Annotated in this window: 97 protein-coding genes, 1 tRNA gene and 4 pseudogenes (1 of these 102 running past the window's edge); 51 read left to right on the plus strand and 51 right to left on the minus strand. The window is 70.2% G+C overall.

Going from position 1 to position 114074, the window contains the following annotated elements; genetic code table 11:
* Window positions 1-145: 145 nt before the first annotated feature.
* The 4 genes from ACZ6JY_RS05055 to dnaK are packed head-to-tail and all read right to left on the minus strand — an operon-like array spanning window position 146 to window position 4396.
* Complete coding sequence (locus ACZ6JY_RS05055; RefSeq protein WP_469192346.1) at window positions 146-607, minus strand: heat shock protein transcriptional repressor HspR; 462 nt, start codon at window positions 605-607, stop codon at window positions 146-148.
* A gap of 1 nt (window position 608) precedes the next feature.
* Complete coding sequence (gene dnaJ / locus ACZ6JY_RS05060; RefSeq protein WP_469192348.1) at window positions 609-1805, minus strand: molecular chaperone DnaJ; 1197 nt, start codon at window positions 1803-1805, stop codon at window positions 609-611.
* 33 nt (window positions 1806-1838) lie between these two features.
* Window positions 1839-2537 carry a nucleotide exchange factor GrpE gene (gene grpE / locus ACZ6JY_RS05065; RefSeq protein WP_469192350.1) on the minus strand — a complete coding sequence of 233 codons (699 nt, stop codon included), beginning with the start codon at window positions 2535-2537 and terminating at the stop codon, window positions 1839-1841.
* The gene (gene dnaK, locus ACZ6JY_RS05070) at window positions 2537-4396 is read right to left on the minus strand and encodes a molecular chaperone DnaK (RefSeq protein WP_469192352.1); all 1860 of its coding nucleotides are present in this window, start codon (window positions 4394-4396) and stop codon (window positions 2537-2539) included. Before dnaK ends, grpE begins: the two co-directional genes overlap by 1 nt.
* Window positions 4397-4737: 341 nt before the next feature.
* On the opposite strand from dnaK, the gene ACZ6JY_RS05075 reads away from it, so the two are divergent.
* From ACZ6JY_RS05075 to ACZ6JY_RS05105, 7 genes are all read left to right on the plus strand, one after another.
* Window positions 4738-7020: a (Fe-S)-binding protein gene (locus ACZ6JY_RS05075; protein ID WP_469192354.1), complete on the plus strand. Its 2283-nt coding sequence runs from the start codon at window positions 4738-4740 to the stop codon at window positions 7018-7020.
* Window positions 7021-7598: 578 nt separating this feature from the next.
* Window positions 7599-8909, plus strand: coding sequence for an FG-GAP repeat domain-containing protein (locus ACZ6JY_RS05080; protein WP_469192356.1), 1311 nt, complete (start codon window positions 7599-7601; stop codon window positions 8907-8909).
* Between the two features lie 159 nt (window positions 8910-9068).
* Window positions 9069-10454: an FG-GAP-like repeat-containing protein gene (locus ACZ6JY_RS05085; RefSeq protein ID WP_469192358.1), complete on the plus strand. Its 1386-nt coding sequence runs from the start codon at window positions 9069-9071 to the stop codon at window positions 10452-10454.
* 61 nt (window positions 10455-10515) lie between these two features.
* Window positions 10516-11991, plus strand: a complete 1476-nt coding sequence (locus ACZ6JY_RS05090) for an FG-GAP and VCBS repeat-containing protein (protein WP_469192360.1) — start codon at window positions 10516-10518, stop codon at window positions 11989-11991.
* A gap of 305 nt (window positions 11992-12296) precedes the next feature.
* A complete protein-coding gene (locus tag ACZ6JY_RS05095; protein WP_469192362.1) occupies window positions 12297-13778 on the plus strand; it encodes an FG-GAP and VCBS repeat-containing protein in 1482 nt (493 codons plus the stop codon).
* 209 nt (window positions 13779-13987) lie between these two features.
* The gene (locus tag ACZ6JY_RS05100) at window positions 13988-15439 is read left to right on the plus strand and encodes an FG-GAP-like repeat-containing protein (protein ID WP_469192364.1); all 1452 of its coding nucleotides are present in this window, start codon (window positions 13988-13990) and stop codon (window positions 15437-15439) included.
* A gap of 163 nt (window positions 15440-15602) precedes the next feature.
* Window positions 15603-16586 (plus strand): Yip1 family protein, encoded by a 984-nt coding sequence (locus ACZ6JY_RS05105; RefSeq protein ID WP_469192366.1) that lies wholly within the window; start codon window positions 15603-15605, stop codon window positions 16584-16586.
* A gap of 86 nt (window positions 16587-16672) precedes the next feature.
* Here the strand turns inward: ACZ6JY_RS05105 and ACZ6JY_RS05110 are convergent.
* Window positions 16673-16753, minus strand: a pseudogene (locus ACZ6JY_RS05110) (phosphoribosyltransferase); the annotation flags it as partial.
* A gap of 70 nt (window positions 16754-16823) precedes the next feature.
* Between ACZ6JY_RS05110 and ACZ6JY_RS05115 the strand changes: the two are divergent.
* The 3 genes from ACZ6JY_RS05115 to ACZ6JY_RS05125 all read left to right on the plus strand — a co-directional run bounded on the left by ACZ6JY_RS05115 (window position 16824) and on the right by ACZ6JY_RS05125 (window position 23580).
* Complete coding sequence (locus tag ACZ6JY_RS05115; RefSeq protein WP_469192368.1) at window positions 16824-18506, plus strand: recombinase family protein; 1683 nt, start codon at window positions 16824-16826, stop codon at window positions 18504-18506.
* A 1266-nt stretch (window positions 18507-19772) separates the two neighbouring features.
* The gene (locus ACZ6JY_RS05120; protein ID WP_469192370.1) at window positions 19773-20471 is read left to right on the plus strand and encodes a hypothetical protein; all 699 of its coding nucleotides are present in this window, start codon (window positions 19773-19775) and stop codon (window positions 20469-20471) included.
* A 2131-nt stretch (window positions 20472-22602) separates the two neighbouring features.
* Window positions 22603-23580, plus strand: a complete 978-nt coding sequence (locus ACZ6JY_RS05125; protein WP_469192372.1) for a hypothetical protein — start codon at window positions 22603-22605, stop codon at window positions 23578-23580.
* Window positions 23581-24077: 497 nt separating this feature from the next.
* On the opposite strand, the gene ACZ6JY_RS05130 is transcribed toward ACZ6JY_RS05125, so the two are convergent.
* The 6 genes from ACZ6JY_RS05130 to dcd all read right to left on the minus strand — a co-directional run bounded on the left by ACZ6JY_RS05130 (window position 24078) and on the right by dcd (window position 27411).
* The gene (locus ACZ6JY_RS05130) at window positions 24078-24311 is read right to left on the minus strand and encodes a hypothetical protein (protein WP_469192374.1); all 234 of its coding nucleotides are present in this window, start codon (window positions 24309-24311) and stop codon (window positions 24078-24080) included.
* A 262-nt stretch (window positions 24312-24573) separates the two neighbouring features.
* Window positions 24574-25416, minus strand: coding sequence for a helix-turn-helix domain-containing protein (locus ACZ6JY_RS05135; RefSeq protein WP_469192376.1), 843 nt, complete (start codon window positions 25414-25416; stop codon window positions 24574-24576).
* Window positions 25406-25930, minus strand: a complete 525-nt coding sequence (locus ACZ6JY_RS05140) for a DUF6879 family protein (protein ID WP_469192378.1) — start codon at window positions 25928-25930, stop codon at window positions 25406-25408. Before ACZ6JY_RS05140 ends, ACZ6JY_RS05135 begins: the two co-directional genes overlap by 11 nt.
* The gene (locus ACZ6JY_RS05145; protein ID WP_469192380.1) at window positions 25914-26120 is read right to left on the minus strand and encodes a hypothetical protein; all 207 of its coding nucleotides are present in this window, start codon (window positions 26118-26120) and stop codon (window positions 25914-25916) included. The genes ACZ6JY_RS05140 and ACZ6JY_RS05145 overlap by 17 nt, the downstream gene beginning before the upstream one ends.
* A 203-nt stretch (window positions 26121-26323) precedes the next feature.
* Window positions 26324-26827, minus strand: a complete 504-nt coding sequence (locus tag ACZ6JY_RS05150; protein WP_469192382.1) for a phosphoribosyltransferase — start codon at window positions 26825-26827, stop codon at window positions 26324-26326.
* Between the two features lie 8 nt (window positions 26828-26835).
* Window positions 26836-27411 carry a dCTP deaminase gene (dcd, locus tag ACZ6JY_RS05155; RefSeq protein ID WP_447038386.1) on the minus strand — a complete coding sequence of 192 codons (576 nt, stop codon included), beginning with the start codon at window positions 27409-27411 and terminating at the stop codon, window positions 26836-26838.
* A gap of 546 nt (window positions 27412-27957) precedes the next feature.
* Between dcd and ACZ6JY_RS05160 the strand changes: the two genes are divergently transcribed.
* Window positions 27958-28031: transfer RNA gene (locus ACZ6JY_RS05160), tRNA-Gly, on the plus strand.
* Between the two features lie 79 nt (window positions 28032-28110).
* Here the strand turns inward: ACZ6JY_RS05160 and ACZ6JY_RS05165 are convergent.
* The 3 genes and pseudogenes from ACZ6JY_RS05165 to ACZ6JY_RS05175 form a co-directional block, all read right to left on the minus strand.
* A pseudogene (locus tag ACZ6JY_RS05165) lies at window positions 28111-28875 on the minus strand (tyrosine-type recombinase/integrase); the annotation flags it as partial.
* Between the two features lie 343 nt (window positions 28876-29218).
* A complete protein-coding gene (locus ACZ6JY_RS05170; protein WP_469192384.1) occupies window positions 29219-30208 on the minus strand; it encodes a BsuBI/PstI family type II restriction endonuclease in 990 nt (329 codons plus the stop codon).
* Entirely contained in the window at window positions 30168-31718 is a 1551-nt protein-coding gene (locus ACZ6JY_RS05175) for an Eco57I restriction-modification methylase domain-containing protein (protein WP_469192386.1), read from the minus strand. Before ACZ6JY_RS05175 ends, ACZ6JY_RS05170 begins: the two co-directional genes overlap by 41 nt.
* 505 nt (window positions 31719-32223) lie before the next feature.
* Between ACZ6JY_RS05175 and ACZ6JY_RS05180 the strand changes: the two genes are divergently transcribed.
* The 5 genes from ACZ6JY_RS05180 (at window position 32224) to ACZ6JY_RS05200 (ending at window position 37744) form a co-directional block, all read left to right on the plus strand.
* On the plus strand, window positions 32224-32658 hold the full coding sequence (locus ACZ6JY_RS05180; protein WP_469192388.1) for a hypothetical protein: 435 nt from the start codon (window positions 32224-32226) through the stop codon (window positions 32656-32658).
* 822 nt (window positions 32659-33480) lie between these two features.
* Window positions 33481-33831, plus strand: coding sequence for a hypothetical protein (locus ACZ6JY_RS05185; protein ID WP_469192389.1), 351 nt, complete (start codon window positions 33481-33483; stop codon window positions 33829-33831).
* A 977-nt stretch (window positions 33832-34808) separates the two neighbouring features.
* The gene (locus tag ACZ6JY_RS05190; protein WP_469192391.1) at window positions 34809-35375 is read left to right on the plus strand and encodes a Uma2 family endonuclease; all 567 of its coding nucleotides are present in this window, start codon (window positions 34809-34811) and stop codon (window positions 35373-35375) included.
* A 278-nt stretch (window positions 35376-35653) separates the two neighbouring features.
* Window positions 35654-37045, plus strand: coding sequence for a PE-PGRS family protein (locus ACZ6JY_RS05195; protein ID WP_469192393.1), 1392 nt, complete (start codon window positions 35654-35656; stop codon window positions 37043-37045).
* Between the two features lie 57 nt (window positions 37046-37102).
* Entirely contained in the window at window positions 37103-37744 is a 642-nt protein-coding gene (locus ACZ6JY_RS05200) for a hypothetical protein (protein ID WP_469192394.1), read from the plus strand.
* 11 nt (window positions 37745-37755) lie between these two features.
* On the opposite strand, the gene ACZ6JY_RS05205 is transcribed toward ACZ6JY_RS05200, so the two are convergent.
* The 11 genes from ACZ6JY_RS05205 to ACZ6JY_RS05255 all read right to left on the minus strand — a co-directional run bounded on the left by ACZ6JY_RS05205 (window position 37756) and on the right by ACZ6JY_RS05255 (window position 47857).
* Window positions 37756-38661 carry an SDR family NAD(P)-dependent oxidoreductase gene (locus tag ACZ6JY_RS05205; RefSeq protein ID WP_469192396.1) on the minus strand — a complete coding sequence of 302 codons (906 nt, stop codon included), beginning with the start codon at window positions 38659-38661 and terminating at the stop codon, window positions 37756-37758.
* The gene (locus tag ACZ6JY_RS05210; RefSeq protein WP_469192398.1) at window positions 38658-39686 is read right to left on the minus strand and encodes a T3SS effector HopA1 family protein; all 1029 of its coding nucleotides are present in this window, start codon (window positions 39684-39686) and stop codon (window positions 38658-38660) included. Before ACZ6JY_RS05210 ends, ACZ6JY_RS05205 begins: the two co-directional genes overlap by 4 nt.
* A gap of 1 nt (window position 39687) precedes the next feature.
* Window positions 39688-40815: a class V lanthionine synthetase subunit LxmK gene (lxmK, locus tag ACZ6JY_RS05215; protein WP_469192399.1), complete on the minus strand. Its 1128-nt coding sequence runs from the start codon at window positions 40813-40815 to the stop codon at window positions 39688-39690.
* Window positions 40812-42221, minus strand: a complete 1410-nt coding sequence (locus tag ACZ6JY_RS05220; RefSeq protein ID WP_469192401.1) for a M16 family metallopeptidase — start codon at window positions 42219-42221, stop codon at window positions 40812-40814. The genes lxmK and ACZ6JY_RS05220 overlap by 4 nt, the downstream gene beginning before the upstream one ends.
* 8 nt (window positions 42222-42229) lie before the next feature.
* Complete coding sequence (locus ACZ6JY_RS05225) at window positions 42230-43594, minus strand: M16 family metallopeptidase (protein ID WP_469192403.1); 1365 nt, start codon at window positions 43592-43594, stop codon at window positions 42230-42232.
* A 177-nt stretch (window positions 43595-43771) separates the two neighbouring features.
* Window positions 43772-43915: an LxmA leader domain family RiPP gene (locus tag ACZ6JY_RS05230; protein WP_469192405.1), complete on the minus strand. Its 144-nt coding sequence runs from the start codon at window positions 43913-43915 to the stop codon at window positions 43772-43774.
* A 214-nt stretch (window positions 43916-44129) separates the two neighbouring features.
* The gene (locus ACZ6JY_RS05235) at window positions 44130-45146 is read right to left on the minus strand and encodes a phosphotransferase family protein (protein WP_469192407.1); all 1017 of its coding nucleotides are present in this window, start codon (window positions 45144-45146) and stop codon (window positions 44130-44132) included.
* Window positions 45147-45197: 51 nt separating this feature from the next.
* Window positions 45198-45800 carry a flavoprotein gene (locus tag ACZ6JY_RS05240; RefSeq protein WP_469192409.1) on the minus strand — a complete coding sequence of 201 codons (603 nt, stop codon included), beginning with the start codon at window positions 45798-45800 and terminating at the stop codon, window positions 45198-45200.
* On the minus strand, window positions 45793-46791 hold the full coding sequence (locus tag ACZ6JY_RS05245) for an LLM class flavin-dependent oxidoreductase (RefSeq protein ID WP_469192411.1): 999 nt from the start codon (window positions 46789-46791) through the stop codon (window positions 45793-45795). The genes ACZ6JY_RS05240 and ACZ6JY_RS05245 overlap by 8 nt, the downstream gene beginning before the upstream one ends.
* Window positions 46791-47183, minus strand: a complete 393-nt coding sequence (locus ACZ6JY_RS05250; RefSeq protein ID WP_469192412.1) for a nuclear transport factor 2 family protein — start codon at window positions 47181-47183, stop codon at window positions 46791-46793. The genes ACZ6JY_RS05245 and ACZ6JY_RS05250 overlap by 1 nt, the downstream gene beginning before the upstream one ends.
* A complete protein-coding gene (locus ACZ6JY_RS05255; RefSeq protein ID WP_469192414.1) occupies window positions 47180-47857 on the minus strand; it encodes a hypothetical protein in 678 nt (225 codons plus the stop codon). The genes ACZ6JY_RS05250 and ACZ6JY_RS05255 overlap by 4 nt, the downstream gene beginning before the upstream one ends.
* Before the next feature lie 219 nt (window positions 47858-48076).
* Between ACZ6JY_RS05255 and ACZ6JY_RS05260 the strand changes: the two genes are divergently transcribed.
* Genes ACZ6JY_RS05260 through ACZ6JY_RS05270 form a run of 3 tightly spaced genes read left to right on the plus strand, consistent with a single transcriptional unit; the run spans window position 48077 to window position 50237 of the window.
* Window positions 48077-48529, plus strand: coding sequence for a helix-turn-helix domain-containing protein (locus ACZ6JY_RS05260; RefSeq protein ID WP_469192416.1), 453 nt, complete (start codon window positions 48077-48079; stop codon window positions 48527-48529).
* 41 nt (window positions 48530-48570) lie between these two features.
* Window positions 48571-49128, plus strand: a complete 558-nt coding sequence (locus ACZ6JY_RS05265) for a hypothetical protein (RefSeq protein WP_469192418.1) — start codon at window positions 48571-48573, stop codon at window positions 49126-49128.
* Window positions 49125-50237, plus strand: a complete 1113-nt coding sequence (locus ACZ6JY_RS05270) for an MAB_1171c family putative transporter (RefSeq protein WP_469192420.1) — start codon at window positions 49125-49127, stop codon at window positions 50235-50237. The genes ACZ6JY_RS05265 and ACZ6JY_RS05270 overlap by 4 nt, the downstream gene beginning before the upstream one ends.
* A gap of 35 nt (window positions 50238-50272) precedes the next feature.
* On the opposite strand, the gene ACZ6JY_RS05275 is transcribed toward ACZ6JY_RS05270, so the two are convergent.
* From ACZ6JY_RS05275 to ACZ6JY_RS05285, 3 genes are all read right to left on the minus strand, one after another.
* Window positions 50273-50620: an SCO4225 family membrane protein gene (locus ACZ6JY_RS05275; protein WP_469192422.1), complete on the minus strand. Its 348-nt coding sequence runs from the start codon at window positions 50618-50620 to the stop codon at window positions 50273-50275.
* Between the two features lie 70 nt (window positions 50621-50690).
* Entirely contained in the window at window positions 50691-51377 is a 687-nt protein-coding gene (locus tag ACZ6JY_RS05280; RefSeq protein WP_469192424.1) for a response regulator, read from the minus strand.
* Entirely contained in the window at window positions 51374-53701 is a 2328-nt protein-coding gene (locus tag ACZ6JY_RS05285) for a sensor histidine kinase (RefSeq protein ID WP_469192426.1), read from the minus strand. Before ACZ6JY_RS05285 ends, ACZ6JY_RS05280 begins: the two co-directional genes overlap by 4 nt.
* A gap of 338 nt (window positions 53702-54039) precedes the next feature.
* On the opposite strand from ACZ6JY_RS05285, the gene ACZ6JY_RS05290 reads away from it, so the two are divergent.
* The gene (locus ACZ6JY_RS05290; protein ID WP_469192428.1) at window positions 54040-54516 is read left to right on the plus strand and encodes a DUF5707 domain-containing protein; all 477 of its coding nucleotides are present in this window, start codon (window positions 54040-54042) and stop codon (window positions 54514-54516) included.
* A 33-nt stretch (window positions 54517-54549) separates the two neighbouring features.
* On the opposite strand, the gene ACZ6JY_RS05295 is transcribed toward ACZ6JY_RS05290, so the two are convergent.
* Window positions 54550-56154: a carboxylesterase/lipase family protein gene (locus ACZ6JY_RS05295; protein WP_469192430.1), complete on the minus strand. Its 1605-nt coding sequence runs from the start codon at window positions 56152-56154 to the stop codon at window positions 54550-54552.
* 97 nt (window positions 56155-56251) lie between these two features.
* Here ACZ6JY_RS05295 and ACZ6JY_RS05300 point away from each other — a divergent pair, with 97 nt between their 5' ends.
* Window positions 56252-56824, plus strand: a complete 573-nt coding sequence (locus ACZ6JY_RS05300; RefSeq protein WP_469192432.1) for a TetR/AcrR family transcriptional regulator — start codon at window positions 56252-56254, stop codon at window positions 56822-56824.
* Window positions 56825-57327: 503 nt separating this feature from the next.
* A complete protein-coding gene (locus ACZ6JY_RS05305; protein WP_469192434.1) occupies window positions 57328-57993 on the plus strand; it encodes a DUF4232 domain-containing protein in 666 nt (221 codons plus the stop codon).
* A gap of 153 nt (window positions 57994-58146) precedes the next feature.
* On the opposite strand, the gene ACZ6JY_RS05310 is transcribed toward ACZ6JY_RS05305, so the two are convergent.
* Window positions 58147-58347 (minus strand): hypothetical protein, encoded by a 201-nt coding sequence (locus tag ACZ6JY_RS05310; RefSeq protein ID WP_469192436.1) that lies wholly within the window; start codon window positions 58345-58347, stop codon window positions 58147-58149.
* 90 nt (window positions 58348-58437) lie between these two features.
* The gene (locus ACZ6JY_RS05315; protein ID WP_469192438.1) at window positions 58438-59655 is read right to left on the minus strand and encodes an MFS transporter; all 1218 of its coding nucleotides are present in this window, start codon (window positions 59653-59655) and stop codon (window positions 58438-58440) included.
* A gap of 115 nt (window positions 59656-59770) precedes the next feature.
* Between ACZ6JY_RS05315 and ACZ6JY_RS05320 the strand changes: the two genes are divergently transcribed.
* From ACZ6JY_RS05320 to ACZ6JY_RS05335, 4 genes are all read left to right on the plus strand, one after another.
* The gene (locus ACZ6JY_RS05320; protein WP_469192440.1) at window positions 59771-63139 is read left to right on the plus strand and encodes an AfsR/SARP family transcriptional regulator; all 3369 of its coding nucleotides are present in this window, start codon (window positions 59771-59773) and stop codon (window positions 63137-63139) included.
* A 36-nt stretch (window positions 63140-63175) separates the two neighbouring features.
* The gene (locus ACZ6JY_RS05325; protein WP_469192442.1) at window positions 63176-63541 is read left to right on the plus strand and encodes a PH domain-containing protein; all 366 of its coding nucleotides are present in this window, start codon (window positions 63176-63178) and stop codon (window positions 63539-63541) included.
* A 143-nt stretch (window positions 63542-63684) separates the two neighbouring features.
* Window positions 63685-64836: an abortive phage infection protein gene (locus ACZ6JY_RS05330; RefSeq protein ID WP_469192444.1), complete on the plus strand. Its 1152-nt coding sequence runs from the start codon at window positions 63685-63687 to the stop codon at window positions 64834-64836.
* A 113-nt stretch (window positions 64837-64949) separates the two neighbouring features.
* Window positions 64950-65930, plus strand: a complete 981-nt coding sequence (locus tag ACZ6JY_RS05335; RefSeq protein ID WP_469192446.1) for an SGNH/GDSL hydrolase family protein — start codon at window positions 64950-64952, stop codon at window positions 65928-65930.
* Window positions 65931-65948: 18 nt separating this feature from the next.
* Here the strand turns inward: ACZ6JY_RS05335 and ACZ6JY_RS05340 are convergent, their stop codons facing one another.
* Window positions 65949-67958, minus strand: a complete 2010-nt coding sequence (locus tag ACZ6JY_RS05340; RefSeq protein ID WP_469192448.1) for a hypothetical protein — start codon at window positions 67956-67958, stop codon at window positions 65949-65951.
* Between the two features lie 283 nt (window positions 67959-68241).
* On the opposite strand from ACZ6JY_RS05340, the gene ACZ6JY_RS05345 reads away from it, so the two are divergent.
* Entirely contained in the window at window positions 68242-68601 is a 360-nt protein-coding gene (locus ACZ6JY_RS05345; RefSeq protein WP_469193006.1) for a DUF7144 family membrane protein, read from the plus strand.
* A 16-nt stretch (window positions 68602-68617) separates the two neighbouring features.
* Here the strand turns inward: ACZ6JY_RS05345 and ACZ6JY_RS05350 are convergent, their stop codons facing one another.
* Entirely contained in the window at window positions 68618-69526 is a 909-nt protein-coding gene (locus ACZ6JY_RS05350) for a LysR family transcriptional regulator (RefSeq protein WP_469192450.1), read from the minus strand.
* A 152-nt stretch (window positions 69527-69678) separates the two neighbouring features.
* Here ACZ6JY_RS05350 and ACZ6JY_RS05355 point away from each other — a divergent pair, with 152 nt between their 5' ends.
* Together ACZ6JY_RS05355 and ACZ6JY_RS05360 are read left to right on the plus strand one after the other, a co-directional pair.
* On the plus strand, window positions 69679-70983 hold the full coding sequence (locus ACZ6JY_RS05355; protein ID WP_469192452.1) for an SGNH/GDSL hydrolase family protein: 1305 nt from the start codon (window positions 69679-69681) through the stop codon (window positions 70981-70983).
* A gap of 56 nt (window positions 70984-71039) precedes the next feature.
* Window positions 71040-72425, plus strand: coding sequence for an MFS transporter (locus ACZ6JY_RS05360; RefSeq protein WP_469193007.1), 1386 nt, complete (start codon window positions 71040-71042; stop codon window positions 72423-72425).
* 46 nt (window positions 72426-72471) lie between these two features.
* Here ACZ6JY_RS05360 and ACZ6JY_RS05365 read toward each other — a convergent pair whose 3' ends face one another.
* Window positions 72472-72873, minus strand: a complete 402-nt coding sequence (locus ACZ6JY_RS05365; RefSeq protein WP_469192453.1) for a hypothetical protein — start codon at window positions 72871-72873, stop codon at window positions 72472-72474.
* 18 nt (window positions 72874-72891) lie between these two features.
* Window positions 72892-73320: an SH3 domain-containing protein gene (locus tag ACZ6JY_RS05370; RefSeq protein WP_469192455.1), complete on the minus strand. Its 429-nt coding sequence runs from the start codon at window positions 73318-73320 to the stop codon at window positions 72892-72894.
* Window positions 73321-73471: 151 nt separating this feature from the next.
* Here ACZ6JY_RS05370 and ACZ6JY_RS05375 point away from each other — a divergent pair, with 151 nt between their 5' ends.
* From ACZ6JY_RS05375 to ACZ6JY_RS05385, 3 genes are all read left to right on the plus strand, one after another.
* Window positions 73472-74314, plus strand: a complete 843-nt coding sequence (locus tag ACZ6JY_RS05375) for a hypothetical protein (RefSeq protein ID WP_469192457.1) — start codon at window positions 73472-73474, stop codon at window positions 74312-74314.
* A gap of 417 nt (window positions 74315-74731) precedes the next feature.
* Window positions 74732-75769, plus strand: coding sequence for an endonuclease/exonuclease/phosphatase family protein (locus tag ACZ6JY_RS05380; RefSeq protein WP_469192459.1), 1038 nt, complete (start codon window positions 74732-74734; stop codon window positions 75767-75769).
* Between the two features lie 28 nt (window positions 75770-75797).
* Window positions 75798-77831 (plus strand): FUSC family protein, encoded by a 2034-nt coding sequence (locus ACZ6JY_RS05385; protein ID WP_469192461.1) that lies wholly within the window; start codon window positions 75798-75800, stop codon window positions 77829-77831.
* 54 nt (window positions 77832-77885) lie between these two features.
* Here the strand turns inward: ACZ6JY_RS05385 and snpA are convergent, their stop codons facing one another.
* The gene (gene snpA / locus ACZ6JY_RS05390) at window positions 77886-78551 is read right to left on the minus strand and encodes a snapalysin (protein WP_469192463.1); all 666 of its coding nucleotides are present in this window, start codon (window positions 78549-78551) and stop codon (window positions 77886-77888) included.
* 218 nt (window positions 78552-78769) lie between these two features.
* On the opposite strand from snpA, the gene ACZ6JY_RS05395 reads away from it, so the two are divergent.
* Window positions 78770-79771, plus strand: coding sequence for a LysR family transcriptional regulator (locus ACZ6JY_RS05395; protein ID WP_469192465.1), 1002 nt, complete (start codon window positions 78770-78772; stop codon window positions 79769-79771).
* A gap of 30 nt (window positions 79772-79801) precedes the next feature.
* Here ACZ6JY_RS05395 and ACZ6JY_RS05400 read toward each other — a convergent pair whose 3' ends face one another.
* A complete protein-coding gene (locus ACZ6JY_RS05400) occupies window positions 79802-81895 on the minus strand; it encodes a PhoX family protein (RefSeq protein WP_469192467.1) in 2094 nt (697 codons plus the stop codon).
* 528 nt (window positions 81896-82423) lie between these two features.
* Here ACZ6JY_RS05400 and ACZ6JY_RS05405 point away from each other — a divergent pair.
* Window positions 82424-83947, plus strand: coding sequence for a VWA domain-containing protein (locus tag ACZ6JY_RS05405; protein WP_469192469.1), 1524 nt, complete (start codon window positions 82424-82426; stop codon window positions 83945-83947).
* Window positions 83948-84066: 119 nt separating this feature from the next.
* A complete protein-coding gene (gene metG, locus ACZ6JY_RS05410) occupies window positions 84067-85701 on the plus strand; it encodes a methionine--tRNA ligase (RefSeq protein ID WP_469192471.1) in 1635 nt (544 codons plus the stop codon).
* Between the two features lie 100 nt (window positions 85702-85801).
* On the opposite strand, the gene ACZ6JY_RS05415 is transcribed toward metG, so the two are convergent.
* Window positions 85802-86047, minus strand: coding sequence for a hypothetical protein (locus ACZ6JY_RS05415; protein ID WP_469192473.1), 246 nt, complete (start codon window positions 86045-86047; stop codon window positions 85802-85804).
* A 14-nt stretch (window positions 86048-86061) separates the two neighbouring features.
* Window positions 86062-86383 (minus strand): annotated as a pseudogene (locus tag ACZ6JY_RS05420) (ATP-binding protein).
* A 230-nt stretch (window positions 86384-86613) separates the two neighbouring features.
* On the opposite strand from ACZ6JY_RS05420, the gene ACZ6JY_RS05425 reads away from it, so the two are divergent.
* The 4 genes from ACZ6JY_RS05425 to ACZ6JY_RS05440 are packed head-to-tail and all read left to right on the plus strand — an operon-like array spanning window position 86614 to window position 88257.
* Window positions 86614-87465: a helix-turn-helix domain-containing protein gene (locus ACZ6JY_RS05425; RefSeq protein WP_469192475.1), complete on the plus strand. Its 852-nt coding sequence runs from the start codon at window positions 86614-86616 to the stop codon at window positions 87463-87465.
* Window positions 87466-87473: 8 nt separating this feature from the next.
* Window positions 87474-87662, plus strand: coding sequence for a DUF397 domain-containing protein (locus ACZ6JY_RS05430; RefSeq protein WP_469192477.1), 189 nt, complete (start codon window positions 87474-87476; stop codon window positions 87660-87662).
* Complete coding sequence (locus ACZ6JY_RS05435; protein ID WP_469192479.1) at window positions 87659-87787, plus strand: DUF397 domain-containing protein; 129 nt, start codon at window positions 87659-87661, stop codon at window positions 87785-87787. Before ACZ6JY_RS05430 ends, ACZ6JY_RS05435 begins: the two co-directional genes overlap by 4 nt.
* Window positions 87784-88257, plus strand: a complete 474-nt coding sequence (locus ACZ6JY_RS05440; RefSeq protein ID WP_469192481.1) for a MarR family winged helix-turn-helix transcriptional regulator — start codon at window positions 87784-87786, stop codon at window positions 88255-88257. The genes ACZ6JY_RS05435 and ACZ6JY_RS05440 overlap by 4 nt, the downstream gene beginning before the upstream one ends.
* A 74-nt stretch (window positions 88258-88331) precedes the next feature.
* Here the strand turns inward: ACZ6JY_RS05440 and ACZ6JY_RS05445 are convergent, their stop codons facing one another.
* Window positions 88332-88931 (minus strand): TetR/AcrR family transcriptional regulator, encoded by a 600-nt coding sequence (locus ACZ6JY_RS05445; protein ID WP_469192483.1) that lies wholly within the window; start codon window positions 88929-88931, stop codon window positions 88332-88334.
* 149 nt (window positions 88932-89080) lie between these two features.
* On the opposite strand from ACZ6JY_RS05445, the gene ACZ6JY_RS05450 reads away from it, so the two are divergent.
* From ACZ6JY_RS05450 to ACZ6JY_RS05460, 3 genes are all read left to right on the plus strand, one after another.
* Window positions 89081-89953 (plus strand): NAD(P)-dependent oxidoreductase, encoded by an 873-nt coding sequence (locus ACZ6JY_RS05450; RefSeq protein WP_469192485.1) that lies wholly within the window; start codon window positions 89081-89083, stop codon window positions 89951-89953.
* A gap of 178 nt (window positions 89954-90131) precedes the next feature.
* Window positions 90132-90833: a TetR/AcrR family transcriptional regulator gene (locus tag ACZ6JY_RS05455; RefSeq protein ID WP_469192487.1), complete on the plus strand. Its 702-nt coding sequence runs from the start codon at window positions 90132-90134 to the stop codon at window positions 90831-90833.
* A gap of 125 nt (window positions 90834-90958) precedes the next feature.
* Window positions 90959-91168 carry a hypothetical protein gene (locus ACZ6JY_RS05460; protein ID WP_469192489.1) on the plus strand — a complete coding sequence of 70 codons (210 nt, stop codon included), beginning with the start codon at window positions 90959-90961 and terminating at the stop codon, window positions 91166-91168.
* A 98-nt stretch (window positions 91169-91266) separates the two neighbouring features.
* On the opposite strand, the gene aspS is transcribed toward ACZ6JY_RS05460, so the two are convergent.
* On the minus strand, window positions 91267-93030 hold the full coding sequence (aspS, locus tag ACZ6JY_RS05465; RefSeq protein WP_469192491.1) for an aspartate--tRNA ligase: 1764 nt from the start codon (window positions 93028-93030) through the stop codon (window positions 91267-91269).
* A gap of 165 nt (window positions 93031-93195) precedes the next feature.
* Here aspS and ACZ6JY_RS05470 point away from each other — a divergent pair.
* Window positions 93196-95397 (plus strand): annotated as a pseudogene (locus ACZ6JY_RS05470) (ATP-binding SpoIIE family protein phosphatase); the annotation flags it as partial.
* Here ACZ6JY_RS05470 and ACZ6JY_RS05475 read toward each other — a convergent pair.
* The 3 genes from ACZ6JY_RS05475 to ACZ6JY_RS05485 all read right to left on the minus strand — a co-directional run bounded on the left by ACZ6JY_RS05475 (window position 95346) and on the right by ACZ6JY_RS05485 (window position 98153).
* Window positions 95346-96488, minus strand: a complete 1143-nt coding sequence (locus tag ACZ6JY_RS05475) for an AI-2E family transporter (protein ID WP_469192493.1) — start codon at window positions 96486-96488, stop codon at window positions 95346-95348. The pseudogene ACZ6JY_RS05470 and the gene ACZ6JY_RS05475 overlap by 52 nt on opposite strands.
* 66 nt (window positions 96489-96554) lie before the next feature.
* Window positions 96555-97511, minus strand: a complete 957-nt coding sequence (locus tag ACZ6JY_RS05480) for a pirin family protein (RefSeq protein ID WP_469192495.1) — start codon at window positions 97509-97511, stop codon at window positions 96555-96557.
* 153 nt (window positions 97512-97664) lie between these two features.
* Window positions 97665-98153, minus strand: coding sequence for an SseB family protein (locus tag ACZ6JY_RS05485; RefSeq protein WP_447038430.1), 489 nt, complete (start codon window positions 98151-98153; stop codon window positions 97665-97667).
* A gap of 120 nt (window positions 98154-98273) precedes the next feature.
* Here ACZ6JY_RS05485 and ACZ6JY_RS05490 point away from each other — a divergent pair, with 120 nt between their 5' ends.
* The 4 genes from ACZ6JY_RS05490 to ACZ6JY_RS05505 all read left to right on the plus strand — a co-directional run bounded on the left by ACZ6JY_RS05490 (window position 98274) and on the right by ACZ6JY_RS05505 (window position 102537).
* The gene (locus ACZ6JY_RS05490) at window positions 98274-100100 is read left to right on the plus strand and encodes an acyl-CoA dehydrogenase (protein WP_469192497.1); all 1827 of its coding nucleotides are present in this window, start codon (window positions 98274-98276) and stop codon (window positions 100098-100100) included.
* Between the two features lie 133 nt (window positions 100101-100233).
* Window positions 100234-100845, plus strand: coding sequence for a Uma2 family endonuclease (locus tag ACZ6JY_RS05495; RefSeq protein ID WP_469192499.1), 612 nt, complete (start codon window positions 100234-100236; stop codon window positions 100843-100845).
* Between the two features lie 42 nt (window positions 100846-100887).
* Window positions 100888-102186, plus strand: coding sequence for a M18 family aminopeptidase (locus ACZ6JY_RS05500; protein ID WP_469192501.1), 1299 nt, complete (start codon window positions 100888-100890; stop codon window positions 102184-102186).
* 120 nt (window positions 102187-102306) lie between these two features.
* Window positions 102307-102537, plus strand: a complete 231-nt coding sequence (locus tag ACZ6JY_RS05505) for a hypothetical protein (protein WP_469192503.1) — start codon at window positions 102307-102309, stop codon at window positions 102535-102537.
* Between the two features lie 19 nt (window positions 102538-102556).
* Here the strand turns inward: ACZ6JY_RS05505 and ACZ6JY_RS05510 are convergent, their stop codons facing one another.
* Window positions 102557-103360, minus strand: coding sequence for a carbon-nitrogen family hydrolase (locus ACZ6JY_RS05510; protein ID WP_469192505.1), 804 nt, complete (start codon window positions 103358-103360; stop codon window positions 102557-102559).
* Window positions 103361-103540: 180 nt separating this feature from the next.
* Here ACZ6JY_RS05510 and ACZ6JY_RS05515 point away from each other — a divergent pair, with 180 nt between their 5' ends.
* Window positions 103541-104365: a maleylpyruvate isomerase family mycothiol-dependent enzyme gene (locus ACZ6JY_RS05515; RefSeq protein ID WP_469192506.1), complete on the plus strand. Its 825-nt coding sequence runs from the start codon at window positions 103541-103543 to the stop codon at window positions 104363-104365.
* A 10-nt stretch (window positions 104366-104375) separates the two neighbouring features.
* On the opposite strand, the gene ACZ6JY_RS05520 is transcribed toward ACZ6JY_RS05515, so the two are convergent.
* Window positions 104376-105683 (minus strand): MFS transporter, encoded by a 1308-nt coding sequence (locus ACZ6JY_RS05520; protein ID WP_469192508.1) that lies wholly within the window; start codon window positions 105681-105683, stop codon window positions 104376-104378.
* The gene (locus tag ACZ6JY_RS05525; protein ID WP_469192510.1) at window positions 105680-106369 is read right to left on the minus strand and encodes a GntR family transcriptional regulator; all 690 of its coding nucleotides are present in this window, start codon (window positions 106367-106369) and stop codon (window positions 105680-105682) included. Before ACZ6JY_RS05525 ends, ACZ6JY_RS05520 begins: the two co-directional genes overlap by 4 nt.
* A gap of 173 nt (window positions 106370-106542) precedes the next feature.
* On the opposite strand from ACZ6JY_RS05525, the gene ACZ6JY_RS05530 reads away from it, so the two are divergent.
* On the plus strand, window positions 106543-107439 hold the full coding sequence (locus ACZ6JY_RS05530) for a D-alanyl-D-alanine carboxypeptidase family protein (protein WP_469192512.1): 897 nt from the start codon (window positions 106543-106545) through the stop codon (window positions 107437-107439).
* Between the two features lie 70 nt (window positions 107440-107509).
* Here the strand turns inward: ACZ6JY_RS05530 and ACZ6JY_RS05535 are convergent, their stop codons facing one another.
* From ACZ6JY_RS05535 to pdhA, 3 genes are read right to left on the minus strand one after another with little or no spacing between them, the layout of a single operon-like run.
* Entirely contained in the window at window positions 107510-109003 is a 1494-nt protein-coding gene (locus ACZ6JY_RS05535) for a dihydrolipoamide acetyltransferase family protein (protein WP_469192514.1), read from the minus strand.
* Window positions 109004-109014: 11 nt separating this feature from the next.
* Window positions 109015-109995 (minus strand): alpha-ketoacid dehydrogenase subunit beta, encoded by a 981-nt coding sequence (locus ACZ6JY_RS05540; protein WP_469192516.1) that lies wholly within the window; start codon window positions 109993-109995, stop codon window positions 109015-109017.
* A 2-nt stretch (window positions 109996-109997) separates the two neighbouring features.
* A complete protein-coding gene (pdhA, locus tag ACZ6JY_RS05545; RefSeq protein WP_469192518.1) occupies window positions 109998-111197 on the minus strand; it encodes a pyruvate dehydrogenase (acetyl-transferring) E1 component subunit alpha in 1200 nt (399 codons plus the stop codon).
* A 392-nt stretch (window positions 111198-111589) separates the two neighbouring features.
* Here pdhA and ACZ6JY_RS05550 point away from each other — a divergent pair, with 392 nt between their 5' ends.
* A complete protein-coding gene (locus tag ACZ6JY_RS05550; RefSeq protein WP_469192520.1) occupies window positions 111590-112249 on the plus strand; it encodes a response regulator in 660 nt (219 codons plus the stop codon).
* A 130-nt stretch (window positions 112250-112379) separates the two neighbouring features.
* Window positions 112380-112799, plus strand: a complete 420-nt coding sequence (locus ACZ6JY_RS05555; protein WP_469192522.1) for a pyridoxamine 5'-phosphate oxidase family protein — start codon at window positions 112380-112382, stop codon at window positions 112797-112799.
* Between the two features lie 25 nt (window positions 112800-112824).
* Here ACZ6JY_RS05555 and ACZ6JY_RS05560 read toward each other — a convergent pair whose 3' ends face one another.
* On the minus strand, window positions 112825-114074 hold the 3' portion of the coding sequence (locus ACZ6JY_RS05560) for a protein kinase domain-containing protein (protein ID WP_469192524.1). The gene runs 313 nt beyond the window's last position; only the last 1250 of its 1563 coding nucleotides appear in the window; its start codon lies beyond the right edge, outside the window; its stop codon occupies window positions 112825-112827.

Consider the following 114074-nt stretch of genomic DNA (forward strand, 5'->3'; position numbering starts at 1 on the left):
AAGAACCCCTACGGTTGATCGAGAAACCCCCCACCCCCACGCAAAAAAAAACTGCACATGTGGGGGGGGAAAAGGGGGGGGGGGGGGGGGGGGGGCCCCCCCCCCCCCCCCCCCCCGCCCCGCGTGCGCGAAAAGGCGGGCCGTCTCAGTCCGTCGGCCGCTTCGGACGCCAGACCACCAGCGCGCTCGCCTGCTGCACGTCCTGGTACGGGACGAGGTCACGGCGGTACGAGGCGTGCACCGCCGCCTCGCGCTGCTGCATGGCGGCGGCGGCTCCGTCCACGGCCGCGGAGAGCTCCGCGATGCGCGACTGGAGCGCGGCGACCTGGTTCTCCAGCTCGATGATCCGCTTGATGCCGGCGAGGTTGATGCCCTCCTCCTGCGACAACTGCTGCACCGTGCGGAGCAGTTCGATGTCGCGGGCGGAGTAGCGCCGGCCCCGGCCCGCCGTGCGGTCCGGGGAGACCAGGCCCAGGCGGTCGTACTGGCGCAGGGTCTGCGGGTGGAGGCCGCTGAGCTGGGCGGCCACCGAGATGACGTACACCGGCGTCTCGTCGGTGAGTTGATACGCCCTACTGAAACCGGACTGTCGACGACGGCCGTCCATCTCATGCTCCCTTCGCGGCCTTGAACAGGTCTGCCCGCGGGTCGTCGCCCGCGGTCGCCTCGCGGTAGGACTCCAGGGCTTCCTTCGCGGAGTCGGACAGGTCGGTCGGGACCGACACCGCCACCGTCACGAGCAGATCGCCCCGGGTGCCGTCCTTGCGGACCGCGCCCTTGCCACGGGCGCGCATCGTACGTCCGTTGGGCGTGCCCGGCGGGAGTTTCAGCGTGACGGGCGGGCCGCCGAGTGTCGGGACCTTCACCTCGCCGCCCAGTGCCGCCTCCGGATACGTCACCGGCACCGTCACCGTCAGGTTGTCGCCCTTGCGGCCGAAGACCGGATGGCTGTCGACGTGCACCACGACATACAGGTCACCGGCGGGGCCGCCGCGCTCGCCGGGAGCGCCCTTGCCGCGCAGCCTGATCCGCTGGCTGTCGGAGACACCCGCGGGGATGCGCACCTGCATGGTGCGGGACGACTTCGCGCGGCCCGAGCCGCCGCAGACGTCGCAGGGGTCCTGGGCGATCAGGCCCCGGCCCTTGCAGTCCACGCACGGGTCGGTCAGCGAGAAACCGCCGCCGCCGCCCCGCGAGACCTGGCCCGTGCCGACGCAGGTCGGGCACACGCGGGGCGTGCCGTTCTTGTCGCCGGTGCCGGAGCAGGCCTTGCAGGCCGCCTGGGAGGACATGCGCAGCGGCACCGTCGCGCCGTCCACCGCCTCCGTGAAGCTCAGCGTGACCTCGGACTCGATGTCCTGGCCGCGCCTCGGCTGCGTACGCGTGCCGGCTCCGGCACCCGCGCCGCCGCGGTTGAACAGGCCCCCGAAGACGTCACCGAGGCCGCCCCCGAAGCCGCCGGCCGCACCGCCACCGCCCTGACCCGGGGCGCCGCCTCCGAAGAGGTCGCCCAGGTCGAAGTTGAACGATCCGCCGCCGGCCCCGGGGCCCTGCCGGAACCCGCCGTTGCCGAAGAGAGCACGCGCTTCGTCGTACTCCTTGCGCTTCTTGGGGTCACCGAGGACGTCGTTCGCCTCGGAGATCTCCTTGAAGCGCTCCTCCGCCTTGACGTTTCCCTTGTTGGCGTCCGGGTGGTTCTCGCGTGCGAGCTTCCGGTACGCCTTCTTGATCTCGGCCTCGGTGGCGTCCTTGGGGACGCCGAGGACCTTGTAGTAGTCCTTCTCGATGAAGTCCTTGGTGCTCATCCCCGACGTCCCTCCTCACTCATCTCGTGACCGTCAGCCCTCGTCCGGGCCACCGGTCTCCTTCTCGTCCGCCTTCTCCGCGGCCGCGGAGCCCTCGGCCTCGTCGCCCTTCACGGTCTGCGCGCCGGGCTGCGGCTCGGCGACGGCCACCCGCGCGGGGCGGATGGTGCGCTCGCCGAAGCGATACCCGGGCTGCAGGATCGCGACGCACGTCGTCTCGGTGACGTCCGGGGCGTAGCTGTGCATCAGGGCCTCGTGGATCGTCGGGTCGAAGGGCTCGCCCTCCTTGCCGAACTGCTGGAGGCCCAGCTTCGCGACGACCGTCTCCAGCGACTCGGCGACCGACTTGAAGCCGCCGACCAGCTCGCCGTGCTCCCGCGCGCGGCCGATGTCGTCGAGGGTCGGCAGGAGCTCGGACAGGAGGTTCGCCGAGGCGATCTCCTTGACCGACACCTTGTCCCGCTCCACCCGACGGCGGTAGTTCTGATACTCGGCCTGCAGCCGCTGGAGGTCCGCGGTGCGCTCGTTGAGCGCGGTGCGCACCTGGTCCAGCTGGGCGGTCAGGCCCACGTCCTGGGCGGACGTCTTGCTCTCCGTGTCCCCGGCCGGGGCCGCCGGGCCCTCCTCGATGGAGGGCTCGGCGGCCTTCGGCGCCGCGTCGTCAGAGGTGGCGCCGGAGGGGACGTCAGACTTGTCGGCGTTCTCGCCGAAGCCCGGGGTCTCCTCGGTCATCAGGCGGCGCCACCCTTCTGGTCCTTCTCGTCGTCGACGATCTCCGCGTCGACGACGCCGTCGTCGTCCTTGGCCTGCTCGCCGCCGGGGGCCGCGCCCTCGGCGCCGCCCGCGGCCTGCGCGCCCTGGGCGTCGGCGTACATGGCCTGGCCCAGCTTCTGCGAGACGGCGGCGACCTTCTCGGTGGCGGTGCGGATCTCGGCCGAGTCCTCGCCCTTGAGCTTCTCCTTCAGCTCACCGACGGCTTCCTCGACCTCGGTCTTGACGTCACCGGGGACCTTCTCCGCGTTGTCCGCGAGGAACTTCTCCGTCTGGTAGACGAGCTGCTCGCCCTGGTTGCGGGACTCGGCGGCCTCGCGGCGGGCGTGGTCCTCGTCCGCGTACTTCTCGGCCTCTTCGCGCATCCGGTTGACCTCGTCCTTCGGCAGCGAGGAGCCACCGGTGACGGTCATCTTCTGCTCCTTGCCCGTGCCCAGGTCCTTCGCGGTCACGTGCATGATGCCGTTGGCGTCGATGTCGAAGGCGACCTCGATCTGCGGGACACCGCGCGGGGCCGGCGGCAGGCCCGTCAGCTCGAACATGCCGAGCTTCTTGTTGTACGCCGCGATCTCGCGCTCGCCCTGGTAGACCTGGATCTGGACGGACGGCTGGTTGTCCTCGGCCGTCGTGAAGATCTCGGAGCGCTTGGTCGGGATCGTGGTGTTCCGCTCGATGAGCTTCGTCATGATCCCTCCCTTGGTCTCGATGCCGAGGGACAGCGGGGTCACGTCGAGGAGCAGGACGTCCTTGACCTCGCCCTTGAGGACACCGGCCTGGAGGGCGGCGCCGATGGCGACGACCTCGTCCGGGTTCACACCCTTGTTGGCGTCCTGGCCGCCGGTCAGCTCCTTGACGAGCTCCGCGACAGCGGGCATACGGGTCGAGCCACCGACGAGAACGACGTGGTCGATCTCGGAGAGCTGGATGCCCGCGTCCTTGATGACGTTGTGGAACGGCGTCTTGCAGCGCTCCAGGAGGTCGGACGTGAGCTGCTGGAACTGGGCGCGCGTGAGCTTCTCGTCCAGGTGCAGCGGGCCCTCGGCGGAGGCCGTGATGTAGGGCAGGTTGATCGTGGTCTCCGTGGAGGAGGACAGCTCGATCTTGGCCTTCTCGGCCGCCTCGCGCAGGCGCTGGAGCGCCATCTTGTCCTTGCCCAGGTCCACGCCGTGGCCGTTGTTGAACTGCTTGACCAGGTAGTCGACGACGCGCTGGTCCCAGTCGTCACCACCGAGGTGGTTGTCGCCGTTCGTGGCCTTCACCTCGACGACGCCGTCGCCGATCTCCAGGAGCGAGACGTCGAAGGTGCCGCCACCGAGGTCGAAGACCAGGATGGTCTGGTCGTCCTTGTCGAGGCCGTAGGCGAGAGCGGCGGCGGTCGGCTCGTTGACGATGCGCAGGACGTTCAGGCCCGCGATCTCACCGGCCTCCTTGGTGGCCTGGCGCTCGGAGTCGTTGAAGTACGCCGGGACGGTGATGACCGCGTCCGCGACCTTCTCGCCCAGGTACGACTCCGCGTCGCGCTTCAGCTTCTGCAGGATGAACGCCGAGATCTGCTGGGGGTTGAACCCCTTGTCGTCGATGTCCACCTTCCAGTCGGTGCCCATGTGGCGCTTGACCGACCGGATGGTCCTGTCGACGTTGGTGACCGCCTGGCGCTTGGCGACCTCGCCGACGAGCACCTCGCCGTTCTTCGCGAAGGCGACGACGGACGGCGTGGTCCTGGCGCCTTCGGCGTTGGTGATGACGGTGGGCTCGCCGCCTTCGAGAACGCTGACGACGGAATTAGTCGTGCCCAGGTCGATGCCGACCGCACGTGCCATTTCGGTTCCTCCAGATGTACTTCTTGAGTGGATCTGGCTCAAGGATGCATGGTCGCTGCGCTTGCGTCAACAGATGTGAGTCGAGGGGGCTCAACTCTTATCCCGGGCTTACGCGCAATGTCGGTCCCTCCCGGGGGGCCGTCTTCGCCTGCGGGTCCGTCATGGCTGGTCGCACAGTTCCCCGCGCCCCTGACGGGGCCCCTGTGGGGCAAGGGTGGCCTGAGCGACGCAGATCACCGCCTCGCTGGCTACAGTGCGACCGGGTAAATGGGTAGTCTCAGACGGACTGCATAAGTTACCGCTTAGTAATAGTTCGCCTCGCAGGCCCGAGGAGCCCCCGAATGCAACTCGCCGCGATCATCGTGTCGCTGGTTCTGACCGTGGTCGGCGTAGCGCTGCTCGCACGCGCCATCGGCCAGTTCGTCCGGTACTTCAAACTCGGACAGCCCGTACCCGCGGGACGCAGGACCGACAACCCATACCAGCGCAGCGTGACGCTCGTCCGGGAGTTCCTCGGGCATACGCGGATGAACCGCTGGGGCATCGTCGGATTCGCCCACTGGTTCGTCGCCATCGGCTTCCTGACGCTGCCGCCGACGATCATCACCGCGTACGGCCAGCTCTTCCAGGCCGACTGGATGCTGCCGGTCATCGGCGGCTTCTTGCCGTACGAGCTCTACATCGAGTTCATCGCCGCCATGACGACGGTCGGCATCGTCACGCTGATGGTCATCCGGCTGCTGAACCTGCCCTCTCGCCCCGGGCGCAAGTCCCGCTTCACGGGCTCCAAGATGGGCCAGGCGTACTTCGTCGAGTACGTCATCCTCACCATCGGCCTGGCGATCTACGTCCTGCGCGGCCTCGAAGGCGCGCTGCACCACGTGGACCACTACGAACCCGCGTACTTCGCCTCGTACCCGCTGATCCTGGCCTTCAAGGGCCTCAGCCTCTCGACGCTCCAGACGCTGGTCTACCTCACCGCCATGATCAAGCTGGGCACCACCATGATCTGGATGATCACGGTGAGCCTCAACACCAACATGGGCGTGGCCTGGCACCGCTTCCTGGCCTTCCCGAACATCTGGTTCAAGCGCGAGGCGACCGGCGGGACCGCCCTCGGCGAGCTCCAGCCGATGACGTCCGGCGGCAAGCCGATCGACTGGGAGGACCCGGCCGAGGACGCGGTCTTCGGCGTCTCCCAGGTCGAGCAGTTCTCCTGGAAGGGCCTGCTCGACTTCTCCACCTGCACCGAGTGCGGCCGCTGCCAGTCGCAGTGCCCCGCGTGGAACACGGGCAAGCCCCTCTCGCCCAAGCTCCTGATCATGTCGCTGCGCGACCACGCGCACGCCAAGGCCCCGTACCTCCTCGCGGGCGGCGGCAAGACCATGGAGGGCGACGAGAAGGCCACCGCCGAGCAGCTGGCCGACGTGCCCGCGGCCGCCCTCGCCGAGGCCGAGCGCCCCCTCATCGGCACGGCCGAGGAGAACGGCGTCATCGACCCGGACGTCCTGTGGTCCTGCACCACCTGCGGCGCCTGCGTCGAGCAGTGCCCGGTCGACATCGAGCACATCGACCACATCGTCGACATGCGCCGCTACCAGGTGATGATCGAGAGCGCGTTCCCGTCCGAGGCGGGCACGATGCTCAAGAACCTGGAGAAGAAGGGCAACCCCTGGGGCCTCGCCAAGAAGCAGCGTCTTGAGTGGCTCAAGGAGCTCGACTTCGAGGTGCCGGTCGTCGGCAAGGACATCGAGGACCTCACCGAGGTCGAGTACCTGTACTGGGTCGGCTGCGCCGGCGCCCTCGAAGACCGCGCCAAGAAGACGACGAAGGCCTTCGCCGAGCTGCTCCACATCGCGGGCGTCAAGTTCGCGATCATGGGCGGCGACGAGAAGTGCACCGGTGACTCCGCCCGCCGCCTCGGCAACGAGCCGCTGTTCCAGCAGCTCGGCCAGGAGAACGTCATGGCGCTGAACATGGCGTTCGGCGAAGAGCTCGACGACGACGGCAAGGTGACGCCGGAATCGGCGAAGCCCAGGACGGCGAAGAAGATCGTCGCCACCTGCCCGCACTGCCTGAACACGATCGGCAACGAGTACCCGCAGCTCGGCGGCGACTACGAAGTCATCCACCACACGCAGCTTCTCCAGCACCTGGTGGACGACGGCAAGCTCGTCCCCGTCACGCCGGTCGAGGGCCTCATCACGTACCACGACCCGTGCTACCTGGGCCGTCACAACAAGATCTACACGCCGCCGCGCGAGATCATCGCGTCGGTGCCGGGCCTGCGCAACGAAGAGATGCACCGCCACAAGGAGCGCGGCTTCTGCTGTGGTGCCGGTGGCGCCCGGATGTGGATGGAAGAGCGGATCGGCAAGCGCGTCAACAACGAGCGCGTCGACGAGGCGCTCTCCCTCAACCCGGACATCGTCTCCACGGCCTGCCCGTTCTGCCTGGTCATGCTGACCGACTCGGTCAACGGCAAGAAGAACGACGGCAAGGCGAAGGAGTCCGTCCAGGTCGTGGACGTGGCGCAGCTCCTGCTCGAATCCGTGAAGACGCCGGTCGACCCGGCGGGCGACGAGGAAGCGGCGGACGCGCCGACGCCGGAGCCGGTGAAGTAACCGGCCCCCCTCCCGCCGTCCAGGCCGGTTCCGCCCTCCGGGGCGGGACCGGCCTGCACTTCATCTGCCCATCCCCATCCCTGCCGGCAGCTCGCACCACACCAACTTGCCCCGCGGGCCGTGGGCCTTACCGGGAGCGCACCAGGGATCGGTGTCCCACACCCCGATGCGGAGGACCGCCCCCGCACAGTGCAGCCGGAGCGAGGCGGGTCCCTCGGTGTGCCGCACGGCATTCGCCCGGCACAGTGGCAACGTACTGCTCCGCGAGAGCGACGAGCCCGAGCGAATACTCGCCCTCGCCCAGCAACCTCTGGCCGCCCTCCTGAGTTCGATCCGCGCAGCTCACTGCGGATAAGTGCCGCCCAAACCGTACGATTTCGGGCGCCTATCCGGAACTTTTCCGCCACCGCCCCCGGCGCCCTCGTGCCGCACGCGGGAGGGGAGCATCATGGGCTGGTTGTTGTCGGCTGTGGCGTTCGGGGCGGGTGAGAGGCATGCGGAGTGCCGGGGTACGGGGCGTGAGACGGGGTGGGAGATGGGGCGTACGGCGTGGCGGGGTCACCGGGGGCGCCCTTGCCATGAGCTGCGCGCTGCTCCTCGTGGGCTGCGGCAGCGGTGGCAGCAGTGAGGGCGGTGGCGGCGCCTCGCACAAGCCTGTCAGCATGGCCGGCAAGGGCGCCCCGCAGCAGCCCGTCCCGCGCGGCAAGGGGAGCGAAATCGACGACGACTTCAACGGTGACGGCGCCCGTGACCTCGTACTCGACGACCTCGTGCACCGCGACCACGGCGACGACGCGGGCATCGGCGTCGTCTACGGGGGCCGACGCGGGCTCACCCCCGGCGCCCGGCAGTTGCTCAGCGCGCACGCCAACGGCGCCCGTACGAAGGGCGAGCTGCCCGCGGCCTTCGAATCCGAGGCCTCCTGCGACCTGGACAAGGACGGCTTCAGCGATCTGCTGGTGTCCACCGACCCGCCGTACGACGGACTCGGCCGCCCGCCCGTGCCGCTACAGATCCTCTTCGGCTCGCCCAAGGGGCTGACCGGCAAGGCCGTGAAGCTGAAGGTGCCCGAGCAGGCACGTTTCGGCAATGACTGGCCCGACCAGCCGGTGTGCGGCGACTTCGACGGGGACGGCGCCGACGACCTCGTGCTGCACGCCAGCGGGGCCCGGCTGTCGTTCCTGCGCGGCCCGTTCAAGCGGACCGGCGCCCCGCGCGCCGTCGCCGAGCCGGTCACCGCGCCCGGCAACAACCTCGTGAGCGGCCGCGCCACGGACGTCGACGGCGACGGCTACGACGACGTGCTCGTACGCAAGGCCGCGGGCGCGTCGGGCGCCGCCGCCAGTGCCCTCGTCCTGGGCGGTCCGCAGGGGCCCGACGAGACCGGGGTGCTCTTCCCCGCGGGCAAGGACGTCGCGTTCGGCCGCTTCGGCAAGGGCAAGGGCATGGACGCGGCCATCGCCACGCCGAAGGGCGTCGCCCTGCGCTACGAGGTGCCCGGCACCCCGCGGGGTTCCCTGGAGGCCAAGGACGTGGCCGTGGACGCGGGGGACCTCGACGGGGACGGCCTGAGCGAACTCGTGATGAGCGGGGCCGGCAGCGGCTCCGGGGGCAGCGCGGGGGACGTGCGTGTCTTCCGCGGCCGTACGGCGGGGCTCGCGGCCAACGCCACCGCCACGGTCGCCCCCTCGGCCGAGGGGACCACCCAGGTCCTCCAGGTCGCCGACTTCGACGGCGACAAGCACGCCGACCTGGTCCTGCGGACCTACCGCGGGGACAGCGAGGACACCGTGGGCGTCTACCCGGGCGGCGCACGGGGCGACCTGGTCGCGCGCAAGCCGTCCGTGACCTTCTCGACCGCGGAGTTCCTCGCGCTGAGCGGAGAGTGAGGGGCGACCAAGCGGGGCGGCCGGGCAAGGCGGGGCGGGGCGGGGCGGCAAGGCGAGGCGGGGCGGCCGGGTGGCCACCCCCGTCGCACAACCCTTCGTACACCTCACCCGTCACACCCCCGGAAGCACTGATCCGTCCCCCACTTCCGGGAGTCCCACGTGCGCGTAAGAAACCTGGCCGTCACCGCCTCCGTCGCCGCCCTCGCGGCCACGGGGCTCACGCTGCCGCTCGCCGGTACCGCGAGCGCGGCCTCCGCCCTCAAGGACGACTTCAACGGTGACGGCTACCGCGACCTCGTGGTCGGCTCGCCCGCCGCCAACTCCGTGACGGTCACGTACGGGTCGGCGTCCGGCGTCTCCGAAAGCCGCGCGGTCACCGTCACGCAGGACACCGCGGGCGTGCCCGGGGTGAAGGAGGCCGAGGACGAGTTCGGCGAGAACGTCACCAGCGGCGACGTGAACAGGGACGGCTACGCCGATCTGATCGTCGGCGCCCCCGGCGAGCAGGTCACCGGCAAGCCGTCCGGCTCCGTCACCGTCATCAAGGGCGGCAAGAACGGCTTCACCTCCGGCGGCCACGTCGTGAACGCGCCGAACGACACGGCGGGCCGCTTCGGCGAGGCCACCGTCTGGACCGACTTCGACGACGACGGCGCGGCCCAGCTCGCCGTGGTCAGCGGCGACAACTGGTGGTACTTCTCCAACGCGGGCGAGGACGGGCGCGCCTGGGGCCTGGAGGTCGACTTCATCCCCGAGGGCATCCACCTGGACGGCCTGGTCGCGGGCAACTTCAAGCGCAAGGACGGCATCGGCCTCGTCCTGTACGGCGAGCGCGCGGACGGCGGCGCCTGGACCGCCCACATGAACGGCGGCGCCGGTGACTACGGCTACCAGGCCGAGATCCTCGGCGAGGGCGACGACCCCACGGCCACCCGCGAGGCGGCCACGGCCGGTGACGTCAACGGCGACGGCTACGCCGACCTGATCACCGGCAACCCCCGCGACGAGCGCGGCGGCTCGGTCACCGTGCGGCTCGGCGGCGACCGGAAGTTCGGCGCCCCCGTGACGTACAGCCAGGCCAGCGCGGGCGTACCCGGCGCCGACGAGGCGGGCGACGCCTTCGGCTCCGCCGTCTCCGCGGGCGACGTCACCGGTGACGGCCTCGCCGACCTCGCGGTGGGCGCGCCCGGCGAGACGGTCGGCACCGTCGGAGGCACCGGCAGCGTCACCCTCCTCACCTCGGCCGACGGCACGTTCGCGTCCGGCAAGGCCTGGCACCAGGAGAAGGCCGGCGTGCCCGGCGTCGCCGAGGCGGGCGACCGCTTCGGCACGTCCGTACGGCTCAAGGACATCAACAAGAACGGCAAGGCGGACCTGTCCACCGGCGCGACCGGCGAGGACATCGGCACGACGAAGGACGTCGGCGCCGTGTGGGTGCTGCGGGGCACGGCGACGGGCCTGACCTCGTCCTACGCGGCCTCCTTCAACGGCTCCGACTTCGGTGCCGGCGGCGCGGACGCGGCCTTCGGCCACACGGTGCGCTAGGCCGCCGTCGCCCCGCCCTTCACAGCAACCCCCTTTACCGCAGGCGAGTTGGAGACACTCAGTGGTCGCATACGTGCGGAACTCCGCGCAGAAGTCCGCGCGCAACAAGCTCATCGCGGCGGGCGCGCTCTGCGTCGCCACCGCGCTCGGCGTCACGGGCCTGACCGCGGGCGCCGCGTCCGCCGCCCAGCCCTCGAAGCTGCGGGCCGACTACAACGGCGACGGTTACGCGGACCTCGCCGTCGGCGTGCCGGGCGCGACGGTCGGCGGCAAGGCCAAGGCCGGATACGTCAACGTCGTCTGGGGCGGCTCACGCGGCCTCGGCACGTACGGCTCGGCCACCGTCAGCCAGGCCACGTCCGGCGTGCCCGGCACCGCCGAGGCGGGCGACGGGTTCGGCAAGGCCCTCACCTCCGACGACATGAACGGCGACGGCTACAGCGACCTGATCGTCGGCACGCCCGGCGAGGACTCCGCGGCGGGCCCGTCCGCGGGGACCGTCACCGTCGTGTGGGGCGCCGCGCGTGGCTTCAAGGGCGGCTTCACCGCCGCCAACGGGACCGCGACCGACAGGGACTACGGCACGGTCCTCGCCACCGGCGACTTCGACAAGGACGGCGACCAGGACATCGCCCTCAACACCAACTCCGCGGGGACCGGCCGGGTCGCCGTGCGGCAGGGCCCGTTCACCGCCGGTTCGCCGTCGGCCCTCACCACGGTCCAGGGCTGGGAGTCCAGTGCGCCCACCGCGCTGACCAGCGGCGACTTCGACGCGGACGGCCGCGACGACCTGGCGATGTCGTACGACGGCGTCAGGAGGTCCGGTACGACGATCCGCGGCACCGCATCCGGCGACTGGAAGCAGCTCTGGTACACGGAGGTCTTCACCAAGTCCGCCCTGGCCGCGGGCGACTTCGACGGTGACGGCACCGACGACCTCGCGATCGGTGAGGTCACGCCCCGCTACGACGGCCCGGAGCCGAGGTGCGAGTGGCGGCTGGGCGGCGCGGTCTTCACCAACTACGGCAAGAAGGGCCATGACTTCGGCGACGGCGGCTACTCCTGCACCACCCAGGGCAGTCTGCGGGTCGGCGGCACCGAGGAGAGCGGGGACAACTTCGGCGCGCACCTCGCCGTCGCCGACGTCGACAAGGACGGCAAGGACGAACTGATCGTCGGCGCGGACACCGAGGCGGTCGGCACCGCCAAGAACGCGGGCACGTACTGGGTCCTCGCCGCGCGCGGCACCGGCGGGAGCCTCATGGGCCCGGCCTACAGCCAGAACTCCACGGGCGTCGCGGGCACGGCGGAGGCGGGCGACCGCTTCGGCGCGGCCGTCGCCACCGGCGACTACAACGGCGACACCTACCCGGACATCGCGGTGGGCGCGCCCGGCGAGGACGGCAAGGGCGGCGTCTGGTACGCCGCGACCCCGAAGGACGGCCCGAACCCGCCGGTCACGTCGGTGACGCCGGCGAAGCTGGGGCTCACGGGCGCCAAGGGGTACGGGGCGGTGCTGGCGCGTACCGGTAACTAGGGGACGGGCCGCGCGTGTTGGGACATGCCCGACCCGCACGCGCGGCCCAGAAGTTCTCCACAACCCCATACAACCCTTGGCTCACACCAGCGGTCTCCTTTGCGCCTACCGCGGCGCCAACTCCCGGACAACACCGGCTGAACGCGCCCGGAACGCCCGTAATCCCGTACTCCGGTACTCCGGTACTCCGGTACTCCGGTACTCCGGTACTCCGGTACTCCGGTACTCCGGTACCCGGTTACGCACCCCGTTGACATCCGCCGCGGATGCCCGCCAGGCATCCCCGCACGCCGCAGGAGAACCGTATGGCCCAGCACCAGCGCACCACCGCCACCCGCAGACGCATCCGCCTCGCCGCGGCGACGGCCGTAGCCGTCGCACTGACCGGAGGGCTGCTCACCGTCACGGCCGCCACCGCGTCGGCCGCCGAGCCGCCCGCCGCCCTCCAGCCCGACGACGCCGACTTCAACGGTGACGGCTACGCCGACCTCGCCACCTCCGCCAGCCGCGCCTTCGTCGGCGGCAAGGACAGCGCGGGCCAGGTCGTCGTCACGTACGGCGGTACCCAGCGACGCCACGTCACGTACAGCCAGAACAGCTCCGGTGTGCCCGGCAGCGCCGAGAAGGGCGACTTCTTCGGCTCGGACACCGCGTACGGCGACTTCGACCGCGACGGATTCGACGACCTCGCGGTCGCCGCGATCGGCGAGGACGTCGGCTCCGACACCGACGGCGGCACCGTACAGATCCTGTGGGGCTCGAAGAACGGCCTCTCCGGCGGCACCACGCTGAAGGACCCGCGCCCCACCAAGCACGACTTCTTCGGCGGGCCCATGCAGGCGGGCGACTTCAACGGCGACGGCAAGGACGACCTCGCCATCGGCGCCAGTTCGGGCGCCGCCACCATCGACGTCTACAAGGGCGGCTTCACCCGCGGCGGCGGCACCGGCGGCCGCTACACCGTCCTGCCGCCCATCCACAGCGGCGAGGACGCGGGCCCCCTCAACCTGCACTCCGGTGACGTGAACGGCGACGGCAAGGACGACCTGATCGTCGACGGGTTCTCCACCGCCGACGACTACAACGCCAACCTCTGGCTGCCCGGCAGCTCGCGCGGCGTCACCACGACCGGCGTGCAGCGGCTGCCCGGCGGCCACATCACCGACGTCGGCGACACGGACGGCGATGGCTACGGCGACATCATCATCGGCCTGACCTGGGACGACGGCATCCCGGGCGCCCACAAGGGCGGCAGCGTGCACGTGGTGAAGGGCAACGCCAACGGCCCCTACGGCGGCAGCGACGTCATCACGCAGGACAGCCCGGGCGTGCCCGGGAGCGGCGAGAAGGGCGACGCGTTCGGCACCGAGCTCGACCTCGGCGACATCAACGGCGACGGCCACCTCGACCTGGTCGTGGGCAGCCCCGGCGAGAACCTGGACGGCGTCGCCGACACGGGCTCGGTCACCGTCGTGCTCGGCGCGGCCGACGGCTCCGGCCTCTCCACAGCCGGCTCGGTCCTGCTCAGCCAGAACACCTCGGGCGTCCCCAACACCAACGAGAAGAACGACTTCTTCGGCTCGGACGTCCACGTGGACGACCTGAACGGCGACGGCCGCTCGGACGTCTCCGTCGGCGCGCTCGGCGAGAACGGCTCCAACGGCGCGCTGTACCTCCTGGGCTCCAAGCGGAGCGGCGCGCTCACCGGCACGTCCGGCGTCTACACGTCCACGCTCGGCATGTCCGACTCGGGCACGCCGCGTCTGGGCTCCAACTTCGCCGACTGACGCAGTCTCGCGTCGTACTGACGCAGCCTGGCGTCGTACTGACGCAGCCCCGCCTTGTGGCAACTGCCGGTGGCCGCGGCGGGGTTGCGGCAACGCAGCGCCGCCGGGCCACCGGCCCACCGGTCCACGGGGCCACTGGCCTGGCGGTCCGTCGGCCCCTCGGTCCCCCGTCCTGAGAGTCACTCGTACCCCGAAGAGCTGGAGCCCCCGTGCGCATACGCCCACTCGCCCTCGCCGCGGCCACCGCGCTGGCCGCCACCGGTCTCACCCTGCCCCTCGCGGCCACGGCGAGCGCCGCCCCCGACAAGCCCGTGCGGAGCGACTTCGACGGGGACGGCTACGCCGACCTCGCCGTCGGCGTGCCCAGCGGCACCGTCGACGGCAAGGCCAAGGCCGGCTACGTGAGCGTCGTCTTCGGCGGCCCCGGCGGCCCCGGTTCGAGCAACGTGCGCCGCATCACGCAGGCCACCGTCGAGGTCCCCGGCACCCCGGAGGCCGGTGACCGCTTCGGCGGGGCGCTGACCACGGCGTACGTGGACGACGACCAGTACGCCGACCTCGTCGTCGGCGCCCCCGGTGAGGACCTGGGCGCCAAGACCGACGCCGGCTCCGTCACCGTCCTGTACGGCACCGGCGACGGCTTCGCCCTGGCCAACACCGCCGCCCGCGGCGCGAAGACCGGCGACGCGTACGGGAACGCCCTGGCCGCCGCGGACTTCACCGGTGACGGCGACGTGGACCTGGCGATCGGCGGCAAGGACCGGGTCGTCGCCAACCTCAACCCCCTCGCCGCCCGCACCGAGCCCCTCATGGCCGACCGCATGGGCGGCCGGGCCCCCGTCATGACCACCGGCGACTTCGACTCCGACGGCCGCGCCGACCTGGCCGTCGCCTTCTACACGCAGAACCAGCCCTACACGCAGTCCCACGTGCAGGTCCGCACGTACGACAAGGCCGAGGGCACCTTCGGCCTGACCTGGAGCAGCGACAACAGCGCCGCGAACGCCCTCGCCGCCGGTGACTTCAACGGCGACGGCCGCGACGACCTCGCCCTCGGCAACTGCCGCGAGGTCGCCGACGAGAACATCGACGACCCGTGCGGCCCCGAGGAGCTCGCCGAGGGCGGCGGCATCCACATCCACTACGGCGGCCCCGACGGTCTCATCTGGGAGGGCCAGACCCTCAACCAGGACACCCCCGGCGTCCCCGGCGCCGCCGAGACGGGCGACGACTTCGGCAACGCCCTCGCCGCCGCCGACCTCGACGGCGACGGCAAGGACGACCTGATCGCGGGCGCCCCCGGCGAGGCGATCGGCAGCGCTGCCCGCGCGGGCGCCGTCACCGTGCTCAAGGGCGGCAAGAAGGGCATCCTCGACGCCTCGGGCAGGGCGGACGCGGTCGCGTACCAGCAGAACTCCCGCGGCGTCCCGGGCACGGCCGAGAAGGGCGACGCCTTCGGCACGACCCTCGCCGCCACCGACTACGACGGCGACGGCCGCCCCGACGTCTCCGTCGCGGCCCCCGGCGAGAACGCCTCCGCGGGCGGCGTGTGGAACCTGCCCGGCGGCGCCACCACCGGCAGCAAGGCCGTCACGCCCAAGTCGATCGGCCTGCCCGCGTCGGCACACCCGTACGCGTACGGAGCGGTGATCGGCGGCTAGGGCGGTCCGGAGGCGCGAGTGGTGGTGCGGAGGCGCGCGTGGTGGTGCGGGGCCCTCGGCAACCCTTCAGGGTTCCCCTAAGGGTTGTCACAGGTCGGCAGCAAAGCCTGTCTCCTCCCAAGGAGGGACGACCCCAACCCCGAAGACCAGGTACGTTCGATTCGTGGCTGGATTCAGGATCGGACGCGGCCGGGACAACCGCGCCCCGCAATCGCGACCGCAACAACAACCGCGGCAGCAGCCGTACGGACAGCAGGCCCCCCAGGGGCAGCAGCAGCCGTACGGCTACCCACCCGCGCCGCCGAACCCGCAGCAGGGCGGTGGCCCGCAGTACGGGGGCGGCCCCCAGGGCGGCGGTGGCCCCCAGTACGGGGGCGGTGGCGGTGGCCCGCAGTACGGCGGTGGCGGCCAGCAGTGGCCCCAGGCCGGCGGCGGCCACGGCGAGCCCGAGTACTTCGGCGGCGCCCAGGGCCAAGGCCCCCAGGGCGGCTACGACCCGTACGCGGCCAACAACCCGGGTCACACCCAGGCCTTCTCCATCGGCGAGGACTCCTACACCCAGGGAGACACCTACCACGCGGGCCAGGCCACGGCGGTGCCCATCGGCCCCCGCCTGCACTGGAAGGACCTGCTGCGCGGCATCGTGCTGCGCCCGGCGCCGACCTTCCTCCAGATGCGGGACTACGCGATGTGGGCCCCGGCCGCCGTCGTCACGTTCCTCTACGGCCTGTTGGCGATCTTCGGCTTCGACGACGCCCGCTCGGACGCGATCAACGCCACGCTCTCGTCAGTGGTCCCGTACGTCCTCACCACGGGCGTCGCGATCACCATCAGCGCGTTCGTCCTCGGCGTGGTCACCCACACCCTGGCGCGCCAGCTCGGCGGCGACGGCGCATGGCAGCCGACGGTCGGCCTCTCCATGCTGATCATGTCCCTCACGGACGCGCCCCGCGTGATCGTGGCCCTGTTCCTGGGCGGCGGCCAGCCCTTCGTCCAGCTCCTCGGCTGGGCGACCTGGCTGGCGGCGGGCGCGCTGCTCACCCTGATGGTGAGCAAGTCCCACGACCTCCCGTGGCCCAAGGCACTGGGTGCGGCCTCGATCCAGCTCCTGGCGATCCTGTCGATCATCAAGCTGGGCACGTTCTAGTACGTACGTGCAGTACGTGCCGTACGTGCCGTACGTAAGCGAAGAGGGCCCGGGGACGACCAGTCCCCGGGCCCTACTCACTCACATCAGGCGTCGAGGACCTGACCGGCGCGCTTGACGACGGGCGGCTCGACGCTCCAGGGGAAGTTGATCCACTCGTCGGTCTGAAGGACTTACACTTGCCTCCCTGAGCCGCGCCCGAGGGGGGAGCGGTACGGGCCCGAGGGGGGCAGCAGGATGCACGGATACCCGTATCTAGAGTCCGGCATGAGGGTGCTCAAAGTCCGTCGGATCAGCAGAGACACCGAGGCTAGCTCTGCACTCGACCGGCAGAACCAGGACCAGGACGCCGTACTTGCTGGCACCAGTTGCCCGGTAGCTGGGGACGTGGTTGACGCCACGGTGTCAGGGTCGATCAATCTCCCGGACCGGAAGTCTCTGGGTAAGTGGATGAGAGATCCACTCTGGAATGAGTGGGACGCAGTCATGGTGACCTCACTTGACCGCATCACTCGGGACAAGTGGCATTGGGAGCAATTCGCCGAGAAGTGCCACCAGGCAGGCAAGGAAATCATCTGCCTTGATGATCCGGCACTAGATATTCACACCACCGACGGTAGGACGATCGCCTACCTGAAAGCAGCACAGGCACAGAAGTTCCGGGAGGCGATATCCGCCAAACGGAAGAACCAGACTCAGCACTACCGGCAGGCAGACCTATGGGGCGGGGGTACGTGGCCATTTGGGTACCGTCCTACACCGGTACCGCAGGAAGACGGCAAACTCAGGTACAAGCTGTTCCTTGACCCGGTGACCGCTCCCCTTGTTCGGGAGGCCTACGAAAGACTGGCCTTTGAAGGATGGTCCATGGGCAAGGTTGTCCGAGACTGGAACCAGCGGGGAATCCTGACAGCAAAGGATCATCAGCGGAATGTGAATGCCACTGAAAAGAAAGTCGGCACACAGACTGCGGTCCGAGGATCCAAATGGCAGACAAGTTCACTGGGCGCCATTCTCCGGAAGCCAACCCTTAAGGGAATCGCCATACATAACGGCGAACCTCTGATCCGGGGCGGTAAGCCCGTCAGGTGGGCTGAACCCATTCTGACCGACCAGGAATGGGATCAGCTTCAGCAGGTTATGGAGAAGCTGGGCAGCAGTAGGTCCGGTATCCGAGGAAACAGTGACCCGACTTCGGGCCTGTTCCTGTGCCCCTGTGGCTGTAAGCAGTACCCGGACAAAACAGTTTCCTCGGTCCGCAAGGATGGCAGCAAGAAGGTAAACCACTACTTCCGGTGTGGTGCTCGAATCCTCAGGGGGAAAGCTTGCGACTTCCGCACTTCGTGGCGGAGAGACGAGTTGCTTACAGAACTAGAATCAGGGTTCCTGCACCGGTTGGGTGACAAAGAGGTGATGGTTCGGGACTGGATCCCTGGCACTGACAACCGGAAGCAGATCAAGGAACTCAAGCAGGCTTACGAGAACCTGGTAGCCGCAATCAAGAGTGCAACCAACCCCATGGTGCTCAGCTCGCTCACTGAGTCCATGGAGGACACCGCCGAACTACTGGCCAAGCTGGAAGCTGAACCCTTCAGGCCCGGCTCCTGGGCCGAACGTGGCACCGGAGAGACCTACCGACAGAAGTGGGATGCCATGCCGTCATGGGACGACAGGGGCCCGTTCCTTCACCGCTCTGGCTTCCGGCTGATCTCAGTGGGCCACGAGGAGATGGACGGGCCTCTGTTCGTCCTGGTATCTCCCACAGAAATCGTGAGCACGGACGGCACAGAGTACGACTCCAAGGAGTACGACGAATTGGTGCATAAGACGTACCGGAAGACGATCCAGAACATGGAAGCTAAACACCAGGACATACAGGAACTGAAGAACGAGAGGCACGCGGAGTACGACGGCATCTAGAGCCACGGACAGGCATCTAGGGAGGTCTCCACCGGGGCCTCCCTTTCTGTTGCCCTGCCGCAAAATAAGGAACAGCGAATATCGACACTTTGTCGGCAGAAGCGCTTGCATCCCAACCGCCACAAGGGTGAGTGACGCTGGTCGCAGCGCCTTAGGCAGTCAGCTTGGGCGCACTAATGGCCACGGAGACCCGTACAGGATCTCGCTTGCTATCACGTCCCGATCAGGATTATGTGCGTATGAGGGCCCCTCCCCCTCCCCTTGCGGGGCTTACGAGGCCACGCGCACAGAAATCCGCAGAGCAATCCACAGTCTCTTTCAGTCCTTTTGCTGCAACACCTCAGCGAACAGAGAGCGCCACTGAGGACACTTCAGCAGTTGAAAGGACAGGCTTGCACAACAGCATTCACTTCACCGACTGGCAGAGTCGATGCCGTCATCGACATGGCCAGGTTGAGCTGAATGATCTTCATCACCACGCAGATGTGGCCTCGGTGAGCAACAGGGGGTTGGACCTCTCGGAACGTCTGCTGAGGCAGCACAGGCCACGAGAGGCGAGCCTAGGGCACTCGGTCGGTAGCCAGTGCCGGAGGGCCCTGGAAGGCCGGGAGGCTGCCACCAAGACACAAAGAAGGCTGCCCGTCCGCATGGACCAAGGGGCGTGGGTGGGCTATCAGGAGAGCAAGAGGAGGGCGGCGGGCTGCTGACTCCCATGGGTCCGTTTAAGGGCCGAAGAGGCGTGTGAATCATCCGAACATCTAGGGGGCACCCCCCCCCCCGTCGATTTCAGAGACGCTGAGGCTTAAGTCACGGATCATCTAATTACTGTGACCCAGATCACATCATCAATCTTGTAACACCAGATACATCAGAACGATTTACCTAGCGATGGTCCGATCTTCCATTTACTCTCAATCCGTCAGGGCTGAGAACCTGCCAACGCTTTAGGCTGCCCTAAAACTGCTCGAATTGAATGACTCTCGAATTTGTGAACCGTCACCCGCCGGAGAAATTAACATGCCGTTCCCGCAAATGAACCCGAGAGAATCCCGAGACGCACTAGCCGCTGAGTTATCTGAAATCCTGCATAAGGAGGGAAAGGATCAGTGCGAGATATTCGAAACCCTGCAACAATTGGGGGTTCCGGTATCCATAGCCCACGTGATCAGCAATGATGCAACTCGCTAGTTTAACCACATACTGATAGTCACCTTAGCCCCTGGCTTTTGCCAGGGGCTTTTTTGTTCCCCGAATGGAGATACTTATATGCTGACGATTCTCGACCCCTTCACCAACGCGGCCCCCGTAAAGCTCGACTGGACGTGCGACTACTGCGGGACTTCCAACCCCGTGCATGGTAATCACGGGGGTTACCGCAAGCCCAACCAAGAACTCTGCTGGGAGCGCCCTCCCGCTACTCCTTTCGTTGGTTGCGATGTCTGCACTCATCCGAGCGGCCACTACCGGGGGTGCCCTGATGATGCCCTGGAGACTGCCGTACCAATGGAACTCCCCACTGTGGTGGGGGTCCAGAATGGATTCTTCTCTACCCATGCATTTGAGATCAGAGAGCACAGTTCGAAGCTGCGTAAGAGGGGATTCCCGTTCGCAGCCGAGCACACCCCACCAATGGGGCAGGCTGCTCTCTGGTATGCGGAAGTCATGCAATACGTCCCTCAAAGCGGGAGGGACGTTGCCCGGCAGATAGCCAGGCTGGCAGGAGACGGCTCTCAGGTAACCATCCCGTGGCGCTCACTGGCGGATTCCGTAGGCAAGCGCAATCGGGCGGGGAACCTCCGCTCGTACACCGAACGAGGGGTTGAGGTTCTGGTGGAGTCCGGATGGCTGTCAGTCCAGACCATCGGACAGAAGCGGGGAGCCACGACCACCTTCTACCTACAGGTGGGGGACCTGATCGACTGGTCTCACCTGGAGTCAGAGGCCGACTACGAAGAGGCCATCTGACTTATGGCCCTAGTAGTGAGTCGGTGGTCTGGAGAACTTATGGCCCTAGTAGAGACCGGCCCCCCGCCGGTCTACTGAGAGTAGAGAGTGAGCGGAACCAAGGGAGATCACGACTGAGACCAGTAGTAGAGGCGCCTCCACCCGGCGCCGACTATGAGTGAGTACTGAGACTGGCCCCTGGGAGCAGACGACCCAGGGGCTTAGTACTGAACAGACAGTGCCGCAGAATTCGGCTAGTCATAGTTGCTGAAGATTCAGAAGACAGGACCCAGCTATCGCGGCTGGGGTCTTGTTAATTCTCAGAGTCCAGACGAGTACGGCTACGCATCTGGCCTTCAGAGCCAGATGCTCAGTCTCTCCTCTCAGAAGGACTATGCCGCTTTTGGCGGCAGCAGGTGAGTAGATACCCAGTCAGTACTAGACAGTCGCTAGCTCCTGTCTGTCCTCCTGTTTCACAGATGACTCTGAACTCCAGATACACGGAGTCTCTTCTTGGTACGTGAGTCAGATGCTCAGTGGGCCTCTCACCGAGCCGGATGACTATCCTTAGCCTCAGAATGCTCTGTGTGCTGTCCTCCCAGTCTTCCAGAGCCTCCGGCACCGGGGTTGTCGCCTGATGTCTTCGCGGCCCCGCAGGCGGGACCTCAGGGCTTCCTGATGTGTTACGCGCTCGGTAGCAGTCCCACAGCCTGTAGCCGTTCAGATGGACGGTGTTCCCTCTGGCAATCTGCTGTCTCCCAGAGTCCCTAGAGCACCATCTCTGGTCAGGGAGGACGTATTCGCCGGCCTCGGGTGCCAGAGAGTTTGCTTGGCAGTAGGAATGCCCCGGTGTCTTCCGGCTGACTCCCTCGGGATCAGCACATGTCACGACTACGCGTCTGCATGCAACCAGGAAGCTGCACCGAGGACATCTCAGTGCAGTTCCAATGAACGTCTCGCAGCTTCACCCGATGTCTTCGCCCAGCCCAGTCCGATGTTCTCGCAGGTCGGCAGCGGCCCGACCTCGTGGCGGGCTGACCTGGGGCCACTTCCTTAAATGGCAGAGCCAAACCCTTTTACCTAGTGAGAGGGCGCGTGCGCTCCTGCCCTTAATCTTGCGTGCGGAACCCTTTTATCTAGTGAGAGGGGTTACTCACTCCTCATTGCTCAGGACGTCTGAGGGTCAAGCCTCCTTCCGTCCACTGGCCACGATATGAATCAGCCTTCCTGCCCGTGGCCGCCTTCTGCCCCCTAGACACTGTGTGAGGCCGTAACAGTTCATCCCTCCGCTGTTGCGACTCTGGGGCACACAGTGCAGCCGTCTCATCCTCAGGTTTCCTCTCGGGTCTGTGGATGGGGCGGCTCTTTCTTTTGCGCTTCAGACATTCAGACCGAATCAGATTGGAGGTGATCAGATGAAGAAGACATGTTCGCGTTGCCGACGCGAGAAGCCCTGTGATCAGTTCTACAGGAGAGGGGTCAGCCTGGATGGCCTCCAATACCACTGCAAGGCATGCCACAAGACCTATATCCGTGACTGGGAGCGCAAATATGAGCGCACCCGAACCAAGCGATAAGGAGATCTCATGACCAAAAAGCCGACTCAGGTCTGCAACCGAAACTGTCAGAGTGTTCACGCTTTCACCCCAGAGGATCAACTCTACTACCGTGCTATGCCGTGGCGTACTCACGTACACGGTTGCCCGAATGGCTGGATTGCTGGACGAGTGGACCGGATCCCACGGGGGGTGTGAGTGATGACCAGTCGTAACCCAGGCTTCGCACTGGTCGAATCAACTTCCCGAGCCGTGTTCTACCGGCCCCCGGAACTGGAGAGCAGTACCGATCGAATACCTTCGAAGCTCACCTATACGACTCCAGTGCTCCGATATGTCGTCCAGGAGCTCCCCTCTGGGCCTAACGGGGCGGGGGTGGGGTTTGCCTACGTCCAGACCCCGAATGGCTCTGTCATCGCCGTGCAGGCTCTTACGGGTGACTGTCTCGGAATCGTAGAGCGGGGCCCCCATGGTTGGGTCCAGAGATACCGGCTAGAGCGTGAGGCGCGGCGTAAGGCCCGTGCCGAGCGCGATGAAATCAAGAAGCAAGAAAATGCGGCTGAGATTGCGGCCGAGATAATGAAGGAGAACAGTTAATGTCGAACCCCATGGATTACCGCGAGAACCTGGCCCCGATGTCGGCCGTCAATAATGAGGCCGAGAAGATCCGCAAGCTTCAGGCAGAGATCGAGCAAATGAAGAATCCTGCTCTGCGGGCCCCATTCCGGATCCCTTCCCTACCAGATGGCTACACCGAGCATGAGACTGACAGTAAGGGTGTTAAGGATTTTGGTGAGTCACTGAACAGGACAATTACTCACACCCTGAAGAGTATCGACTTCTACTCTGACAAGTTGTCTGAGTTCCAGGCTGCCGTGTCGCAGCGTCATGCAGATGAAGACGAGTATCGTCAGGCATTGAACGATGCTATCGAGAACGGTGAGGATGCCCCAGACTTCGAGCCGGAAGACTTGACCCCGATCCACAAGGAACTAGACAAGCTGGAGAGGGTTATTCGGGCAGGGGCCCAGAAGGCTAATTCTGATTCCACTCGTCTTGAGGCCGAGTATCAGTGTCTATTTGCTTCCGAGGAATACCGGCGTTGGTCTGACAAGGAGATTGAGCGGAGAACTAGGGATGCGGCTAAGGCCCTGTCTCTCCTCCGTACCGCTCTGAGCGCACGTGAGGGTATTCTCGGCAACCTTCCGCACCCCTTCGCTGACCTTGATGGTGTTGATCTTGTGGAAGTCCGGCGGGGCAATTCCCTGGGATATGGCGGAATGGATCCGTACTCTCAGGCTCAGGAGCCGCTGACTACCACCAAGGCACTCGAATTCCTGGAGTCCTTGACTGTGCCCGGCGACGGCATCGGTAAGTGGTCGATTGACCAACTCGATCAGGATGAGAAGAAGGATTACGCCGAGCGTGCCGCCCAGGCAAAGATTCTGCGAGACGACCCCCGTACCTCAGACGAGAAGCGGGAGGCCGCACAGAATGCTGCGTACGTTGCTCAGCTTCAGAGCCAGCTTGATAGTGGTGCGAATCTGGGCGCTTATTCCGGTGGGGTCGTCTGATGGAGCATGAAGAAATAGTCAGGATTTACCGAAACAGGCAGAGAGGTGTGCCCGACGATTACGGGAAACCCATGGAAAGGCTTGGTGCGGAGAGTCCCGGTAGCCTGGGTCGGGGAGGGCTCGACCCGACTGATTCTGTCAGTGTGATCGGTCTGAGTATCGACATGGACAACAGAACACCGGTCAAGTGGTTTTCCTAGACACACGAGGTGCCCCCTACGGTCGGTAGGGGGCGCCTGTGCTGAAGGGGGCAACAGGGTCCGGGTGTCCCCCCAACCTGGTCCGCTTGGGCATGGTTGGAGACTGGCCGTCCCTCGCGCACCAGGGGTCTTATCGGCTCGCACGGTATTCGCCAGGCTGGCCACCGTGCTCGTCGACCCACCAAGCGATGCCGTCATCGAGACACCTATAGCGCCATCGCTGTTTGCCTGTCGCAGTGTTAATGGGGCGTGAAAGGACCACGTGGATACCACGGCATTTCACACACCGGACAGGTTTCACGAACGGGCTAACGGTGAGGTACGCACAGCCTCCGCTATCCGCTTGATGTGCTCGGCTTTGATCGCCGGCAACTCAACGTACGCGTGCCCCTGAGGATTCCCCACCATGGGGCGAATGTTCATTCGTACGTCTTCGGGAATACCCAGCAGAGTGAACGCTTCAAGCAGTGCGTTGCTGGCATCAGCAGCCGCGTCATAGCTCTCTCGCCATCTCTGCATATCAATACCCATGGTTCACCCGTGGCCCTCCTCGTGATGCTGCCGGAGTTCCACGTTGATGTCAGATACGGCGCTGTAGTTAGCAGTCGATCTGACGTTCTCTCGTTTGTTGCAGAGACCCAAGCAGTGTTTACAACCGGGCACTGCACGGGGCTCCGGTGGAAGCTCCGTCAGTTCGCTGTAGGTTTGTTGCTTCTGCGTCACCATGTGGCCTCCCTGCTGTCTGTCCTGAAGACCCACCTAGTGTCGTCCTACGGGATACAGGGCGCCGCCCTTATTGGCGTTGTCGGGTAAATATCAAGGACCACTCCGCAAGGACATTGCGGCAGTCGTCCCCGAACAGTGCGTAGGCCCCATACCTGTCGAAGTCCTCGCGATACGCGTTCACGTCGCGATGGTCCCGCAAGATCAGAGCCCCGGTGCCGGTTTCAACGGTGGCTAGTCGACGGTCATACAGGGTGAAAGTGTTGAGTGGAGTTTCCGGCATGCAACCAGTCAGAGGGATTACACCTAGGCGAACGTTGGGGATTCGGGACACTGAGGCGAGTCGGTCAAGCTGCATCGCCATTTGTAGTGGTGGCAACAGTGGCCATCTGACAGCCTGCTCTGTGAGCAGGAACGTGAACGTCTTGGAGTCGTCATACAAGACGCTCTGCCGCTCTAGCTTCTTCGCAATGGTCTTGGACTGGTCTCCCGGAACGTCAGCAATACTCGCCCGCACGTATTCGGGAGTAGCGAGTAGACCGGTAATCATGGAGAGCAGAAAGAACCGGAACTCTGTTGAGGAAGCTTCGAGCCTGGCTAGCTCATTCTGCTTCTTTTCCAGGCCTCTTCGGCGTGAGGACCAGTGGTCTTGCCACTCGGTATTTGCGGTGCGGACGAGGGACAGAAGTTCGTCCGCCTCCGTCCCCTCGGCCCCCAGCGCGTCCAGTATCAGTTCAATGTCGACTAGAGCAGGAGTGAGCTTTCCGCTCTCGATGTTGCTGATCTTGGTTTGTGACATGGTGCAGCGGCGAGCGAGCCAGGTCTGTGTTTTCCCGGCTCGCTTCCGCAGTGTTCGCATTGCTTCCGCTAGGTCTGACCTGGACTGACCTAGCCTTTCCGGCTCAAAGGTCAAGGCCCTTCACGTACTCCTCGAAGGGGACCGATTCTGCTACCGCTTTTCGCTGGTATTCGATGAACGGAGTCACGTCGCCCTCGAATACCTCGCGGCTGATCTGCCGTCCGTCCGAGTGGTAGTTCATCAGCACCACTTCGACGTGATCGAACATCCAGAAGTCCTGTACTCCGGCGAGCGGGTTTTCCCGGTTGGTCACGTCAAGGATTCGGATCTGTTCACCGGCCAGGGAGTGCGGCCGGTAGTACTGGGAGAACTCAAAGCGCAGGTAGTCAGAGAGGGGCCGCGTCAGGATGTGTACGCGCCCCTGTGGGCGTCCCTCTGAGGCCTGACGGCGTAGCCGGTTGGTGTACTCGTTCTGGACCATCTGAGGGTCGATACGAGCCCCGGCCTTGAAGGCTTCGAACTCTTCCTTTTCCTGCGGCATGAGGTACTGCGGCAGGGTCTCCAGTCGCCAGGCTTCCCGCGTGAAGTCCTCGAATCGTGCTGCCCACTGCTCACCAGCCAAGAGCACGGATTGCCTCCCTCAGCACGCTCTCAGGGATCTCCACGAGTCCTTCCCCCTCCGGGGGCTGGAATGCCTTGGACACGTCGCCCTGGACGACGAATGAGCCGGACGCGGTGCGGTAGACGTTCGCGCAGTCGTCCTTGCCACACGTGCCGTTGCCGTTGCCGGTCAGTCGCTGTAACCCCTCGCTTGCCATCTGAACTCCCCTCCGACTGGCCCCTGTTGGGTCATCTGACCCGACCGTACGAGGAGCTGTGAGCAGCGTCCATGCGAGCGCGCCAATATTCGCGTCGTCGGGTAAATCTCCGTTCGACGGCTAGGAAGCCCTGAGAGACCTACGACACACTGAAGGGGACCGAGGTTGCCCCGGCCCCCTTTGGCTGTGCCTCTGAGCTGCGGTTACGCGTCCAGAACGGTCGTGTGCTTCTGGACGATGGGCGGGTCAACCGACCAAGGGAAATTAATCCATACCGAGTCGTCGGTCCGCTTCCACACGTACTCGCACTTCACGAGTGAGTGCGACTTCTCATAGACGACGGCGGACCGCACCTCGGCGACGTGGTCGAGGCAGAAGTCGTGGACGAGCTTCAGCGTCTTCCCGGTGTCGGCGACGTCATCGGCGATGAGCACCTTCTTGTCGGTGAAGTCGATGGCGTTGGGAACGGGCGCGAGCATCACGGGCATTTCCAGCGTCGTCCCGACGCCCGTGTAGAACTCCACGTTCACCAGGTGGATGTTCTTGCAGTCGAGCGCGTACGCGAGGCCGCCTGCGACGAAGACACCGCCGCGGGCGATGGAGAGGACGACGTCGGGCTGGTACCCGTCGTCGGCGATGGCCTGCGCGAGCTCACGCACAGCGCCGCCGAACTTCTCGTACGTAAGGTTCTCGCGCACGTCACTCATACCGCTGCTCACACCTGTGTCCGATGGAAATTGAGGAAGGACCGCGAGGCGGTCGGCCCGCGCTGTCCCTGATAACGCGACTCGTACCGCGCCGAGCCGTAGGGCTCCTCGGCGGACGAGGTCAGCCGGAAAAGACAGAGCTGCCCGATCTTCATCCCCGGCCAGAGCTTGATCGGCAAGGTCGCCAGGTTCGACAGCTCCAGGGTCACGTGCCCCGAGAAGCCGGGGTCGATGAACCCGGCGGTGGAGTGCGTGACGAGGCCGAGCCGCCCGAGGCTGGACTTGCCCTCAAGACGGCTGGCGAGGTCGTCCGGAAGCCCGATGACCTCGTACGTCGAGGCGAGCACGAACTCGCCCGGGTGCAGGATGAACGGCTCGTCGCCCTCGGGCTCCACGAGCCGCGTCAGGTCGGCCTGCTCGACGGAGGGGTCGATGTGGGGGTAGCGGTGATTCTCGAACACCCGGAAGTAGCGGTCCAGCCGCACGTCGATGCTCGAGGGCTGCACCATGGATTCGTCGTACGGGTCGATCCGCACCCGTCCGGAGTCGATCTCGGCCCGGATGTCCTTGTCTGAGAGAAGCACGCACCGAGGATACGCAGAGCGCGCGGGCCGACCACAATCACTCCCGCCGACCCGCGCTGCTCCGCGGTGCGCCGCCCTGCCGCTGGGGCTCCCGCTACCGCTTCTCTGAGGTGACCGGCACGGAGTGCCGGAGGCGGGCGCAGCGCGGACACCGGATGAGCCGGCCGGGACCGAGCCGGTCCGCCTTCTGCATCGGGAACGACGCGGTGCTGAATACGTGCCCTTCGGCACATCGGACGACGGTGCGCTCCATCAAGTCCTCGAGTCCCTTCCCCAAAGCCGTAATCGGACCCGTACCGCTGCTGCTCACGCGGCACTCACGCGCCTCGGTCCCGTTCCCGGGCCGGCGCCGAAACCCCACATTACGGTACGAAAGGTGCGCCCCTCCAGGCGCCACGACCACCGGCCACGGTACGCCCAACTCCCTCGCCCCGCACGGCCCATCCACCCCCCGGACAGCACTCGGACCCCATGGCGAAAGCGCCCGGGGCCCGGTATGAGGTACAGTGTGCGACGTTACGACACCGCTTCTGGCGGCGTCTTCTCGCGGGTGTAGTTTAGTGGTAGAACATCAGCTTCCCAAGCTGAGAGTGCGAGTTCGATTCTCGTCACCCGCTCCACGCGAAACCCCCAGGTCATTGACCCGGGGGTTCTTTGTTGTCTGGACCGGTGGGCCGCCGCCGCACCACAACCGCACCATTAGGTCCCGGTGTCCTGGGCGGGCTCCTGGCGGTCGTCCTCACTGTGGTGCTTCTTACGTGCGGCGCGCACCAGGTCGTCAAGGCCGGCGGCGACTTCACGCTGTCGGTCATGGTCGGAGTGCTGATAGATCAACGCGGCCTTCTCGGAGGACTGCCCGGCACGCACCATGGTGTCCTTCAAGGTGGCGCCGGAGCGCGTCGACAGCGTGTGTCCGGTGTGGCGGAGGTCGTAGAAGCGGAAGCCGTCCGGGAGACCGGCGAGCACACGGGCCCGCCGCCATTTCCGCCCGAAGGAGGTACGCCGGAAAGCTGCTCCCTTCTCGCCCACGAAAACCAGACCGTCGGCCCCCTTCTCCGCGTACCAGTCAAGGTGCCGCCTGACCTCCTTGCGCAGGAAGGGCGGAAGGACCACAACCCGGACACCGGCATCGGACTTGGTCTCGCCGGGAGCACGCTTGCCGTTGGTCCGCTCCGGCTCGGCGACGCGGACACGGATCAGGAGGTTGTCGAGGTCGACGTCCCGGCGGCGGAGGCCCGCCAGCTCCTCGGGCCGCATGGGGCCATAGGCACCCAGGTAGACCATGAGACGCCAACGGATCCCGATCGCGTCGGCGAGGGCATCGACCTGAGCGACGGTGGCGATGCGCCGCTCAGCGGCGGACTCCTTACCGGCCCCCTTGATCCGGCACGGATTGCGGCTGATCAGGTCGTCGTCGACAGCCGTCTCAAGAATGCCCTTGAGGAGGCGGTACGCCTTGGCGACACGCATACGCCTTCAAGGCGCCGCAGCCCTTGGCCGGGGGTTGCCTCTGTCTCCGCCCCGGCTGCCCCCGGCCGGGCGGCGGCGCACCGAGCGCGGACGCCAGTCCGAGAGCCGGCACGGGGTTGGGAACCCTCTGTGGCTGGGGCGGTCGGCTCCACGGCTTTAGCCAGCCACTTTGGGGCGAGCCTCTAAGATCTTGGCCCCAACGTCGTGCTTCAACGGGCAGGTACACAGACTGCCCGACTCGCCATCAGCTTACGGGGCCAAGATCACTCGCCCCAAAGCAGCTCCAGCCCAAAGCCGCTCCACCGACCTCGATGGAAGCCATGAAGGCCAGGCGCTGCTAGGAGTACGGCCCCAGGAACCGTTCTCCGTTGAAGTGCACCATGTGGGTCTTGTTCTCCGCGATCCACACTTCGGTCTCCCACGCAATATCCCGGGCGAATCTCCGAAAAGTAGCCTTGTCAGGGAATGCCGTGACGAGTACGAGCCCAGGCTTCGCATCCTTGAACAGCGCCTTCAGTTCATCCACCCGCTTACCATCCACCGGCCCGTGGGATGTAACGGCCTCAACCAGGACCAGCCAGTCCCGGTCCGCATAGTGGAGAACGACGTCGGGCATCTTGCCATGAGCATCGACTGTTACACCGAGCTGCCGAAGGTGGTCTTCCTTCTTTACGATCCACTTTTCCCCGGTGTCTCCGAGGTACACCACGGCCGCACCGGGCGTGAACTCCGTACGGAAGGATTCGACGACTGCCCGAATCAGTTCGCTGTGCTTTCCCGGGCTGAGGGTGATGTCCTCTTCATCGCCAGGCAACGCCACGGGAACCCGGTGCGACTCCCGCTCTGCGTCCCACCGTTCTCGCAGGATTCCGTACTCGTCGTGAAATCGCTGAAGCTCGACCTCCCACCGGGGGGTGCCAAACGTGGCCAGTGCTTCCAGCGCTATCGCTGTCGGTTCATAACGGTTGTTCTGGTCATTGACCGTTCGGTCAGGCATATCCGAGTTCGCGATGAGGGCGCCAGCGGCAATCAACTGCTGTACTGACTTGCGCCTGATCGATTCCCGACTGTTCGGCTTGTAGCGCGTTGGGTCCGCGCGGCCCTTCTTGACGAGCGGGTAGTGGTCCGCCATCCAGTCCATGCATTCGGTGATACCGAGCGTGTTGGACCGCACGGCCGACCAGGTCTCTTCCGGCTCCAGGCCGAACATCGCCAACAGCACCAAGGCAGTGCGTGTCGACTGCTGAGCCTTCGGCAGTCCGAGCTCTTTCAGGATCTGCTGCGCCTCACGAACCTTCTGATGCTGCGCTTCCGACGCCGTCGGCATTCGTCCTCCCCAGGTCCAACTCTGGCACCACTTCGGCCAGTGCGGCGTCGACCATACCGGGAGTCACTGACAGCCCGACTCTCAGACCAAGCTCCTTGAGTTGCTGAAGACTTGGATACTTCAGACTCCGCAGGTCACCGGCGTTGATCTGCGTGTGCCCACTGAAGATCCGCACGTACTGGTCTACGACTGAGCTGTTCAGGTACGCGGTCAGCCCGGCGGCCAAATCGGGGTCGAGCCCATGGTGTGCCTGATGGAAGACGTTGATGTGATTCTCGACCCCGACGTCCTCCCCGTTGATGTCATCCGGCAGGAGCAGGCTCGCCGAGACACGCCGCGGTTCCTCCTTCGCGCTGAACCGCTTCACCAGGCAATAGGTACCTGAAGGCAGCATCAGAGGCCGGGTGTCCTCGTTGTCAACCAGCGCCTGAGGCTTGCGGCCGCCAGGCGCTGGCCACATCACGCGGCCGGCACTCAGGTTCACCGGGTAGAGGAGCGGCACCGCCCCCTCCTCAGGACTGCTCAGCAGATTTTCCGCTGTGCGGAAGTCGACGACGCGCCCCGTGCTCACTTGGACGCCGAGATCGCGCAAGGTCGCCGGTAGCTTGGCCATGCGTCCCGCCGTAGCGAGATCATCCGCGTTCGTGGCGATGTGAATGAATTTCTGCGGGTCGGCCTCGTCGACGACCTGCCTGTATGGCACGGAGTGACGGACCGGCAAGTCTTCATAGCCGCGACTCACCGACACGATCACATCGCCCGGCGCCTGGTCCGCAGTGGCGTGGAAAATGACGTTCTCCTGCAAGACCTCCGAGTCGGAGAACACTCTGTCACGGCGCTCAAAGACATGGAGGTTACGCAGACGCGTGCGTTTCAGCAGGTCGTCACGAAACTTCCGGAAGTAACTACCGTTCGCGAAGCTCCGGGGCGTAATCGCCACGAGCTGCCCCTCTGGGGCCAGGAATCGCAGCGCCAACGCCACAAACGCAGTGTAGAGGTTACTGGTCTCGATCCCACAGGAAGCCAGGAGAGCACGCTCGGCACTCTTGGAATTGATCTTCCTGTAGGGCGGATTCATCACGACCAGATCCCATTGAGGCAGGTCTCTGCCCTCCGTGAGGGCCGCGGCGGCCCATGTGATGAAGTCGGCAGTGTGCTGCTCGTAGGTCAACGAGTGAGCGTCGGCACACTCGTTCAGTGTCACGGTGAGATCTCCGTTGACCTGCTCGTCGATCTCAAACGTAGTTACGTCCAGCTTCAGGTCGGGTGTCACCGTGGCCACGCGGGCAACCAAGGCGGCAGTGAGGCTCCCCACGCCCGCACCAGGGTCCAGGACACGTAGGACACCGGTCCTCGGCAGGCTCGGGAGGCCCGTGATCAGTGCAGCAGCAGTCGACGGCGTGAAGTACTGCCCCAGATCGGCCCGCGTCGCAGCATCGAGCGCGTTGGAACGCGTGACGCGGCGGGTCTCAGTGCGCTCTGTGAGGACCTCTGGAAGCAGTTTGCTCATGTGCTACATGATGCCGGAACTCCCCGACCGCTCGTTTCCCCTGGGGAAAGTGGCTGATGCGGCGAGGAAGGGCCGAGTGTCTAACTGCGTGACAACGCCTACGAACAGCGGCAGACAACCGCGGACGTCTGTGGACCGTCGTGGCAGGTGTGAGGCGCATCGGCCCGGGGTCAGGCACTCCCCGCAGTTGCTTCGGGACGAAGCGGTCTGTGGGCTAAGGCGCATCGGCCTTGCTCGGCGCGGACGAACCAGCAGCCGCCCGTCAACGTCCCCGTGTCAGGGGCGGAGGCCTCATGACACACGGACTGAGCAGTGGCGCGGACCATTCATCTGACAACTTGAATGACGCGCTCAGGACCCTCACCAGCGAACTCGCGTCTCAACGAACGGTCTATTAGCATACCGCTCCGCTTATGTCTCAGGAATCAGAGAACCTATCTACCTTGGCCACTCCGTCGGCGACCCTATCTCCTGCTAACTGCTTGTTAACAGGGAGGTACGGCCCATGGTATCCGTGCGCACGAGCACACTTAATTGGATCGAAGACACCGTCAACAGCAATGGCGGCGCTGCCGTCATTCGAAACGCCGGGGTACGTGATCGGGAGGGGATGGATCGGCTCAAGCTCACGCGCCTCCAGGCCGTTCGAAATCTACTCGTACGTAGAGGGCTACGTACCTTCCCCGATCGCTTGTTCCACTCAGGGGAAAACTGGTCATTCGTGGTCTACCGGCCTGAGCTGCTCGTTGTCGACATCGGCGCTCTGACTATCGATCCCGAGAAGCGCGCGGCGCTCGACTACGTTATGGATGCCCTCAACCAAAGCGCCAGCAACCAGTTCCTAAGCAATGAACACCGGTTTCGGAACAAGCTACTCAAAGTCGCAGAGGCACACCCTGAGATCCATTGGCAGTTTAAGCAACAGGCGTCGGCAGCATAAGCAACGGCTTCAGGGAGAGCCAGCTGTGGGGGTCCTACCAGGCACCGGATCCGGTTACTGCTACTGCACGACTGGTCATGTCCAAGGGGACAAGCCCACGATTGCCGTCGACGGCCACGGACATGTGGACGACGCTGAGCACCAATCGCCTCATCCCACCCGGGAGGAGTGAAGCAGCCTGCCCGCGCCGCCGTCTCAGTTTCCGTCTCATTCAGTCCGGTTCACTGCCGTTCAGAGGAGACCGCACACCGGATGCGACGTACGGGCCGTCTGCCCATGAACGCAGGTGAACGGCCCTGTGCGCGGCCCTGCGAAGCACCACCACAGTTGGAAAGCGTGTTGCCGGTACTGACCTTCAGTAGGTCTCTGGTCCTCGCGGCCCCGGTTTGGTCAGCCGGACTCCGGTGCACGCCACCAGCGTGGCGGCGTCTTGGTCGAGGAACAGCGTGAAGGCCCATGATCCGTCCGCAGTCCTGATCTGGCCCAGCCGTACCGGTCGGCCGTGCCGGTCGAGGCGTTGCACGGCCCGCGCCAAGCCGGAGGTCTTGATACCTCTCCGAAGCGAGTGGCGGAGTCGGCGTCCGTAGATCGTCGCGAGTGACTTGGCTGACGTCGTTCCTTCCCAGACAACGTGAGAGGCGCCGGCGCGAAGGGCGGACAGAGCGGCCGACGACGTCTCGTCGCCACAGCTCAGTAGGTGTTCGAGCTGTTCCCGCTCCATGGCCTCACCCCAGGTCGGGCTCCTGCTGTACAACAGCCCCCAGCAACGTCAACGACCGACACCGGCCGCCATGTCCCTCCCCACAGCCTGGATGACCTCCAATGACCAATCTCTCCAAAACTACGGATCAGAAGGTCAGGGAACTGATGACCGACCGAACCTGGCAGCTTATGCAGGCGCACACCCTGCTCGGAACACTCACGCTCGACGAGATCGACCAGCCCTGGTTTCACTGCCACTTCACCGCGACGCCAGCATGGGAGGACGTGCGCCCCATCCTTGAGGAGTGGACTCACTCGGTAGAAGCAGAGGAGCCCGACTCACCTAGGGCGGAGCAAGCTCTGAGAGCCGTGGACGCTCTGGGCCTGGCTCTGGTGCCAGCCGACGGCAAAGAGCCGATCGACGATCTTTTCATTCACGTAAGAGGCACCCAGGCCAGCTTCCGCTACTAGCGTTGTTGAAGCTGGGCCTGCCCGGCAGATTGGTCGTGCCACATCCGTGCCAGGTTGAGCGGGGAACCACGGGGAATCACGGAGAACCAGCCGTAGTCCGCTGGGTCCCATGAGACTGCCCGCTCGACCGCTCCGCCGCAGGTCAGGCGACTGATCGCGCCTGGATCAACTGAGCTTCCCAAGCTGAGAGTGCGAGTTCGGTTCTCGTCACCCGCTCCATGTGGCACCCCCAGGTCAGAGGCCTGGGGGTCTCTTGGTTATCGGACCGGTGAACACGGTCGTCCTTGTGGTGCTCCGCACGCTCGGCGTGGGCCGGGTAGTCGAGCCCGGCGGCCGCATCACGTTGCCGCTCGTCCGAGTGTTGGTAGATCACCGCGGCCCCCTCGGAGAATCGACCGCCGCGGACCACCACGTCGATGAGTGTGACCCCCGAGCATGCATCGTGGTCCGTCCGCCGACCCCTCGACCGATCCGCCCCCGCCGTGGCCAGGCAGGGTGAAAATATGGCGGGGCGGAGGGGGACGAGGGCGGGGTGGAAGGCAAGCAGACGCATAGCCCTGCTCATTGGCGTGGGCGAGAACCCGGGGGCGGAACCGGACGAACACCGATGTGCTGTGCGGTGAGCTGATCGTCCGCTGACCAGCGTCACGTGGAGGTCAGCTCCGAGTCGGACGGCAGAGTCTCCTTGCCATGGACGGCCGTGGTGAGCGTGCACTCCGGCAGGACCTGCGGCGGAGCGCCGTGACCCGATGTCGTGGAGTCGTGGCGTGTCGCTACGCGGGTCGGCCCCGGAGCGGCGGCGGAGCGGCGGCGTGGTCGGTCGAGCCCGATGTTCATGAGCACAACACGCCGCTCTTCCACTCGGCAGGGGAAAGCGTCGAGGCGACCGAGGTCTCCGTACCGCCCCGGCGCGTGGGAGTCAGTACGCTGAGCGCAGCGGGATCGGGCCCCGCCGCACAGTGTCCGGGAGGCGTGTCATGACTGCCGAAATGGTGGCCCCGGCGTGGATGCACCAGCAGATCACGGCCGAGGAGTACGAGTCGTGGTCCGAGGAGCAGTGCGCCGGCATCGAGATCGTGGACGGAATGGTCGTCGTGAGCCCTAGCGCCTCCAAGCGGCACTATCGGCTGGCCCGGCTCCTGGCGAACGCCCTGGACGCGGCAGCCGGCCCCGATTGGAACGCCGACACGGATTTCGACGTCCGGCTTCAGGACGTCCCGCTGACCAATCGCCGCCCCGACGTCATCGTCTACCGTGCGGACACGATCGACATCACGCCCACTCGGCCCGAGCACGTACTGCTGGTGGCCGAGGTGGTGTCGCCGGGCTCGGAAACCACCGATCGGATCGTGAAGGTGGACCAGTACGCCAAGGCCGGGATCGGCTTCTACTGGCGGATCGAGCAGGCCGCGACGGGCACACCGCTGGTGTATACCTACCTGCTCGATCCCGCGACGAGGACGTACCGCGAAGGGGACGTGTACACCGGCGTCCTGAAGATCACCGCTCCCTTCGCCGCGGAGATCGACCTCGGCCAGCTCTGAACCGGTCGCAGGGCAGTCAGAGGGGTCGCTCAGCCTGCAGTGGTGCGCCCGGCAGACTCCTGCGATGTGCGAAAGCAACCGAGCCTTCCTCGGGCGGCTTCACCCCAGCGGCGTCGCTTCCCCAATTGAGAGTGCGAGTTCGAGTTCGAGTCTCGTCAGCCGCTCCACGCGAGCCCCCAGGTCATGGACCCGGGGGCTTTTTGGGTTCTGGGGCGGCGGCATATTCTGTGGCGCCTGTGGGCTAAGGCGGGGCCGGGTTCTGGGAGACGGGGGCGGGGATGTCGGTACGGGGGGCAAATGCGGAGGATCTGGAGCAGCTGGCGAAGCTCATGGACGGGCCCGGAGGGCTGAAGGAACGTCTCGATGAGGCCTTCACCCGAGCCGCGCAACTCGGTGCCACCGGGCAGCTTTCGCCGCTGAAACCCATGCGGACCTGGACTCACGCCCAGGGGCCGGATCTGCGCAAGCGCGCCACCATCCTGCGCCTGGAGAACGGCGACCCGATGGCCGGGCTGCTGTGGGCGGGGTTCTCGGTGAAGGACCTGGAGCAGTACAAGGGCGAGAAGATCAACCCGGAGACGCTGCTGCTGGCCAATTCGGTGGCCGCGAGTGACGATCCGAACGCGAAGGACCTGACGCGGCAGCCGGGGGAGAAGCTCGGCGACTACGTCGCACGGCTGGAGGCGCACGCGCTCGCGAAGATCCCGGGTCTTGAGCCGCACGAAGAGTCTCTCACCGAGATGATCAAGTTCGGCTCGGACGCGTTCAACGTCGCGGCCGCCACCCAGGTCGTGGCGGCGAGCGGCATCTCGGGAACCAAGGTGCTGCTGGGCAACGCGGTGAAGACCGGCAAGCTCGGGCCCATGAAGGACGCGCTCGCCACACGGTGGACCGCGCCGGGCAGCAGCCCCATCCTCCGTTGGGCGGGCACGAAGCTCGGCAACTACAACCCGCCGATACGCTCGTTGGCCGCGCCCGGCAGCTGGTTCCCCGGGCAGCTCGGCAACGTGGCCTCCCGGAGTCCGAGGTACCAGAGGGTCGCGAACGTGCCCTTGAGTTCCGGTTTCCTGGGCGACCGCTGGGGCGGCGGATGGGACAAGCTGCGCTCACGCGGTTTCATGAATTCCAAAGTCGTCGGCGTCACCCCCAACCAGGCCATCAACTTCTTCGCCGGATCGGACGACATGGCCCGCGCGTACGGCGGGCTGACTCACTCCGGGCAGGCGGTCACGCGCGCGGGGCAGGCGAGCCTCCTGACGGTCGGGAAGGCCGGTGGATTCGGCGCGGCGGCGAAGACCGCGGGGCTGTGGCGCGGGGCGGGCATTGTCGGGTCGGCGGGCGCCACGGCATTCTCGGTGGCCAACATCGCCACCATGGACCACGGCAAGGAGTGGAAGAAGAACAAGGCCGGCTACCTCGCCAATTACGCGGAGGTCGGCTTCAACGCCTCCTTGACCGCGGCGATGGTCGCGCCCAATCCGTTCACCATCGGTGCCGCCGTGGGAACCGGCATCGTCTACGGAGGCCTGAAGGTCGTCGAGCACTGGGACGACATCGAGAAGGGCGCCGGTGAGGCAGCCGACTGGGTCGGCGACAAGGCGAGCGACCTCGGGAACGACGTCGTCGGTGGTGCCAAGAAGTTGGGCAGTGCCCTCAACCCGTTTGATTGATCAGTGATGCACGTGAGGCAGCGATGCACGTGAGATGTGAGAGGAGCCGCCGTCGCCATGGAGACGATCGAGTCGAGCAGTGAGTCCCGGTCCCTGGAATTCGAGCTGATTCCCTACGGCGCCGGCTCCGGCACCGGGTCCGGCACCGGTAGCAAGAAAGAAATGCCCAAGGCCGGGTTCACGGGGGATCTGGGGCGCTTCGGTTCTGTCACCGTGGAGCACTGCCCGCTCTACCTGCCGCTCGAAAAGGGAATGAGCGCCGCCCGGCTGAGCGGGCCCGCCTTCCCGGAGACGGTCTTCCGTGGGAAGCGCCGAACGGGGCAGCCTTCACTGTCCAAGGCGGAGCTCACCCTCGCCGGCCGTCCCGCGGAGCTCCGGTTCAACGCCCGGGCCCTGCGGAAGGAGGACCGGGCACTGCGCATCTCGTACGAGGGCCGGGAGTACGTCTACTCCGCGGAGGGCCTGGGCAAAGCGAAGGTTCTGGAGAGAGCGGGCGTCCGGGTCGCGGTGAAGCCGGGGCAATTCGTCCCCGCTGCCGGGACCATGAGGGCGGGCTCGGCCACCGGTCCTGTCGACGCCGTGGATCTGGCGATCGCCGTCGTGCTGGAGGCCGTGGACACCGATGTCCTGACCCTGGGCGGCACCGCGTTGTCCTCCCCGTTCGCCCTGCTGCACCACTTCTCGGACCGGGCTGAGTGACCCGTCGTGCGTCAGCGCGTGGCCGCCAGGAGTCTTTCCGTCGCCTCGCGCAGTTGTTCGCGTTTCTCGGGGTCCAGGGCGTCGGCGTGGGGATCGGCCGGGGTCAGACCGTTGTAGTACGGGGAGGCGGGGGCCGCGGTGCGGGTGAGGTTCAGTACCGCTGCCGCGCCCTGTTCGACGGTGGACTGCGGGGGCAGGCCCGTCTCGTGGACCAGTGCCGTCGGCATCAGGTCGGCGGGGTGGACGCAGGACACGGCGATTCCGGCGGGGCGCAGCTCCGCCGCCAGGTCGACCGTCATGGAGGCCAGGGCGAGCTTGGTCCGGCCGTACGCCACCCAGCCGTTGTAGGAGTTCGCCATGGCCAGGTCCGAGAGGTCGACCTCCACCTGGGCTCCTGAGCCCACGTTGACCACCCGGGCCGCCTTCGCCCGGCGCAGTGCCGGCAGCAGCGCGCGCGTCAGGGCGTAGGGGGCCAGGTAGCCCACCGCGAAGCGGAGTTCATGGCCGTCGGCGCTCAGTTCGCGGGCGCTGTCCTGCGGGCCGGGGCCGACACCCGCGTTGTTGATCAGCACATCGACGCGGGGCTGCTCGTCCGCCACGCGGCGGGCCAGGGCCCGTACCTCGCTCAGGCGGGACAGGTCGGCGATGTACGGGTGGGCGCTGTGGCCCGCCGTGGTCAGGCGTTCCGCCAGCGCCCGGACCCGGGCGCCGTCACGGCCGTGCACCAGCACGGTGGCGCCCTGCTCGGCCAGCGACTCCGCGAGCCGCAGGCCGAGTCCCGACGTCGCGCCGGTGACCAGCGCGATCTCCCGGTCCACCGCTCCGTCGTTCGGGTGAGTGGTGCCAGGGTGGTGAGTGGTGCCGGGGTGGTGAGTGGTGCCGGGGTGGTGAGTGCCGGTGTGGTGGGTGCCGGTCATGGGTGGTTCCCTCTCGTCGCCGTGCCCGCTGTTTCGCGTTCGCCCGGGCCGGTCCGGCGCGGGGCGTTCTGCCGGGGCGCGTTCTGCCAGGGTGCGTCCGGGAGGATCCGCGCCGCGGCCATGGCCCGGCTCACCGCCGTCCACTTGTCGGTGGTGCCGGGGGCCAGGGCCTGGTCGACCAGGCCCTTGGCCACCGCGTGCGCCCTGTGCTGGCCGAAGCTCATGTGGGTCATGCCCGTACGCGGGTCGTCGGGTTCGTCGGCCAGCGCGAGACCGGGGGCGATCCGCCGCGCGAACACCGATGTCGCGGCGCCGAGGCCCGGCAGGCCTGCCAGCGCTGCCGCCACGTCGGCGGCCACGGCCTCGCCCGCGGGACCGCCGTCGAGGTAGCAGACGGCCGCGTCGCGTCGGGGGTAGAGCAGCGGCGACGAGCTGACCTTGGCACGGTAGGGCACCCCGGTGGCCTCCAGGCGGGTCAGCAGCAGCCGCCAGACGCGCGGTGCGGCCAGCGGGTCCTGGATGTGTACGTACAGGCGGACGGTCCGCTCGGCCTCGGGGCGCCCCGCCGCTCCGTCCACCAGGAAGAAGCCCGCGGAGAGCGCCGGGCGCGCGCACGGGTAGCGGACCGTCAGCCGGTCCGCCGCGGTACCGGGGGAGAGGAGGTGCCTCGGCACGTACGTGCGTACGCCGTCCAGGGCGACCGTCGGGTGCTCCTCCCCCTCGCCCGGCTCGCGCAGGGACGCGGCGGGCACGGTGAGGAGGGTCTCGCGGTGCGGGACGGCCTCCGCGAGGAGCTTCTCGTAGGGCTCGTCGCGCAGGGTCCGGGGGCGGGGGCCCGAGGGGGTGTCCAGGCCGGCGTGGAGCACCTCGTACAACTTGTTCGCGAGGGCGTGGCGCAGGCCGGGCACGGTGTCGGACGTGACGTCGTCCGGGCCGCCTTCGATGTGTGCGGTCAGTCGGGGCACGTCCACGGTCACGGTGTCGATCGCCTCGCGCAGGCGTGGCGCCAGGGGTGGTGCGGTCACGTCAGTCCTTAAGGCCGAGGGTGGTCGCGACTGCCGCCGGTGAGACCAGCAGCGTTCTGGCGATGCCGAGCGCGGCCCGCTGCACCGGAGTCAGCGTCGAGCGCTGCACCGACTGGGCGAGGACCCGGTCGATCAGATGCCAGCCGGCGAACGCCGCGGCGCGTTCGCGTACGTCTTGGCCGAGGGGCGGGCCCGCGGAGCCGTAGCCCTCGCGGAACCGTGTGATCAGCGGCCGGGAACGGGTGAGTTCGCGTGCGGCCCTGCCGAGCATCTCCTTGGCGGAGGGCGCGGTGTCGGCGGTCTCGGCGCCGTCACCCGGGCCCGCCAGCTTCCCGGTCGCGCGGTGCAGCCACTCACCCACGTACGCGCCGATGTCCCGCGCGGGGTCGCCGCGGCGCAGCTCCTCGAAGTCGAGCAGGTGGACGGTGTCACCGGCGAAGAGCAGCTGGTCGAGGCGGAAGTCACCGTGTGTGGGGCGCGGGGCGGCCCGGGCCTCGCGTTCGCGCAGGGTCCTGATCCCCGCGGCCAGTTCCTCGTCCCGCTGGAGGATGCTCCAGAGCCGGAGTTCGGCCGCGCTGGCGGTGCGGTGCTTCTCCAGGGAGAGCGCGGTCAGCGCGGCGACCGGGGGCAGTGGCGGCTCGGAGGTGTCGAGCCGGACCTGTCCCGCGGGGTCGAGGCCGTGCAGGGTGCCGAGGGCCGCGCCGACGCGGAAGGCGTCCTGCTCGGTGAAGTCCCCCGCGTCGGCGCGTTCGGCGCCGCTGACGGCGGACGGCACCAGTGCGAAGGCGACGAGGAGGTCCGCCTCGCTCCAGCCCAGGCAGCGCGGACCCCGCAGGTGGGCCGTCGGCCGGGCGGCGGCCATGGCGAAGAGCTCTTCGGAGGCGAGTACGTTCCGCAGCCGCCGCCCGGCGTCGTCCTTCGGGCCCCCGAAGCGTTTGACGAAGACCCCGGCGCCTTCTGTCGTGGGTCCTGACCAGTTGTCGTTGCGTCCGGTGTGGGACTCGACCCGGCCGGGCAGCAGCGTGCCGAGACCGAGGCCCCGCAACAGCCGCTCGACCTCGGGAGCCCCGGCCAGATCCCCGGGGCGGGCCCGGTAACGCTCGGCGGCCTTTTCGGCGAGGACGGTCACGGGGCCTCCCGGTGTGGGGACTTCGCGGAGTGGAGGGACTTCGGGGGGTGGGCCGGCGCCGGGGGCCGGGGAGCATGCGGTGGCGTGATGTCCTCCAGGCGGTCGTAGCGCCGTACGCGAAGGCCCGTGATCTCCGCGAGGGGAGCGGCCAGCGCGTCGGCGTCACCGACGACCGCGGTGTCGAAGCGTGCGGGCGCGAAGTGGGTGCCCGCCACGGCGGCGACCTCGTGTGCGCCGACCGCGGCCAAGTCCTCGCCGTACGTGTCGCACCAGGCGGGGCCCACGCCTTCCGCGAGCAGGTTCGCGAGGAGCGTCGCGCGTGCGGCCGCGGACGCGGTGGAGGTGACGACACGGCCCGCGAGGAGCCGCTTGGCGTGTTCGGTCTCCGCCGGTGCCGGGGGCCGTCGGGACAGGGCGACGAGTTCCGCACGGGTCTCGGCGAGCGCCGCGGCCGCCGACGGCTGACCGGCGGCGAGCCGCACGATGCTCGTCGGCCGTCCCGCCATGACCTCCACGGCGGAGGCGGCCAGGTAGGCGTAGCCCTTCTCCTCCCGCAGGTTCCGGCTCAGCCGGGAGCCGACGCCTCCGCCGAGCACGGCGTTGGCGATGTCGTACGCGGGGCGGTCCGCATGAGCGCGGTGCGGTGCGGTACCGGTCATCAGGAGCTCCGCCTGGGCCGAGCGAGGACGGTGCACCAGCACGATCTCGTCGGGGGCGGTCCGGGGCAAGGCGGCCGGGGCCGGGGTCGGTGCCGGTGGGAGCGCCGTGGCGCCCGCCGCCTGCCGCCAGTCGGCGAAGGCCCGCTCGGCGAGGGCGGCGACGTCATCGGGCGGGAGGTCGCCGACGAGGACCAGGGTCGATCCCCCGGGCCGGACGCGCGCGAGCTGGAGGGCGCGCACCGCGTCCGGCCGCACCTGGGCCAGGGCCTCGGGCGAGGGCAGGTCCCACGGCACGGCGTGGGCGGCGTGGCGGCGGAACAGCAGGGCGGCGAGCGCCGTACGGCGGGCGTCCGCCCTGCCGATGGTGACCTGAGCGGCCAGCTTCTTGCGGGCTTCGGCCACGGCGGCGTCCGTGTACGCGGGCCGCGTCACGCATGCGGCCATCTCGTGGAGGACGGGCCCGAGCGAGTCCGCCGGCGTGTAGCCGAAGACGCCGAGGCGGTCGAGGTCACGGCCGCAGGCGAGGTCCGTGACCGCCCACTCCTCGCGGCGTTCGGCGGTGACCTCGGTGGCGGGCCGCAACAGGACGTCGCCGAGCACCTGCGCGAGCGCCGCGTGCTCCACGCCGACGCCGGGGCAGCGGACGCTGAGCCGGATCTCGACGATGGGAGCGGTGCGGTCGGCGACGGCGACGAGCCGAAGCCCGTTGGGCAGAATGGTGTCCACCATCCGGGGGGTACGGGTCACGGGGTTCCTCACCGGGCCGCACCTGCCTCTCGCCGCGTGTCGGTTCCTCGTTGCCCATCGGCGTCCCGCCGCCCCTCGACGCCTCCCCCGCTCTCCGCGGTCGGTGTCGTCGTCGGCAGCAGGCGTAGGACCGCGTGGCCCGGTGAGCGCAGGTGGGTGATGGCGGCCCTGACCGCTGGGGGCCGTACCGCCGTGACGCGCTCGGGCAGTTCGTCCAGGAGGGTGGGCCTGCCGTGCAGGAGCTCGTAGGTGCCGAGGGCCCGCGTGCTCGCCAGCAGGTCGGCGTTGCGTCGGGCGAGGCGGGCGGCGAGCCGTTTGCGTGCGATACGGACGTGGTCGTCCAGCGTCGCCGACTCCGCGAGCCGGGCCAGCTCCCGGTCCACGACGTCCAGTAGGGCATCGGCGTCCGTGTGCGGGTGGTGCGTCGCGACCAGGGCCAGGGTGTCGGGGGCCCGGGAGTCCAGGGAGTTGAACAGACCGCAGCCCGCCGAGACGTGCACGGCCAGGCCGTGCTCCCGCACCAGAGCCGTGTGCAGGACGGAGGCGGTGCCGCTGGTGAGGATCTCGCAGAGGGTCATGTACGCGAGATACGCGTCGAGTCGCGTCGCGGGGTCCGGCAGCCGGTGGCCGACCGCGACGGCCGGCATGGGGGCATGGGCGTCGGTGCGGGTGCCGTGCAGGGTGGCGGTCGGCGCGGGTTCGTCCAGTGCGGGCCGCTCGGGGCGGGGCCGCCGCGGCAGCGGTCCGAAGTGTCTCTCCACGAGGGCCAGCGCGTGGCGCACGTCCAGGTCGCCGCCGATGGTGAGCACGGCATTGGCGGGCGTGTAATGCGTACGGTAGAACTCGGCCGCGTCGGCGACGGCGGCGGCGTCCAGGTCCGCGAATTCGCCGTAGCCGTTGTGCGCATTGGCGTACGTGCGATAAAGCAGCGCGGGCAGGGGAATCCAGGGAAACCCGCCATAGGCCCGGTTCAGTACGTTCGACCGTATTTCTTCCTTGACCACGGACCGCTGATTGTCCAGATTCTCCTGGGTGACACGGAGTGCGGTCATGCGGTCCGATTCCATGGCGAGCACCTGCTCAAGCCCATGGCTCGGAAGGAGCTGGAAGTAGTCCGTGTAGTCCTGGTGCGTGGAACCGTTCACGATTCCGCCGAGCCCCTGGACATAATTCCAGTGCACCATCTTCGGGTGGTGCGCGCTGCCCTGGAACATGAGGTGCTCGAAGAGGTGGCTGAAGCCGCCGCGCCCCTCCGGCTCGGACCTGAACCCCACGTCGTAGTGGACGGCCACGGCCACCGCGGGCGCTCCGGCCCGGGGGCTCAGCAGCACTCTGAGTCCGTTGTCCAGGACGATCCGGTGCGGCGCGGTCATGTCGTTCTCTCCCCCGTACGTGCGCCCTGTGCCTCCTCCGTCGGAGAAGGCGCAGGCCGAGCGGGGGCGTGGCGCACGGCCACGCCCCCGCTCTACCATGGGATCAGGGACGCTGGGGCCGACTCGATACTTGATGGGATCAGTCGGCTCCGGCGCTCCGGATCAGTGTCGGTGCTGTCAGCACCCTTCCTTGTAGGTGAGGAGGGTGGTGGCCACGGAGAGGGCGATCGTGGCCGGCGCGTCGTCGCCCTCGTGGGCCGCGGCGAGCTCCTCGGTGTCGGCGTAAACGGTGTAACCCTCGAAAAGCTGCTCGGCGTCCATGTGACACTCCTTTTGTGTATGGGTTATGCACGTCCGAGGAATCTCGAACGCCCTTACGCATTCATTTATAGCACCGCATCGACCCGCCGGGTACTTCTTTTCACAAGCGAAATACAGGGTTCCCGATCCCGGTAAAAAGACATGCCGAATGGCCGGGCGCCTCGAATGCGCCCGGCTTTTAAGCCCTTATTACTTCAGCCCGACTCGACCCAAGTCAGGAATTTCCGATCCAGCTGAGATTCCCCCGGCCTTTCCGGTCCGTTTCCTCGGCGATCACGTCGAGAAGTACGGAGACCCAGTCCTCGTCCCATCGCACATAGGCGCAGAAATCCCTCGCGTGGGAGAGGATTCCCAGGGTGGCCACCATGCCCGCCTCCACGGGCAGCGGCCGGCCGTGTCCCTCCACGAAGGCGTGTCCCAGCGTGGACCAGCGGGCCGCCTCATCGGCGCCGTACCTGGCGCGGATGATCCCGCGCAGCTCGGCCAGTTCGCCGAGCACCCAGCCGATGTCCAGGCAGGGCGGACCCGCGGCCATGTCCTCGCCGAGCAGCAGGACCGCGGTGCCGTCCCGCGCCGGTGGGATCACCAGGCCGGTCCCGGGTTTCCCGTGCAGCAGGACCGCGTCCGCGGAGTCGGCGAGGAACAGCAGGCACCACTCCTCCAGGAGTTCCAGGCGCGCCTTGCCCAGGCGCCGCCTCGCCACCGGGAAGAGCCGGTCGGCGTCGTCCTGTTCGCTGCCGTCCGCCCAACTGCGCCCGGTGCCGCGCGACAGCCACTGCGAGAGCCGCAGGATGCCGGGGTGCCGGTCCCGCAGCAGGCCGCCCGCCGGAACCGCGTGGAGCCGGGCGAGACCGCGGGCCAGCTCCCTCAGCAGCCCACGCGCCGCCGGGTAGGCGGTCTTCGCGGGGCGCGTCATCAGGATGTTGGCCAGGGATTCCGCGCCGTCCGCGAGGAAGTGCAGCTCCTTGCCGCGCTGCTCGGGGAGCGCGAAGCGCAGCCCCGGCCCGGGCAGCGTGCGGAGCCTGGCGAGCACCTCGGGCGAGGGGGCGCGCGGGCCGTCGGCGCGGGCGGGGCCCGCGGTCCTGACCCAGCGGTATCCGGCTCCCGTGGGCCGCCGGAACACCTCGGTGCGGGTCAGCAGCGTCCCGTACGCGTCGACCGGCTCCTCCCCCTCGACGCGGCCTTCCGCTTCGGGCTCCGCCCCCTGTACGTGTTTCCCTTCGGCCTGCACAGGCCGTCCCCCTCTCCCCCATGGCCGGGCCGTGGCCGGCCCGCGCCCCGCTCAGGCCGGCCGGCCCGGCGTCCGTTCCATCAGCGCCAGCAGCGTCGGCAGGTCGGGCGGTACGTACGCGTCGTTGCGTCCGGTCGTCCCGCTGCGCCCCGGCTCCGGTGGCGCCACGCAGACGCCGGGGCGTTCCTGGATCTCCCTCAAGTGCCGTGCCACGACCGGGTTGCCGATGGCCCCCGGTGGCAGCGAAGGCGCGATGCCGATCGTCGCGTCGGTGCACTGGAGGGCGAGCATCGCCGGGGTGTCCCCCATGCCCGTGGCGAACCGGCTGACGAAGTTCACCGTGGCCGGGTAGACCGCGACGGCCTCGGCCCACTGGGCCCATTCGACGTGCAGCGCGGTCGTCCGGGGCTCGTCGGGCCAGGCGTCGAGCGCCGCCACCTCGGAGCCCACGGCCGACAGCGCCTCGCGGGTCACGAAGCGCCCGGCGCTGCGCGTCACCACGACACGGCACTCCACGTGCGGCAGCGCCAGGTTCAGCCACTTGATCCAGTACGGCAGGAAGGCAACGCTGATCGCCCCCGTACCCACCAGGAGGAGCCGCTGCGCGGAGAAGGTGCCGGAACCCGGACCGGCCGGCCCCGAGTTGTCAGACATGGCCGGCACCGCCCAGCTCCGCGACCACCTCGCGCATGTCGGCGAGCGCCGCCTCCACCCCGTGGGTGAGCAGGACACCGCCGGGCGAGAGGACGACCTCGTCGACGCCCGCGCGAAGGTACCCGGCGACCTGGGCGGCGATGTCGCCCGCCGAGCCGCTGAGGAAGACGCCGGACTCGATCAGCGCCTCTGCCCCGCCCGCGGGGTCCGCGGGGTCGGCCTTCAGACCGGCGTCGCGGAGCATCCGCGTGTAGTGCCGGGTGCCGAGGTGCTTGTCGTTGGCGGCGAGCACGAGCCGCCGCATGTCACGTCCGGGCCGGTCGACGGCGAAGTGCACCAGCGAGACGACGCGCGGCGGCTTCCTGTCCTGCTCGTCGGCGCCCTTGCACATCGCGGGCACCAGGACGTCGGTGATGTACGGCAGCGGGGTGAGCCAGGTGATGGCGGCGTCCGCGACCTCGCCCGCGACCTGCGCCATTCCGGCGCGGAGCACGCCGACGCCGACGTCGATCCGGGGCGCGTCCGAGGGCAGCGGCGGGAGCATGCCGTGCAGGCTGTGGTACTCGCCGTTCCTCTCGACCGGCTCGCCGTTCACCAGGGCGCGCACCATCGACAGATACTCGCGGCTCGCCGTGAGCGGGCTGCGGTAGGCGGAACCGCGCAGGGACGCGACGAACTCCACGGCTCCCGGGCCGAAGCCCGCGGTCATCGACCGGCCGGTGAACAGGGCGGCGGAACGGGCCTGCACCGCGGCTTCGAAGGGATGCTTCAGCGGCATGACGGTCACCGCCGTGCCCGTGGGCACGCTCAGGCCGCGCCCGGCCAGGTAGGCGAAGAGGTGGTACGTGTCGTAGGTGAGGCTCTGGCCCATCCAGAGCCGGGCCAGACCGGCGTCGCGCACGATCTCCGCGAAGCCCTCGATGGTGTCGGGCCGCAGCGGCATCACCGGGAAGAACAGCGACACCCGGCTCGGGTCCATGTCGTGTCCCATCACTCCGCCTGCCGTCCGACGAACTGGACCTGGTCGATCAGCCCGTCCCGTACGCGGTACAGCGCGAGGACGGACATCGCGGGGATGCCGTCGCCCTCCACCCGCTCGTGGTCGACGATCCACTCGGCCTGCGCCGACCGCGAAAGGACGCTCGCCGTGAGCGCGACCTCGGCGAACTGGTGGCCGTACAGGGCCCGCAGGGCGTCCGCTCCGGAGGCGATGACCTCGCCGTCGGCGAGGACCGTCGTGTGCGGTGCGTAGCAGGCGAGGAACTCGTCGAGGGCCCGGCGGTTGAACGCGTCCATCTGCCGGTCGACGACGTCGGCTCCGGGGTGGGCGGCGGTGGCGCCGGCGCTCATGCTCGTGGCGGCGCTCATGTCTGTGGTGGTCATGCCCGGCCCCGCCCCTCGGGCCCGTCCCCGTCGCGCAGCGCCCGTACGAGTTCCTCGGGGGCGTCCGCCGAGATGTGGACGGTCGTCACCTCTACGGGATCGCCGTCCGCGAGGTCGACGAGGACCGGCGGGTCGAGGTGGACCCTGACGTTGACCGAGCCGCCGATCGAGCAGGCGAGGGCCGAGGGGTCGTCGGGGACGCGGCGCAGCCCCTTGCCCTCGATGGTCCGCATGCCCCGCGACGCCGAACGCACCGACTGCCGCGGCAGCACGAGGTCCCCGAGGAAACCGGTGCGCAGGGCGACGGTGGACGGCGAGACGGTGTGCGGGCGCCGGGCCATGGTCACCAGGACGCTGAGGCCGAGGAGGATCAGGAAGACCTCCAGGGCCGCGTGGGCGGGCCGTGCGGGCGGCGGGATGATCTCCGAGACGAGGAAGGCCAGGGGGATCTCGGTCAGCGTCAGGACCATGACCATCTGGCGGATCTCGGGCGAGTGCCTGATCCGTACGGCGTCCTTCACGTCCGCGTCCAGGGGGCGCCGCGCGAGGCCCGCGAGGAGGGAGAGGGACAGCACCTTGGCCCGTCCCCCCAGGGACGGCTTGGGTGTGACGCGGAATCCGGGCAGGTCGGACACTGCGGGACCCCCGTCCGTGGACTGCTCCGCGCGGGTCATCCGTGCCCCCGCGCGCCCTCGACTCGTGTACTCATCACGCGACTCCCCCCGTTTCACATGAGTCTAAAGCGACCGCCTGCGACAGTAACGCGACCATGATCCGTGTGCAACTGACATGGAGAGTGAGTACCGTGACGTTTCACCTCAGTGTGAAGCTGTGGGACATGGGGACGTTGCGGGGGCACGGGACGTCACGAGTGCGGTGGAGGCGGAGCCGTGGTGGACGCAGAGCCTGACGACAGACTGGCCGACCGGATCAATCACCTCTTCGCGACGGTGCGCGCGAAAGGCGACCAGGAGTACAGCAACGAACAAGTGGCCTCGGCCCTCAGGGAAGCCGGCACACCCATCTCCCAGAGCTACATCTGGCAACTGCGCAAACGGAAGAAGACCAACCCCACCCTCAAGCACCTCCAGGGCCTGGCCAACTTCTTCGGGGTCCCCCCGGCCTACTTCTTCGACGACGAGGTCGCCCGCAGCGTCGACAACAAGCTCGGCGAACTGCTCGCGGAGCAGGCCAGGCTCGCGCAGGCCGTCGACAACGGCGAGGTGCGGCTGATGGCACAACGGGCCGGCGAGCTCTCCCCTGCGCGGCGCAAACAGGTCATGGAACTTCTCGACGTGGTCTACCGGTTGGAGCAAGCGGAACACGGGGACGCCGCCGGAAGTTGACCGAGCTGTCGGTGGCGTCGTCACAACCGGGGGGAGCTCGAGTGCACTGGCCGCTCGCTGCGTGGGACGGATGGCTCAAGGAACGCCGACTGCGGAAGAACTGCCGACGCGAACTGCGGGCGCTCGGCGTCCAGCCGCCGCTCGACGTCAAGGAACTGGTCGCGCTGCTCGCGGAGAGACGCGGACGGCCGCTGCGGCTGGTGCCCTACCCCCTGCCCGTGCCCGGACCCTACGGCGCCTGGGTCGCGACGCGCGGCGCCGACTACATCCTGTACCAGCAGGAGACCAGCAAGGCCCACCAGGACCACATCATCCTGCACGAGATCGGCCACATCCTCGCCGGTCACGCGGGGGAGTCGGCGAACGACGGCGACGAGGGGCCCGGCGACGACGGGGCCCCCGGGCCCCGTCCGGAGACCGTCCAGCACGTCCTGCGCCGCACCTCGTACGACGAGGCACGCGAGCACGAGGCCGAGCTGATCGCCACCATCATCCTGGAGTGGGCGTCGGTCCTCGACCAGGTCGCCCCGCCGCCCGTCGCGGAGGCCGACCTGCGCCGGGTCCAGACCGCCCTGGGCGACCGGCGGGGGTGGCTGTGAACTGGCGTGTCACCGCCGCGGTGGTGGTCCTGCTGCCCGCGGCCCTGTGGAAGATGTACCAGCTCACCAAGGCTCCCCGGGACCGCTCGCTGCTCGCCGTCACCGTCTGCGTCGCGTGCACCGCGGTCGCCTTCTGCCTGGGGCTGCCCCATGTCCGGCCGCAGGTGGACGCCGCGCTCGGACCAGGCATGGCCCAGCTCGTCGCGACCGTCCTGCTGCTCGACACCGCGTACTGGCTCATGTGCTTCTACCTGCGGTCCAGCACGGACCAGCAGGGCGCGCGCCGCCGTATCCGCATCGAGGGCCAGCTCGTCGGGATCGTCGTGGTCGGCATCACCTGGGCCACCCTGAACACCCCGGGGGAGGCCCGCGGGCTCCCCTACTGGACCCCGGACGTACGGGTGCCCGAGGTCACCGCCCTCTTCGCCGTCGCCGACCTCTATCTCATCCACGCCCTCACCACGGCACTGCGCTGGACCTGCCGCTTCGCCCGGATGTCCACCCGCTCGATGGGGACGGGACTGCGGCTGACCGCGCTCGCGCTGAGCCTCATGACGGTCTCCGTCGCGCTCCGGCCGCTCGCCGCCGCGGCCTCCTGGGCCGGCGTCCGCCTCCCCGCCGCCTCCGTCCAGGCGGACACCGTCGTCCTGGCCCTCGCCCTACCGCTGCTGGCCGTCGGCCTCAGCTATCCGAGCATCGTCACCCGCCTGGCCGCGCTGCGCCTGTGGCGGCACCGCAGGGACTCGTACCGCCGACTCCGGCCGCTGTGGACGGCGCTGCACCTCGCCTTCCCGGAGAACACGCTGCGGCGTGGGCCGGGCGGACCGGGCCGCGAGGCGCTGTGCGTCCGTTCCGTGCACCGCCGTTACTACCGGCGTGTCATCGAATGCCGCGACGGCCTCGTCACCGTCAGCCCCTACCTGGCGACCCTCGGGATCAAGGAGGGCGCATCCCCGGAGGCCGTGGCCCGCATGCTGCCCGCGGCCCTGCATGCCTGCGCCACCACCACCCCCGAAGCCACTCCCGCGGTCAGGATGGCCCTGCCTGCCGACAACAGTCTGGACGCGGACGCCCGGCAACTGGTGGCCGTGGCCCAGGCCTTGGAGTGAGGCCCGCCGGCCCGCGCCGGCCCCGAGGAGCGGCGTCAGTTGCCGGTGGTCCGTTTCAACCCCCGGCTCAGCGCCCGTCCGCACCACCTGATGACCGCGGCGTTGATCAGGGTACCGACGACGACCGCGGCGACGAAGTAGCCGGGGCCGTCCGGCAGGGCCAGGAACAGCAGGCTCGTGGGGGCCGTGGCCAGGAGCGGGATCACTCCCGCCATCGACTCGTCCGTGGTGTCCATGGCGGTCACCACCAGGGCCCAGATCAGCAGCGCCGCGCAGATCACCGCGTAGGCGAGGGCGGTGAGGTCGGCGGGTGAGAAGCGGCGGACGAGGCCGGGGCCGGGGCCGGGGCCGGGGCCGGAGTCGGAGTCGGAGTCGGTGGTCACAGGGGGGCTCCTTGCGGTGGGGGTTGGTCAGGGGGGAAGTGGGGGGGCGGTCATGTCAGCGGCGTCGCGGTCAGGTGTGGGTTCCCGGAGGGTTCGGGTGCGTCAGGCCCAGGTCGTACGCCAGGATCGTCGCCTGCACCCGGTCCCGCAGGCCCAGCTTCCGCAGCAGCGCGGTGACGTGGGACTTCACCGTGCCCACCGTGATGCGCGCCTCCTCGGCGATCTCCGCGTTGTTCAGGCCCTGCGCCACCAGGGCCAGGACGTGGCGTTCGCGGGCCGTCAGGGCGTTGAGGGGGTCATCGGGGGCCGTGCTCGCGGCGGAGGACCGGGGTCTCGCCGACGCGTAGTGGGTGATCAGGCGGCTCGTCGCGGAGGGGGACAGGACGCTCTCGCCCGTCGCCACCACCCGTATGCCGGTCAGGAGTTCCGGCACCCGTACGTCCTTGAGGAGGAAACCGGAGGCTCCGGCGCGCAGGGCCTCGAAGACGTACTCGTCCAGGTCGAAGGTGGTCAGGACCAGGACGCGCGGCGCGTCCGGGCGGCCGGTGATGACGCGGGTGGCGGCGATGCCGTCCAGTTCGGGCATACGGACGTCCATGACGACCACGTCGGGTGCCAGCTCCTCGGCGAGGCGTACCGCCGCGACGCCGTCCGCCGCCTCGCCCACGACCGTCATGTCCTCCTGGGCGTCGATCACGGCCGCGAAGCCCGCGCGGACCACTCCCTGGTCGTCGACCACCAGCACTTTGAGGGTCATCGGTCGCCCATCTCTCCATCGTGGCCGTCGGCGCGCAGGGGCAGAGGCAGGGGCAGGGTGACAAGGACCGTGCCGCTCGGGTCCACCTTCACCGTGCCGCCCAGCGTCTCGATCCGCGCCGACAGGCGCGCGCGTACGGCCGGGGAGCGGGCCGCCCGTGTCACCCCCGTTGCCGAGAGCAGCAAGCCGGCGTCGGAAGCGTCCAGTTCGATGCGCGCAGGGGTCTCGTCCTCCGTGGTGAGCAGCGTCTCGGCCGCGCTGTACGCGGCCAGGTCCACCGCGTCGGGCAGGCGCCGCGGTACGCGGTCGGTCAGGTGGATCTCGACGTCGCGGCCCGTGGCCCCGCACTGGTGGGCCAGGAGGTCCAGGGCCTGGAGGGTCGGCTGCGGGCTGAGGCGCGGTTCCGCCTCGCCCTCACCGACGGTGTCGAGCTCGCCGTCCCGGACGGTGTCGAGCAGGGCACGCATCGCGGCCAAGGCCTCGCGGGCGCGTTCGGCCGTGGCTTCGAGTTCGCCCGCCTCCGCCTCCGCGACCACGTCCGCGGTACGGGCCAGCACGGTGGTCTCAAGGCCCGCCGCGACCCGGCGCCGCTCGGCCCACGCGTCGCGTACGGCCTCCTCGGTCCAGGCGGCGATGCGCTGCTCACGCGCGCCCCGGTCGGCCAGCTCCCGCCTGCCGCGCAGGGCCCCGCACCACCTGGCCGCGCCGACCGCGATGGCCGCACCGCCCGTCGCGCAGACGCCCACCGCCCAGGCGGGAGCGGCCGTGCCCCGGTCGAGGACGGCGGCGGTCGCGGCCCCCGCGTGCACCACCGCCGCCGCGAGGGGGAAGGCGAGCGGCAGCCGTGCGCGGGTGTGCGCCGAGGCGGCCGCCGCGCACGTGGCCACCAGGCTCAGCGCGGGCGGCAGGACCGCCGGGCCCGTGTAGTCGCCCGCGGCCATCGCCACCGGCCAGAGCGGGGCGAGGCCGAGCAGCGCGCCCATCGCGGCGAGCGGCGCCCCGCGCAGCCAGAGCAGCGCCACGGCCTGGGCCGCCGCGAGGAGCGCGAACAGTACGCCCGCCGAGACGTCCGCGCCGCTCGACGTGGGCTCCGCCCGGATGACCAGGGCGGGCAGCAGCGGTTGCAGGATGAGGCCCGCGGCGGCCACGAGCTGCGCCACGCGGTAGCCGCGCGGCTCGGACATCTCGGCCGCGGACGCCGTCCTGCCGGGCAGGAGCGCGCGCACCTCCCAGCCGCCCGCCTCCGTGGGGCCGCTGGACAGCGTGCCGCCCGCCTCCCGCGCACGGGACCGCAGGAAGCCCGTGCCCCGGCCGCCGCCGAGACCCGTGGCGTGCGCCGCCGAACCGGCGGGGGGTGCCGCGCTGGTCACCACGACTTCGGTACGGGTGTCCTCGTACCGGCACACCACCTTCGTACGGGCGCCGGGTGCGTGCCGCGCCACGTTGGTCAGCGCCTCGCGCACGATGCCGTACGCCGCGTCCGCGATGGTGCCCTCCGGCAGCGGATCGATCTCGCAGACCACCTGGTGGCCGAGGCGGCGGAAGCCCGCGGCCAGGTCGCGAAGCCGTTCGTCCGGGGAAGGCCGGTCCTCCCGCGAGGGCGCGGGCCCCCGTACCGCGCCGAGCGCGCGGGTGACCTCGCGGCCGGTCTCCGCCGCGAACCTCAGCGCCTCGTCGGCCATCTCCGGGCGGCGCTCGCGCAGCCCGAGCGCCGCGCCCGCCGTGACCACCACGGCCGTCAGGTGGTGGGCGCTGACGTCGTGCAGCTCCCGCTCCATGCGGCGGCGTTCGGCGGCCGGCAGCCGGTGGCGTTCGGACTCGGCCCGCCGCAGCCGCCGCTCGGCGGCCCGCCCCGCGGCATGGTCGCGCCGTACGAGGATGCCGGCGCCGCACGAAGCGGCGTACAGCAGGGCGGTGAGGACGAGGCCGAGGCCGTCGCGGTCGCCGAGTCCGTGCAGGCTGATGTCTTGCAGGAGCTGCCAGCCGGCGAGCGCCGCCCCGCAGAGCACGGTGGTGAACGTGTCCCGCGCGACCGCCACGCCGAAGAGGGCCGACGCGACGCCCGCCGTGCCGAGCACCGCCATCGCCCCGGTGGGCAGCGGGCCCGCGCCGAGCGCGCAGGCGGCGGCGGTCACGACCAGGGCGAGCACCGGCCGGGCCCTGCGCAGGGCGAGCGCGGCCGTCACCACGCCCGCGACGAGGGCCCAGACGAGGAGTGCCGCCCCGGACGGCACGGTTCCACGCACCAGTTGCGCCCCGGGCCACACGAGGGCCTGGACGCAGAGCAGCAGGACCGGGAGCAGCCGGTCGTCGGTTCGTTTCATGACCTGACCAGGCTATGGGCGGTGCTGGGCCGCCCGTCTCCGGCCCAAGGGGGATTCGCGTCTCTTACCTGGGGTGCAGGTTCACCGCTACTGGGTTGCGGATGCACCGCTCCCCGGGCCGAGGGTGGAGGGACCGGGCCTGTCTCTATCTCCGGTTCGAGGTGGCTTTCATCCGGTGGCCCGAGGCGCCGCGGGGTGGCGCGGCCATAGATTCGAGGCATCGAGCAAGCAGTTCCCGGCGGCGCCTCACGGCCCCGGACCCGCCCCTTCCGCCTTCGCTCTTCCTTCCGTTACGCAGGCGGTCTTCGCATGTTCCAGCCGACCCCGGAGGATCTTCCATGCCCATGTTCCAGCGCATCTCCAAGCCCGTTCTTGTCTCCTCTCTCGTCGGCGTCGGCGTCCTCGGCTCGCTGGCCGTCGGTGGGCTCGCGGCGGCCACCGGAAAGGACGCCGACGCCGAGCCGTCCCTGACCCACGCCACGGCCCGCTACACCGCTCCTTCCGGGCACGGCGCCGGCTCGCTCACGTTCACCGCCGACGTCAGCGACGACTCGGCCGTCCGGGACCTGCGGGTCCTGCCGTGGCCCGCGAACTCGAAGCTGGACCCGAAGGAGTCGGAGCTGCGGCACGCGGAGCCCGCGAAGTGCCGGACCATCACTGACGGAACGTCCCGCTGCACGTACACGCTGAAGGTCACGGAGAAGGAGGCGGCCGAGTCGGCGCCGGGCCAGTGGTACGTCGCGGCGCGTGCGGTGGCCGAGGACGGCGGCACGGTCCACGAGCCCCGCGCCGCGGCCTTCGAGATCACCCGCTGAGCCCCGGCCACGGGGGCCTGGCCGCCGTCCCCGTCAGCCGAGGCTCTTCCAGAACGCGTACCGGTGGTCGCGCGCGAAGTCCGCGCGCCACCAGTGCGCCGCCGACAGCGACTGCACGTACCGGTCGCCCTCGCGGAACCGCGGCCAGTCCGTACGGCCCGACTCGGCGAAGCCGGTCCAGGTGCGCAGCAGCCGGTCGCGGAACGGCTCCTGCTCCGGCCGTACGTCCTCGAAGAGCGCCAGGTCGAAGAAGTAGGCCAGCTCCGCCATGTGCTGGGCGCGCGGGGCGAAGCTGGGCTCCGGGTAGCCGTTGAACCAGGGCGTGTCGCCCTCGGCGAACTCGTACATCCGCGTCGGCGTCCACTTCGCCAGGAGCCGCGCGGTGTCCAGCGTCGGCGCCGCCCACCTGGCGTCGGTCAGGGCCGCCGCGAGGGCCTCGCCCGCCGAGCCGTGGGCGCTCAGGGGATAGCGCTTCAGTACGGCGTCGGCGTCGGCGCCGAACTCCTCGCGTACGGCGGGCTCGTACTCCGCGGGCTTCATCGGCGCGCCCCCGGGCGCCAGCTCCTGGCCGAGGACCATGCCGCGCTCCTCGTCGCGGTTGACCCCGATGAGCACCGGCACCCGGTTGAAGCGTCCGGTGCGCAGGGCCTCGGCGGGCGCGAGCGGCATCAGGTCGGTGCCCGCGACCGGCCGGGGCTCGTTGAACGGGCCGTACGCCGCGAGGAGTTCGGCCACCGGCTTGCGGCGCAGGCAGGCCGCGGTGTGCCTCTCGCAGCCGACCTTCTCCGTGACCCGCTCCGCCTCCGCCCGTGCCTCGGCCCTGGTGCGGGAGCCGCCGGTGGCACAGGGCGCGCTCTGGAGGACGGCCCGGTCGAAGAGGCCCGCGGACTTCGGCGAGGCGAGGTGGCCGCAGACGCTGTAGCCGCCGCCCGACTGGCCCATCAGCGTCACGTTGCCCGCGTCCCCGCCGAAGGCGGCGGCGTTCGCGCGGACCCAGCGCAGGGCCGCCTGCTGGTCCTCCAGGCCGAGGCCCGCCGCGCCCTTGAGGGCGGGTGAGCCCTGGAAGCCCATGATGCCGAGCCGGTAGTTCATCGACACGACGACCGCGCCCTCGGCGGCCAGCCGCTTCGGCCCGTACATGTCGCCGGTGCCGTACATGAGGCTGCCGCCGTGGATCCACACGATCACGGGGCGTTTACCGTCGGAGGCGGCCTGCCCGGGGGGTGTGGCGGGCGCGGTGGGCGTCGTGACGTTGAGGTAGAGGCAGTCCTCGCTCTCGCTGGGCACGCCGACCGGCAGGCCCTTCGGCTGGGCGCAGGCGGCACCCGGGCGGGTCGCGTCACGGACCCCCGACCAGCGCGCGGCGGGCTTCGGCGAGACCCAGCGGCGCTCCCCGACCGGCGGAGCCGCGTACGGGATGCCCTCGAAGCTGCGCAGGCCCTTGTCGGCGGTGCCGCGGACCTTGCCGCCGGTCGTGGTGACGACCGTGCCGATGTCGGCGGGGCGCTCGTGGGGGGCGGGGGTTGTTGGGGCCGCGGCCGTGGCGAAGGCTGTCGCGGCCAGGGCCAGCACGGTGAGGGGCCACCGGGAAACGCTCCTGCTGTATCTCGTCCGCCTCGTGTGTCTCGTGTGTCTCATGGCGAGGACCGTAGGGCACGGTTGGGCGTTCGCGCAATACAACTGTATAGATCGACCGCCTCATACGGACGTCCATCCGCTTGGTACGCTGCCCGGCATGGGGAACCGTGAAGCCCTGCTCGACGCCGCCAAGACGTGCCTGCGCGAGAACGGGTACGACCGCACCAGCGTCCGGGACATCGCCACCGCGGCCGGCGTGAGCATGGCCGCCATCGGCTACCACTACGGCTCAAGGGAAGCGCTGCTCAACAAGGCCCTTTTCGAACTCCTGGACGCCTGGGGGGACTCGATGGGCCGGGCGCTCGCGGCCGACGCGGACGGCTCGTCGAAGCGGCACTTCGAGAAGATGTGGGACAGCCTCATCGCGGAGTTCACCGCCCACCCCGACCTGTGGCTCGCCTCGATGGAGCTGTTCATGCAGGCCCGCCGCAACCCCGAGCTGCGGGACGCGCTCGCTCAGGGCACGGCCGAGGGCCGGCGCGGCATGGCCGCGATCCTGGCGGGCGTCCCCGAGGACGAGGTCCCCGAGACCACCCTGCGTTCACTGGGGAGCGTCCAACTCGCCCTGATGTCGGGCGTGATGATCCAGCACCTGAGCGACCCGTCCGCGGCACCCACCGCCGCCGAGATCCTCGAAGGGCTGCGGGGCCTGGCAGACCTGGCGCGCTGAGCGGGCAGGCGGGCGGCAGCCGGATCTGAGCGGTGCTCCCGTGGCCGCCGGACCCGGCGTGCGCCGCGTGATGACGCGGGCGGCAGCCGCACGTGAGCGGTGTGGCAGCGGGGCGTGAGCGGTGGGCGGGAAACTCGGGGGCTGTGGCAGGGCGGGGGCGCGGGCCGTCGCATGACCGGCCGTCGCATGACCGGCCGTCGCATGACCGGCCGTCACGCGTCGCCGCACACCTGCCGTCCTCCGCCGTCCTCTCCGTCCTCCGCTGCCGTCCTCTCCGTCCTCCCCTGCCGTCCCTGCCGTCCCCTGCCGTCCTCTCCGTCCTCCCCTGCCGTCCCCTGCCGTCCCTGCCGTCCTCCGCCGTCCTCTCCATCCTTCGCTGCCGTCCCCTGCCGTCCTCCGCCGTCCTCTCCGTCCTCCGCTGCCGTCCCCTGCCGTCCTCCGCTGCCTGCCCCTTCGGCTCACGTCTCTTCGGCCTCGCGGCCTCCACTCACCGGGGAACTCCCATGCGTACGTCCCGCAGCCGCACCACCGCCCTCGCCGCCGCGGGCACCGCCGCGCTCGCCCTGTCCCTGACCGCCTGCGGCGGGGACGGCTCCGGTGTGAGGGTGGCCGGGGTGGCGGAGACGACCGTCGTGGCGGGCGCGTCCGAGCAGTCCGAGCAGTCCGAGCGGGCCGGGGAGGCGAACACCGGCGGCGCCGCGGCCGACGAGACGACCACCGTCTCCCGCGCCAAGGCCCCCGCGGCCGCCACCCCCGTCTGCACCACCAAGGACGTGAAGATCAGCGCCGCCCGCCACAGCGGTCCGCCCCACACCCACATCGTCCTCACCGCGAGGAACACCTCGGGCCACTCCTGCCGGATGACCGGCCACCCGGAGATCCAGTTCCTGGAGGGCCACCGCGAGAACGTCCCGCCGGTCGCCAAGAGCAGGCCCGCCGCGCCCGTCGTCCTGAAGGCCGGCGCCCCCGCGTACGCCCTGGTCCGCCTCTCGAACGGCGGCGTCGACGAGCCCACCGAGCCCGTCAGCGGCTTCTCCGTCACGCTGCGGGGCGGCGGTGGCACGGCGGCCGTCAAGGCTCCGGGCCGGGGCGGCGTCGCCGTGGACGCGGCGGCCTGGAAGACCGGTTACTGGACGTACGAACTGCGAGACGGCGCCGACGACTTCTGAACGTTGAGGCGGGCTAGGCGCGCGAGGGCGTTCCCGGACCGGGGCTAGGCATGGCGCCGTTCACGGTGTACGAGGCGGACGGGACGCTCCGGGGGCGAACGTGAGCGCGCGCAGGCGCGCAGGCGGGGCGGTGCTGCGGGGCGGCGGGTCGGTTCAGCCGTCGGCCGAGTTCGTGCCGCTGCTCCGGCGGCCACCAGACTTCGCGGCCGACGCCGCGATCTCCGCCGCGACCGTGGTGGCCTTGGCCACCCCCCTGACCCAGCGTGGGCCGCCCCGTGCCGCCCATATGACGGCACCCAGGCCCGCCGCAGCGATCAGCACCCCGATGCCGAGCAGCAGCACCATCATCGTCATCCCACCCCACTGGTACAGGGCCCTCGCGGGCCCTTCGTACGGGGCCCCGATTCTTGCAGACCCCTGGGCAGGGCTTCACCCGTCGCGCGGTCATCGCGCCGCCGTCTGCCGTCGCGTCGGGAACCCGTGCCGGCGGGCGGCCACCACGACGAGCAGCACCGGAACCAGGAGCGGCAGGACCGTCCACGGCAGGGACGACGTCCCGGCCAGGCCGAGGAGGACGCCGCCGAAGACGCCGCCGCCCGCCATGGCGGCGTTCCACAGGGTGACGAGCATGGCCTGGGCGGCATCCGCCGCGTCACCGCCCGCGTCCCCGGCGGCGGTCTGAAGGAGCGTCGGGGCACCGCCCCAGCCGAGGCCCCAGAGGACCACGGCCGCGTACACGAGGGCCGGAGTGCCGGAGAAGACGGCGAGGACGGCCGCCGCGACGCCGACCAGGACCACGGCCGCGAGGGTGAGCGCGCGCAGCCTGCGGTGGATCAGCGAGCCGACGATCCAGATGCTCGCCAGGGAGGCGCCGCCGAAGACGAGCAGTACGAGGTCCGTACGGCCGCCCATGCCGAGGCCGTCGAGGTACGTGGCGATGTACGTGTAGAGCACGGTGTGCGCGAGGACGAAGACGAGCGTGACGGAGAGGACCGGCGTCACGCCGGGCACGCGCAGCGTCCGCAGCATCGGGGGCGTGGCGCCGCGCGGCTGACCGGGGTGGTCGGGAACGAACGCGGCGATCCAGCCGAGCAGCCCCACGGTGAGGACGGTCATCGCGAGGAACGCCACCTGCCAGTTCAGCACCTTGCCGAGAAACGTTCCCGCGGGCACGCCCAGCGAGAGCGCCACGGGGATGCCCGCCATGGCTATGGCGATCGCCTTCCCCTGGAGGTGTACGGGCGCCATGCGCCGGGCGTACCCGGCGAGCAGCGCCCACGCCAGCCCCGCGGCGACGCCGGCGACGAACCGGGCGGCCATGGTCAGCGTGTAGTCGCCCGACACGGCCGTGACGGTGTTGGCCGCGGCGAACCCGGCCATCGCCGTCAGCAGCAGCCGCTTGCGCCGCCAGGCCGCCGTGGCCGCGGTCAGCGGGATCGCGGTGAGGGCGGTGCCGATCGCGTAGACGGTGACGGTCTGGCCCGTGGCGGACTCGCTGACGCCGAGGTCGGCGCTCATCGCGGGCAGCAGGCCCGCGGGCAGCGTCTCGGTCAGGCTGGTGATGAAGACGGCGGTGGCCAGGGCGAGCAGCGCCGCCATCGGCAGTTTCCGCGGCGGGGCGGTGCTGTGGTCGCGGGCGGCGGTGACCTCTGCGGTACGCATGGCGGGGCCTTTCGGTACGTGCTTTCCGGGGGCGCCCACGACTCTGCGGGTCCGCGCTTCGGGGCGACTGACGGTTCGCTGACGGTTCTTCGGACCGCTGTGTACGGTGATCCGCATGCGGTTCGGGGTGCTCGGTCCACTGGTGGTGCGGGACGGCGACGGGGAGCCGGTGAAGGTGCCCGAGACCAAGGTCAGGGCGCTCCTCGCCGACCTTCTGGTGCACGAGGGGCGGCCGGTCTCCGCCGGCCGGCTCATCGACGACCTGTGGGGCGGCGCTCCCCCGGGCAGGCCCGCGGGCGCCTTGCAGGCCAAGGTCTCGCAGTTGCGCCGCGCGCTGGGGCGCGACCGCGTGCCGCACGGTCCTTCCGGCTACCGCCTGCGCATCGACGAGGCCGCCGGGGACGAGGTGGACGCGTTACGCTTCCGTACGCTGGTGGAGACGGCACGGTCCGAGGCCGAGCCGCGGTCCCGTGCAAAACTCCTCACCTCCGCCCTGGAGTTGTGGCGGGGCCCCGCGTACGCCGACTTCGCCGACGCGGAGTTCGTACGAGCGGCCGCGCACCGCCTCGCCGAGCAGCGCCTCGCGGTACTGGAGGACCAGGCCGAGGCCCGCCTCGCCGCGGGTGACCACACGTTGCTCACCGGCGAGCTGGCGGACCTGGCGGCCCGGCATCCCCTGCGGGAGCGGCTGCGGGCGGTCCAGATGCGGGCGCTGTATCTGGCGGGGCGCCAGAGCGAGGCGCTGGATGTGTACGGGGGTCTCCGGCAACGCCTGGCCTCGGAGCTGGGCCTGACACCGGGCCCGGAACTGACCGCCCTGCACGGAGCGATCCTGCGCCAGGACCCAACGCTGGCCGCATCCACGCCGGCTGCCACGGACAGCCCCCCGGGAGCCCCGGCGGAACCCCCTTCGACTTCGGCGGAACCCCCTCCGACTTCGGCGGTGCCGCCCTCCCTCACGGCCAGGACGGGGGCCGGGGCCAGCACTGCCGCGCACACTTCGGGCGCCGACGTTTCGGCGGACCGTGGCAATCTTCCCGTCTCGTTCACCGGGCTCGTCGGGCGTGAGCGGGCCGTCGGTGAGGTCGGGCGGATGCTCGGTGGGGTGCGGGTCGTGACGCTGGTCGGGGCCGGTGGGGTCGGGAAGACGCGGCTCGCGGTGGAGGCCGCGGGGCGCCTCGCTGCCGGAGGCCCCGGGTCCGGCTCGTACGACTTCCGCGACGGGGTCTGGCTCGTCGAGTTCGCCGGGCGGCGCGGTGACAGCGGCGTCGCCGACCTCGCCCAGGCGGTCGCCGCCGTCCTCGGCCTGCGGGACGACGCCCCCGCCGGGCTGCCCGGACCCGGCACGGCCGACGAGGCCGAGCAGCTCGCCGCCGCGTTGCGGGACCGCGCGGTCCTGCTCGTCCTCGACAACTGCGAGCAGGTCGTCGAGGCGGCGGCCGAACTCACGGACCGCCTGCTGCGAGCCGCTCCCGGCCTCCGCGTGCTCGCCACAAGCCAGGAACCGCTGGGCCTCGCGGGCGAAGCGGTCTTCGCCGTGGAGCCGCTCCTTCCGGCGGACGCCGTCAGCCTCTTCGCGGCCCGTGCCGCCGCCGCGGCGCCCGGGTTCGCGCTCGACGGCCACGAGGACGCCGTGGCGGAGATCTGCCGGCGCCTCGACGGCATTCCGCTCGCCCTGGAACTGGCCGCCACCCGGGTCCGTTCCCTCGGCGTGGCGGAGCTGGCCGCCCGCCTCGACGACCGCTTCCGGCTGCTCGACGCCTCGCGGCGGGGTGCTCCGGCGCGCCAGCGGACCCTTCGGGCGATGATCGACTGGAGCTGGGAGCTGCTCGGCCCCTCGGAGCGGGTCGTGCTGCGGCGGCTCGCGGTGCATCGGGACGGGTGCGCGCTGGAGGCCGCGGAGTGGGTGTGTTCCGGGGGCGGCGTGGCCCCGGAGGACGTGGCCTCGCTGGTGGGCCGCCTCGTCGATCGCTCCCTGGTCGTCGCGGCGCCCGGGCCCACGGGGCTGCGCTATCGGCTCCTGGAATCCGTGGCCGCGTACGCCCTTGAGCGGTTGCGCGAAGCGGGGGAGCTCGACGCCGTGCGGGGGCGTCACCTGGAGTATTACCTCGGGCTGGCCGAGCGGGCCGAGCCGTTTCTGCGCGACGGCGGCCAGCGGCACCGGCTCGGCCTCCTGGACGCGGAGGCGGGGAACCTCCGGGAGGCGCTCGACCTTGCGGTACGGAGTGCCGCGCTCGACCCGGCGGTACGAAGCCCCGGCCGCGGGGCGGATGGGGCCGTGCGGCTCGTGACCGCGCTGGCCTGGTGGTGGCTGCTGCGGGGCCGGCTGACCGAGGGCCGCCGGGCGCTTTCCGCCGTGCTCGACCTGGTGCCGGACTCCGGAGAACTTCGCTTGCTGCGGGGCGCCTTCGCCCTCCTGACCGGGGAGGGGGATGTCCGCGGCTCCGCGCGCGACGGGTCAGCGCTCGACGGGTCGGCGCGGTTCCTGTGGCTCTACGCCTACGGGCTGTTCAGCGCCGGGCGAGTCGCCGCAGCCGAGGAGAGCAACGCCCGGGCGCTCCAGGTCGCCGAGGCCGGGGGAGAGCGGTGGGTGGCCGGTGCCGCGTTCGGGCTCCGGGGCATGCTGGCCCTGGGGCGGGGGGAGCTCCGGGCCGCCGGGCGGGACTCGCTCCGGGCGGCCCGCATCTTCCGTGAACTGGGCGACCAGTGGGGGGAGTTGCAGACCCTCGCGCCGCTGGCCCTGCTCGCCGAGATCAAGGGGGACTACGACGAGGCCTCGCGGCGGCAGGAGGACGGGCTCCGCATCGCGCGGGACCTCGGGCTCGCCACCGAGATCTCCGCGCGCCTCTCCGGGCTCGGCCGCCTCGCCCTGCTGACCCGGGACTGGCAGCGCGCCCGCGCCCTGCACGGCGAGGCACGCGACCTGGCCGTCGAGCAGGGGTACCGGTACGGCGAGATCCACGCCGAGATGGGGCTGGCCCTCGGCGCCCGCCGCTCGGGGGACCTCGACGCCGCCGAGTCGTATCTGCTCCGCGTCCGCGACCGCCACACGGACGTCTCCTCACCCGCGGGCGACCACCTGCTCCGCGCCGAGCTGGGCTTCATCGCCGAACTCCGCGGCGACGCCCGCCTCGCCGAGGCACACCATCTCCACGGCCTGGACATCGCCCGGCGCCTCGACGAGCCACGCGCCCTCGCCCTGTCCCTGGAGGGACTCGCGGGCGCGGCCGCCCTCGGCGGCGACCCGGCGGACGCCGAGCGCGCGGCCCTGCTGCTCGGCGCGGCCGACGCCGCCCGCCGCGGCGTGGGGGCCCCGCTCCCGCCCGCCGAGCGCGGTGACGTCGACCGGATCACCGAAGCCGCCGGTACCGCGCTGCGGCGTGCCCCGGCCGGAACCCCCTCCTTCGCGGAGGCGTTCGCCCGGGGCGCGACGCTGTGCCCGCGCCAACTGCCGTACGGACCCCCCGCCGGCCTCCCCGGTTAGGGTCGTACGACGTACTGACGTCCCAGGGGGGCCCACATGGCACTGTTCGGCAACGCTCACACCATCGATCCGGCCGGCGCGCAGCAGGAGTACGGCCGGCTGCTCGGGCACGGCGAGCAGGTGCACGCCGCCTACCTGCTGATACGCGACACCATGCTGTTCACCGACCGCCGGCTGATCATGGTCGACAAGCAGGGCATCACGGGCAAGAAGGTCGAGTACCACTCGATCCCCTACCGCAGCATCACGCACTTCGCGGTGGAGACGGCCGGGCACTTCGACCTCGACGCAGAGCTGAAGATCTGGATCTCCGGCAACGCGACGCCGCTGCAGAAGACGTTCACCAAGGGCGTCAACATCTACGAGGTGCAGGCGATCCTGACCCAGTTCGTCGCCCGCTAGCCGAAACGGGGCGCCAAGCCCCCCGACCCGACCGGCCATGCGTGACGCGCCCTTCGGCCATCGCCCCGTATACCTTCGGCCGTTGGCCGGCCTCCCGCTCCTCGCCACGCTGGTGTTCCGACACCACACCAGCGGGAGGCGCAGTGCGCGGCGAGGCGATCAGCAGGGCCCGGTTCATCGCGGGGGCGGGGGCGGTGGCGGCCGCGGGGGCGCTGGCCGCGCCGGGCCGGGCGGGGGCGGCTCCGGCCGCGGCAGGGGAAGCGGCGGCGAAGGGCCGCCCCGGTCTCACCCACCGCGGCGTCTGCTACGAGGTCGGCGACGGTGAGCACCCCGCGACCGGCTGGTCCGCCCGCCGTATGCGCGCGGACATGCGGACCATCCGCGAGGACCTCCACGCGAGCTCCGTCTCCGTCTTCGGCGCCGGAGTCGAACGCCTCGCCGCCACCGCCTCCGAGGCCGCCGGGCGCGGCCTGCACGTCTGGCTCCAGCCGCGCCTCGCCGACGTCCCGCACCGCGACATCCTCGACCACCTCGCGGAGACCGGACGGCAGGCGGAGCGGCTGCGGCGGCAGGGGGCGAGCGTGTACCTCAGCGTGGGGTGCGAGTTCGTGCTGTTCGTCCCCGGCATCGTGCCGGGCGACAACGCCGTCGAGCGGGTCGAGAACCTCCTGAAGGGCAACTTCGACCCCGAGAAGATGGTCCGTCGTCTCCGTGACTTCATCGGGCGGGCGGCGCGGACCGGCCGTTCCGTCTTCCGCGGCCCGCTCACCTATGGCGCGGCCGACGGCGACGACGTCGACTGGACCCTCTTCGACCTCGTGAGCGTCAACTACTACGGCTACCACCGCGACCGGGCCGGTTACGTCAAGGATCTCGCCCCGTACCGCCGCCACGGCAAGCCGGTGGCGATCACCGAGTGCGGGTCCTGCACGTACGAGGGCGCGCCCCAGGACGGCGGCATGGGCTGGCGCGAGGCCGTGGACTACACCAAGGACCCCCCGGAGATCGTCGCGGGCCTCCGCCGCAGCGAGCGCACGCAGGCCGCGTACCTCATGGACGTCTTCGGCGCCTTCGAGGCCCTGGACCTGCACGCCGCGCTGGTCTACCAGTTCGTCACGCCCGACGAGCCGCACCGCGCCCACGACCCGCGCCACGACCTGGACATGGCGAGCTACGGCATCACCAGGACGGTGTGGAAGCGGCCCGACGACCCGGCGGCCGGCCTGCACGGCGAGCCGAAGGAGGCCTTCCACGCCCTTGCCCGGCACTTCGAGCGGGCGGCGCGGCGGCGCTGAAGTCCGGCCATTCGGCCGCGGAAGGGCCGTATCGGCAGGCGGATGTCTTCCGCCGCCCGCGTGGCTGTGCTTGCCTGGGGGCCATTTCGGCGGTCTGGGGCGGGAGTTGCCGCATGCGCAAGCTGTGGAGCACGGGGGCGCTGGTCGGTGCGCTGGTGGGTGCGCTGTTGCTCGGGGGGTGCGGGGACCCGGGCTCGGGAGGCGACGCCCGGCCGGCCCCCACCCTCCCGGACGCCCCGCCGCCCCCGGCCCTCCCGGACTCCCCGGCCGCCGACGCCCCGAAGAGCACCGCCACCCCGTCACGCAAGTCCCCCTCGCCCGCGACGCGGCAACGCGTCGCGCAGAAGTCCCGGGCGAAACCCCCGAGCGTCCTCTACCTCGGGGACTCCCTCGCCATGGAGAACCAGTCCGACCTCCGCGACCAGCTGAAGACCCGCCTGGGGGCGCGCTACCGCAGCGCGCCCTACTCCGGCACCACCCTCTGCGACTACCTCGAAGGCACCGGCGAGGACTCCCTGGTCCCCGAGAAGGACAAGGCCGCCGCGCTGGTGCGCGAGGAGCGGCCGGACTACGTGGTGCTCCAGTTCTGGGGCAACGCGTGGGGCTACACGCCGTGCATGGACGGCATCACGTACGACGGACAGCGGTCGAAGTACTTCGCCCGCTACCGCGCCGACGCGGCGAGGCTCGCCGCGCAGATCGAGGGCGCCGCCGGGGCGGGGCGTACGCGCGTCGTCTGGGTGCTGCAAGGGCCCGACCCGATGACGCCGGACCGCGTCCGCCGCGTGAACGGCATCTACGAGGCCAGGGCCCGCGCCTCGGGCGGCCTCACCGCCGACGCGGGCCGTGCGGTCGCCCCGGCGTCGTCCCGCTACACCTGGACCGAGACGCTGCCGTGCACGCCGTACGAGAGGCGCACCCCCGGGTTCTGCACCGACCCGGGCCGGGGCCGCACCGCCCTCCACCGGAGCGACGACCCCCTGCACTTCTGCCTGGCCCCGACCACGGCCAAGTCCCGGCCCTGCCCGAAGCGTTCGCCGGGGATACGGCGCATCACCGCGGCGGTCACCAGTGCGGTGGCGAAGGCGTCGTGACACCGCCGCACGGGCTGTTCAGGAGCGTGGCTCGAAGCCCTTGCCGTCGGCCACCGCCACCACCCGCGTCCGCTCCTCGCCCTCCCGGCAGACGACCAGGGCGGTCGCGGACGACGTGTCGGTGAGGAGGTCGCGGGTGCCGGGACAGGGAGTGCGGGCGAGCGAGGTCGAGCCGGTCGTCCGCAGGCCGATGCGGGGTTCCGGGTCCTTGGCGGACCCGACGTCGTCGGCCCTGACCCGCATCGTGGTGAGCAGTCCCGATGCGCCGAGGGCGAGCAGGGTGTCGCGGTGCCCGGCCCGGCCCAGCGGGCCGTCAAGGGCCACCAGGCGGTCGCCGCGCCGGGGCACCACACGGCCGGTCCACGCACCGCTCCGCAGCCCCCACCCGAAGCGGACGCTGTCACCGACGGCCTCCGCGACGCCGTACTTGACCGTGACGGCCGGCCGGAGCGGGGCCTCGGCGGCCGGTACGAGCCGCCAGTCCGACCTGGCGGTGACAGGGTCGCTCGACACGACCCGGCGCTCGGCGTGGGTGGGCCTCTTTCCGCACCGCCACTGCCCCGACACCACGGTCGCCGTGCCGTCGGCCCGTATCCGGTCGATCCGGCCCTCCGAACAGCCCGGGGGCCAGGCGAGCGCCACGTCCCCCGACGAGAAGAGGAGCGGCAGTTCGGGGGTCCGGTAGTCGGGTTCGCCCGGCGGGAAACCGGTGTCCTCGTGGCGCACGGGCAGTTCCACGACGACGTTCCGCGCCCCGCAGCGTTCCGTCAGGAGGGTGCCGGGGTCGTCCGGACCCTCGTAGTCCACGAGGTACGAGCAGCCCTCGCCGCGCGGCGGGCCCTGGGCCAGCGTCTCGACCCCGTCCCTGCGGACGGCCACGACTCCGGCGGCATAACTGGCCAGGTGGGCCTGGGTGGCGTCCGGCAGGGTCACCATTTTCGGCGGTTCCTCGGGCTGCCGGTAGGGCGTGATGAAGCGCCATCCGCCCCGCCCGGGGATCGGCAGCACCGTGGCGCCCCGCTCGCGGCCCGTGTACGCGTCGAGGCCGATCAGCATCGACCCGGCGAGGACGAGGACCGAGCAGCCCTCGCTCACCGCGACCTGCCGCAGGCCGACCCGTTCGGAGCCGCGGAGGGTGAACGTCCAGCGGCGGCTGCCGTCCCGGGGGTCGTGGCCGGTCACCCGTGCCGACCTGCCGTCCTCCTCCAGGACCACCAGCGTGCCGCGCTCGCGCCCCTCGTGCCGGCAGACGCTGAGCGCGGCGGGTCCCGCGAAGCCGCGCCGCCAGGCGATCCTGCCGGGGCGCTCGGGCGCTCCGGGCCCGGCGTTGCTGACGTTCACCTCCCGGGAGCCCTGGTGGAGGCGGTCCGCCGGGACCGGCGTCGAGTCCGCGTACCGCGACCACCAGGGGCCCAGCGCCTCGGTCCGCGCCCGCGTGATCCGCTCGGCGCCGTCCACGGCCCCCACGGAGAGCAGACCGCCGGCCAGGACCCCGGCCGTCCCGTACACCACGAGGCCGCGAAGCCGTGCGCGTACGGCGTCCGGGGGCGCCGTCAGGTCCAGCCAGGGGCGCCACCGCAGGGCCAGGACCAGCGCGGCGGCGGCGACCGGGACCGCCGCGAGGGATACGGCCGTGAGGGCGGCGTGGGGCCAGGCGGTCAGCACGGCGTGCAGTTCGCGGTCGTCGGCACCCCACCACCAGGCGTTGTCCGCCGCCGCGGCCTCGTCCTCCCGGCGGCCGTCGGCGATCTCACGGGACCGGCTCCAGGCGAGGGTGAACACCACTCCCGCGACGGCGGCGGAACCGGCCACGAGCGCGGCTGCCGCGGTCCAGCGACGCCCCACGTAGGGCACCACCTGGCCGCCGGCCAGCAGCGCGGCGGCCCCGAGCAGCAGGAGCCGCGCCCACCACGGCACGGTGCCGAACGCGCCGCCCGTCCGGCCCGACCACCACGGGAACGCGGTGGCCACCGCGAGCGCCACGGCACCGCCGACGAGGGCCGCGTGGCCCCGAGGTCGTTCGCGCATCGCCGCACCCCCCCGGGAGGGAGGTTAAGGGCGAACGGCGGGTTCCGGCCCGGAGCTGCGGCGGACGCCGTCCAGGTGCCCGTCACCCGTTCCGGCTAAGTCCGCTCGCCGCACCCCGTGGGGCCGTCACACGCTGTGGATGCCCGACAGAGAGCGAGGGACGGCCATGAGCAGCGCCACGGCGCACGAGGGCAAGCCGAACCACGGACACGGCCACGGACACGGCCACGAGCACCGGCACGACCCCGCGAGCGACGCCAGTCTGTGGGCCGGGGGCGGGACCATGTTCGCCGGGGTCCTGATGCTGGTGAACGGCGTACTCGGCGTGTTCGAAGGCATCGCCGGCATCGCCAAGGACGACGTCTACGAACGCATCGGCGACTACGTCTACAAGTTCAACCTCGCCACCTGGGGCTGGATCCACCTGATCCTCGGCCTCGTCATCGCCGCCACCGGCTGGGGCATCCTCAAGGGCGCGAGCTGGGCGAAGGCTACCGGCGTCGCGCTGGCCGCGCTCGGCATCGTGGCGCAGTTCCTGTGGCTGCCGTACACGCCGGTCTGGGCGGTCATCTCCATCGCCATCGGCGTCTTCGTCATCTGGGCGCTCTGCACGGACGCCTTCGGGCAGACCGCCGGGCCCTGACGCGTGCGGAGGGGGCTCAGAACGCCGCAGGGCCCCCGTTCGCCGCCACCACGTCGCGGACCGCCCCGGCGAACGCCTCCGAGCGGGCGTTCGTGCCCGCCGTGCGCCAGAGCAGGGCCACATCGGCGGACGCCACGTCCCGCAGCGGTACGAACGTGACGTCCGGGCGGGCGTAGTAGCGCTCCACCGACGCCACCACCGGGGAGATCCCCCGGCCCGCGGCCACCAGCGTCATCAGCTCCTGGAAGCTGGCCACCGCCTGCCCCCGGTGGATCTCGCGTCCGCTCGGTGTGCGGGGCGGCACGTGGAAGTCCCACCAGTACGCCGGAGCGCCGTTCACCACCCCGAAGAACGTCTCGCCCGCCAGCTCCTCCAGGGACACCGACGTCCGCCCGGCGAGGGGGTGGCCCACCGGCATGGCCAGCAGGCGGGGCTCGTTGATGACGACGGGGCCGACCGTCAGGTCCGGCTCCTCGACCGGCAGGCACGTGAAGAGCAGGTCGATGTCGCCGCCGCGCAGCGCGCCCAGCGGGTCCTGGAACTGCGTCTCGCGCATCCGCACCTCGCACCCGGGGCACCGCTCACGGAACGCCGCGAGGATCGCCCCGGTCAGCGAACCCGCGCCCGAGCCGAGGAAGCCGACGGACAGCTCGCCCACGACGCCCCGCGCGGCGTCCCTCGCGCGGGCCACCGCCGCCTCCATCTCCTTGTGCAGCGGCGCGATGTCCTCGTACAACCGCCGCCCCAGCGGTGAGAGGCGGACCACCCGGCTGGTGCGCTCGAAGAGCGGGGCGCCGATCTTGCGCTCCAGCTTCTTCACGGTCTGGCTGACCCGCGCCTGGGAGAGCAGCAGCCGCTCGGCCGTGCGGCCGAAATGCAGCTCCTCGGACAGCGTCAAGAACGTCTCCAGCTCCTGGCGTTCCACCACATACCCCCTGTGACCTGCATCGATAAGCGTAAGTGCGTTGATCGTTGCACGGATCGCCGTTGATGCCCCCGCGCGTTCGGCGGATCTTTGAGGAGTCGGGACGGCAGCCGCCGGATCCGGCACACTCCCTCAACTCCCCGGAGCCCACGATGATTTCGCGTGCCCGCACCACCGTCCTCGCCACCGCGTCGGCCCTCGCCCTGACCGCCGGACTCGCCCTCACCGGCGCCCACGCCGCCACCGACGGCGCCGCCACCGGCCGCGCCGCCGCTTCCGCCGACCGCGCGGACAAGGGGCCCGCCTGGACCGCCGCCTGGGCCGCGTCGCCGCAGCGGCCCAGCACCGGGTTCAAGCCCAACTGGTCGGAGGACGGCTTCAGCGGCCAGACCCTGCGCCAGGTCATACGCGTCACCGAGGGCGGCGACAGAGCCCGCATCCGGCTCTCCAACGCCTACGGGGCCTCGCCGCTCCGCATCGAGGGCGCCACCGTCGCGCGTACGGCGAAGGGGGCGTCGGTGGAGAAGGGCTCGGTGCGGCGGCTCACCTTCGGCGGCAAGCGGTCGGTGACGATACCGGCGCACGGACAGCTCTCCAGCGACGCGGCCGGGCTGCGGCTCGACCCCTTCGAGTCCGTCACCGTCACCCTGCACCTGGCGGGCACGACCGGGCCCGCCACCTTCCACTCCCAGTCCTTCGCCACCAGCTACCGCGCGGACGGCGAGCACACCGCCGACACCGGGGCCAAGGCCTTCGGCGACTCCACGGAGTCCTGGTACTACCTCTCCGGCGTCGACGTGAGCGGCTCCGAGCCCGCGAAGCGGGACGGCATCGCCCTCTTCGGGGACTCCATCACCGACGGGTTCGCCTCCACCACCGACCGCGACCGCCGCTGGCCTGACGCCCTCGCCGAACGGCTCGACGAGGCGGGTGACCAGCGGCCCGTGCTCAACGCCGGCATCGGCGGCAACCTGGTGCTCAACGACTCGGCCTGGTACGGGGAGAAGAGCGCCAACCGGTTCGCCAGGGACGCCCTGAACCAGCCCGGCGTCGGCACGGTCGTCGTCCTCGAAGGCGTCAACGACATCGGCTTCAGCGAGAGCGACACGCCGACCTACAAGCCCGCCCCCGTCGTGTCCGCGCGCGAACTCATCAACGGCCACCGGAAGCTGATCCGGCTCGCCCGCGCCGAGGGCGTCAAGGTCGTCGGCGCCACACTGCTGCCGCTCGGCGGCTCCGACCACTACGGGAAGCACGCCGCCGCGGTCAGCGACGAGTTCAACGAGTGGGTCCGCACCTCGGGCGAGTACGACGCCTACGTCGACTTCGACAAGGCGCTCGCCGACCCCAGGAACCCGGAGCGGCTCGCCCCCGCGTACGACAGCGGCGACCACCTGCACCCGAACGACGCCGGGTACCGCGCCATGGCCGACGCGGTCGAGCTGGACGCGCTGTGAGCGGCATCGGCATCGGCATCGACACCGACGCCCCCGCCCGTCCGGCCACGGCGGCCATGTCCCGGCGGCAGAAGGCGGTCCTCGCCCTGCTCCTCGGCTCCCAGTTCATGGTCGCCGTCGACTTCTCCGTCCTGAACGTCGCACTTCCGGTGGTCGGCGAAGGGCTCGGCTTCCCGCTCGCCCGGCTCCAGTGGATCGCCACCGCGTTCGCGCTGGCCGCGGCGGGGTTCACGCTCCTGTTCGGCAGGGTGGCCGACCTGTTCGGGCGCAAGCGCGTCTTCATCGGCGGCATGGCGGTCCTCGGCCTCTCGTCCGCACTCGGCGGCCTCGCCACCACCCCCGAGGTGCTGCTCACCGCACGGGTGCTCCAAGGGCTCGCGACCGCGGCGGTCACCCCGGCGGGGCTCGCGCTGCTCACCACGGCGTTCCGCGAGGGGCCCCAGCGGGACCGGGCGCTCGGGCTCAACGGGGCGCTCATGTCGGCCGGGTTCACCGCCGGCGCGCTGCTCGGCGGGCTCCTCACCGGCCTGCTCTCCTGGCGCTGGGCGTTCTTCGTCAACGTGCCGGTCGCGGCGGCCGTGGTCGCCCTCGCGCCGCGGCTCCTCACCGACTCGCGCATCGTATGCAGGCACCGCCTCGACGTGCCGGGCGCGGTGACGGTGACGGGCGGGCTCCTCGCCCTGGTGTACGGCCTGACGCGGGCGGGCGGGAGCGGCTGGGCGGACCCGGTGGCCCTGACGGCGCTGGCCTCGGGCGCGGCCCTGCTCATCGCCTTCCGGTCCGTGGAGCGGCGCTCGGCGGCGCCCCTGGTCCCCGTACGCATCATGCGGCGCCGCAGCGTCGTGTGGGGCAACGCCGCCGGTCTCGTCGCCTTCGCCACGGAGACGTCACTGGTCTTCCTGATGACGCTGTACCTCCAGGAAGTCCTCGGGTACTCCGCCCTCGCCACCGGTCTGGCGTTCGGCGTGCTCGGCCTCGGCACCGTGCTCGGCGGGACGCTCGGCGGCCGGGCGGTGAGCCGCTTCGGGAGCAGGGCCGCGATCCTCGGCGGCGGCGCCGTCCAGGCGCTCGCCACGGCCTCCCTGGTGCTGCTCGGCACCTCGGGGGACTGGATCTGGCTGGTCCTCGCGGCGACCTTCGTCGGCGGTGCCGGCAACATGCTGCTGATCGTCGGCTTCATGGTCACCGCCACGTCGGGCCTGCCGGACTCGGAGCAGGGCCTGGCCACCGGGCTCGCCACGATGACCCAGCAGGTCGGCATCACGCTCGGCATTCCGGTCATGAGCGCGGTGGTGGCGGCGCGGACAGGGCCCGGCGCCGGCCCGGAGGCGGTGCTCGCGGGGGTGAGCACCGCGGTCCTGGTCAACGCCGGGCTCGTGCTCGCCGGGTCGCTGCTCGCCGCGCACCTGCTCGGCCGGGGCGCGGGCCGCGCTCGTCCCTGACGCGGCCGGCGCCCCGGCGGGCACTTCAAGGGTTTTCAGGGGTGTTTCAGGGGCACTTCACGTCACTGGCCGTGCAGTAGCGGTAGTAGGTCATCACGAACGTTCCCGCCGCGGCCGCGAGCGACACCGCGGTGCAGGCCAGCACGCTCTTCCCGCTCTGGTTGTACAGGAAGCCCAGTGACACCCCGGTGAGCACCGCCCACGACAGGGCGCGCAGCCCGACGGGCAGCTTCTTGCCCACCCGGTGCAGGGCCATGACCAAGACGGCGAGCACGAGTCCCGACACGACGCCGAGAAGGACCTTGCCCGCGGTGACCGGTCCGCCGTGGATGCGGTTGGTCGCGGTCCAGAAGCCGTACGCGATGCCCAGGAGCAGCGGCAGGGCCCAGGCCGAGGCCGAGGCGGACCGCGAGGCGGGCGCGTGGTGGAGGGGGGCGGCATGTGCCATGACGGTTCCCTTCTGGGGTCAGCGCCTGCTGTAGGCGCACGGTTCGTGGCAGTCCCGGTCCTTCCACCGCGGGCACGGGTCCTCGGAGGAGCAGCTCGGCACATGCCATCCGTGGGTGTCGACGTACGCGGCGCTCGCCCAGCCGCCGACGCCGGTCAGCCAGTACCAGACGGAGTCGCCGTGGACGACGGTCCCGTGGGTGGCGCAGTCGACGCGGTCCTCACTGCCCGCGGGCAGCTTCGCGACGATCCTGCCCTCCGTGCTCGGCTCGTCCCTGATCTTCAGGTCCGGGCCGGGGACGACGGTTCCCCAGATGACGCCGTCGTCGTTATGGGCGGGGGTCACGGCGGTGGCTGAGGCGGTGGCTGAGGCTGTGGCGGTGGCGGCGGAACCCACGGTCAGCAGGACCGCGGCGCCCACCGCGCCCAGAGTCGGTGCGATTCTCATGATCGGCCTCCTCGTCCCCTCATCCAGGTAACACCCGTTCGGCCGAGCCCTCCACCGGAAGCCCTTCCGCCCGGGGAATCGCGCCCGTGGCTTGCCCCATATGCAGTCGTCCCGCTCGCGCCGGGCCCGAGGGGGGCCTTGCCTGGTATGCGTGCCCCGCAGCGTCCGCAGCGCCCTGTCCGCAGTCCTCCTCGTGGTGGCCTGCCTCCTCGTTCCCCTCGGCGCGCTCTCGACCTGGTCGAGGTACGAGATCGGGGACGAGGGCAGCTACGTCGCGACCATGGCGCCGCTCTCCGCCGACCCCGCGGTGCGCACGGCCGTGGGGAACGCGGTCACCGAGGCGGTGATGAAGGAGATCGACGTGGGCCCTTTGCAGGGCACGGTCGAGGCCTTCGTACGCGACGCGGTGGGTTCGTTCACGGAGACGGAGGCGTACGGGACCGCCTGGAACGCGGCGAACCGTGCGGCGCACGACGCCGTGGAGCGGGCCCTCGACGACGACTCCGACGGCGAGGTCTCCATCGACCTCGCGCCCATCACGGAGCGGGTCAAGCAGCAACTGGCCGACGACGGTGTGCCGTTCGCGTCGAAGATCCCGGTACGGCACACCGAGGTCACCATCCTCGACTCCAAGGACCTCGGCCCGATACGGGAGGGCTTCCACATGCTCCAGACAGCCGGCCTCTGGCTCCCCCTGGGGGCGGTGATCCTCGCGGTGGCGGGCATCCTCCTGTCCCTCCACCGCCGCAGGGCGGTCATCGCCACGGCGGTGGGCGCGGCCCTCGCCGCGGCGGCGCTGGCCGCGGCGATCGCCATCACCCGAAGCCTCACCTTGAGGGACCTCCCCTCGGACATCTCCCCCGAGGCGGCGGGCGCGGTCTACGACGCCTTGACGGAATCCCTGTGGGTGACCTCATGGATCATCATGGCAACGGGCACGGCGGTGGCCGCGACCACTTGGTGGCTGACCCGCCCCCACCACACCAAAGCCTGACCACCCCCGTCACACCGCCGGGCCCCACCAGGGGCGCGAGGAACGGCGCGACCAGCCACGACGGCGACGCGCCAAAACAACAACACAGGCCCCCACAAGGGGCGCGGGGAACTGCGCGACCAGCCACATCCGGGCGGCGGCCGAACAACAACCCAGGCCCACCCAGGGGCGCGGGGAACTGCGCGACCAGCCACAACGGGCCCGCAGCAAAAGACCCGCCAAGCCCCCTGCAAGGCCCGCGGGGAACTGCGCGACCAGCCACAACGGGCCCGCGGAAAGGCACCGCCCAAGCCCCAGCAAGGACCCGCGGAAAGGCACCGTCCAAGAAAAACAACGCCCCCCGAAGGAACCGCCCCCCGGCGAGCAACCGTTACTGGGAGAGGACCCCGCAGCGACAACCGACCCGAGAGGCCGGCCTTGGACAGCGAGACCGTCACCCGCGACGCCGAGCCGGCGGAGGCCGACGAGCCCGGCCGGAGGCCGATGGCGCGGGGCAAGGCCGCCCTCGCCGCGCTGCTGCTCGCCGCGGTCACCACGGTCCTCGCCTTCCGCGCGGCGGACTCCGACGGCTTCACCCCGGTCACCCAGACCCTCGCCTTCCTCCCCTGGCTGCTGGCCCCCGCGGCCGCGGCCCTGCTCCTGACGGCCCTGGCCCGATGGCGGACCGGCATGGTGTGGGCGGTCGCGACGCTCGCCGGAGTCGCCTGGTACATGGAGCCGTACGGCCACACGGACGCCCCCAAGGGCCCCGCCGTCGCGGAGCTGCGCGTCCTGACGTCGAACGTGGAGTTCGGCAAGGGCACCCCCGGCCTGGTCGAAGCGGTCCGCGCCGAAGACCCCGACCTGCTCTTCGTGGAGGAGTGCGACCCCGCCTGCTCCGCCCTGCTCCACAAGGAGCTGCCCCGCACCGACTACCCCTACCGCGAGTCGGTGAAGGCGTACGGCGCGGAAGGTTCCGTCATCCTCGCCAAGGTCCCGCTGAAACCGGCGAAGGGCATCCCCGGCACCCTCGGCATGCCGGGAGCCGTGGCCGAGGTGAAGGGCCACAAGGTGCGGGTCCAGCTCGTCCACCCGATGCCACCGTTGACCAAGGGAGTGGGCCTGTGGCGCGAGGAGCTCGGCAGGATCAGGGACTACGCCGCCGCGGGCGACGGCCGGCCCACCATCATCGCGGGCGACTTCAACGCCACGCAGGACCACGCCGCGTTCCGCTCCGTCCTGGACGCGGGGCTCCGCGACGCCGCCCGCCTCGACGGCACGTCGCGCGCCCCGAGCTGGCCCGCCGCCGCGCCCGCACCGCTGGGCGCCCAGATCGACCACGTACTCGCGACCCCGGACTTCTCGGCACGTGACGCCCGCTTCCTGGAGATCGACGACACGGACCACCGGGCCCTGGCGGTGACCCTGACACTGCACCGCCCCGAGACCGAAGCCGCCGAAGGCCCCGCCCAGTAAAGCCCCGCATACCGGTGATACTGGACGCATGCCACGTGAGACCCCCGCCGCCCCACCGGAACCGGAATCACGCGGATCGCGCACAGCACGCGGCCTCCAGCGCCCCCTCTCCCCGCCCGACTGGCTGGTGAGGTCGCTCAGGCCGCAGTCCGCGCCCATCCCCTGGGCGGCCGTCGCCCGCGCCTCCCTGGCGATGTCGCTGCCGCTCGCCGTCGGCATCGTCGCGGGACAGCCCACGTACGGGGCGCTCGCCTCGATGGGCGCGCTCTCGGGCGTCATCGGCGACACCGCCGACGCCTACCGCATGCGCATCCTCAACATCGCCGTGCCGCAGCTCTTCGGCGCCCTCGGCGTCACCCTCGGCTCGCTCGTCTTCGGCCACGGCTGGGTCGCGGTCGGCGCGGTCACCCTCGTCGCGCTCGTCTCCGGGATGATGTCGACGATCGGCGCCGTCGCCTCCGTCTCCGGGCTGCTCCTGCTGCTCAACTCCGTGGTCGGCGCCGGGCTGCCGATGCCCGGCGAGTGGTGGCTCGCCCCGGCCCTGATGACCGGTGGCGGCCTCCTCGTCCTGCTCCTCGCCCTGCTCGCCTGGCCGCTGCGGTCCGGCGTCCCCGAGCGCGCCGCGGTCGCCGACTCCTACCTCTCCGTGGCCGCGCTCCTGGAGGCCGCGGGCACCGACGCCTACGACGACGCCCGAAGCGCCGTCACCGTCTCCCTCAACCAGAGTTACGACCTCGTCCTCGCCCGCCGCGCCCTCGACCACGGCCGCAACGCGGAACTGGTGCGGCTCGTCGCCCAGTTGAACGCCCTCACCCCCGTCGTCGAGGCCGCCCCCGCCGTCCACCAGTGGGCCCGCCACGCCTGCGTACGCCTGCCCGCCGAGGTTCCGGCGGCCGTGCGCGCCCTCGCGGAGGCGGTGTGGCGCGGCGGCGGTGAGGGTCCGGAGAGACACGGCGCCCCGGCCCCACCGGAACTCGCCGAGCCGCTGGACCACGCGTCCCGGGCCCTCGACCACGCCGTACGGCACGCGGCGGAGACGCTCAGCGACCCCGACCCGCTCGGCGTCATCGGGGCCGACGACCGCCTCGGCCGCCCCGCCGCGCTGCGCGTCCGCGCCCGCCGCGCCACCCGTAACGTCATCCTCTCCGGGGCGTCCTGGCGCTACGGACTGCGGCTCGCGCTCTGCATCGGCATCGCGCAGTCCCTGGTCTCGCTGATCGACGTACCCAGGTCGTACTGGGTGGCGCTCACCGTCACGTTCGTCCTCAAGCCCGACTTCGGCTCGGTCTTCTCGCGCGCCGTCCTGCGCGCCATCGGCACGGCCGCGGGCCTGGTCGTCGCCGCCGTCGTGCTCAGCGAGGTGCCGCACGGCTGGTGGGACGTGCCGGTGATGCTGCTGCTCGCCCCGCTCATCCCGGCCCTGACCACCCGTGGCTACGGCCACCAGACGGCGGCCATCACCCCCGTCATCCTGCTGCTCTCCGACATCCTCAACCACCAGGGCCTCGGCCTGGTCGTGCCGCGGCTCGTCGACAGCCTGATCGGCTGCGCCATCGCGCTCGTCGCGGGCTATCTGCTCTGGCCGGAGAGCTGGGGCACGCGGATCGGCGACCGGCTCGCGGACGCCGTCGCCGACACGGCCCAGTACGTGGAGTGCGTCTTCGGCGCCCACGAGGACCCGGCCGCCAGGGCCCGCATGCGCCGCCGCCTCTACCGCGACCTGTCCGCCATCCGCTCCGAGTTCCAGCGCGCCCTGACCGAGCCGCCGCCGACCGGTACGCGCGCCGCCGCCTGGTGGCCCCTGGCCGTCGCGGTGGAACGCATCCTGGACGCCACGACCGCCGCGCGCGTCCGCATCCGGCACGGCGCTGACGAGCCCACCGCCGAGGAGATCGCCGAGGTCGTCGCGGAGCTGCGGGAGCTCGCGCAGGGTCTGCGCGCCTCGGCGCACCTCATGGAGGTGCGGACCGGTTTCACCGTGGGGCCCAAGGAGAGCGTCCTCGAACCCCTGCGGCAAGAGGTGGGGGCCGCGCGGGCCATCGCGTCGCCGAAGACGACGTGAAGGAAGCGGCCCGCACGGCCCCCCGAGAGCCCCGAGGCTCTACCGACTGGTCACTCAGTGGTCGGCGTTGACCTTGTGCAACGCCTTGGCGAGGCCGTTCGCCCAGAGCTGGTCGACCTTGGCCCGCTCGGTGGCGTCCGGCTGCGCGTTGGTGCACGACGGTCCGGGGCCGCCGCCCGACATGAGCTGGCTGCACGGGCCGTCGTAGGTGTCGGGCAGGCCGAGCACGTGCCCCGTCTCGTGGGTGGTGACGCGCGTCGAGTCGTACTCCTCGTTCTGCGCGTAGTCCAGGAAGACGTAGCCGTTGCCGTGGCCGTCGCTGCTCGCGTACGAGCCGCGCGGGTCGTTGCCCTCGCGGTACTCGAAGCTCGCGCCGGAGGTGCCCGCCTGGAGCTTCACGTTGGAGACCGCGCTGTTCCAGATGGACGTGCTGCTGGCTATCTGCGAGGCGAAGGTGGGAGCTCCGGAGGCGTCGTAGACGACGGTCACGGACTTCGCGCCGGGGTTGGCCGCGCGCTTCTCGGCGACCGCCTCCACGACGGCCTCGAAGAACGCCGCGTTGTTCTTGGCCTCGGCCTTCGAGCCCTCGTACGCGGCCCAGGACGAGGCGGCGGGCGCGGCGGCCGTGGGGGCGGCGGGCGCGGCGGCCGCCGAGGTCACGCCGAGACCGGCGACGGTGAGTCCGAGGACGGCGGCGACAGAGAGGTAACGCTTGTTCATGTGTGGGGGGCTCCCTACTCGTTCCACGACCGTGGGGGGTCGGTGAAAGGTGAACGGTTCGGTGGCTGTGAGTCTCGGGGAGCATGTGGCGCACGGGGATGATGGCAATGCCCGATAGCCCGGAGCTATCGCCCCGCCCCCGCCTGCCCGGAACGGCTCGTTCTCGTGGGGTTTGGGTATCTGGTGCGGCGGCCGTAGCGCCTCTACGCTCATCGACCATGGAGCTCGAGGTCCGGCACCTCCGTGCGCTGTGCGCCATCGCCGACAGCGGCAGCCTGCACAAGGCCGCCCGCCAGCTCGGCATGAGCCAGCCGTCGTTGACGACCCAGTTGCGCCGCATCGAGCACGCGCTCGGCGGCCAGCTCTTCGCCCGCGAGCGCACCGGCTGCCGCCCGACACCGCTCGGCCGTGTGCTCCTCAGCCGCGCCCGCCCCCTGGTCGTGGAGATGGACGCCCTGGTCACCGAGACCATGGCCGCGGCCGCCCGCACCACCGAAGGGCCGCGCCTGCGCATAGGTTCCACGGCTAGCCGGGCCATACCGGGCTGGCTGCGCAGGCTGCGCGTGCGGCTGCCGGACACCGAGATCTCGCTCCAGATGGACGTCTCGGCCAACGCGCTGCTGCGCGGGGTGGCCGACGGCCAGCTCGACGTCGCGTTCGTGCACGAGGTGGAGGGCAGCCCGCTGCGGCTGCCGCAGACGCTCCGAAGACGTGTGCTCCTCGACCGCGAGCCGCAGTTCGTCTCCCTCGCCGTGGACCACCCGGCGGCGGAGCATCCGGTCGTCAGCCTCCGCGACCTCGCGGACGACCGCTGGATGGTGGACCCCACGGTGGACGGCGAGTGGGACGGCCTGCGCCGCGTCCTGACCGCGGCCGGTCTGAACCCCCCTGTCCTGCACGGCGACTACCTCACCGCCGCCTCCCTCGTCGCCTCCGGCGAGGTCGTCACCCTCTGCCAGCCCACCTCACGGGGCCGCGCCGACATGGCCGTACGCCCCCTCGACGGCGACCCCCTGGGCGTACGCCTCCTGGTGACCGCGCGCGCCGACGACGAGCTGGACGCGGTCTACGCCGAACTGGAGTCCGCGTACTGGGAGGCCGCCCGGCAGGCCCCCGCCTACTGCGAGTGGCTGCTGCGGGCCGGCGAGACGCGGGCGGCGGTCACCGAGGCCTTGATCCCCCGTACCCCGGTGACCGCCCACCTGCCGGCCTCCGCCTGACGGCCCGTTCGCCCCCCGTCGACGGCCGGCTCAGACGCCGATGTCGCAACCGTCCTCGCGCCAGACCGAGACGACCGAAGGACGGACGATCCTGCCGGGTCCGTCGGGCCAGACGCTCGCGGGCTTCTCGACGGACGCCCCGTCCACCTCGCCCGGGTGCTGCACGGCGACCAGCACGCGCCGGTCCTGGATGAGCGGACCGCAGGTCTCCGCACCGGTCGGCATCGTCATGAACTGCTTGAGCTCACCGCGCCGGCTGCCGCGCGTCGCGACGCCGAAGAGACCGTCGTGGGAGCCGAGCTGGTTGCCGTCGGTGGAGAGCCACAGGTTGCCGTGCGGGTCGAAGGCGACGTTGTCCGGGCAGGAGATGGGGGAGACCCGGTCCTTGGGGAAGCCCGCGAAGTACGTCGAGGGGTCCTCCGGGTCACCGGCGACCAGGAACAGCGACCAGCCGAAGGACAGCGCGTCCGCGCGGTTGCGGCGCTCGGTCAGCTCCAGGACCTGCCCGTGCTTGTTCAGGTTGCGCGGGTTGGCCTCGTCGGCACCGGCCTTGCCCGCCTTGCCGCGGTCGGAGTTGTTCGTGAGGGCCACGTAGACCTTGCCGGTGTGCGGCGAGGGCTCGATGTCCTCGGGGCGGTCCATCTTGGTCGCCCCGACCTTGTCACCGGCGAGGCGCGTGAAGAGGTAGACCTCGTCGGCGGTCATGCCCTTGACGTGGCTGACGGCCTTGCCGCCGGGCCCCGCGGTGGCGAGCGGAATCCACGTACCGCTGCCGTCGAACTCGCCGTCGTCGGGGAGGGTGCCCTTCCCGTCGATCTCGCCCGCCGGGGAGTCGCCGGTCAGCTTGGCGACGTACAGCGTCCCCTCGTCCAGCAGTCCGAGGTTGTGCTCGTGGGCGGCGCGGGACGTGCCCTTGGCGACGCGCTTGCTGCTGACGAACTTGTAGAAGTAGTCGAACTTCTCGTCGTCACCCATGTAGACGACCGGACGGCCGTCGTGCGTGAGGCGCGGCTGCGCGGCCTCGTGCTTGAAGCGGCCGAGCGCGGTGCGCTTGCGCGGGGTCGAGTCGGGGTCGTACGGGTCGAGCTCGACGACCCAGCCGAAGCGGTTGGCCTCGTTGGGCTCCTTGGCGAGGTCGAAGCGGTCGTCGAACCGCTCCCACTTGCGCTCGGAGGCACCACCGACGACGCCGTAGCGCTTGAGGCGCGCGGCGGTCGTCGGGTCGCTGACCTTCTCGGCGTTGGCGAAGTACTGGTTGAAGTTCTCCTCGCCGTGCAGCGTGGTACCCCACGGGGTGGTGCCGCCGGAGCAGTTGTTCAGCGTGCCGAGGACGGTGGTGCCGCGCGGGTCGGCCTTGGTGCGGACGAGCGGGCTGCCCGCGACGGGACCGGAGAGCCGGAACCGGCTGGTGGCGGTGAGCCGCCGGTTGAGGTGGTGCCGGGGAACGGCGGACAGCCTGCCCTTCCGCCGCTCCTCCTCGACCACGACGACGGAGAGACCGTGGGCAGCCCAGGCGATCTCGACCTGCTCGCGGGTGGGGTTCTCGGGGTCGTACCCCTTGAACATCAGGATCTCGTCCGTGTACTCGTGATTGGCCACGAGGACCTGGCGGTTGTGCTCGCGGCGCAGCGGCAGCAGGCTCAGGAAGTCGTTGTTGTAGCCGAACTGCCCGGCCTGAGCCTTGGCGCTCTGCCGGTCCGGGTCGAAGGCGGGGGCGCCGCGCAGGATGGGCTCGCCCCAGCGGATGACGACGTTCTGCTCGTAGCCGCCGGGGATGGTGACGGTGTCGGCGGTGTTCGGCGCGACGGGCGCGAAGCGGAGGCCGCGCGCCGCCTTGGACCCGCCCTTCCCCTTACGTCCGGCCGGCACGGCCGCGGCGGCCCGGCCGGCCCCCGGGTCGGCTATGACCGCGCCGCCCGCGGCGGCGGCGACCGTGACGACGGCGGTGGCGCGCATCATGGAACGGCGGCTGAGGGCACCGGCGATGACGTCGCCTACGTAGGCGTTGTCGCTGGTGTTGGGCACCTCTTGGAAGCAGGCGTCACCGCAGCGGAAACGGCAGGTCAGGGCGGAACGGCCGCCGCTCCCCTGATGCGAGGTGACGATCGGCAGCAGTTTCGGCACGGTTCCTCCGTCGTGATGTCACTTACGTCTCTGGTACGTCTGTGGCTTGATTCCGCCGTGACGTTATGTGTGGAGATCGGCAGGGCGGCGGCCGGAGGGTGAACGGCGGGTGAATCCGTGGCGCACGGCGAGAAGTTGGCGCGGGGCTCCGGGGCGGCGGCCCGGGCGGGTGACGCCGGGTGACCCTGCCCAAGATCACCCCGGGCGGCGGCTAACCTTACGTGTCCGCCCTGGCCAGGGATTTTCGGGAATCAACTCACGCGAAGGGTTGCGCACATGGGCATTCTGAACCGCCTGCGGAACGCGTTCGGACGGACACGCAAGCTGGAACCGGCGTCCGATGGTGCGCCGGACACCGCGGAGGCTTCCCAGCCTGTGAGCGTGCCGTCACCGTCTCCGGAACCGCCTGCGCGCTCCGGGCCCGCCATCCCCTCCCCGAGCTCGGAGCCGTCGCCCTCACAGCCCGAGGAGGCAACCACCCCCTCCCCAAGTCCGGAGCCGTCGTCCTCGCACCCCGAGGAGGCCACCATGCCCTCCCCGAGCCCGGAGCCGTCCCCGTACCCGGCGGACGATCTCGTGGCAGCGGCCTTCGACAACGTGACGGTGCCCCCGGCGAGGCAGGCCGAGCCCCCTTCCCCGGAGCCGAAGCCTGCCCCGGAGGCGGAGCCCGAGCCGAAGCCCACCCCGGAGGCGGAAGCGGAGCCCCAGCCGGAGCCGGCACCGGACGTTGTGCCCACCCGTCCCGCCGTGCGGGACGCCTGCCCACAACGGGAGCAGACGGAGTCGGAGCCCGCGGCTGAGCCGGCCGCCGCCCCTGCGGAGGCGAAGGCAGAAGCCGAAGTGGAGGCGGGAGCGGTAGCTGAGGCGGAGGCGGGAGCTGAGGCGGACGCGAAGGCGGGAGCTGAGGCGGAGGCTGAGGCGGACGCGAAGGCCGAGGCGAAGACGGAGCCCGAGCCGGCAGCCGCTCCCGCTGTGGGCAATCGTCCCGCTGGGCGGGACGGGTGGGCACAGCCCGAAGCTGCCGCGAGCGATGAAGCGACGGCACCCCCGGCAGAGCCGGAAGCAGCGGCACAGCCGGAGATCCCTGCCGATCCGGAAGCCACGGCACCCCCGGCGGAGCCGGAAGCAGCGGCACAGCCAGAGATCCCCGCCGAGCCGGAAGCAGCAGCTGAGCCCAAGGCCCCCGCTGAACCCAAGGCCCCGGCCGAGCCGGAAGCCACGGCACCCCCGGCGGAGCCGGAAGCCGCCGCACAGAGAGAGGCCCCCGCCGAGCCGGAAGCGACAGCTGAACCCGAGGTCCCCGCCGAGCCGGAAGCCGCGGCGCAGCCGGAGGCCACGGCCGAGCCGGAAGCCGTGGTGGTGGCCCCGGAGGGGTCCGCCGAAGGGAAGCCCGCCCTCTCCGCGGCCAAGGTGAGGGCGAAGGCCCCCGCCCTGGCAACCCCGTACAAAGCCGCCGCCGCAGCCCTGAAGAAGCGGAACCTCACAGGCGTGCGGGCCCCCATCTACCTCGTACTGGACCGCAGCGGCAGCATGCGCCCGTACTACAAGGACGGCTCCGCCCAGAGCCTCGGCGAACAGGTCCTCGCCCTGGCCGCCCACACGGACCCCGAGGCCACGGTCCACGTCGTCTTCTTCTCGACGGACATCGACGGCACCGGCACCCTCACCCTCCCCGACCACGAGAACCGCGTGGACGAGCTGCACGCGGCGGCCGGCCGCATGGGCCGCACGAGCTACCACCGGGCGATCGAAGAGGTGGTGGCCCACTACGAGAAGTCCGACCACGCCCGGTCGAACACACCCGCCCTCGTGATCTTCCAGACGGACGGCGCCCCCGACACCAAGGGCCCAGCCACCCAGGCCCTGGCGGACGCCACGAAGCACCCGCTCTTCTTCCAGTTCATCGCGTTCGGGGAGCACGACGCGAAGGCGTTCGACTACCTCCGCAAGCTCACCGCCGACAACGCCGCCTTCTTCCACGCGGGCCCGACCCCGCGCGAGCTCACGGACAAGGAGCTGTACGAGGGCCTGCTGGCGAACTGGCGCCCGTAACGAACCCCCACCCACACCCGACGAACCCGGCGGTTCCAGGGGACACGTACCGGAGGCACCCGGTCCACCCCCTGGAATCGAGGTGAGTGGATCTGCACGGGGCCGTTAGGATTTCGACCATGGCGGCCACTGGATCCGAGAAGCAGGGGACGAGCGAAGACGCGAAGGCGTACTACGTCTCGACCCCCATCTACTACGTAAACGACGCTCCTCACCTGGGCCACGCCTACACGACCGTTGCAGGGGACGTGCTCACGCGCTGGCACCGTCAGCGCGGCGAGAAGGTGTGGTACCTCACCGGCACGGACGAGCACGGTCAGAAGATCATGCGCACGGCCGAGGCGAACGACGTCAGCCCCCAGGAGTGGTGCGACAAGCTCGTCACCGAGGCCTGGAAGCCCCTCTGGGAGCACCTGAACATCGCGAACGACGACTTCATCCGTACGACGGAGAAGCGTCACACCGACCGCGTGCAGGAGTTCGTCCAGGATCTCTTCGACAAGGGAGAGATCTACAAGGGCGGCTACGAAGGCCCGTACTGCGTGGGCTGCGAGGAGTACAAACTCCCCGGCGACCTGATCGACGGCGATGCCGACGGCCCGTTCGCGGGCCAGAAGCTCTGTCCGATCCACAAGAAGCCGGTGGAGCTCCTCAAGGAGGAGAACTACTTCTTCAAGCTCAGCGAGTACGGCGACAAGCTCCTCGCCCTGTACGAGGCGAACCCCGGCTTCATCCAGCCGGAGTCGGCCCGCAACGAGGTCGTGAACTTCGTCAAGCAGGGCCTCCAGGACCTCTCGATCTCCCGCTCGACGTTCGACTGGGGCGTGAAGGTCCCGTGGGACGACAAGCACGTCATCTACGTCTGGATCGACGCCCTCCTGAACTACGCCACGGCCGTCGGCTACGGCGCGAACCAGGAGAAGTTCGACGAGACGTTCCCGGCCAATGTGCACCTGGTCGGCAAGGACATCCTGCGCTTCCACGCGGTGATCTGGCCCGCGATGCTGCTGGCGCAGGGCCTGCCGGTGCCCGGCAAGGTCGCGGCCAACGGCTGGCTGATGGTCGGCGGCGAGAAGATGTCCAAGTCGAACCTGACGGGCATCAAGCCGCAGGACCTCACGTCCCACTTCGGCGTGGACGCGTACCGCTGGTACTTCCTGCGCGCGATCGCGTTCGGCAGCGACGGCTCGTTCTCGTGGGAGGACTTCTCCGCCCGCTACACGTCCGAGCTGGCGAACGACTACGGCAACCTCGCCTCGCGCGTGGCCGCCATGGTCGGCAAGTACTTCGGCGGCGCGCTGCCCGAGGCGACCGCCCCCGGCGACGCCGAGCAGGCGGTCCGCGACGGCCTGACGAAGGCGGTCGCCGAGGCCGACCGGAAGATCGGCGAGGAGCTGGACTTCCAGGGCGGCATCCTGGCGATCTTCGACTTCGTGAAGCAGGTCAACGGCTACATCACGGAGCAGGAGCCGTGGAAGGTGGCCAAGGACGCCTCCGACGAGGGCAAGGCCCGCCTGGCGACGATCCTGTACACGGCGGCGGAGTCGCTCCGCGCGATGGCGGTCCTGCTGAACCCCGTCATGCCGGAGACGTCCCAGAAGCTCTGGGACTCACTGGGCGCGGAGCCCGCCCTGGGCCCCCTGTCCGCCCAGCGGGTCCAGTCGGCGGCCACCTGGTCCCAGCTCCCCCCGGGAACAACGGTCACGAAGGGCGCGGTCCTGTTCCCCCGCCTGGAAGAGAAGCCGACGGCATAGCGCAGCGCGCGCCAAGCGGATCGCAAAAAAGTCCCGGCAACACGCCACATCCCACGGCGTGTCGCCGGGACTTTCCTGCATCACCGCTCAGCCGCCGACGTCAGGCACCCGCGTCCCCGTCCGCGAACAGCCCGGCCGCGTCGGTCACCTCGTAGGCCCGGTCGAGCCACACCGCGAGGCGGTCCACGTCACCACAGGTGCGCACCCGCTCCCGTTCCGCGTCCGACAACGCGATGCCGCGCCAGTCGAGGGTGCGCAGGATGGCCTGGATCCGCTCCTCGGCCCGCGCCTCGTCACGCACCTTCTCGGCGACCTCGTGCCGGAAGAAGTAGTTGATCGTCGTCATCAGGTCCCTCCGCCTCATTCGGCGTGATCAACGAGTTGGGCGCCCATAAGTTCGCACCAGACGTATTTGCCCGAATCCGTGGCCACGGAATACCAGCCCCACCCGTCGGCACAGGCGCGTACGAGGTCGAGGCCCCGTCCCTGTTCGTCGCCCGCGCCCGCGATGCGTGGGGGCGGGGCCGGGGGCGTGGGGTCGGCGTCCCATGCTCCGATACGGAGGACGCCGGCGCGGTAGCGGGCGCGGAGGGCGGCAGATCGTGACCGCGCGGAGGTCGTGGGGGATGTACAGGGTGTACTCCCAGGGTTCGGCGGCGACGCCGGTGTCGTCTGCGGGCATGCGAGAGCTCCAGGGGGCGTGGGGAGGGGTACGGGACGCGGCGGGCGCTGGGCGGTGGCAGTGTCACCGCCGTCACGGCATGACGGGGTGGTGCGCTTCCGGTATCCCGGTCTCGCAGCGTTGCGATGCGTCACTGACGGTAGGGCCACAATTTGGGACCTGCAAGTCGTTGTCGTAACCTTTCCCACGAACGGGGCACCGTCGCCCGGTCGTTGGGCAGAGGGGAATGCATGGCACGCAGGAAGCAGCCCACAGCCCGCCAGGAGCGCCTGGGTGCCGAACTGCGCAAACTTCGCGAGGCCGCAGGGCTCAAAGGACGTGAAGCCGCCGCACTCCTCGGCACTGACTCGGCACAGATGAGTCAGATCGAGTTCGGCACGGCAGGTGTCAGCGCGGAGCGGGTGCGCAGACTCGCCGCCCATTACGCCTGTTCGGACACCGCGCTCATCGAAGCGTTGGCCGCCATGGCCGCGGACCGCACACGCGGCTGGTGGGAACGGTACCGGGGCCTACTTCCCACGCCGTTCCTCGACCTGTCGGAATTGGAGCATCACGCCAGGTACTGCTGGGACGTGAACTTTCTGCACGTTCCGGGCCTTCTCCAGACAGAGGTATACGCTCAGCGAGTGCTCGGCCATCGGGTCCCCGCACTGCCTGAACCGGAACTTGAACTGCGCGTTCGTCACCGGATGGACCGCAAGGTCATCATTCGGGGCCGGGAAGCCATCCCGTACGAAGCCGTTATTCACGAAGCCGCACTGCGCATCAGGGTCAGCGACCGCGCCGCCATGAGGAAACAGCTGGCACACGTGCTGGACCTTTCCGAAGCCGAGCACGTCACTGTGCGAGTGATCCCTTTCGACCTGGATGATTTCGCGGGCGCCGACAGCACCATGGTGTACGTCGGAGGAGCGGTGCCGAAGCTGGACACCGTCGTACGGGACGCTCCGAGCGGCACCGCCTTCATTGACTCCGAGGCTCAACTCGGCCGCTTTCGAACACTCTTCCGTAGAATGAAAGCCGCGTCGCTCGAACCTGAACGGTCGCGTGACTTCATCCACAGACTGGCGAAGGAAGTGTGAGGGTCCCCATGAACACGCCCGTGAGATGGCAGAAGTCGTCCTTCTCCGGCAGCGGTGACGGCAACGCGTGCATAGAACTGGCCGCCACCAACACCAACATCCACCTCCGCGAAAGCGACACCCCCGCCGAGGAACTGCACACCACGCCGACAGCCTTGGCCCACCTTCTCGGCACCATCAAGGCAGGTCAGCGATGAACGCCACCGCCTGGCAGAAGTCCACCCTCTCCGGTGGTGGTGACGGCGATACCTGTATAGAACTGGCCGCCGACCCAAAGGCGTTGGCCGAGCTGCTGCGCGCCGTCAAGGCGGACGTCCGATGACCCGTACCGACCAGGCGCCCGCCGACCCCGTCGCTGCCGATGAGGCCCTCGCGAACCAGCCCGTCGGCTACTGGGCCGGCCTCGCCCACGCCGCCGTCACGCGGCCCCTGCGGGACGCCATGGCGAGGATCGACGTCACTCAACCCCAGTACTGGGTACTGAACCGCGTGCACGCGGGGCCCGCCGCGCCGAGCCGCGAAGAGGTGGTCGCCCAGCTGACGCCCCTGGCGGACGGCCCGCACGAGATACCCCGCGTCATCGACCAACTGGTCCACCGGGGCTGGCTCCGCACGGCCACGGAGGACCCGTACCTGCACCTGACCGCTGAAGGCGAGGCCGCCAGACTGCGGCTGCGCGCCCTCGCGACCGAGCTGCGCGCGGTGATCCACGAGGGGGTCGGCGACGAGGAGTACGTCGCCGCGCTGAAGGTCCTGCGCAAAATGATCGCCAACGCCGAGACGGCCCCGTAAGCCCGCAGCCACCCAGCCACCCCTGACGCGGGCCCGCGACCCGGCACGGCCAAAACCGGGCCCCGCGGGCCGCCTCACGCCCCGTAAGACCGCACCAGTCGCGCCAGTTGCCGCCCGGCAGCCCGCAGCGGCTCCTCGCTTCTCGTGACCTGGGCCGTCACCTCGGCGCCCTCCAGGGTGCTGATGACCGTGGTCGCGACCTCACGCGCGTCCTCGGCCCCGAAGCCCGCCCCCAGCAACCACTCCTCGACGATCCGCTCCCAGCCGCTCAGCGTCTCCGCGCACACGCGTTGGATCTCCGAGTCCGTGCCGAGGGTCTCCAGGGCGGCGGCGGTGACCGGGCAGCCGTCGGTCCAGCCCGACTCCCGCAGGCCCACGGCGAGTTCCGCCGCGCAGCGCTCGACGGCGGACGCCGGATCGTCCTCCCCGGCCAGCCCCGCTCGCAGCATCTCCGCGAACTCCTCCGCGCTGTGAGCGATGGCGGCTACCGCGACCGCCTCCTTGCCGCCCGGGAAGAAGTGGTACACGGAGCCGAGCGTGGCCTCCGCCTCCTTGGCGATCTGCTTGATGCCCGTGCCCACGTAGCCCTGCCGCTGGATGAGGCGGGCGGAGACGGCGACGATCCGGTCGCGGGTGCCGAGGGGCGCGGTACGGCCGGCGCTGTTCTGGGTCATGGACTCACCCTAACCCGCTACTAAGTAGAGCGTTCGTTCTAGAGGCGTGCTACGTTCATCCCACGCCCTAAATAGAGCGATCGTTTTAGGGGCGAGTAACTGATCAAGTAACTGAACAAGTAACTGAACGTAACCGGTTGGAGTTCCGCATGCCTTTCGCGTCGCAGTCCGTCACCGTCATCGGTCTCGGCCCCATGGGTCAGGCCATGGCCGCCGCCTATCTCGACCGCGGCTACCGCGTCACCCTCTGGAACCGCACCCCGTCCCGCGCCGACGCCCTGGTCGAGCGCGGCGCGACCCTGGCGGCGACGCCCGAGGAGGCGCTGCTCGCGAACGAGCTGACGATCCTCAGCCTCACCGACTTCGCCGCGCTGTACGCGATCCTGGAGCCCGCCAAGGCCGCCATCGCGGGCCGTACGCTGGTGAACCTCAGCTCCGACACCCCGGAGAAGGCGCGGGCCGGCGCCCGCTGGGTGTCCGAGCTCGGGGGTACGCACCTCACCGGGGGTGTCCTGTGCCCGCCGCCGCTGATCGGGACGCCGGACGTGTCGACGTTCTACAGCGGCCCGCGCGAGGCGTACGAGAAGCACCGGGCGGCCCTCGAAGTCATCACCGGCAAGAGCGACTACCGGGGGGACGATCCGGGCCTGGCCGCGCTCATGTACCAGCTCAACATGGCCATCTTCTGGCCGTCGATGATCGCCTACTGGCACACCGTGGCCCTGGCCGCCGCCCATGGCATCAAAGCCACGGAAATCGCCCCGTACGCCTCGGAGAACTTCGCGGGGATGGGCCACTTCATCGACTTCTACTCATCCCGCATCGACGCGGGCAACCACGCGGGCGACGTGGACCGTACGTCGATGGGCCTGGCCAGCATGGAACACGTCGTCCACACGACGGCGGACGCGGGCGTGGACACGGCGTTCCCCGAGGCGGTGCACGACATCTTCCGCCGCGTCACAGCCGCGGGCCACGCAGAGGACAGCTTCAGCAGGGCGGTACAACTGATGCGCCCCTGAGGGCTGGAGAGGTTCAGGGGGATCACCGGTGACCGGTGAGCTGAGCCTCCGGGGCGGAACCGCGCACACAGCGCACGCCGTACGCCGTACGCTTCGTGCGTACGGCGTGCGCTGTGTGTGCTGTGTGCGTTGTCGTGAAACCTTGGGCCGGTTCCGGCCGGACGTATGAGGAGGGCCTGTGGCCGCCGAGCAGAAGCCGACGCCCGAGATCGCCTCCGTGTGGGCGCGGCCGCGGCGGCAGCGGGAGCAGCTCAGCCGGGAGCAGATCGTCGCCGAGGCCGTGCTGCTGCTCGACGCCGACGGGATCGAAGCGCTCAGCATGCGCAAGCTCGGGACGCGGCTCGGCGCCGGGGCCACCTCGCTCTACCGGCACGTCGCCAACAAGGACGAGCTGATCGAGCTGGTCGTCGACGAGGTCTACGGAGAGCTGACCCTCCCCGCGGCCACCGGCGCCGGCGACTGGCGCGACGCGGCGGGCCGCGGCGCCTACAGCCTGCGCGCGATGATCCTGCGCCACCCCTGGGTCGCCTCCGTACTCGGCCAGGTCGGCCTCATCCACCTGGGGCCGAACGTCACGAAGATGTCGGAGCGCATGGCCGCCGCGTACGAGGCCGCGGGCTTCCCGACCGACGAGATCGAGCCTGCCTTGTCCACCGTCATCTCGTACGTCATCGGGATGGCCACCAGCGAGGCCGCCTATCTGTCGCTGATCGCCCGCAGCGGCAGCACGGAACGGGAGTTCGCCGAGAAGCTGCGGGCCACCGGAGGCGGCGGGCCCGGCGCCGCCGATCCGGCGAAGGCCCGCGAGGACACCTTCGACTACGGGCTCCAGCGCGTGCTCGACGGTCTCGCCGTCCGGCTCGGCCGGGCCACCGGCTGAGCCACCTCGCCCCGGCGCGGGGCCCGTTGGGGGAGAGTGTGGCGTGGGTCACGGTGAGCTAACTCATGTTCGAAGACGGCTTGATCTGACGCCGTCTTCACACTCCCCTACGTAAGCTTCACCGCATGGCCACGACTCCCTCCCCCGACCGGCGACGCACCGCCGACGAGGTCAACCAGGAGATCCGTGCGCTGTGGCTGAGCGCGGGCGGCCGGCTTCGCCCCGACGAGCGCCTCGTGTACGAGCAGCTCGTGACCGAGTGGGCAGAGGCCGAAGCAAAGGCCGAGGCCGCCGGCAAGGCCGCAGGCGACTCCTCGCCGACCCACGCCGCCTGACCGCCACACCGCCCGAAGAACTCGACGAACACGACGAGAACGACGAAAACAGCGAAGGCCCCCGGAACCAGAGGTTCCGGGGGCCTTCGCCAAGACCGCTACTGCCCAGCGGGCTTGCGGAGCGAGATGTTCAGTTCGCGGAGCCGCGCTTCGTCGAGCACCGTCGGCGCGCCCATCATCAGGTCCTGCGCGTTGCCGTTCAGCGGGAACGCGATCGTCTCGCGGAGGTTCGGCTCGTCCGCGAGGAGCATGACCATGCGGTCGACGCCCGGGGCGATGCCACCGTGCGGCGGGGCGCCGAGGCGGAACGCGCGCAGCATGCCCGCGAACTCGTGCTCGACGGTCTCCGCGTCGTAACCCGCGATCTCGAAGGCCTTGAGCATGACCTCGGGCTCGTGGTTCCGGATGGCGCCGGAGGAGAGCTCGACGCCGTTGCAGACGATGTCGTACTGCCACGCGAGGATGTCGAGCGGGTCCTTCTCCTCCAGGTCCTGCATGCCGCCCTGCGGCATCGAGAAGGGGTTGTGGGAGAAGTCGACCTTGCCGGTCTCCTCGTCCTTCTCGTACATCGGGAAGTCGACGATCCAGCAGAAGCGGAAGACGCCCTCCTCGAAGTGGCCTGCGCGCTTGGCGGCCTCGACGCGGACAGCCGACATGATCTTCGAGACCTCGTCGAACTCACCCGCGCCGAAGAAGACCGCGTACCCGGGGGCCAGGCCGAGGCGCTTCGTCAGCTCCTCGACGTCTCCCTCCGTCAGGAACTTCGCGATCGGGCCCGTCAGCGAGCCGTCCTCGGCGACGCGCACCCAGGCGAGGCCCTTGGCGCCCTGCTCGACGGCGTAGTCACCGAGGCCGTCGAAGAACTTGCGGGACTGCGAGGCCGTGTCCGGCACCGGGAGGGCCCGGACGTGCTTGCCCGCGAACGCCTTGAACTCCGAGTCCGCGAAGATGTCCGTGATGTCGTGCAGTTCGAGCTTCGCGCGCAGGTCCGGCTTGTCGTTGCCGTACTTCAGCATCGACTCGCGGAACGGGATGCGCGGGAACGGCGACGTGACCTCGCGGCCGTTGCCGAACTCCGTGAAGATCTCCGTCATCAGCTTCTCGATGGGGCGGAAGACGTCTTCCTGCTCCACGAAGCTCATCTCGACGTCGAGCTGGTAGAACTCGCCCGGCGAGCGGTCCGCGCGCGCGTCCTCGTCGCGGAAGCAGGGCGCGATCTGGAAGTAGCGGTCGAAGCCCGAGATCATCAGGAGCTGCTTGAACTGCTGCGGGGCCTGCGGCAGCGCGTAGAACTTGCCGGGGTTCAGGCGGGAGGGGACGACGAAGTCGCGGGCGCCCTCGGGGGAGGTCGCCGTGAGGATCGGCGTCGCCATCTCGTTGAAGCCGAGGGCGACCATCTTGGAGCGGATGGAGGCGATCACGGCCGACCGCAGCATGATGTTCCGGTGCATGCGCTCGCGGCGCAGGTCCAGGAAGCGGTACTCCAGGCGGCGCTCCTCGTTCACGCCGTCCTCGGCGTTGATCGTGAAGGGGAGGGGGGCGGCGGCGCCCAGCACCTCGACCTCGCTCGCCTCGATCTCGACCTCACCCGTGGGCAGCTCCGGGTTCACGTTGTCCGTGCCGCGCGAGACGACCTTGCCGTCGACGCGGACGACCGTCTCCTTGGACAGCTTGTCCAGGACCTCGGCGGCCTTGGTGCCGGGGCGGGCCACGAGCTGCGTGATGCCGTAGTGATCGCGGAGATCGATGAAGAGAATGCCGCCCAGGTCTCGGCGATTGTGCAGCCAGCCGCTCAGCCGGACGTCGGTGCCGACGTCAGAGGCGCGGAGCTCGCCGCAGGTGTGGGACCTGTACCGATGCATCGTCGTTCATCCAGTCTTCGCGATTGGGGGAGGGAGCGGACGCTCCCCAGGCTACCGTCCGGGCGAAGATCGCTTTCCGGATATCCGCCCCAGGACCACTCTCGCGGGGCCCGCGGGGCGGGGGCTCGGTGGCGGTGGGCCCGTACATCTTCCTAAAGTGGGTCAATGCGCACCGACGATCCCCTCGCGCGGGTGGGGGACGAAGCCCTGCCTCCCGTACGGGACGTCCTCACCGCGATCGCCACCGGACTGTGGCGCTGGGACAACGCCTCGGGGACCGTCACCCTCGACGCCGAGGCCTCCAGACTCCTCGGGCTGCCCGAGCGCGCCCAGACGCTCAACGAGGCGGCCGTGCGCTCCCGCTTCCACCCGGTCGACTGGAACGAGATCTACGGGACCGTCCAGCTCGCCGTGGCGGAGGGCACCCTCGCCGAGGCCCGGCTGCGGATCATGGACGACACGGGGCGACGGGTGCTGCGCATCGTGCGCAGCCGCTCCAAGCCGGTGATGCACGGCGTGACCGAGGCGTACGAGCTGATCGGCACCCTGCAAGAGGTCACGGAGCCCGCGCCGGGCACCGCCGCCCGCACCCCCGTGACGGGCGACTGGCGCCGCTCCCGCGAGGCGTTCCTGCTCGACGCGGGCCGCGCGCTCGCCGAGGCGCGCTCCACGGAGGAGGTCCTGCGGGTCGCCGCTGGGCTCTCCATGCCGGGCTTCTCGCCGGACGGGCTCGCGGTGTTCGGCGTGGCGGGCGACCGGCTGACGGTCATCGGGCACCACGGCCACGAGCCGGGCGACGACGGTCCCTTCTCGGCGATGCCGCTGGACACCGACTACCCGGCGGCCGAGGTGGTGCGCACCGGCCGGGCCGTCTACCTCTCGTCGCCGGAGGAGTACCGCCGCCGCTATCCGGCGGCCTGGCCGCTGGTGCGGCGCTTCGAGCGGCAGTCGTGGGCGTTCCTGCCGCTGACGGTCGCGGGCCGCACGATGGGCGCGTGGATGGCGGCCTTCACCTACCCCGTGTCGTTCACGCCCGACGAGCGCTCGGTCCTGACGACGGTCGCGCGGATGCTGGCGCAGGCGCTGTCGCGGGCCGGGGTCACGGACTCCGAGCGGGAGCTGACGGACGGCCTCCAGCGCTCGATGCTGCCGATGCTCGGCCCGAAGATCGACGGGATGAGCGTGGCCGCCCGCTATGTGCCGACCGGCGGCGGCCTCCAGGTCGGCGGCGACTGGTACGACATGATTCCGCTGCCCAGCGGCCGCATCGCCTTCGCCATCGGCGACGTCCAGGGACACGACGTACGCGCGGCGGGCCTGATGGGACAGCTCCGCATCGCCCTGCGCGCGTACGCCTCGGAGGGGCACCGCCCCGACGCGGTGCTCTCGCGCGCGACCCGCTTCCTCTCGGGGATCACGGAGTCCGCCACCTACGGGTCGAGCGGCTCGGGCACCGACGAGGCCACCGAGTACGACCCGCGCTTCGCGACCTGTCTGTACGTCGAGGCCGACCCGGCGACCGGCATCCTGGAGATCGCCCGCGCCGGCCATCCGGAACCCGCGATACGGATGAGCGACGGGACGGTCGTGCAGAGGCCCGTCGCGGGCGGGCTTCCCCTGGGCATCGACCCGGACGCGGACTATCCCACCACCCGCCTGGTCCTCGAACCCGGCGAGACCATGCTGATCTGCACCGACGGCCTCATCGAGACCGGCGGCCACGACCTGGACAGCGGCTGGTCGCGGATCAGGTCCACCCTTGAGGGGTACCTGGGCGAGGACGACGAGCAGGACGGCCTCGAACTGCTCGCCGACCGGCTCGTGCAGGCCGTCCACGGGCCCTCCTCGCACCACACCACCGGGCCGCTCGCGGACCGCCGCGAGGACGACATAGCGGTACTGCTCCTGAGCCGTACGGGCCGTCCCGAGCAGCACGCGGACGCCCGCCGCACCGTCCTGACCATCGCGCAGGCCGAGCCGGAGCGCATCGGGGGCGCCCGCCGTCATCTGCGGGAGCTGCTGCACGACTGGGCGGACGACGACCAGATCGACTCGGCGGTCCTGATGGTCTCGGAGATGCTCACCAACGTCCTGGTGCACACCGACGGCGACGCCCTGCTCGTCGCGCAGGTCAGCGGCGAGCCCGGCAGGCGCAGGCTGCGGGCCGAGGTGGCCGACGGCAGCGACGACCTGCCGCACAAGCGGCGCCCCGGCGAGCTGGCCTCCTCCGGGCGTGGCCTGGTCCTGATGGAGCTGCTCGCGGGGGCGTGGGGCGTGGACCCGCGCGGCGACGGCAAGAGCATCTGGTTCGAGCTCTACGAGGACGCGGGCTCCCCCGCTGACGAAGCGGGCGGCGCGGGTGGCGCGGGCGGCGTCGACGTCGCGGACATCCCGGACATTCCTGAGGTGCCGGGTGGCCCCGCGGCCCCGTCGGAGTAGCGGGAGCGCAGCTCGGCCAGGATGCCGAAGGCCGCCGCGGTCAGGGGCACCGCGAGCAGCATCCCGATGATGCCCGCCACGGACGCCCCCGCGGTGATCGCCAGCATTACCACCGCCGGGTGCATCTGCACCGTACGGCTCTGGATGACCGGCTGGAGGATGTGCCCTTCGAGGACCTGCACGGCGAGGACCACGCCGAGTGCCCACAGGGCGATGGCGAAGCCGCGGTCGGCGAGGGCGACTAGGACGGCGATGGCGCCGGACAGGAAGGCGCCGAGATACGGGATGTAGGCGCCCACGAAGACGAGCGCGCCGAGGCCGACGGCCCCGGGCACCTGGAGGATCAGCAGCCCCACGGTGATGCAGAGCGCGTCGATGAACGCGATGATCGTCGTGCCCCGCATGAAGCCCTCGATGGCCCGGAAGGCCCGCCGCGCCATGGCCTCGACCGCGTCGGCGGAGCTGCCGGGCGAGAACGAGCGCATGGCGGCCATCGCGCGGCCGGAGTCGCGCAGGAAGAAGAAGACGAGGAGCAGCGCCAGCACGGCCATGGCGGCCACCTCGCCGACGACGCTCAGCCCGCTGAGCACGCCGGACGCCGCGGTGCCGCCGAACTTGCCGAGCAGCTCCTTGGCGTTGGACGCCATGTCGTCGAGCGAGGTGCCCGCGGCCCCGAAGTGCTTCGAGAGGTCGGTCGCCGCGGTCTTCAGGGACGCGATGATCTGGTCGCCCGTGTCGATCAGGGCCGTGACGACGATGTACGTGACGCCGCCGACGACGGCGACGACGGCCGCGCAGGTGAGCCCGGCGGCCAGCGAGCGCTGCACCTTCATCGCCAGCAGGCGGCGGTAGAGCGGCCCGAGCAGCGCCGTGCCGAGGAGCGCGAGCAGGACCGGTGTCACGGCGGTCCGCAGGTGGACGCAGAGCCAGACGGCGACGGCGGCCACGCCGACCACGAGCAGGACGACGACGCACCACGCGGCGAGCCGGCGGGCGGGCTCGGGGAGAAGGGTGTGCACCCTCCCACCCGAGCACGCCGCCACGGGCCGCGCACGTTATGTACGCCTACACGCCGTTATGTACGCCTACATGCCGTGCACGGCGGGCACCGTTCCGAGCAGGCCCTTCTGGAAGTCCTCGAAGGCCTGCTGGAGCTCGGCCTGGCTGTTCATCACGAACGGGCCGTAGTGCGCCATGGGCTCCCTGATCGGCTGCCCGCCGAGCAGCACGACCTCCAGGTCGGGGGCGTTCCCGTCCTGCTTCTCGTCCGCGCGGACGGTCAGCGAGGACCCGGCGCCGAAGACCGCGGTCTGCCCCAGGCGCACGGGGCGGCGCTCGGCACCGACGGTGCCCTGCCCGGCCAGTACGTACGCCAGGCCGTTGAAGTCCTCGCGCCAGGGCAGCGTGACCTCGGCGCCGGGGCGCACGGTCGCGTGGATCATCGAGATCGGCGTGTGCGTGATGCCGGGGCCCTGGTGCCCGTCGAGCTCACCGGCGATGACGCGGAGCAGCGCGCCGCCGTCGGGGGTGCTGAGGAGCTGGACCTGGCCGCCGCGGATGTCCTGGTAGCGGGGGTTCATCATCTTGTCCTTGGCGGGCAGGTTCACCCACAGCTGGAGGCCGTGGAAGAGGCCGCCGGACATGACGAGGGACTCCGGCGGCGCCTCGATGTGCAGCAGGCCTGAGCCCGCCGTCATCCACTGGGTGTCGCCGTTCCGGATGGTGCCGCCGCCGCCGTTGGAGTCCTGGTGGATGAAGCTGCCGTCGATCAGGTACGTGACCGTCTCGAAGCCGCGGTGGGGGTGCCAGGGCGTTCCCTTGGGCTCGCCGGCCTCGTACTCCACCTCTCCCATCTGGTCCATCATGATGAACGGGTCGAGGTGCTTGTAGTTGATTCCCGCGAAGGCCCGGCGCACCGGGAAGCCCTCGCCCTCGAAACCGCTCGGGGCGGTCGTCACGGCGAGCACAGGGCGCGCCTGGGCTCCGGCCGGCGCCACCACTCGGGGCAGGGTCAGCGGGTTCTCGACAGTCACTGCAGGCATGGTCGGTACCTCCTCGTGATCACACTTTAGTTGAACGTAGAACTTTCTGCCACCCAGAACGAAGGGAGCCCGGAGGGAATTCCCTCCGGGCTCCGGGAAGCGCCTCGTCAGGGGCGCGGAGAACTGGTCAGGCCTCAGCCATACGTTCAGGCCTCAGCCATACATGCGGCGCATCGCGAAGTCGACCATCTGCTCCACGGCCTTGGCGTCGAAGACCATGCGGTGCTCGCCCTCCATGTCCAGGACGAAGCCGTAGCCGGTGGGGAGCAGGTCGATGACCTCCGCGCCGGTGATCACGAAGTACTTGGAGTCCTTGCCGGCGTACCTCCGCAGCTCCTTGAGGGAGGTGAACATGGGGATCACCGGCTGCTGGGTGTTGTGCAGCGCGAGGAAGCCGGGGTTGTCGCCGCGCGGGCAGTAGACCTTCGACGTGGCGAAGGCCTGCTGGAAGTCCTCGGCGGACATCGAGCCCGTGGTGAAGGCCCGCACCGCGTCCGCGAGGGAGGGCGGCGATGGCTCGGGGTAGAGCGGGGGCTGCTGGCCGTAGCCGGCGCCGGGCATGCCCTGCTGCTGCGGCGGTGGCTGCGCGCCCGGCGGTGCGTACTGCTGCTGGGCGCCGGGGTTCTGGTCGTAGCCGTACATGCGCGTAAGCGTACTGAGTCACAGATGGGCGATTAGGGGTTGCTTCTTATTACCGACGGGTAGCATCATCGTAGCTACTTACTGGTACTCATCCCTTTCCTGCTTACGGAGCCTTTCGCCATGGGCCACTACAAGTCGAATCTCCGCGACATCGAGTTCAACCTCTTCGAGGTGCTCGGCCGCGATCAGCTGTACGGCACCGGCCCGTTCGCGGAGATGGACGTCGACACCGCCAAGACCATCCTGGAAGAGCTGCGCCGCCTCGCCGAGAACGAGCTGGCCGAGTCCTTCACGGACGCCGACCGCAACCCGCCGGTCTTCGACCCCGAGACCAGCACCGCGCCCGTCCCGGCGTCCTTCAAGAAGAGCTACCAGGCCTTCATGGACTCCGAGTACTGGCGGCTCGGCCTGCCCGAGGAGATCGGTGGCACGACCGCGCCCCGCTCCCTGATCTGGGGCTACGCGGAGCTGCTGCTCGGCGCCAACCCGGCCGTGTGGATGTACTCCTCGGGCCCCGCCTTCGCCGGCATCCTCTTCGAGGAGGGCAACGAGGCGCAGAAGAAGGTCGCCTCCATCGCCGTCGAGAAGCAGTGGGGCTCGACGATGGTCCTGACCGAGCCCGACGCGGGCTCGGACGTGGGCGCGGGCCGCACGAAGGCCGTGCAGCAGGAGGACGGCTCCTGGCACATCGAGGGCGTGAAGCGCTTCATCACGTCCGGCGAGCACGACATGTCGGAGAACATCCTCCACTACGTCCTCGCCCGCCCCGAGGGCAACGGCCCCGGCACCAAGGGCCTCTCGCTCTTCCTCGTGCCGAAGTACGAGTTCGACTGGGAGACCGGCGAGCTGGGCGAGCGCAACGGCGTGTACGCCACCAACGTCGAGCACAAGATGGGCCTCAAGGCCTCCAACACCTGCGAGATGACGTTCGGCGACCAGCACCCCGCCAAGGGCTGGCTGATCGGCGACAAGCACGACGGCATCCGCCAGATGTTCCGCATCATCGAGTTCGCCCGCATGATGGTCGGCACGAAGGCCATCGCGACGCTCTCCACGGGCTACCTCAACGCCCTGGAGTACGCCAAGGAGCGCGTGCAGGGCCCCGACCTCGCGCAGTTCATGGACAAGACCGCGCCCAAGGTGACGATCACCCACCACCCGGACGTGCGCCGCGCCCTCATGACGCAGAAGGCGTACGCGGAGGGCATGCGCGCCCTGGTGCTGCACACCGCGGCCGTCCAGGACGACATCCAGGTCAAGGAGGCCGCGGGCGAGGACGCCTCGGCGCTGCACGCCCTGAACGACCTGCTCCTGCCCATAGTGAAGGGCTACGGCTCGGAGAAGTCCTACGAGCAGCTCGCGCAGTCGCTCCAGACGTTCGGCGGCTCCGGGTACCTCCAGGAGTACCCGATCGAGCAGTACATCCGGGACGCCAAGATCGACACCCTCTACGAGGGCACCACCGCGATCCAGGGCCAGGACTTCTTCTTCCGGAAGATCGTCCGCAACCAGGGCGCGGCGCTGAACGGCCTGGCCGAGGAGATCAAGAAGTTCCTCGCGGTCGGCACCGGCGGCGAGTCCCTGGCAGGCGCCCGCGAGGAGCTGGCCAAGGCCGCGGTCGAGCTCGAGGCCATCGTCGGCGTCATGCTGACCGACCTCGCGGCCACCGAGCAGGACGTGAAGTCCATCTACAAGGTGGGCCTGAACACCACGCGCCTGCTCATGGCCTCGGGTGACGTCGTCGTCGGCTACCTGCTGCTCCGGGGCGCGGCGATCGCCGCCGAGAAGCTGGAGACGGCCTCCGCCCGGGACAAGGCCTTCTACGAGGGCAAGATCGCCGCGGCCAAGTTCTTCGCCACGAACGTCCTGCCGGGCGTCGCGGGTGAGCGGAAGCTCGCCGAGGGCGTGGAGCTGGGCCTGATGGAGCTGGACGAGGCGGCGTTCTAGTTCGACCCGGTTCGACCGGATTCCTCTCGCACGTCAGCACGATGCCGTCACCTGATCATTTCGGGTGGCGGCATCGTCGTACGCGCTGGGTACGCTGAACCAACGGCCGAGAATCCCGTCCATGGGAGGAACCATGACCGCCGAAGCCCGCACCGAAGCGCTGCACGCACTCCAGCCCGACGGCTCGGCGTGGCCGATGCCGCCCCAGGACGGCTACACGACGGACGAATTCTTCAGCCTCGACCTCCCGCCGCACACAGAGTTGATCGACGGGAGCCTGATCTTCGTGAGTCCGCAGCGCAAGTTCCACACGCTCGCCATGTACCTCTTGGAACAGGGCCTGCGCACCACCGTTCCCGAGCATCTGCGGGTCCGCCGCGAGATGGCCGTCGTCCTCGGCCGCAGGCAGGCGCCCGAGCCGGATCTCGTGGTCGTGACCGCGGAGGCCGACGCCGACCAGACACAGACGCGCTACCGCGCGGAGGACGTCCTGCTCGCCGTGGAGGTCGTCTCGCCCGACTCCGAGGAGCGCGACCAGGACACCAAGCCCCGCAAGTACGCGGCGGCCGGGATCCGGCACTACTGGCTGGTCAGGATGGACGAGAACAAGCGGCCCGCCGTCCACACCTTCGAACTCGACCCGCACACCCGCGTCTACGCGCCCACAGGCATCCACCACGACCGGCTGAAGCTCGCGGTGCCGTTCACCATCGACATCGACCTCACCGAGATCGACCGCCTCTGAGCACCACGTCGTACGGGCGGTGCCCCCATTAGGCTGACAGCCATGCGTACATCCTCCGGCCCCTTCGACCGCGGCCACACCGAAGACCTCATGACCTTCCTCGCGGCGAGCCCCACGCCGTACCACGCGGTGGCGAGCGCCGCCGAGCGGCTGGAGAAGGCCGGTTTCCGGCAGGTCGAGGAGACCGAGGCCTGGGACGGTACGACCGGCGGCAAGTACGTGCTCCGGGGCGGCGCCATCGTCGCCTGGTACGTCCCCGAGGGCGCCGCGGCCCACACCCCCTTCCGCATCGTCGGCGCGCACACCGACTCCCCCAACCTCCGCGTGAAGCCGCAGCCCGACGCGGGCGGCCACGGCTGGCGCCAGGTCGCCGTGGAGATCTACGGCGGGCCGCTGCTCAACTCCTGGCTGGACCGCGACCTCGGCCTCGCCGGGCGCCTCTCGCTGCGCGACGGCACCACGCGGCTCGTGAACATCGACCGGCCGCTGCTCCGCGTGCCGCAGCTCGCCATCCACATGGACCGCTCCGTCCACACCGACGGGCTCAAGCTCGACAAGCAGCGGCACATGCAGCCCATCTGGGGCCTCGGCGACGACGTCCACGAGGGCGACCTCATCCGCTTCCTGGAGGAGGAGACCGGCCTCGGCGAGGGTGACGTCACCGGCTGGGACCTCATGACGTACTCCATCGAGCCGCCCGCCTTCCTCGGCCGCGACCGCGAGCTCGTCGCGGGCCCCCGCATGGACAACCTCCTGTCCGTGCACGCGGCGACGGCCGCCCTCACCGCCGTCTCCGGCCGCGAGGACCTGCCGTACATCCCCGTGTTCGCCGCCTTCGACCACGAGGAGAACGGCTCGCAGTCGGACACCGGCGCCGACGGCCCGCTCCTCGGCTCGGTCCTCGAACGGTCGGTGTTCGCCCGCGGCGGCTCGTACGAGGACCGGGCGCGGGCCTTCGCCGGCACCGTCTGCCTCTCCTCCGACACCGGTCACGCCGTGCACCCCAACTACGCCGAGCGGCACGACCCCACGCACCACCCGCGCGCCAACGGCGGCCCGATCCTCAAGGTGAACGTCAACAACCGCTACGCCACGGACGGCGCGGGGCGCTCGGTGTTCGCCGCCGCGTGCGAGAAGGCGGGCGTGCCGTTCCAGTCGTTCGTCTCCAACAACGCGATGCCGTGCGGCACGACGATCGGCCCCATCACGGCGGCCCGGCACGGCATCAAGACCGTCGACATCGGCGTCGCGATCCTGTCCATGCACAGCGTGCGCGAACTGTGCGGCGCGGACGACCCGTACCTCCTGGCCAACGCGCTCGTGGCGTTCCTGGAGAGCTGACGCGGCCTCTGATCGATGCGGAGCCCCGGCCGTTGTGCGGCCGGGGCTCCGCTGTCCCGTGTGGCGGTGGCGGAGCCGGGTACACGGTCGGCGCAGCCACGACACAGGGAGGCGGTCCATATGGGCCTGGGCGGATGCATCATTCTCATCGCCGTGGGCGCCATTCTCACGTTCGCGACCGACTGGAAGATGGAGGGCTTCAACGTCACCGTCGCCGGTCTCGTCATGATGGCGGTGGGACTCATCGGCGTCGCCGCGTTCACCAGCATCGCCCGGCGCAGGCGGGCGGTCGTGCCGCCGGTCGCGCCGACCACGGTCGTCGACCCCGAACAGGAGCGCAGGGGCTACTGACCCGCCACGGCGGGGCGGCTCAGCGGCGGGGCGCCGGTGAGCCGAGGACGCGGTCCTTCAGCGCCGGGAACTGCTCCCGGGTGGCGGCGACCTTGGCGGGGTCCAGGTCCACGGTCAGGACCTCCTCGCCGTCGCCCGCCTCCGCGAGCACCTCGCCCCACGGGTCGACCACGACGCTGTGTCCGGCCTGGTCCACGCCCGCGTGCGTGCCGCCGGTGCCGCACGCCAGGACGTACACCTGGTCCTCGACCGCCCGCGCCCTGGCGAGCAGCGTCCAGTGCTCGCGCCGCCGCGCGGGCCAGCCCGCCGGTACGACGAACATCTCGGCGCCCGCGTCCACCAGGCCCCGGAACAGCTCGGGGAAACGCAGGTCGTAGCAGGTGGCGAGGCCGAGGGTGGCGTCCGGCGTGCGCACCGTCACCAGTTCGGAGCCCGCGCCCATCAGGACCGCCTCGCCCTTGTCGAAGCCGAAGCGGTGGATCTTCCGGTACGTGGCGGCCGGCCCGCCGTCGGGGGAGAAGACCAGGGAGGTGTTGTAGAGGGAGCCGTCCGGGTCCCGCTCCGGGACGGACCCGGCGTGCAGCCACACACCCGCGTCGCCCGCCGCCTTCGCCATGGCTTCGTACGTGGGCCCTTGAAGCGGCTCGGCCTCGGCCGCGAAGGAGTCGTAGGCGAAGGCGCCGGTGGTCCACAGCTCCGGCAGCACGACGAGATCGGGACGCTCCCTCGCGGCGACGTCGCGTACGAGCGAAGAGACGCGCTCACGGCGGGAATTGACCGGTTCGCCCTCGTCTACGGCGATCTGGATGAGAGAGGCGCGCACACTACCACCGTCCTGGCATTCGGATCCGTCCATCACCGTCAGGCACAGCCTACGATCGTCACACGAAAGCACTGCCGGGGTGCCTATGGGCAGCGTACTGTGATTTTCCGGGGGACCCCCCCGGACCCCCACGACGCCACTCAGACACCCACCGCCCGCGTACGACCGCCGAGGGGTCCCGTGAGTCTCCATCCCAGCCTGCAAAACTACGCCGACGCCTGGACACACTCAGTGGAAGCGATATCCGAGCTGGTGTCGCCGCTCGCCGAGGGGGAGTGGAACTGGGCCACGCCCTGCCCCGGCTGGTCGGTGCGGGACATCGTCTCGCACGTCATAGGCCTCGACTGCGAGATGCTGGGCGACCCGCGCCCCATCCACACCCTCCCCCGCGATCTGTACCACGTGCAGACCGAGGGCCAGCGGTACATGGAGATGCAGGTCGACGTGCGGCGTCACCACACCGCACCGGAGATGACCTCCGAGCTGGAGTACACGATCATCCGCCGCTCGCGTCAGCTGCGGAACGAGTCGCGGGAGCCCTCGACGAAGATCCGCGGCCCCCTCGGCTCCGAGCAGACCCTCGAACTGGCCATGCGGACGCGGGCGTTCGACGTGTGGGTGCACGAGCAGGACCTGCGGACGACGCTGCGCAGACCCGGCAGCCTCGACTCCCCCGGCGCGTACGTCGCCCGGGACCTCCTCCTCCAGGGCCTCCCGAAGGTCGTCGCCAAGCTGGCGGGCGCCCCCGCGAACTCGGCGGTGGTCTTCGACGTGAGCGGCCCCGTCGAGTTCCTGCGCACGGTCCGCGTGAACGCGGAGGGCAGGGGGACGGTGGACAGCACCCCGTCGCTGGGCCCGCTCGTCACCATCGGCCTCGGCTGGGAGACCTACTTCAGACTCGCCTGCGGACGCGTGACGTACGCGTCCGTGGCCGACGACATCAAGGCCGAGGGCGACCAGGACCTCGCGGAAGCGATCCTGCGCAACTTCGCGGTGACGCCGTAGCGCCCATGCCTCACGCCGGTACGTGCACGGCCTCCACGCGGCTGGCCACGAGCTGCTCGCGCTCCCGGCGGTCCGCCCGCCGCCGGAGCCGCAGGATCTGGCTGAGCCCCACCGCCTCCAGGACGAACACCGCGGAGAACGCCACGCGATAGTCCTGTCCGGTGGCGTCGAGCAGCACGCCGACCGCGAGCAGCGTCGTCATGGAGGCGACGAAGCCGCCCATGTTGGTGATGCCCGAGGCCGTGCCCTGCCGCTCCGGCGGGTTCGCGGGCCGCGCGAAGTCGAAGCCGATCATCGACGCGGGCCCGCAGGCGCCGAGCACGGCGCACAGCACGATCAGGAGCCACATCGGGGCGTGGTCCCCCGGGTAGGCCAGCGTGGCCGCCCAGGCGGTCGCCGTGGCCCCGATCGTGCCCAGTGCCAGCGGGAGCCGCGCCTCGTGGTGCCGGGCGACGATCTGCCCGTAGACGAGGCCTATCACCATGTTGGAGAGCACGACGAGGGTGAGCAGCTCGCCCGCGGTCGCCCGGGAGAGGCCCTGCGCCTCGACGAGGAACGGCAGGCCCCAGAGCAGCAGGAAGACCATCGCGGGGAACTGCGTGGTGAAGTGCACCCACATCCCGAGCCGGGTGCCGGGCTCGCGCCAGGACAGGGCTATCTGGCGGCGGACGTAGGCGGCCCCGGTGTGGGCCACCGGCTCCGGCGCGTGGCCCTCGGGGTGGTCCTTCAGGAACAGCGACGTCAGGACGAGGACGACGACGCCGCAGAGCGCGCTGCCCGCGAAGGCCGCGGTCCAGCCGACGGAGTGCAGCAGCCGGGCGAGGACCAGCGTCGAGACGAGGTTGCCCGCCATGCCGACGAGGCCCGCGAGCTGGGCGACCTGCGGTCCGCGCCGGGCGGGGAACCAGCGGGTGCCGAGCCGCAGCACGCTGATGAAGGTCAGCGCGTCGCCGCAGCCGAGCAGGGCGCGCGCGACGAGCGCCATCGCGTACGAGGGCGAGAACGCGAAGCCGAGCTGTCCCACCGTGAACAGCACCACGCCGATGGTCAGCACCTTCTTGGTGCCGAGCCGGTCGACCATCAGGCCGACGGGTATCTGCATGCCCGCGTAGACGAGGAGCTGGAGGATGGAGAACGTCGACAGGGCCGAGGCGTTGACGTGGAAGCGGTCGGCGGCGTCGAGCCCGGCGACGCCGAGCGAGGTCCGGAAGATGACGGCGACGAAGTAGACGGAGACGCCGATCGACCAGACGAGGACGGCCTTCCTGCCGCCAGGAGGATCGCTGGGCAGCGAGACGGGGGAGGAGGCCGAGCTCATCGGACCTCACCCCGCGCCAGGTTCTGGAACCAGCCGACGTGCCGCGTGACGACCGCGACCGCCGCGTCGGCGTCGCCGGCCACCAGCGCGGCGAGGATCTCCTCGTGCTCCGCCAGCGTCTTGGCGATCCGGTCGGGGTGGGAGTGCATCACGGCCACGCCCATCCTGAGCTGCCGGTCGCGGAGCTGGTCGTAGAGCCGGGAGAGGATCTCGTTGCCGCCGCTGCGCACGATCTCCGCGTGGAAGCAGCGGTCGGTGACGGCCGCGGCGGCGAAGTCCCCCACGGCGGCCTGCGCCCGCTGCCGGTCGAGGAGTTCCGCGAGGCGGGCGAGGAGCGCGGCGGGCGCGGGCACGGCCTTGCGCACCGAGTGCGTCTCCACGAGCAGCCGCGTCTCGACGACGTCCGCGATCTCCTGCGCGGAGACGGGCAGCACGAGGGCCCCCTTCTTCGGGTAGAGCCGCAGCAGCCCCTCCACCTCGAGCTTCAGCAGCGCCTCGCGCACCGGGGTGCGGGAGACCCCCACGGCCTCGGCGAGCTCGCCCTCGGTGAGGAGGGTGCCGCCCTCGTAGCGGCGTTCGAGGACGGCCTGCTTGACGTGGGCGTAGACACGTTCCGCGGCGGGCGGCTGCTTGACGGCGGTGCTTGAGGTGCTCGTGGTGGCGGCTGTCAGGGCTCTGGCTGGCATGCGCACAGCATAGATACAACACGTATACACGGGGAGCCCGGGTCCATATGCCGGAATGCGGAACACCGGCAACTGGCGGCGTTTTCCGTACATCCATTCAGGGACCTCGCTCGTCATAGAGGTGAGCGGCCCCCTCATGTGGCCGCAGCCCAAGGGCATTTGGAGCGAAGAACTTGAAAACCGGCATCAAGGGCGTACGTCGCGTATCGACCGTCACCATCACCGCGAGCGCGATACTGGCCGGCGGCGCCCTCACCACCCCGGCCCAAGCGGCCGCACCTCCGAAGCCGTCGATCGTCGCCAAGGGCGGCTACGCGATGAACAGCGGCACCGGCAAGAGCCTTTTCACCAAGTCCGCCGACACCCGCCGCTCCACCGGCTCCACGACGAAGATCATGACGGCGCGCGTGGTGCTCGGCCAGCGGAACCTCAACCTGGATTCCAAGGTCAAGATCCAGAAGGCGTACGGCGACTACATCGTCGACAACAACTACGCCTCCTCGGCCCGTCTGATCGTCGGTGACAAGGTCACCGTCCGCCAGCTCCTCTACGGGCTGATGCTGCCCTCGGGCTGTGACGCCGCGTACGCGCTCGCCGACAAGTTCGGCAAGGGCTCGACGCGCAAGGCCCGTGTGAAGAGCTTCATCGGCCAGATGAACAGCACGGCCAAGAGCCTGGACCTCAAGAACACGCACTTCGACTCGTTCGACGGCATCGGTCACGGCAAGAACTACTCGACGCCGCGCGACCTGACGAAGCTCGCCCGCAGCGCGATGAAGTACTCCACGTTCCGCACGGTCGTGAAGACGAAGTCGACGAAGCAGAAGGTCACCACGAAGTCCGGCGGCTACCGCTACATGTCGTGGAAGAACACCAACAACCTCCTCGGCTCCTACCGCGGCGCCATCGGTGTGAAGACGGGCTCCGGCCCGGAGGCGAAGTACTGCCTCGTCTTCGCCGCGACCCGCAACGGCAAGACGGTCGTCGGCACCGTCCTGACCTCGTCCTCGGTGAACGCCCGCACCTCGGACGCGAAGAAGCTGCTCGACTACGGCTTCAAGGTGGCGTGACGTCCGGTCACCCGGAACGAGAAGAGGGGGCCTGCCGCGGCATCGCGGCAGGCCCCCTCTTCTTCTGGCTCTACGCCCAGGTCAGGAGCCTCTTCGGCCGCTCAAGGATGGCCGCCACATCGGCGAGCACCTTGGAGCCGAGCTCCCCGTCCACCAGCCGGTGGTCGAAGGAGAGCGCGAGGGTCGTCACCTGGCGCGGCTTGACCTTGCCCTTGTGGACCCACGGCTGGAGCTTGATCGAGCCGACCGCGAGGATCGCGGACTCGCCGGGGTTCAGGATCGGCGTGCCCGTGTCGACGCCGAAGACGCCGACGTTCGTGATCGTGACCGTGCCGCCCTGCATGGCACCGGGCGAGGTCTTGCCCGCGCGGGCCGTGGTGACCAGCTCACCGAGGGACGCGGCCAGCTCCGGCAGGGTCTTGGCGTGCGCGTCCTTGATGTTCGGCACGATCAGACCGCGCGGGGTGGCGGCGGCGATGCCCAGGTTCACATAGTGCTTCTGGACGATCTCCTGGTTGGCCTCGTCCCACGCGGCGTTCACCTCGGGGTTCCGCTTGATCGCCACGAGCAGGGCCTTGGAGATCAGCAGCAGCGGATTGGCCCGCAGCCCCTCGAACGCCTTGTCCTGCTTGAGCTCCTCGACCAGCTTCATCGTCCGCGTCACGTCGACCGTCACGAACTCCGTGACGTGCGGCGCGCTGAACGCCGAGCCGACCATCGCCTGCGCGGTGGCCTTGCGGACGCCCTTGACGGGGATACGGGTCTCACGGGCGTCCGTGCTCGCCACGGGGGCCTGTGCGGGGGCGGCCTGCGCGGGGGCTGCCTGCACGGGGGCGGGTGTGGCCTGCGGTGCCGGGGCCTCGGGGTGCGCCGCCGGGGCGACCGCCGCGTGGACGTCCTCCCTGGTGATGATCCCGTCGGGCCCGGACGGCGTGACCGTCGCGAGGTCGACACCGAGGTCCTTGGCGAGCTTGCGCACGGGGGGCTTGGCGAGCGGGCGCGGGGCGTGGCCGTTCAGGTCGGGGCGAGCGGCGGCCGGCCGCGGCTCGGGCTCCGCCACGGGGGCGGCGGCCGGGGCCTCCGCCGTGCCGTTGACGCCGGTCGCCTCGGTCTTGCGGGCCCGCCGCTTGGTCGAGGACGCGGCTACCCCGTACCCCACGAGCACGGGCTGCCGTCCCTCGGGGGCGGCCTCCTCCGCGGGCGCGGCGGCCTGGGCGGGGGCGCCGGCCTCGGCCGGGGCGGTGGTCTGCTGGGTGGTCTGCGCGGCGGGGGCCGCAGTGGCGGGAGCCGGAGCGTCCGCACCGCCCGACACGTCCACCGCGATGATCACCTGGCCGACATCGACCGTCGTGCCCTCGGGGAAGCGCAGCTCGCGTACGACGCCGTTGAACGGGATGGGCAGCTCCACAGCCGCCTTCGCCGTCTCGACCTCGCACACGACCTGGCCGTCGGTGACGGTGTCACCGACCGCCACGAACCACTTGAGGATCTCCGCCTCGGTGAGCCCCTCGCCCACGTCCGGCATCTTGAACTCTGCAAGAGCAGTGTCTGTCATCGTCGTCACGACCCTCTCCCTCAGTACGCCAGCGAGCGGTCGACGGTGTCGAGCACCCTGTCGAGACCCGGCAGGTACTCCTCTTCGAGCCGCGCCGGCGGATACGGGGCGTGATAGCCGCCGACCCTCAGCACCGGGGCCTCCAGGTGGTAGAAGCACCGCTCGGTGATGCGGGCCGCGATCTCCGCGCCCGTCCCCAGGAAGACCGGGGCCTCGTGGACGACGACGAGCCGCCGCGTCTTCTCCACCGAGGCCTGCACGGTGTCGAAGTCGAGCGGCGACATGGAGCGCAGGTCCACGACCTCCAGGGACTTGCCCTCCTCCGCGGCCGCCGCTGCCGCCTCCAGGCACACCTTCACCATCGGGCCGTACGCGACGAGCGTGAGGTCGCTGCCCTCGCGGGCGACGACGGCCTTGTGCAGGGGCCCGGGGATCGACTCCTTGTCGACCTCGCCCTTGTCCCAGTACCGCCTCTTCGGCTCGAAGAAGATCACCGGGTCGTCGCTCTGGATGGCCTGCTGCATCATCCAGTAGGCATCCGCCGAATTCGACGGGGAGACCACCTTCAGGCCCGCCACGTGCGCGAAGAGCGCCTCGGGCGACTCGCTGTGGTGCTCGACGGCGCCGATGCCACCGCCGTAGGGAATGCGGATGACGACCGGCATCTTGATCTTGCCGAGCGCGCGGGCGTGCATCTTCGCGAGCTGCGTGACGATCTGGTCGTACGCCGGGAAGACGAAGCCGTCGAACTGGATCTCCACCACCGGGCGGTACCCGCGCAGCGCCAGGCCGATGGCCGTGCCCACGATGCCGGACTCGGCGAGCGGGGTGTCGATGACCCGGTCCTCGCCGAAGTCCTTCTGGAGCCCGTCCGTGACGCGGAAGACGCCGCCGAGCTTGCCGACGTCCTCGCCCATGATGAGGACCTTGGGGTCGTTCTCCAGCGCCGTGCGCAGCGATTCGTTGATCGCCTTGGCGATCGGCAGTTTCTGGACAGCCATGGTTACTTGTCCTCCCCGGCCGCGGGGGCGTCCGCGAACGACGCCTGGTAGGCGGCGAACTGGGCGCGCTCCTCGTCGACGAGGGCGTGCCCGTCGGCGTACGCGTTCTCGAAGATGGCCATCAGGTCAGGGTCCGGCATCGCCCGCACCACCTCTCGCACTCGCTTGCCCAACGTTTCGCTCTCGTCGTCGAGTTCCGCGAAGAAGCCCTCGTCCGCGTGGCCTTCGGACTCCAGGTACGCCCGCAGCCGCAGAATCGGGTCCTTGGCCTCCCAGGCCACCCGCTCGTCGTCGTTGCGGTACTTGCTCGGGTCGTCGGAGGTCGTGTGGGCGCCCATGCGGTACGTGAACGCCTCGATCAGCGCCGGGCCCTCGCCGTTCCTGGCCCGCTCCAGGGCCCACTTCGTCACCGCGAGGACGGCGAGGACGTCGTTGCCGTCGACCCGCACGCCCGGGAAGCCGTAGCCCTGCGCGCGCTGGTAGAGCGGCACGCGGGTCTGCTTCTCGGTCGGCTCGGAGATGGCCCACTGGTTGTTCTGGCAGAAGAACACGACCGGCGCGTTGTAGACCGCGGAGAACGTGAACGACTCGGCCACGTCGCCCTGGCTGGAGGCACCGTCGCCGAAGTACGCGATCACGGCCGAGTCGGCACCGTCCTTGGCGACGCCCATGGCGTAGCCGGTGGCGTGCAGCGTCTGCGAGCCGATGACGATCGTGTACAGGTGGAAGTTGTTGGTGTTCGGGTCCCAGCCGCCGTTGTTCACGCCGCGGAACATCCCGAGCAGGTTCGTCGGGTCGACCCCCCGGCACCATGCGACGCCGTGCTCGCGGTACGTGGGGAACACGTAGTCGTCGTCGCGGGTGGCCCGCCCGGAGCCGATCTGAGCGGCCTCCTGGCCGAGCAGCGACGCCCACAGGCCCAGCTCGCCCTGGCGCTGGAGCGAGGTGGCCTCGGCGTCGAAGCGCCGGGTGAGGACCATGTCGCGGTACAGACCGCGCAGCTCCTCGGCGGTGATGTCGGCGACATAGGTGTCGTACTCGGCCGTCCTCGCGCTCTTGACCCGCTTGCCCTCGGGGGTCAGGAGCTGTACGAGCTCGGGCTCCGTGCTCTGCTGCGGCGCGGCCTTCTTCGCGCTGGCGCGCTTGCCGCCGCCGGTACTGCTGCGGCGCGGTTTGCGCGCGGCGGTGCTCTCCACGGTCACGTGTGCTCCTCCGTCGGTCCGGCCCCCGGGGGTTACCGGGTAGGCCAGTGCGGCTCGCCTGATCCGTGCCCGCGCACGGGGTGGGTGCGCTCGGCCGGGAACAGGCGTGACAGGTGCCCCGGCGAGCGCCCTGCACAATGCACGTTACCCAGTGCTCACCAATTCTGTGAAACCCCATCTGACCTGCGAATTTGCTTGGATTTCCAAGTAAACGGCCACACACCGATTGCTTGGATTTCCGAGTAAACCGAGAGAATGGGGAACACTTCCTGGTCACAGCACTGATCACAGCCTGGCAGGGGGCCGGAACACGGGCACGTTATCCCGGCCACCCCGGGAACGGGAAGGGTTCCGCCCCGGCGCCAAAAGAGATCGTGTGTGAGACTGACTCCGTGCGCGAAGACGGAAAAATTACGGTTTTTCTCCTCGACGACCATGAAGTGGTGCGCCGTGGAGTCCATGAGCTGCTCTCCGTGGAAGCCGACATCGAGGTCGTCGGCGAGGCGGGCACCGCGGCAGACGCCCTGGTCAGGATCCCGGCGACCCGGCCTAACGTCGCCGTGCTCGATGTGCGGCTGCCGGACGGCAGCGGTGTCGAGGTGTGCCGCGAGATCCGTTCGCACAACGAGGACATCAAGTGCCTGATGCTCACGTCGTTCGCCGACGACGAGGCGCTCTTCGACGCGATCATGGCCGGTGCGTCCGGTTATGTCCTCAAGGCCATCCGCGGCAACGAACTCCTGACCGCCGTCCGTGACGTCGCCGCCGGAAAGTCCCTCCTGGACCCCGTCGCCACGGCCCGCGTCCTCGAGCGCCTGCGCGACGGCAACAACCCCAAGGGCGACGACCGCCTCGCCGGCCTCACCGACCAGGAGCGGAAGATCCTCGACCTGATCGGCGAGGGCCTGACCAACCGTGTCATCGGCGAGCGGCTGCACCTCGCCGAGAAGACCATCAAGAACTACGTCTCCAGCCTGCTCTCGAAGCTCGGCATGGAGCGGCGCTCGCAGGCGGCGGCGTACGTGGCCCGCCTCCAGGCGGAGCGGCGCTGACGGGTGCCTCCGGCGCGGCGGACGGGATGCCTCCGGTGCCACAGGGGAGTGCGGCAAGGGACTTAGGTCCCTCCGTGAGGGGGCCGGGGCCCCTTTTCCGGCACCGCGTCCGTGCGTGAAGGTGGTTGCCATGCCCACCGACGAACAGCTCGCCTTCGAACTGCTCAGCCGCACCGCCTACGGCCGGGTGGCGAGCAGCATGCGCGCCCTGCCCTTCCTGGCTGCGGCCCGGCACATCGTCGTCGACGGCAGGCTGCTGCTGCGGATGCACCGGGGATACGACTACCACCAGGCGTGCGTGGGCAGCGTCGTCGCGTACGGCGCCGACAACCTGAACGAGGCCTCGGCCCGCGACGGCCGCTGGACCGTACAGCTCATCGGCCTCTGCGCGGCGGTCGACCCGACGAACGCGGCCCTCGATCGCTTCGGCCCCACGCCCCACTTGGCCGACGGCGAGCTCTTCGACCCGGTGTACCTGCGGATAGAGCCCCAGGTCACCAGGGTCCACACGTTCCACGCCGGTCACGACCGGGAACTCGCGACGTCCTAGCCGCGGGCCTTCCGCCGGGCGGGGCTCACTCCTCGGTGTCGCCCCCGGTGCCGCCGACCTGGTCGCCGCCACCGAGCGGGTCCGAGGTGTCCGGCGGATCTTCCGTGGGCTCAGTGGTCGGATCGTCCGTGGGATCCGTCGTGGTCGGATCCTGCGTGGGCTGCGTCGGGTCCTGGGTCGGCTGAGTCGGACCGGTGGTCGGCCGCGACGGGCCCGTCGGCTGATTCGTCTGCGGCGGATAGTCCGTCTGCTCCCCGGTGCCCTCCTCCGGTTCCGTCTCCTCGTCCGTCGTCTCGTCGTCCGCGCTCTTGCTGGGCTTCTTCTCCTGCGACTGCTTGGTCGAAGGAGTGGTCGGCGTGTCCTTCTTGTCCTTCTTGTCGGCCGCGCTCAGCGCGAACGCGACCCCCACCGCGATCGCGATGACCGCGAGCACGACGACGATCCACACCTTGCCCCGGCCGCCGCCCTTGCCCCCGTGGTGGGAGCCGTCGAAGCCGCCGTCGTCACCGCCCGGCGGACGCAGCATGGGGCCGGGGATCTGCGCGGTCCCGGAGTCCGGGTGCGCCATCGCGCCCGCCCCCGCGACGCCCATCGCCGGAGTGTTGCCGCCCTCGTGCATGTCGACGGGCCCGGTGTTCCAGGTGCCCGTGTGGCTGCCCTGCTCGTGCAGCATCTGGAGCGCGTACTGGATGAGGCCGCGCATCTCCTCGGCCGTCTGGAACCGGTCGTCCGGGTCCTTGGCCAGGGAGCGCATGACGAGCCCGTCCAGCTCCGGCGGCGCCGCGTCCGAGACCTCGGAGGGCGGTACCGCCTGGTCCTGGACGTGCTGGTAGACCACGGAGAGCGGCGTCTCGCCGGTGAACGGCGGCCGCAGGGCGAGCAGTTCGTAGAGCAGGCAGCCGGTCGCGTACAGGTCGGAGCGGTGGTCGACGGCCTTGCCGAGCGCCTGCTCGGGCGACAGGTACTGGGGCGTGCCCATGACCATGCCGGTCTGCGTCATCGTCGACTGCGCGCCGTGCAGGGCGCGCGCGATGCCGAAGTCCATCACCTTCACCGCACCGGCGTGGGTGATGATGACGTTCGCCGGTTTGATGTCGCGGTGCACGATGCCGTGCTGGTGCGAGTAGGCGAGCGCTTCGAGCACGCCCGACACGATGATCAGGGCCTGCTCGGGGCCCGGCGCCTCCGCGTTGATCAGCAGATCACGGATCGTCCGGCCCTCGACGATCTCCATGACGATGTACGGGACGACGTTCGGCCCGACCTGGTCTTCAC

Source organism: Streptomyces sp. NPDC046335 (assembly GCF_055587985.1).

Coding starts and splice junctions, on each gene's coding strand:
- ACZ6JY_RS05055 (WP_469192346.1), bottom strand. CDS start 607: ATGGACGGCCGTCGTCGACAGTCCGGTTTCAGTAGGGCGTATCAACTC.
- dnaJ (WP_469192348.1), bottom strand. CDS start 1,805: ATGAGCACCAAGGACTTCATCGAGAAGGACTACTACAAGGTCCTCGGC.
- grpE (WP_469192350.1), bottom strand. CDS start 2,537: ATGACCGAGGAGACCCCGGGCTTCGGCGAGAACGCCGACAAGTCTGAC.
- dnaK (WP_469192352.1), bottom strand. CDS start 4,396: ATGGCACGTGCGGTCGGCATCGACCTGGGCACGACTAATTCCGTCGTC.
- ACZ6JY_RS05075 (WP_469192354.1), top strand. CDS start 4,738: ATGCAACTCGCCGCGATCATCGTGTCGCTGGTTCTGACCGTGGTCGGC.
- ACZ6JY_RS05080 (WP_469192356.1), top strand. CDS start 7,599: ATGAGCTGCGCGCTGCTCCTCGTGGGCTGCGGCAGCGGTGGCAGCAGT.
- ACZ6JY_RS05095 (WP_469192362.1), top strand. CDS start 12,297: ATGGCCCAGCACCAGCGCACCACCGCCACCCGCAGACGCATCCGCCTC.
- ACZ6JY_RS05115 (WP_469192368.1), top strand. CDS start 16,824: ATGCACGGATACCCGTATCTAGAGTCCGGCATGAGGGTGCTCAAAGTC.
- ACZ6JY_RS05120 (WP_469192370.1), top strand. CDS start 19,773: ATGCTGACGATTCTCGACCCCTTCACCAACGCGGCCCCCGTAAAGCTC.
- ACZ6JY_RS05125 (WP_469192372.1), top strand. CDS start 22,603: ATGTCGAACCCCATGGATTACCGCGAGAACCTGGCCCCGATGTCGGCC.
- ACZ6JY_RS05130 (WP_469192374.1), bottom strand. CDS start 24,311: ATGGGTATTGATATGCAGAGATGGCGAGAGAGCTATGACGCGGCTGCT.
- ACZ6JY_RS05145 (WP_469192380.1), bottom strand. CDS start 26,120: ATGGCAAGCGAGGGGTTACAGCGACTGACCGGCAACGGCAACGGCACG.
- ACZ6JY_RS05150 (WP_469192382.1), bottom strand. CDS start 26,827: ATGAGTGACGTGCGCGAGAACCTTACGTACGAGAAGTTCGGCGGCGCT.
- ACZ6JY_RS05170 (WP_469192384.1), bottom strand. CDS start 30,208: ATGCCGACGGCGTCGGAAGCGCAGCATCAGAAGGTTCGTGAGGCGCAG.
- ACZ6JY_RS05175 (WP_469192386.1), bottom strand. CDS start 31,718: ATGAGCAAACTGCTTCCAGAGGTCCTCACAGAGCGCACTGAGACCCGC.
- ACZ6JY_RS05180 (WP_469192388.1), top strand. CDS start 32,224: ATGGTATCCGTGCGCACGAGCACACTTAATTGGATCGAAGACACCGTC.
- ACZ6JY_RS05185 (WP_469192389.1), top strand. CDS start 33,481: ATGACCAATCTCTCCAAAACTACGGATCAGAAGGTCAGGGAACTGATG.
- ACZ6JY_RS05190 (WP_469192391.1), top strand. CDS start 34,809: ATGACTGCCGAAATGGTGGCCCCGGCGTGGATGCACCAGCAGATCACG.
- ACZ6JY_RS05195 (WP_469192393.1), top strand. CDS start 35,654: ATGTCGGTACGGGGGGCAAATGCGGAGGATCTGGAGCAGCTGGCGAAG.
- ACZ6JY_RS05200 (WP_469192394.1), top strand. CDS start 37,103: ATGGAGACGATCGAGTCGAGCAGTGAGTCCCGGTCCCTGGAATTCGAG.
- ACZ6JY_RS05205 (WP_469192396.1), bottom strand. CDS start 38,661: ATGACCGGCACCCACCACACCGGCACTCACCACCCCGGCACCACTCAC.
- ACZ6JY_RS05225 (WP_469192403.1), bottom strand. CDS start 43,594: ATGACCGCGCCGCACCGGATCGTCCTGGACAACGGACTCAGAGTGCTG.
- ACZ6JY_RS05230 (WP_469192405.1), bottom strand. CDS start 43,915: ATGGACGCCGAGCAGCTTTTCGAGGGTTACACCGTTTACGCCGACACC.
- ACZ6JY_RS05240 (WP_469192409.1), bottom strand. CDS start 45,800: ATGTCTGACAACTCGGGGCCGGCCGGTCCGGGTTCCGGCACCTTCTCC.
- ACZ6JY_RS05245 (WP_469192411.1), bottom strand. CDS start 46,791: ATGGGACACGACATGGACCCGAGCCGGGTGTCGCTGTTCTTCCCGGTG.
- ACZ6JY_RS05250 (WP_469192412.1), bottom strand. CDS start 47,183: ATGACCACCACAGACATGAGCGCCGCCACGAGCATGAGCGCCGGCGCC.
- ACZ6JY_RS05255 (WP_469192414.1), bottom strand. CDS start 47,857: ATGACCCGCGCGGAGCAGTCCACGGACGGGGGTCCCGCAGTGTCCGAC.
- ACZ6JY_RS05280 (WP_469192424.1), bottom strand. CDS start 51,377: ATGACCCTCAAAGTGCTGGTGGTCGACGACCAGGGAGTGGTCCGCGCG.
- ACZ6JY_RS05285 (WP_469192426.1), bottom strand. CDS start 53,701: ATGAAACGAACCGACGACCGGCTGCTCCCGGTCCTGCTGCTCTGCGTC.
- ACZ6JY_RS05290 (WP_469192428.1), top strand. CDS start 54,040: ATGCCCATGTTCCAGCGCATCTCCAAGCCCGTTCTTGTCTCCTCTCTC.
- ACZ6JY_RS05295 (WP_469192430.1), bottom strand. CDS start 56,154: ATGAGACACACGAGACACACGAGGCGGACGAGATACAGCAGGAGCGTT.
- ACZ6JY_RS05300 (WP_469192432.1), top strand. CDS start 56,252: ATGGGGAACCGTGAAGCCCTGCTCGACGCCGCCAAGACGTGCCTGCGC.
- ACZ6JY_RS05305 (WP_469192434.1), top strand. CDS start 57,328: ATGCGTACGTCCCGCAGCCGCACCACCGCCCTCGCCGCCGCGGGCACC.
- ACZ6JY_RS05310 (WP_469192436.1), bottom strand. CDS start 58,347: ATGACGATGATGGTGCTGCTGCTCGGCATCGGGGTGCTGATCGCTGCG.
- ACZ6JY_RS05315 (WP_469192438.1), bottom strand. CDS start 59,655: ATGCGTACCGCAGAGGTCACCGCCGCCCGCGACCACAGCACCGCCCCG.
- ACZ6JY_RS05320 (WP_469192440.1), top strand. CDS start 59,771: ATGCGGTTCGGGGTGCTCGGTCCACTGGTGGTGCGGGACGGCGACGGG.
- ACZ6JY_RS05325 (WP_469192442.1), top strand. CDS start 63,176: ATGGCACTGTTCGGCAACGCTCACACCATCGATCCGGCCGGCGCGCAG.
- ACZ6JY_RS05335 (WP_469192446.1), top strand. CDS start 64,950: ATGCGCAAGCTGTGGAGCACGGGGGCGCTGGTCGGTGCGCTGGTGGGT.
- ACZ6JY_RS05340 (WP_469192448.1), bottom strand. CDS start 67,958: ATGCGCGAACGACCTCGGGGCCACGCGGCCCTCGTCGGCGGTGCCGTG.
- ACZ6JY_RS05345 (WP_469193006.1), top strand. CDS start 68,242: ATGTTCGCCGGGGTCCTGATGCTGGTGAACGGCGTACTCGGCGTGTTC.
- ACZ6JY_RS05355 (WP_469192452.1), top strand. CDS start 69,679: ATGATTTCGCGTGCCCGCACCACCGTCCTCGCCACCGCGTCGGCCCTC.
- ACZ6JY_RS05360 (WP_469193007.1), top strand. CDS start 71,040: ATGTCCCGGCGGCAGAAGGCGGTCCTCGCCCTGCTCCTCGGCTCCCAG.
- ACZ6JY_RS05365 (WP_469192453.1), bottom strand. CDS start 72,873: ATGGCACATGCCGCCCCCCTCCACCACGCGCCCGCCTCGCGGTCCGCC.
- ACZ6JY_RS05370 (WP_469192455.1), bottom strand. CDS start 73,320: ATGAGAATCGCACCGACTCTGGGCGCGGTGGGCGCCGCGGTCCTGCTG.
- ACZ6JY_RS05385 (WP_469192461.1), top strand. CDS start 75,798: ATGCCACGTGAGACCCCCGCCGCCCCACCGGAACCGGAATCACGCGGA.
- snpA (WP_469192463.1), bottom strand. CDS start 78,551: ATGAACAAGCGTTACCTCTCTGTCGCCGCCGTCCTCGGACTCACCGTC.
- ACZ6JY_RS05395 (WP_469192465.1), top strand. CDS start 78,770: ATGGAGCTCGAGGTCCGGCACCTCCGTGCGCTGTGCGCCATCGCCGAC.
- ACZ6JY_RS05405 (WP_469192469.1), top strand. CDS start 82,424: ATGCCCTCCCCGAGCCCGGAGCCGTCCCCGTACCCGGCGGACGATCTC.
- metG (WP_469192471.1), top strand. CDS start 84,067: ATGGCGGCCACTGGATCCGAGAAGCAGGGGACGAGCGAAGACGCGAAG.
- ACZ6JY_RS05415 (WP_469192473.1), bottom strand. CDS start 86,047: ATGACGACGATCAACTACTTCTTCCGGCACGAGGTCGCCGAGAAGGTG.
- ACZ6JY_RS05425 (WP_469192475.1), top strand. CDS start 86,614: ATGGCACGCAGGAAGCAGCCCACAGCCCGCCAGGAGCGCCTGGGTGCC.
- ACZ6JY_RS05430 (WP_469192477.1), top strand. CDS start 87,474: ATGAACACGCCCGTGAGATGGCAGAAGTCGTCCTTCTCCGGCAGCGGT.
- ACZ6JY_RS05435 (WP_469192479.1), top strand. CDS start 87,659: ATGAACGCCACCGCCTGGCAGAAGTCCACCCTCTCCGGTGGTGGTGAC.
- ACZ6JY_RS05440 (WP_469192481.1), top strand. CDS start 87,784: ATGACCCGTACCGACCAGGCGCCCGCCGACCCCGTCGCTGCCGATGAG.
- ACZ6JY_RS05445 (WP_469192483.1), bottom strand. CDS start 88,931: ATGACCCAGAACAGCGCCGGCCGTACCGCGCCCCTCGGCACCCGCGAC.
- ACZ6JY_RS05450 (WP_469192485.1), top strand. CDS start 89,081: ATGCCTTTCGCGTCGCAGTCCGTCACCGTCATCGGTCTCGGCCCCATG.
- ACZ6JY_RS05460 (WP_469192489.1), top strand. CDS start 90,959: ATGGCCACGACTCCCTCCCCCGACCGGCGACGCACCGCCGACGAGGTC.
- aspS (WP_469192491.1), bottom strand. CDS start 93,030: ATGCATCGGTACAGGTCCCACACCTGCGGCGAGCTCCGCGCCTCTGAC.
- ACZ6JY_RS05480 (WP_469192495.1), bottom strand. CDS start 97,511: ATGCCTGCAGTGACTGTCGAGAACCCGCTGACCCTGCCCCGAGTGGTG.
- ACZ6JY_RS05485 (WP_447038430.1), bottom strand. CDS start 98,153: ATGTACGGCTACGACCAGAACCCCGGCGCCCAGCAGCAGTACGCACCG.
- ACZ6JY_RS05490 (WP_469192497.1), top strand. CDS start 98,274: ATGGGCCACTACAAGTCGAATCTCCGCGACATCGAGTTCAACCTCTTC.
- ACZ6JY_RS05495 (WP_469192499.1), top strand. CDS start 100,234: ATGACCGCCGAAGCCCGCACCGAAGCGCTGCACGCACTCCAGCCCGAC.
- ACZ6JY_RS05500 (WP_469192501.1), top strand. CDS start 100,888: ATGCGTACATCCTCCGGCCCCTTCGACCGCGGCCACACCGAAGACCTC.
- ACZ6JY_RS05505 (WP_469192503.1), top strand. CDS start 102,307: ATGGGCCTGGGCGGATGCATCATTCTCATCGCCGTGGGCGCCATTCTC.
- ACZ6JY_RS05520 (WP_469192508.1), bottom strand. CDS start 105,683: ATGAGCTCGGCCTCCTCCCCCGTCTCGCTGCCCAGCGATCCTCCTGGC.
- ACZ6JY_RS05525 (WP_469192510.1), bottom strand. CDS start 106,369: ATGCCAGCCAGAGCCCTGACAGCCGCCACCACGAGCACCTCAAGCACC.
- ACZ6JY_RS05540 (WP_469192516.1), bottom strand. CDS start 109,995: ATGGCTGTCCAGAAACTGCCGATCGCCAAGGCGATCAACGAATCGCTG.
- ACZ6JY_RS05555 (WP_469192522.1), top strand. CDS start 112,380: ATGCCCACCGACGAACAGCTCGCCTTCGAACTGCTCAGCCGCACCGCC.